We start from the raw sequence: 112973 nt of genomic DNA on the forward strand, positions 1-112973 counted from the left end.
GAACAGGTCCATCTCCTGCCCGATCTTGCGATGATCGCGCTTCGCCGCTTCCTCCAGCCGATGGAGATGCGCGTCGAGCTGCTTCTTGTTCAGCCAGCCCGTGCCATAGATGCGCGAGAGCATGGCATTGCGCTGGTCGCCGCGCCAGTAAGCGCCGGAGACGCGCGTCAGCTTGAAAGCATTGGGATCGACCTTGCCCGTGGAAGCGAGATGCGGCCCTCGGCACATGTCGAGCCACTCGCCGCCGGACCAGTAGACGGTCAGATCCTCATCGCCCGGCAACTCGGCTGCCCATTCGGCCTTGAAGGATTCGCCCTGCGCGGTCCAGCGCTCGATCAGCGCCTCGCGGCTCCAGACCTCGCGGCGCAGCGGCTTGTCGGCCAGGATGATCTCGCGCATCTTCGCTTCGATGGCGGGCAGGTCGTCCTCCGTGAACGGGCCGTGATCGGCTGGCGGCGCGACGTCGTAATAGAAGCCGTCGTCGGTCGCCGGACCGAAAGTGATCTGCGTGCCGGGGAACAGCGCCTGAACGGCCTCGGCCAGGATATGCGCATAATCGTGGCGCGCGAGCTCCAGCGCATCCTTCTCGTCCTTCGCAGTGACCAGCGCGAGATTGGCGTCCGCCTCTAGGGGGCGCGTGATGTCGACCAGTTCGCCGTCCACCCGGGCCGCGAGAGCTGCCTTTGCGAGCCCCGGACCGATGGCCGCCGCGATCTCCGCCGGCGTCGTGCCCCGCGCCACCTCGCGCTGCGAGCCATCAGGGAGCGTGATCTTCACTAGTTCCGTCATCGGTTTTGTTCCTGTCTGCGGCGATGCGCTTAGGGAAGCGCGGCCGTATTGAAAAGAGGCAGGAAAGGGAGGACGCCGTCCGCTTGCCCATTCCCCCGTCGGATGGGCCTCTGGCGACGTGCGTCAGCGGCGAAGCATGACGCGCGTGCCGAGGCCCCCGGTAGTGGTCCGGGTGATCGTCGTCGACCTGATGAGCGCGAACGGTCTCGGCATGGCCCACAACATAAGGGGAGCACGCCGGTTTGTCACGCCTCCGGCTCCCCTGCGTGGACAGCGACCACGCCGGATGCGCGCCGGTCGGGTCCACGAGGGGCGCAACCTGACAAGGGTGCTTGACATCAAGCATCTAATAGTCAACTATCCTTTACATAGATTCAATGGAGCTTGACTATGACCATTCTGTTCAAGGCGCTTTGCTGGGCGGCCGCGCTGATACTCCTGGCTGTCGGTGCACGGCTCGGCGTCGTGTCCGAGCGTGCGATGCGAGTGCTCATGATCGTCCTGCCGATTATCGCCGTGCTCGCCTTGCGCGGCGGGCGGTGCAGCCATGCCGCTCGCGAAAGGGCCTGAGCCATGGCACGCGCATCCACGAACATCGCCTACCGGCGCTATCTGCGGCGCATGGTGCCGATCAGCCTCGCTTATGTGGCGAGTGTCGCACTCGCCACGCGGCTCATTCCGGATGACGCGCCCGCCGATACCGTCACCATCCTGATCGCGCTGGTGCCCGGCCTTGCCGTCTTCGGCTGGATCTGGGCCATGGCCCGGCTGCTCATCGAGCTGGACGACGAGTATTTGCGTCTGCTCGAAGTGCGCAAATTCCTCGTGGCGACCGGCGTGACTCTCGCGGGCACCAGCATCTGGGGCATGGTGGAACTCTATGCCGACGTGCCCCGCCTGCCGGTCTTCTTTGTCTTCCCGCTCTGGTGCGTGGGCCTTGTCATCGGCCAGATCGTCAATCGCCTGACGCTGGGCGACGGAGGCTGCGCGTGAGAAATCGCCTGAAAGTCCTGCGTGCCGAGCGGGACTGGACGCAGGGCGATCTGGCCGACCGGCTGGCAATCAGCCGACAAAGCGTGAATGCCATCGAGACGGGGAAATATGATCCTTCCCTGCCGCTGGCATTCCGCATCGCCGATCTGTTCGGTCTGCGGATCGAGGAGATCTTCCTGCGCGATTGAAAAGGATGAGCCGCCAGCGGCGGCATCAGTTCTTCTCGAGCACCAGCACATAGCCCATCGGCATGACATCGTGCATGCGCCGGCTGAGCGGCGCCAGTGGCGCGAAGAGCGCGCCGGTCATATAGTGCACGATCCAGGCCGGGAGCGGGAAGCGGCGCGTGTAGACGATCTTGGTGAGCAGATCGCGCACGACATCCAGCCCGCCGGCATAAGCGCGACCCTCCACCACCGCGAAGCCATGACGCGCCGCGAAGTCGCGCAGCTTGTGAATGGTGTAGCGATGATGATCGTGCGGCTCCTCGTGCAGCCAGTAAAGAAACGGCACGCCGATGATCGCTCGCCCACCGGGACGCAGGACGCGCGCCACCTCGGCAAGCAGCCGGTCAGGCTCGCGCAGATGCTCCAGCACGTCGGTGAGCAGCACGGTGTCGAGCGAACCACTGCCGATACGCAGTGGCTCTTCCAGATCCTGCGCGACATCGGGTGCGATGAGCCTGTGTGGTCCGTCCGGGCGATCCACCCACAGCATCGACGTGACGTGCGGCGCGTAGATGCCCGCCAGCGGCGCGTTGCCGCAGCCCAGGTCGGCAAGCGCGCCGCAGGCATATGCACGGATCGCGGCGACATAGCTTTCCAGCGCCTTGTCCGCGGACAGGCGCGAAGCGATGCCGACATGACTGACGGCGCTGCGCCATCGGCCGCGCCGCTCGACGAACTTGCTTGGCCGCCAGCCTCTGGCGACCAGTTCTTCCAACTGGACCATATACCGCCTGATCTGCCCCCTGCGGTCGATTCGTCTGCCGGGCCCCCACCCGACTCTTCCGATATAGCGTCCAAAGCTTAATTGTCGCTGCTTGACAGCGCGCGGGCCGGCGGTGTTCTTCCGCTCGAGGATGCGGCGTCGAGGATGCGGCGTCGAGGATGCGGCGTCGAGGGGGCGGGCGCAGGGGGAAGGACATATCATGGAGGAACCGGACGCCGGCGCGTTCGCATTCACCGGCGACTGGCGAGATTATGCGCCGATCGCCTTCACCAATCTGCTGCTGACCATCGTCACGCTGGGGGTCTATCGCTTCTGGGCGACCACGCGCACCCGGCGCTATCTGTGGAGCCGAACGCGGTTCATCGACGAGCCGCTGGAATGGACGGGCACCGGCATGGAGCTGTTCATCGGCTTCCTGCTGGTGCTGGCGCTGTTCGGCATCCCCCTGCTGTTCCTTCAGTTCGGCATGCAGACGCTCATCTTCAACGGGCAGGCGCGGCTGGCCTTCAGTCTTGCCTTTCTCGCCTTCGCCATGATCTTTTACCTCAGCGGCGTCGCGCGTTTCCGCATGCTGCGTTACCGGCTGAGTCGGACCTGGTGGCACGGCATCCGTGGCGGCAGTGACGAGAAAGGCTGGGCTTATGGCTGGTCCTATGTCTGGCGCTATGTGGTGGCCGCCTTCTCGCTCTACCTGCTGATACCCTGGGCCATGATGTCCCTGTGGAACGACCGCTGGAGCGCGATGAGCTTCGGCCCGTTCCCGTTCCGCGCCAAGGCAGGACCGGGGGCCGTCTTCAAGCGCTTCCTGCTCTTCTATCTGTTGCCTCTCGCCCTGTTCGTCCTGCTGACGATCGCCGGCATCGGCATGCGGGAAGGAGAGACGGCGCTCGATCCCGCGGCTGCGGCGATGATGGGCTTTCTGTTCCTCTTCATCTACGCCGGACTCGGCGTCATCGCGCTCGTCTTCTACGCCAAGTTCTTTCGCGTCGCGGTCGGGGGCATGTCGCTCTCCGGACTGCATTTTCATTTTCGAGCGCGTTCGCGGGACTGGCTCATGCTCATCCTGGGCGACATCGCGCTGGTGGTGCTGACGCTCGGGATCGGGGCGATCTTCCTGTCCTATCGTCACTGGAAGTTCTTCATCACGCATCTCGACGCCACCGGTGAGATCAGCCTGTCCGAGCTCACCCAGTCCACCACGGCGGCACCGAGGCAGGGCGAAGGCCTCGCCGATGCCTTCGACATCGGGGCGATCTGACAAGGGGGTGGGCATGGGATCATCCCGTTCCGGCAATGCATCGCAGGCGGCGCCCGGTGGGCGGAGGGCGCGCGCATCATGACGAGCGCCGGGCCTGACGAGCGCATCTGGCATTATGACGGGCAGGACGCCACGCGCCACCATCCCAGGATCGACTGGCATGCGGAGGGTTTCTCGCTCGTCTGGCCCGGCGGCACGAGCGGACCGCATCGGTGGAGCGATCTGGTGCCGCAGGGCAATGCGGGCGGCCGCTCGGTCTATGGTTTGCGCGGGCAAGGCGGCTGGCGGCTGGTCTTCGCGGGCCTGCCGCCTCATGATTTTGCCGTGCATCTGCCGCTCCCGGCTCGCTATGGCCGCTGGATCGACCGCATCGGCCTGTGGCCGGCCATCGGCCTCTTTGCCCTGATCGCCGCGATCCTCCTCTTCGTCGTCCTGCGCGCGCCCGCCTGGGTTGCGCCGCTGATCCCGCGAAGCTGGGAAGACCGGCTCGGGGACACGATGATCGGCGATTTCGGCGGCAGGCTGTGCGAAACGCCCGAGAGCCGCGCTGCGCTCGAGAAACTGCGGCGCGAACTGGGCGACGCCGTGCCGATCCGCCGCATCGCCATCGCCAATATCAAGATGGTCAATGCCGTGGCGCTGCCTGGCGGACATATCATCATTTTCAGGGATCTCATCGAAGAAGCCAAGTCGCCCGACGAACTGGCCGGGGTGCTCGCGCATGAAATCGGCCATGTGCGCAATCGCGACACGATGACGGCGCTGGTGCGCCAGCTCGGCCTCAGCGTCCTGCTGGGCGGCTTCAATGGCCAGGTAGGCGGCACCATCAATGGACTGCTCGCGCTCAGCTATGGCCGCGATGCCGAGCGGGAGGCGGACCGCTATTCCATCGAGGCCCTGCGGGCCGCCGATATCTCGCCGCTACCGACCGCGGCCTTCTTCGAACGGATGGAGAAGCGCTCCGGCGGCGAAAGCATCGAGCGAGCGATGAGCTGGATGGCGTCTCACCCCGTGTCCGCCGAGCGCAAGGCCGCGTTCGAGGATTCAGCCGTGAAGGGCGGACATTACAAGCCGGCGCTCAGTGCCGCTGAATGGAAAGCCCTCGTCGATGCCTGCGCCCATGACAAGGATGTCGCCCCGCCGCCGTTCGACTTCTAGGCAAGGGTCAGGCGGTGATCTCTTCCAGCGGTGCGCGCATCTTGAGCGAGAAACCGGTCGGCGCGTAGCGCCGGACCACGTCGCTGCGACTGCCGAGGCCCCTGTCGATCAACCGGGAGCCGAAGCCCGATTGTCCGGGCCCGGCAATTTCCGGCCCGCCGCTTTCCTCCCACGCGAGGCGGAACATGCCATCCTCGATGGTCCAGAGCAGGCGGATGCGTCCCTCCGGACAGGAGAGCGCGCCATATTTGACCGCGTTGGTCGCAAGCTCGTTGAGCATGAGCGACAAGGCGAGCGTGGCATGGGAGCCGATGGGGCAGTCAGGCCCCTCCAGATCGATCTGCCCCAGCCCGTCATGCGGGGCAAGCGAATCGCTGATGACGCGGCGCAGCGAGACCGCAGACCAGCCCTGCCGCAGCAGGATGTCATGCGCATGGCCCAGCGCCGTGAGCCGCTCGCCGAAGGCATCGAGCGCAGCGGCAGGCGTCGCGTGGCGCAGCGTCTGGAATGCGATTCCCTGCACAACCGCCAGCGTGTTCTTGAGGCGATGCGCCAGCTCCTGGTTCACCGCGGCCAGGTCCGCCTGGGCGCGCACCGTGTTGCTGGTCTCGATCACGGTATCGAGCATGCCCGCAATCGTTCCGTCCGCGAGGCGCAGCGGGCTGTAGCAGAATGTGAACCATGCCTGCTCGGGGCCACCGGAGCGATGAATGACGAGTGGAAAATCCTCGATATAGGTCGGCGTTCCGGCGAAGGCGCGCTTCACGATCGGTTCGATATCGGGCCAGACTTCCGACCAGATGTCCGCAAAGGAGCGTCCCAGCGCATCCGCCTTGCCGCGAAGAATGGGCAGGAAAGCGTCATTATGGATCGTCGTGAGCTGAGGGCCCCATATGACCGCCTTGGGAAAACTCGAATCCAGAATCTGGCGCGTGATGATCTTGAGCTCGGATGGCCAGTCAGCCTGGGGGCCGAGCGGCGTCGTTGCCCAATCGAAGCGGTCGATCCGTTCGCTCATCGGCTGGGAGGATCGACTTGTGGGATCCCCGGTTCCTTCAGATGTCGTGGAAGCCGAGCATGCGTATCCCGCCGCCTCTGGCCTGTTGGTTCCATCCATCGCTTTGCTCCGCTTGCGCAAGCCCACCTTCGGATGGTTTTTCGGCCGAACGCGTGTTCGAATCCGGACCGGTTGCCGGATCGTTCCTGCTTATTGTCCCGATTTAGGCCCGTCCAACCGATTCCGATGAACTGAACAGATGGTCGGACCGGAGACACGGTCTCGTCAGTTCAATCTCGCAGCAAAGCAGGCTAGGACAAGGCGATGAGCGATATGCCCCTGGAGCCGCCGACCTTCCTCTCTCGTCCGGACCAGCCTCGGCTGGCTTACCGGCACCGGACCGGAGCCGGACCGACAACCGTGTTCCTCCCCGGCTACATGTCCGACATGCTGGGGGGCAAGGCTGCCGCGCTGGACAGCTGGGCTGCGGCGCGGGGGCAGACGATGCTGCGGCTGGACTATGCCGGCTGTGGCGAAAGCGACGGCACCTTCGAGGATGGGACGCTGGCGAACTGGCGTGACGATGCGCATGCCGTCATCGACCACGCCGCACCCGACGGGCCGCTGGTGCTGGTGGGATCGTCCATGGGGGGATGGCTTGCGCTGTTGCTTGCACAGGCGCTCGGTCGGCGCGTGGTCGGGCTGGTCGGCATCGCCGCCGCGCCGGACTTCACCGACTGGGGCTTCGACGCCGCGCAGAAGGACGCGATCCGGCGCGAAGGGCGCCTGGTGGAGCCCACGCCTTATGGCGACCAGCCTTATGTGACCACGCGCGCCTTCTGGGAGTCCGGGCAGGCGCTGCGGCTGCTGGAGGGCGAGATCGCCATCGATTGCCCAGTGCGGCTGATCCAGGGGCAGGCCGATCCCGACGTGCCATGGCAGACGGCGTTGCGGATTGCGGACCGGCTCCGTTCAGCGGACGTGCAGACGATTCTCGTCAAGGACGGCGACCATCGCCTCTCCCGCCCGCAGGACATAGCCCTGCTCTGCGGGACGGTGGCGACCCTGACGGAGCTCTGATCCCCGCATGTTCCTGCCCATCGCGCTCGCCCTTGCCCAGCTCGCCCAGCCCGCGCAGCACGATCCCGAGATCGAGGCGCTGCTGCGGCGACGTGACGAGCGCAGGCGCAGCGAAGCGCTGGAACAGCCCGTGCAGCGAAGCGGCGCGGATGCGGAAACGAGTGACGATGCCGGACTGGGCCAGGTCCTCCCGCCGCAGATTGCCGAGCGGCTGGCGGCATGCCTCGCGAAAGCCGATGGCGATCCCGATGCCGGGCTTGCGGACGCTGCAGCGTGGGCGAAGGCGGGCGGGGGTGCCTATGCGGCGCATTGCGAGGGTTATGCATTGGGGCAGGCCGGGCGCTGGACGGAAGCGGCCGATGCTTTCGCGCGCGGTGCCGGGACGAGCGGGCTCGATGTCGAGACGCGCGCGCGGCTCTGGTCGCAGGCCGGCAACGCCGCTCTGGTGGCGGGTGATGTTCCGCGAGCGATCCGTGATCTCGATACGGCATTGGCGAATCCGCTGCCCCGCACCCTTTCCACCGGCGAAATCCATCTCGATCGCGCCCGGGCGCGCGTTGCGGCCGGCGACCTTCCAGGCGCGCGCGCCGACCTTAATGAAGCCGTGGTGCTCGCGGCTTCCGATCCGCTCGCATGGCTGCTGTCCGCCACGCTGGCGCGGCGCATGGACGACTTGCCGCTGGCGCGCCTTCATATCGGCGAAGCCGCAAAGCGCGCGGGCAATGATGCAGCCGTGGCTCTGGAGCAGGGCATCATTCTGGCGCTTTCCGGCGAGCGGGACGATGCAGCCCGTGCCGCCTTCTCACGCGCACAGGAGCTGGCGGGGCCGGACAGCGCGATCGGCAAGCAGGCGGCGGACTATCTGGCACAGCTGGGCGCGGAGCCCGAGGCGCCGAAAGAACCAGCTGTCGAACCGGGGCGGTAACCGCCCTTTTTCGTGACTGATCCGGAGCAGGGTCAGGAAAGACCCGGCCTGCTCAATCCTGCGCCTTGCCGCCGTACAGGGCATCCAGCTGCGACTGGTACTTCGCCCGGATCACATGCCGGCGGATTGATTGCTTGGGCGTCAGCATCTCATTCTCGATGGTGAAGGGCTCGTCGGCCAGTGCGAACCGCCGGATCTTCTCGATGACGGAAAGGTCGGCGTTCACCCGATCGACCGCCGCGCGAATGGCGGCGAGAAAGGCGGGGTCCTCGCGCAAGGCGATGAGCTCCGGGGATTTGTGCCGCGTCGTTGCCCATTGCGCTGTCCATTCCGGATCGGGCACGATCAGCGCCACGATATGCGGGCGCCGGTCGCCATGGACCATGACCTGGCCGATCTCCGGCTGGAGCGTGAGCATGCCTTCCAGCTTCGCCGGCGCGACATTGTCGCCCTTGTCATTGACGATGAGGTCCTTCTTGCGATCCGTGATGCGCAGCCGGCCGCCCTCGTCGAATTCGCCGATGTCTCCAGTGTGCAGCCAGCCGTCGCGAATGGCGCGCGCGGTCTCGGCCGGGTTGTTCCAGTAGCCTTTCATCACCAGTTCGCCGCGCACGAGGATTTCGCCATCGTCCGCGATTCGCACTTCGACATCCTTGAGCGGTGGCCCCACGCTATCCATGCGGAGGCCGCGCGAGGGGCGATTGCAGCTGACCACCGGCCCCGCCTCGGTCTGGCCATAGCCTTGCAGCAGCGTCAGTCCCAGCGCGTCGAAGAAGGCGCCAACATCGGGATTGAGCGGTGCGCCGCCCGAGACCAGCGCCTTCATCCGTCCTCCAAACCGGCTGCGGACCTTGGGAATGATCGTGCGATTGAGCACGGCCTGGAGCGGCCGGTCGAGCAGGGGAAGCCGGCCGCCATGCGCGCTCCGCTTGCCCCCAAGGCGCTGGGCCTGCTCCAGCAGCAGCGCCGGCAGCCGCCCCTGCTTCTCGACCGCCCGGGATACGCGCATGCGCAGCAGCTCGAACAGGCGGGGGACGACGACCATGATCGTCGGGCGCACCTCGGCAATGTTCGCGCCGAGCTTCTCGAGGCTCTCGGCATAATAGATCTGCCCGCCAAGGCCGATGGGCAGGAACTGGCCTCCGGAATGCTCATAGGCATGGCTGATCGGCAGGAAGGAGAGGAAAACCTCCTCGTCCCAGGCGAAATCGCCCGCGATAATGTCCACGCAGCCCTCGACATTGCAGAGGATCGCGCCGTGATGCTGGACAACGCCGCGGGGCGCGCCGCCAGTTCCGCTGGTGTAGATGATGCAGGCGGTGTCCTCGCGCGTGGCGGTGAGCGCGTCTGCGCAGGCCCGCGGGTCGGCGGGGTGGAGCGCCAGCAGCGCGTCCCAATCATGGATGGCGACGGCACTGCTCTGCATGGACTTCACCGGCTCGATGGCGACCGCGAACTCGATCGGCGAGCGCATCACAGCGGGCATGAGAGTCTTCGCGATCTTGGCGGTCGAGAAGATGACCGCGCGTGCCCCGCTATTGGCGATGATATGCTCATGGTCGCGGATGGTATTGGTGGTGTAGGTGGGCACGGTGATGGCGCCGGCGGCCATGATCGCGAGATCGGCGATGCAGAATTCGGGCCGGTTCTCGCTCACCAGCATCACCCGGTCGCCCGGTTCGATGCCGAGCGATTGCAGCGCCTTTGCCATCGATGCGACCTGTCGTGATGCCTGGGACCAACTCGTCGATTGCCAGTCATCCTCGTTCTTTGCCCAGAGGAAAGGGCGATCACCGCCCTCGGCCGCCCGCGCGAAGAACATGGCGGTGAGGCTCGGGAAATGTTCGAAAGCGCGCAAGCAGGCCTCTCCCTCGATATGATATCGCCGTCTGACGCGGCATGAACGCGCCGTATAGGCTGGCCGTTCCGTAAGGGCCAGAGCCAAGCACGCCAGTCCATGCGGTGCGAGACTGGGCATGCGGCCCTTGCCTTGTCGGCATCGCTCTCCCACTGTGCGGGGATATGCATGTCTTGCACGGCCTGAAGGGAATACCGCCGCATGAGTTTTCTCCGTCCGCTCGTCAGCTTCCTTGCCGCTCTCGCGCTCGGCGCATGCGGTGCGGGCACGGGCACAGCGCCGCAAAGCGCCTCCGCTCCGCCGCCGTCTGCCAGTCCGCAGCCGCGCCACTTCGCCATCGCGTCCAATCCGCTGGCCGTGGAAGCGGGACTGGCGGTGCTGCGTAGAGGCGGCAGCGCTGCGGATGCCGCGATCGCGGTGCAGGCCATGCTCTCGCTGGTCGAGCCGCAAAGCTCAGGGCTCGGCGGCGGCGCGTTCATGACATGGTTCGATGGCGCGCGCGGCACCGTCACGGTCTATGACGGCCGGGAGACAGCCCCCGCCGGCGCCAGCGAGACGATGTTCCTGGATGCCGCGGGCAAGCCGCTGCCCTTTGGCGACGCCGTGACCAGCGGCCGGGCGACCGGCGTGCCCGGCGCGGTGAGGATGCTCGCCATGGTGCATGGCGAACATGGCAAGCTGCCCTGGGCATCGCTGTTCGACGATGCGGAGCGGACGGCGCGCGAAGGCTTCGTCATCACGCCCCGGCTCGGACGTTTCCTGGGCGGGCGTTTCCCGCAGCTCGGCGTGGCGGACGCCCGTGCCTATTTCTCGAATGCCGACGGCACGATGAAGAAACCGGGCGACCGGCTGGTCAACACGCCTTATGCCGATTTTCTGTTGCGGCTCGCGGCGCAGGGGCCGGACGCGCTCTATACCGGAGAGACCGCACGGCGCATCGTGGAAAAGACCACGTCAGGGACCTTGCCGGGCACCATGACGGTGGCGGACCTTGCTGCCTATCGGCCAGTGAAGCGCGAGGCGCTGTGCAACCCCTATCGTGTCTATCTGGTCTGCGTGCCGCCGCCGCCCTCCAGTGGCGTTGGTTTCCTCGAATTGCTGGCGCTGCTCGAGCGCACGGATATCGACAAGCGCGGGCCGGACGATCCGCAGGCATGGTTCCTCTTCGCGCAGGCCAGCCGCATCATGTATGCCGACCGTGATCGCTATGTGGGCGACCCTGCCTTCGCACAGGTGCCCATCAAGGGCCTGATCGACCCGGCCTATGTCGCGGAGCGGGCACGGCTGATCGGCACGACGGCGGGTGCACCGCCGGTCGCGGGCATTCCCCCAGGCGCTGCGCTCGCCGGGGTGGATGCCACGGTCGAACCGGGCGGCACCTCGCATTTCATCGTGGGCGATGCGCAGGGCAATGTCGTTTCCATGACGACCACGGTCGAATCGATCTTCGGCACGGGCCGGATGGTGGATGGCTTCTTCCTCAACAACCAGATGACCGATTTCTCCTTCGTGCCGCGCGATGCGGAAGGGCGGCCGGTCGCCAATGCCGTGGCGCCGGGCAAGCGCCCCCGCTCGTCCATGATCCCGCTCGTGCTCATCGATGAGGCAGGCCGGTTCGCCGGCGCTTTCGGATCGGCGGGCGGCAACGCGATCCTTGCCTATGTGGGCAAGTCGCTGGTCGCGGCCATCGACTGGCAGCTGCCTGTTCAGGAGGCGCTGGCATTGCCCAATCTCGTCGCGCGTGGCGCCGCCTTCCAGGGAGAAGTCGACAAATTTCCTCCCGATGTGATCGAGGGACTTAAGGCCCGCGGCATCGATCTGCGGCCGGGGCAAGGCGAGGATTCGGGTGTCCATGCGGTCATGATCCGCGAGGGGGACCGGTTCGATGGCGGCTACGATCCCCGGCGCGAGGGGCGCGCCATCGCCGAGCCGAAGTGACCCAAGCGCCCCCGGAGCCAGGTCGAGCCTCCCCGCTGTGCCCGATTTGCCGACCGGAAACGGGAAGCCGCGATCCGCATCCTGACGCGGCTCTCCCTCAGCGCGAGCGTGCGGCATGATCCTTTCCGCCCTGTTCCGGGCTCTTCCGCAGATCGCCCTGCCGGACATCCGGGCGGTGCTCTGGCGCAGCCTGGCGCTCACGCTCCTGGCGTTTGCCGGACTGGGTGTGGCGGTCTGGTGGGGCTTGCGGACCCTTTTCATGCGAACGGGCTGGCTCGCGGCGGACGGTTTCGCCGGCGCGGCGCTGGCGGGGCTGATCGCGGCGCTCTGTGCCTGGCTTCTGTTCCGCGCCGTGGCCATCGCGGTGGTCGGCCTCCATGCCGACCGGATCGTGGCAGCCGTGGAACGGGCGAGCTATCCCGGCCGGCATGCCGCCGCCCGGATCGTGCCGGTGACGCAGGGTGCGGCCGGCGCGATCCGCTCCGTGGCGCGCACAATCGGCTGGAATCTTCTCGTGCTGCCGCTCTATCTCCTCCTGCTTGCCACCGGGATTGGCGCGCCGCTGCTGTTCTTCGCGATGAATGCCTGGCTGCTCGGCCGCGATCTCGCCGAGCAGGTCGAGGGACGTCATCCCGACCTGCCGCCTCTCAGCGCCGGTCAGCGATCGCAGATCGGTCTCGTTTCGGCTCTGATGTTCCTGTTGCCTGTCCTGAACCTGCTTGCGCCTGTGCTGAGCGTGGCTATGGCAACCCACATGTTTCTAGGGCGCAGGGCGGACTGACGGCATGGTCCGCGCATTCATCATCCGGCATGGCGGCGCGGCAGCACTGATGCTCGGCCTGCTGCCCGCGCTGGCAGCCTGCGGTGCCGGCGTCGTTCCTCCGGGCGATGCCGCGCGGCCGGCGGTGGGGTTCACGCCGGCCAGGAAGTCGCAGCCTGGCGGCCTGATGGGGGCCGATGCGCGGGGACTGACGCGCCTCTTCGGCGAGCCGCGCCTCGACATCCGCGATCCGGCCGCGCGCAAGCTCCAGTTCGCGAACGGGCGGTGTGTGCTCGATGCCTATCTCTATGCACCCGCCGCCAATCGCGAACCTGTCGTCACGCATGTCGACGCGCGCGACGGCAACGGGGCGGACATGGACTGGAACGCCTGCGCGAAGATGTTGCGCGACCGCTAGGCGGATCAGCCGGTCTGGTCGCCCGTTGCCGTGATTTGCGTGGCGAGCCGCTCCAAGGCCCAGCGCGCCGCTTCCGCCACGACAGCGTCATCATCGTCCACCAGCCGTTGCAGCGCAGGCACCAGTGCGGGATCGGCGCTGTTGCCCGCAGCGATCGCAGCGTTGCGCACCATGCGGTTGCGCCCGATCCGCTTGATCGGCGAGCCGGCGAACACGGCCCGGAAGGCCGCGTCATCCAGTGCCAGCAGATCGGCAAGATCGGGCGCCACCAGCTCCGCGCGCGGCAGATAGGCCTTGTTGGCTCGCGCAACTTGCGCGAACTTGTTCCAGGGACAAACGGCGAGACAGTCGTCGCAGCCATAGACATGATTGCCGATGCCCGGCCGTAACTCCTCCGGGATCGGGCCCTTGTGCTCGATGGTGAGATAGGAAATGCAGCGCCGCGCATCGAGGCGATAGGGAGCCGGAAACGCATCGGTGGGGCAGATGCGCTGGCATGCGTCACAGGAGCCGCAGCGGTCCCGCGCGGGCGGATCGGGTATCAGGTCGGCCGTGGTGTAGATCGAGCCCAGGAACAGCCAGCTCCCCTCGGTACGACTGACCAGATTGCTGTGCTTGCCTTGCCAGCCGAGACCTGCAGCCGCCGCCAGCGGCTTCTCCATGACGGGGGCGGTATCGACGAACACCTTGAGCGCCACGCCGCTGTCTTCCGCCAGCCAGCGGCCCAGTGCCTTGAGCGCCCGCTTCACGACGTCATGATAATCCTGCCCCTGGGCGTAGACCGAGATGCGGCCCGTGGAGGGATAGTCGGCCAGCGCCATGGGGTCGGATCGAGGCGCATAGCTCATGCCCAGCATGATGACGGACTGCACCTCCGGCCAGAGCGCGGCGGGGCTGCCGCGCTGCTCCGCACGGTCCTCCATCCATCCCATCTCGCCATGGCATCCGGCGGCAAGCCAGGCGCGCAGACGCTCCGCCGCCTCCGGAATCGCATCCGCGCGCGTGATCGCACAGGAGGTGAAGCCGAGGCGCAAGGCTTCCGCCTTGATTCGCTCTTCCAGCGTCCGGGAGTCCGGCCGTGCCATGGCGGCGCTGCCTAGCCGAAGCGGGGGGACTTGCGAAGCCCGTTCGCGCGCCCACATCAGGGCGATGGAACACGGGACCGGACAGGACCGACGAGCGATGCTGAGCAGCGCGGCCTCGCTGGCGCTTCTCTCGCTGGCTGGCATCGGGCGGGCAAGCGCGGCTGAGCGACCCGGCGCGCCCTTTCAGCTCACCGATGCGGAATGGCGCAAGCGGCTCGGGCCGCAGGCTTATGCCGTCCTGCGTCGGGCGGCGACGGAACGCGCCTATAGTTCGCCGCTGAACGGGGAGAAGCGCAAGGGAATCTTCGCCTGTGCCGGTTGCGGCCTTCCGCTCTTCTCCTCCGCCACCAAATATGACAGCCGCACCGGCTGGCCCAGCTTCTGGCGACCCTTGCCCAAGGCGGTGGGCACCAGCACCGACCACATCCTGGGTTATGCCCGGACGGAAGTACATTGCGTGCGGTGTGGCGGGCATCTCGGCCATGTCTTTAACGATGGGCCAAGGCCGACGGGCCTGCGCTACTGCATGAACGGCGCCGCCTTGAAATTCATCTCGGCTGCGGCCTCCGGCTGACCAGCTGGCGAACTTGCGGCAGAAATGAGGCGGAACCAGGCGGCGCCTGCCCGCATCCGAACGCGCCTTATCGCACCGGAAGCCTGACCCGGTACACCAGCACGCTTTCGCCGGGACGCATCGGCACCGGTTCCAGCCAGTCGGGCGGGTTCCCGGAGGCAAGGACTGCGGCGAGGCCACGCGGATTGAGCTGGCGGTACTTGCGCACCTCGTTCTCCTGCGCGCACAGCACGACATAATCGGCCCCTGCGCGCGCGACGATCGCCTGCGCGGCGGATGGCATCGCGGTCATGCCCTCGATGACCATCTTCATGCCCTCGATGTTGCGATGATGGCCGGTGCCGATCACGGCATGGGGCGTGTAGGCCAGCACATGCGCGCCGATGTCGAGCGGCGTGAACAATGTCGCGGGAGGCAAAGCGCTCAGCCCCCGCAGGCGGGAAAGACTGGCGCAAGCGACAGATTTAGGTGCCCCGTCGCTGTCCCCGGCTTCCTGGTCGTGATGCAGGGCGGCGGTTGCCGAGACGGCCCCAAGGGGTGTGGCGATGGCTGTGGCCGCCGTGAGACCCACGCGCAACGGCATGAACCTCAGCCGCTGCGCCGCCGCTATCAGGCGCCCGAGCAGCACGGCATTGCCCGGAAGCGCGACGAGATGCGCAAATGACATGGCGCGCATGACGCTGAGGGAAACCGCTAATGCACCGAATTGGAGGATCAGTATTGCAACCCAGGCCATGCGCTCCAGGCCATGCCCGGCTTGCCGCAGGCCGATGATGCTCCCGACGAGGCCGAGCAGCGAGGGCAGGACGATCATCGCCTGCATGTCGGGCGTCTGCGCCGTCAGGGGCAACCCTTCGCGGACGGAGAGATACCAGTGCCGGTAAACGAGGGGATCGAGCGTATCGAATGGCCCAGCCAGGCATTGCCGCGACAGGGCGAGAAAGGCGGCAAGACCGGCCCCGCCCGCCAGAGCCAACGGCACCGCGCGCTGCAGGCGCGTGCCGCCTGGAAAGGCGCGCTGCGCGCCGATGAGCACGATCGCGGCGAGCGCGAGCGGCACCAGATAGGCCGGCGAGACGCTGTCGCACCATGGAAACAGCGCGTCAGTCGGCGTGTGGGTGCCGAACAACAATATCACCGAGAGGCCAGTGAGGGCAGCCACATAAGCGAGCAGGTCCGGCCAGCGATCGGTGCGGGCAACGTGGCGAAGTCCGAATATGCTTCCGACCAGCACCGCATAAGGCAGGCCCTCGATGGATATCTGCAGCCAGCCCGCCATCGCGACGCCCGCCAGCAATCCGGCTCGCCCGTCACGCCAGTCCGCCCGCGCCAGGGCCAGCATGGCAAGAGCGCCCATGACGATCTGCATGCCATGATGATCGATACGCATGGGCGCGAACCGGATGAGGATCGACGCGGAGGAGAGCAGCAGGATGACCGCCAGCAGCGCCGGTCCGCGATGAAGCCCCAGCGCCCGCGCGGTGGCATGGACGATGAAGCAGAGCGCCAGCAGCATCAGGAGCGGTATTGCGACCAGCGTCACGCGTTCGGCCAGCACCACGCCCAGCACGGGCGTGAGGAGGGCCAGCATCGATGCGATCGGCAGATCGACCAGCCGTGACCAGTGCATGGGCACGCCGGCCGGTGGGTGGATGCGGTGCTGCAGACTGTCGAACCAGCTCTGCCCTGCCAGCAGGTCCCGCACCTGCACCAGTCGCAGGGCATCGTCGGGATCAAGGAAATAGAGGGCGGTGATGTACGGCCAGTTGATCGCGACCATGACACTGGCTGACAGCAGCCAGAGCATGAGGATCAGCACGCGCGGGCCCGGCGCGAAACTGGCCGATCCGCTCACCATCCGGAAAAGACGATGGACCGGCGCAGCAGCCATGTGACCTGGAAACTGATGACGATGGCCATCAGCTTGGCGAAGATCGGCAGCAGGCCCAGCAAATGGCCAAGGCTCACGATGACGGTGGTGAGCGCGAGCCCCGCCAGTGCGGATCCGACGAACAGCCCCTGCTGGCGAAGCCTCTCCGGCCCGGGAGGCGCTGCGCAATCGGGGAAGACCAGCCGGGACGACATGAGCCAGTGCACGGCGATGCCGATGCCATAGCCCAGCGCGGCGGCGAGCGCCGGGGTCAGGCCGGCATGCAGGAACAGGACGAACAACCCGACATCACAGACGAGCGCGGCGAGGCTGGCGACGCCATAGCGCATGTAGCGCAGCGAGATGAAACCGGTCATGATGCGGACTCAGGCAGCACGCACGGGTGCCGGCACCGCGCGTGTGCTGGCGAGTGCCGCCCGTTCGCCCGCCGTCAGGTCAGGTCCCGAGAACGCGCCTTCGCGCCCTGCCTCGTGATATTCGGCGTCCTCGTTCACGGCCCAGATATCGTAGATTTTCCTGCCGGCCTGGATGTTGCGCACGGTCAGCATCGCCGTCATCATCGCATGATCCTGATTGTTGTAGCGATGCATGCCGTTGCGGCCGATCAGGTGAAGCGTGGGATAGGCCTCGTCCAGCTCTGCGCGGATCGCCTCTACATTGGCGGCGTAAGTCTCGTCATAGACCGGATAGGCCTTTTCCTGACGCACCACGGCGCCGCCGACCACCTGATCGGCAGAGACGAGGCCCATCAGTTCCATCTCACGCGTGGCCAACGCGATGAGGTCCGCATCGCTGGCGGACCACAGGCCATCGCCTTCGAAGCAGAAATATTCGAGGCCGACGCAGGCAATGTCGGGATCGGGCACCATCTCGGGCGACCAGCTCCGGAAGTTCTGCACACGGCCCACCTTCACGCGCGGATCGTGAATGTAGATCCAGTTGTCCGGGAAAAGGTCTTCGGAGCGGATCATCAGGGCCACGGTGAGAAAGTCGCGATAATTCAACGCAAGCGCATTGCCGAGCGTCTTCGGCACCGGATGGATGCGGCCCGCCAGCTCGCGCATCGGTGCGGAGCTGATGACATGGGCGGCGCTGATCGTGATGGTCTCTCCGGCTTTCGTGCTGGCAACCACGCGCCAGCGACCGGTCACCTGATCCCGCGCCATCCGGTTCAGCGCATGTCCCATCAGCACCCGGTTGCCCCCCGCGAGCACATGGTCACGCGCGGCGTCCCACATCATGCCGGGGCCAAGACGTGGATAGCGGAAATGCTCCAGCAGCGTCTTCGCGCCCATGCCGTCGTTCGGCTTCCTGTTGAGGCCGAGGCTGCGCCGGAGGCCATCCAGCACCGCTGCGCCGAGGCTCAGACCCTTGATGCGTTGTGCGGCCCAGTCCGCGGACATTTCGTCGCAGGGCATGCCCCACACCTTCTCGGTGTAGGTCTTGAAGAAGATGGAATAGAGCTTGCGGCCGAACTGGTTCACCACCCAGTCCTCGAAGCTCTTCACCTGCCGGATGGGGCGCAGCTTCGCGCGAAGGTAGCTCGCCATGCAGAGTGCCGAGCGCAGCAGGCCGAGATTGCGGAGCGCCTCGAACGCGCGCAGGGGATAGCTGTAGAATTTGCCCTGATAATAGATGCGGCTCATCCGGGGCCGCTCGATGAAGTCGTGCGGCAGGATCTCGTTCCACAGATCGACGACTTCGCGCGACTTGGAGAAGAAGCGGTGGCCGCCGATGTCGAACCGGAAGCCCTCATGCTCGACCGTCCGGCTGATGCCGCCGACCTGCGCCGGGTCCTTTTCGATCACGGTGACGCTGTAGCCGGCCTTGGTCAGCAGATAGGCGGCCGTGAGGCCCGCGGGGCCAGCGCCGATTATCGCGACGTCGACCGGCTGGTCAGGACGAGACATGCAGGCAATTCCCCCGGATAGATTGTCCTCGCCGGGAAGTGAACGAAATGGCCTAACAAAGCGTTAAACCGGCCTCAGCCGGGCCCTTCCCGTTCGCCATATTCGATGCGGATCCGCACCCAGCTCCCGACCATCGGCTTGCCGTTGATGCGCGGGGGCAGGACGCGGAACTGCCAGGCCGCCTCGCGCACGGCGCGGCCGAAGCCGGAGCCCAGCGGCGATTCGCCCAGCGTCCGGCAATCGTCCACGCGGTAATCCTCGATGGTGCGGCAAGCGATGAGACCCCAGCCCCGGCGCGGGCGATTGGCCGGCAGATAGCCGGCCAGTTCCGCGTCGCTGGGCTTGCGATACCAGTCAGCCTCATAGAGACGCGCGCCGCCCGGGCCTTCTCCGGGGCCATAGGCAGCCTCGCTGTCGGCCTCCTGCGTCGCCGAGCCCCGGCTGCGGCTATGCGAAGGCATGCGGCTTATATCGGCAGCCGCGAATTCGGCGCTGGTCATTGTCAGGTAATTGGGCAGGACAGGCGCGGGGGAAGGCTCGGGCTTTGGCGGATCGGGCGGGCTCGTCGCCGGTTTGGGCGCCTCTCTCGCTGCCTCTTTCGCCTGACGCTGCGTCCGCGCCTTCGAGGCGTCGGCTTGCTCGGGCTTGGAGGCCGGCAGGAAAATGGTGGTCAGCGATTGCTCGACCGTGCGTGGAATGGGCATCGAGCGGTGGAAGAGAAGCAGCGCGATGACCAGTGCGTGCAGGGCCAGCGTGAGCACAAGCGGCCCAAGCTTGCGCGCGCGGGCCGACACGCCGCCATAGCGCTCGCCGGCAGGCATCAGCGGCAGCGTCCCGAGGCAGCGAGAGCCGGGAAGATGAAGTCTGCAATCAAGGGCGGCACGATCTCGAGCTTATCCTCGCTTCGCCGTGTGTGCACGCATCTTAACGGCGGATGACCGGTATGGGCATTCCTGCTGAACTGAGCCCGCCTGCAAACGCGAGATCCCCCGCCGCCGGCCCTCTCCCGGCGACGCCGAAGATCGACCAACAGCAGTGTTCTGCGTTCTTTCCGAGCTGTCCGGCAGCGTGGCTTTCAGCGCAGCTCGTATGCCTTGCCTTTCACGATGACGCGCTCGATCCTCATCTCGGCCGTGCCGTCAGTGCGCGGGTAGCCGATCAATGTGACCGTACCGCCCGGCTTCATCATCGCCTCGGTGAGGCCACGGGCTTCCATGCGCGCGACCGGGGCGAGCACCACGTCCCAATCGCGCCCGTCATGGTGGACCGTGGCTGCGCCATGAGGGTTTGCCCAGCGCAGCGTCTTGAGCGATCCCTCAATCTCGATCGTTTTCCTGGCATCATAGCTGCTCCAGCCATGGTGAGCCGCAGCCAGTGAGGACAGGGGCAGCATCAGGGTCAGCAGACCCGCATGCGCGATATGGCAAAGTCGCATTGGCCAGACCTTTCATGAAAGAAAAGACTCGCCCCCGGATCACCAGTGTAGCGACATGGTGCTGCCGGCAAAAGGCCGACGGTCAGTCGAACATCGAGGCGATTTCGCTGCCCCGCGCCGTGCGCAACGCGGCGCAGGCGCGAATCTGCTCGATGGCCCGGTCAAGTTCGAGCGCGCCGCGCTGATACTGGACCACCTTGGGCCGCAGTGCCGCCTCCGCGCGATCGGCTTCCGCCGCCGAGCATCCCGACTGGGTGATCCCGGGCAGGCTGGCCGCCGCGAAGATGCCGGCGCCGGTCACCACCGAATCATAGTTCGCGACCAGCCAGTCGATTGCCAGGGCCCGCGTGGCTGGCTCGCTCGCCATCCCGCGCACCATGCGCAGCGTGTCCGTCGGCCGCAGGCCCTCCTGCCCAAAGCGGGAGATCAGCCATTGCGCGATCGCCTGATCGCCACTGCCGGCCAGCGCGCTCAGCATGGCGCCGCGCCGCACCGTATCCTCGCTCGCGAGGGCGCGAGTGAACAGATCGCCAGCCACGGCCTGCCCGCCCTGCGCCACATAGGCGCCAAGTGCGGCGGAGAGGAAGGAGAGGTCGAGCGCACCGGCATCTCCGGCAAGGTCGGCTTTCATCGCGGCGACGAGGGTGTCGCGCACGCCCTTGTCCTTCGCTTCGCCGGCCAGCAGCGAGACGAGGCTGCCGCGCCGCGCGCGACGATCCGGATCGTCGGCAGCATAAGCGCCGGCGCGGGGATCGAAGCCAAGCTCCGCCAGCATCGGCGCATAGATCGCATCGAGCGTGGCCTTGTAGGCATCCAGCGTCTTGCCGGGGAAAAGCCCGCGCCGGCGCAGTCCTGCCAGGCGATCGCCGGCCTCCGTCGCAGCTTCAGAATAGGCATGGCCGGCCATGCTCCGCGCCGCCTTGACCAGCAATGCGGGCGCGGCATGCCCTGCCCGCATGTCCGCCCAGAGACTGTCATTGAGCGCCAGTGCCTCGCCCGGTTCGAGGCCGGGGCCGGCCTCGATCAGCCGCACCCACTCCCCCTCATCCAGCGAGAAGCGGTAATAGCCGGTGCCGCCAGCATTGGGCATGATCGCGCCCGCTCCGGTGAGCGGCAGCGATGCCGTCGGCCGATCGAGCAGCGAGCATTGCCGTGTCTCGCCAAGCTTCACGCAGAGCGGAATCAGCCACTCCTGCGGCGGCACCTGGCTTCCGAGAAGATGATAGCGGGACTGGCTGACCGTCAGGCCATTTGTCGCGCGCGCGAGCTTCACGACCGGAACGCCCTGCTGGTGGACGAAGCTCTTGAGCGCTTCGACGATCCGCGGGTCGCCGGCCGCCTCGGCCAGAGAAGCGAAGAAATCCTCGCTGCTTGCCGAGCCATAAGCGTGGCGATCCATGTGGAGGCGGACGCCGTTGCGGAACTTCTCGTCACCCAGATATGACGCGATCATGGAGACGACCTGGCCGCCCTTGCCATAAGTCACCGCGTCGAAGGCGCTGTCGATCTCGGCATTGCTCTTGATCGGCTGACGGATCGGGCGACCCGCGGTCAGCGCGTCGGTATTCATGGACTGGAACGCCTCGTCGATGGCGCCAAGGCCGATCTTCAGATCCGGCCGCCATTCATTGCCGATGCGGTAGCCCATCCAGTTGGCGAAGCTCTCGTTGAGCCACAGGTCGTCCCACCATTTCGGCGTCACGAGATCACCGAACCACTGGTGCGCCAGTTCATGGGCTACCACCATGCCGAACAGTTGCTGCTGTCCAACGGGAGGATTTTTGCCGAGCAGCAGGATCGGGTCGCCGTAGATGTCCGCCCCGGCATTCTCCATGGCGCCCTGCATCACGGGCGAAGCGATCTGGTCGAGCTTGGGGAACGGGAAGGGGGTGCCGAAATAGCGTTCCAGCAGCGTCACGATCGGCCCGGTGTTCTCCAGCGCGAAAGCCAGCTTCTCCCTGTTCGGCTCGGTCGCGACGATGCGCACTGGAAGCGGCTTCGCGCGCTCGGGCGTCGGCGCGACGCTGCCTTCCGCTACGGCCATCGGCCCCACCACGAATGCCATCAGATAGGTCGGCAGCGGCAGAGTGGGGGCGAAGCTGTGCTTCACCAGCGCGCCGGCTTTCTCTTCGCCGGTCTGCGGTGCATTGGTGAGCGCGGTCTGGCCGGCCGGGGTGGTCAGGCTGACCGTGAAGGGCGTCTTGTGGCCCGGTTCGTCGAAACCGGGGAAAGCGGCGCGGGCATCGATCGACTGGAACTGGGTCCAGGCATACCATTTGTCGGCCACCTTGACGCGATACAGGCCGGACGGGCTCGCCCCGAACGGTGCGTCATAATCGAAGACCAGCGTCGCTTTGCCTGCAGGAAGCGGACGAGCGAAATCCAGCCGGGCCACGCCCAGTGAATCGACCTCGGCATAGCTGGCGGTGATCGTCTGCCCGCCGACCCGGGCTGTCGCCTTGTGCATCGCGAGATCACGGCCATGGATGAACAGCGACTGGGAGGCTTCCTTCACATCGATGTCGATCTCGACATGACCGGAAAAGCGCTCCCGCTCCGGCACGATTGTGAGATCGATACGATAGGCGGAGGGCGCCGCCACGGTGGGCAGCAGCCCCTGCGGGACGGACGGCGAACTGGCTTGCTGGGCGGGCTGCGCAATCAGCGGCGCGGCAGTGGCCAGCAGGACCGGAGCGAAGAACTGACGGAAAAAGCGCATGGCCCTGATCCTCCCGATGAATGATGCCCTTAATGCCGGAAATGACGCATGCCGGTAAAGACCATGGCGAGCCCAGCCTTGTCCGCAGCGGCGATCACGTCCGCGTCCCCCAGCGATCCGCCGGGCTGGATCACCGCAGTAGCCCCGGCCTCGGCAGCGGCGAGCAGACCGTCCGGGAAGGGAAAGAAGGCGTCGGACGCAACAGCCGAGCCGGCCGTGCGCGGCTGCGCCCAGCCCGCGATCTCGGCGGCCTCGCGCGCGCGGATCGCGGCAATCCGGGAGGAATCCCGGCGGTTCATCTGCCCCGCGCCAATGCCGGCGGTCACGCCGTCCCGGGCATAGACAATGGCATTGGACTTGACGTGCTTGGCCACGGTCCAGGCGAAGAGGCAATCCTCCAGCTCGCGCTCCGTGGGCGCGCGCTTCGTCACCACCTGCAGCGACTCGCGCGTCACATGGCCATTGTCGCGGCTCTGCACCAGCACACCGCCCGCGATGCTCCGCAGCGTCATGCCCGTCCGTGCCGGGTCGGGCAGCGGGCCGGTGAGGATGAGCCGCAGGTTCTTCTTTGTCGCGAAGGTTGCCTTCGCGACATCATCGGCATCGGGTGCACACACGACTTCCGTGAAGATCTCGGTGATCGCTTCCGCCGTTGCCCCGTCGAGCGGGCGGTTGACCGCGATGATGCCCCCGAAGGCGGACACGGTATCGCACTGGAAAGCCGCCCGATAGGCTTCCGCCAGCGTCTCCCCCGTCGCAACCCCACAGGGATTGCCGTGCTTGACGATCACGACCGTGGGCGGGCCGTCGCGAAACTCGCTGATGAGTTCCAGGGCAGCATCGGCATCGTTGAGATTGTTGTAGGAAAGCGCCTTGCCCTGCACTTGCCGGTGATCGGCCAGCGTCCCGCCCGGCGCGAATGCGGGCAGATAGAGCGCGGCCTGCTGATGCGGATTTTCCCCGTAGCGAAGCGACTGGCCGAGCCGCAGCGGCACGGACAGGCGCGGCGGGAACATCTCGCCCTGATCGGCGAGCGCGAACCAGCTTGCGATCATGGCATCATATTCGGCTGTCGCGGCATAGGCCTTGGCAGCGCAGAGCCGGCGGAAATCATAGCTGGTCGCGCCGCCCTGCGCGTCCATCTCGGCCACCAGCCGCGCATAGTCGGCCGGATCGGTGACGATCGTCACGCTGGCGTGGTTCTTCGCGGCCCGAGCGGACCATGGAAGGACCGCCGATATCGATATTCTCGATAATCTCGTCCCGGTCCGCGCCTTTCGCGACGGTCTGCGCGAAGGGATAGAGATTGACGACCACCAGATCGATCGCCCCGATCCCGTGCTCCTCCATGGAGGCGAGATGCCCGGGATCATCCCGCACGGCGAGCAACCCGCCATGCACGACCGGGTGCAGCGTCTTGACGCGGCCGTCCATCATCTCGGGAAAGCCGGTGAGATCGGAGATATCACGAACTTCGAGGCCTGCTTCGCGCAGCGCCTTCGCGGTGCCTCCGGTCGAGACGAGCTCCACGCCATGACCGGCGAGCGCCTTTCCCAGATCGGAAAGCCCGGTTTTGTCGGACACTGAAAGCAGTGCCCGGCGGATCGTCACATCCCGCATCATTTCCTGTCCTTATCCAGATTTCCTGAGCAGCCAGCCAATGCTCATGCCGCCCGCTCCGGCGACGGCGTTGACCACCAGTTGCTGCGTGGGATGGGGTCGGCCATCGCCGTCCACCCACAGACTGTCTTCCACGGCCAGTTCGCCCGCGCCCACGCGGAACTGCCAGAGTGCGCCATTGGGCAGGCGCAGCAGCGCGCCCTGCCGGTCCGCCGTCAAGGTGGGCTCCACGTCCGTGCCGAGATGGAAGCGGATCGCCAGCGGGCATTCCGCGATCTTGCGTTTCCTCTCGACCGGCAGGAGCACGTCCTCGCCGCGCAGTTCCCGGCCATCGCCGCTGAGCATGAGAATGCGCCGGCAGGTGAAGCCGAGACGGCGCGCATAGCCGTCATGCCCCACGTCCAGCCGGCTGCCCTGCTCGAGTTCGTGGCGCTCCAGCTCCACTTCCACCACGCCCTTGCCCAGCGTGCCGTCCGGCAGAATCGCCGTGGAGTTGCTGTCGTCCAGAACCAGGGTGCTGTGCGCGGCGGTGGTGCGAAGGCCCTGCGCCAGATCCGCAGGCAAGGTCGTACCTGCCATCACGGCGCCGCCGCAATTGACGATGATGCGCGTAGGCCCGTCGGAAAGCTCGAATGCGCCCGTGGATGCGCAGCCGTTGCGCGCCAGCCGGGCAACCGGCGGCGGTGCCGCGTCCACCTGGACGACCGCCTGCCCGGCGGCGAGGCGCTGATAACCCCAGTCGCGCGCCTGACGCAGCGGTCGCGTCCGAATGCCCGAGGCCGCCACAATCGTGGTGATCCGCGACGGGTCGATCGGCACGCCACCTTGCCAGCATCCCGGCGCGCCGTCTCCGTGCAGGATGCCGAGCAGCGCGGCCACGACGCGCTCCAGCGTCTGGTTCACGAAGGCCGGCATATCCTCGCGGCGGACATCATAGACGGCGCGAAGCATGGAGAGCAGCGTGATCGCCTCGATCTGCTCCATCGGCGAGCGCGAGATGATGCCGCCGTCGGCGTAGAAGGCGCCTTCCAGCGCCCGCTTGAGCCCTGCCTCGCCAAAGACGCGGCGCGGCTCGCCGCCCGGCAGCAGCAGACTGGCCGCAACGATGCCCGTCCAGGCGGTGACGCGGGGTAGCCCCATCGGTGCCTTGTCGGCGCCCCGATCGAGATGGCGAGCGGTACGGGCAATGCCATTGAGGACCAGGCTACGATAAACGAGATCACCGCTCGACAGGATCAGGGGCGAATAAGCGGTCCAGTGGAGAATCCGCCAGGCGGCATTGTCCACGCGCCAGGCCGGTTCGCTCGGGGTCGCGGCGTGCGCGTCGAGCCAGGCGCGCATCTGCGCCTCCGCCACCGGGACGGCATTGTCCCGGCTGGTTGCGGCAGCGAGATCGCGCAGCCAGCGGAAGCTGTGCAGATAATCGACGAATGCCTCCGGCTGGTCGATCTTCCGCCAGTCGAGCGCCGCAACCGGCTGCTTGATGCCCCGGAACAGGAAATAGCCGGCGCGCAATGCCTTGCCTGCGCGCGCGTCGCCGGGGATGACATCATCCGGAACGGCAAGCAGCTTGAGCGGATATTTTCCCTTCAGGCGCATGCTGTGGAACGGCGTCGCCCAGGTCATGCGGTAGAAATGGTTGGCGAGACGCTGGGCCAGAGACACGCTTCGATCGTCCGAGAGGCGAATCAGCCGCTTGCCCTGTTCGATGCCGTCTTCCTCGGGCGGCTCCGGAACGGGCGCGGGGCGAGGGCGCGCGCTCATGATCCGCGCAATCTCCGGATATTCTCCGCATAAGCGGTCGGCCCTCCCCGGAACGTGGCTGTGCCGGCGACCAGCACGTCGGCGCCCGCCGCGATCGCGCGGGGCGCGGTGTTCACGTCGATGCCGCCGTCGACCTCGAGCGCGATTTCCCGGCCGGACTTGTCGATCGCCCTCCGGACGGCCTCGATCTTGCGCAGCTGGCTGTCGATGAAGCTCTGGCCGCCGAAGCCTGGATTGACGCTCATCACCAGCGCCAGGTCGATCTCATCCATGAGATAGTCGAGCATCTTGGCTGGCGTGCCGGGATTGAGCGAGACCCCTGCCTTCTTTCCCAGCGCCTTGATCCGTTGGATCGTGCGATGGATGTGGGGGCCGGATTCCGGGTGGACGGTGATGACATCGGCACCCGCCTCCGCAAAGGCATCCAGAAATGGATCGACCGGCGAGATCATCAGGTGGACGTCGAAGGTCTTGGTGCTGTGCGGCCGGAGCGCCTTCACCACCATCGGCCCGATGGTGATGTTGGGCACGAAATGGCCGTCCATGACGTCGACATGGATCCAGTCCGCGCCCGCCTCGTCAATTGCGCGCACTTCTTCGCCCAGCCGCGCGAAATCGGCCGAGAGGATCGAGGGCGCAATACGGATGGATGGCACCATGGCTGTCGCTTAGCCCTGCGATTGGGCCAGCGCAACCGGTCGGGGGATAAAGTTGTGGATGGATTGGCCGGATTGGCTGCAAGTGACTCGCTACGGGACAGGGTGCCGCTTCAGGATCGCTCCATCAGCGCCATGAAGAAGCCATCCAGTCCGCCCGTTTCGGCCAGCTGGCCGGGCAGGGTGCGCACGCGGCCGGGGGCGGTTTCGGCAAGTCCCGCTGGCAGGACGCCGGCTGCTATGGCGCGCGGGCGCATGTCGCTTCGCTTGGCCAGCAGGGCGTCGACCTGCGCTTCGCCTTCGGAGGGTTCAAGCGAGCAGGTGGCGTAGACTATCCTGCCGCCCGGTTTCAGCCAGCCCGCGGCGCGATCGAGCAGCGTGGCCTGGATTTCCGTCATTTCGGCGATCTGCTTCGGGCCCACGCGGTGGAGCACGTCGGGATGGCGGCGGAAGATGCCCGTGGCGCTGCACGGCGCGTCCAGCAGGATGCCATCGACCGGCGCGGACGGCTCCCAGGTCAGCAGATCGGCTTCCACCACCTCGGCGGAAAGGGCCGTGCGCTGCAGATTGGCGCGCAACCGCTCCACGCGGCGGCGCGACTGATCGACGGCGATCACGTGCCAGCCGGCGGCGACGAGCTGCATCGCCTTGCCGCCCGGCGCCGCGCACAGATCCAGCATCACCCGTCCCTCGCCGGCCCCCAGCAGCCGGGCCGGCAGGGATGCTGCAAGATCCTGCACCCACCACGCGCCTTCGCCGAGACCGGGTAGCGACGCGACTTCGGTCTCCGCGGGCAGGCGGACATGGCCCGGGAGAAGCGAGATGCCGCCAAGCCGCTCTGCCCACTCCGCGGTGGCAGCGGCATCGCGCAGGGAAAGGTCCAGGGGCGGGCGCACGGCCATCGCCTCCCGGGCCGCTGCGACCATAGTCTCGCCCCATGCGGCGCCCCAGCGTGCTTCCACGGGCGCCGGCAGCGCTGGCGGAGCGGGAAGGTGGAGGTCCCGCTTCAGCAAGGCGCTCAGCACGCCGTGGACCAGTTTGCGTGGGCCCCCGTCGACCAGTGGCAAGGCGGTGGCCACGACGGCATGATGCGGTGTCTGGAGCAGCAGGGCTTGCGCCAGGGCCAGCCGCAGCACCATGCGGGCCTTGGCGTCGTCCGGCAGCGCCTGCCGTGTCGCGCTGTCGATCAGCGCGTCGAGATCAGGCAGATGGCGCAGCGTGACGGCGGTGATGTTGTGCGCGAGCGCCCGGTCGGCCGGCAGGGCGATGTCCCGGGTCGCCGTCGCCAGCGCCTGCTCGAGCGGCATGCCCCGCCGCAGCACGGCATCGAGCAGCCGCAATGCCGCACGCCGGGCCGGGAAGCCGGCCGGTTCGTCCTTGTGCCCCGTCGGGCCTTTCTGGCTGGGTCTGGTCATGAGGGGCGGCCTATAGCAGCGATGAGCGATTTTGGACTCCCGAATATCGCCCGATCGGCATCGAGGCCGCGCACACCTCGAACCGGTGCTGGCCTCAGCGCGGCCAGGCCGGTGGGCCCGCCAGCAAATGAGGCCCCGCATCGCGCGCCCGTCCGCAGCCGGTGAGGGCGAGGCCGGCGCGCAGTTCCGTCGCCATCTGCGCCAGCATCCGCGAGACCGCTTCCTCGCCGCCCGCCGCCAGCGCGAAGGCCCAGGGGCGGCCGATCATCACGCCCTTGGCGCCGAGCGCGAGCATGCGCAGGATGTCGAGTCCATTGCGAACCCCGCCATCGGCAAGCACCGTGAGCCGTTCTCCCACAGCGGCGGCAATCGCGGGCAAAGCCTCAGCCGTACCCGTCGTGGCATCGAGCTGGCGTCCGCCATGATTGGAGACGACCAGTCCGTCCGCTCCGATATCCGCAGCGCGGCGCGCATCCTCCGGATCCATGATGCCCTTGAGCACCAGCGGCCCATCCCAATGGCTGCGGATGAACTCAAGGTCCTTCCAGGTGACGGAAGGATCGAAATTGCGCCCGCTCCAGCTCAGGAAGTCGTTGAGCCGGACATTGCCCTTCATGATCGGCACCAGATTGCCCAGCGTATGCGGCTTTCCGCGAAGGCCGACGTCCAGGGCCCAATGCGGGTGGCTCAGAATCTGCGTCCAGCGCCGCCACTGGCCAGTGAGGCCGGGGGGGCCGGAGAGGCCCGAGCGTTGGTCCCGCCAGCGCGGTCCGGGTACGGGCAGGTCGACCGTCATGAACAGCACCGGGCAGCCAGCCCCCTTCGCGCGCGTAAGCAGGTCCATAACGAAGCCGCGATCCTTGGCGACATAGAGCTGGAACCAGAACGGCGCCGGAGTTGCGTTCATCACCTCGTCGATCGAGCAGAGCGCGACAGTCGACATGACGAACGGCACGCCATTGGCCTGCGCGGCCCGCGCCGCCTGGATCTCGCCCCGCCGGCGCAGCATGCCACCCATGCCGACCGGTGCGAGCATCAGGGGCATGTCGAGCCGGTGACCGAACAGGTCGGTGGAGAGGTCCGCTTCCGAAACATCGTTGAGCACGCGCTGCCGGAGCGCCACGGCGCGCACGGCTGCGGCATTGCGCGCCAGAGCGACCTGATCGAAACTGCCCCCGTCGACATAATCGAACAGGAAGCGGGGCAGGCGCCGTCGCGCGGCATCGCGCAGATCCGTGAAGCTGTGCGGCCAGACCATCTCAGGCGTTGCCCCGGCCGTGAAGGATGGAGGCGCAGGAAGCTGGCGTGCTGTTCATGGTCATCCTCTCGTCTCTTCACCCGGTCCGGATGAACCGCGGCGCGCGAAGCCCGGTGTCATAACGGCAAGAGATGCGGACAGCTAGCTTCCTATCTTTGGCGGCAGGGGCAGCTGTTGGGACGGCTTTGATCTCGCCATGAAAATGAGGGGTCACTTGCACCGGTTTTTCCGGCGATTTTCCGCCTCAATGAAAGTCCCGCGAGCGCGGCAACAGTCGGACGTTGCGGGGATGCTGCGCCATGCGCTGCGGCGCCTTGTGGCGCGGATGCTGCGGATGGAGGAAGACGTCGGCACGGCTGAGCTGGGCACGCGGCTCGTGCAATTCCGACAGATGGCCGAGCAGGTCGCTCCTGTCGATGATACGGCTCGCCATGACATGGAGAACACCCTCCCGGCTGCGCTGCAACTCGCCATCGACGATCATCAGTCGCGCCGCCATGACCTCGCGCCGATAGCGCTCGAAGCGGCGGGCCCAGATCACGATATTGGCAATGGCATCCTCATCTTCCAGCGTGACGAAGATGGCGTTTCCCTTGCCGGGCCGCTGGCGTACCAGCACGATGCCGCCCGTGCGGACATGCGCACCGGCCTTCGCATCGCGTAGCGCGATGCAGGGGAGCGCGCCTTCAGCGGCAAGGAATGGCCGCAGCAGGGCCATGGGATGCGCTTTCAGGGACAGGCGATGCGTCTGATAGTCCGCCGCGACCTGTTCGCCGAGCGCCATGGGCCGCAGCGCAACGGCCGGTTCCTCACCCAGTTCGCGCGCCCGGGCGGCCGCGAAAAGCGGCAGCTCGTCGGTTGGCGTGCGCCGCGCCTCCCACAGTGCCTCCCGCCGGCCATGCCCCAGCGAGCGCATGGCATCGGCATCCGCCAGCAGATGCAGCGCGCGGGACGGCAGGCCTGCCCGCCGCGCGAGATCCTCCACATTCGCGAACGCGCCTCCCGCGCGTGCCGCGGCGATGGCGTGGCCCCATTCTTCCCGGAAGCTGCCGATCTGGCGGAAGCCGAGACGCAGGGCGAGGGCGGAGGCGCTCGCGCCAAGCCCGTTTTCCAGCCCATTATCCCAGTCACTGGCATTCACGTCGATCGGGCGCACCGCGACGCCATGCTCAATGGCATCGCGGACAAGCTGGGCCGGTGCGTAAAAGCCCATGGGCTGCGAATTGAGCAGCGCGCAGGTGAAGACGGCGGGCTGATGGCACTTGATCCATGCCGAGACATAGACGAGCCGCGCGAAACTCTGCGCGTGGCTTTCCGGAAAGCCATAGGAGCCGAAACCCTCGATCTGCCTGAAACAGCGCTCGGCGAAATCGCGCTCATAGCCACGCGCGACCATGCCGCCGACCAGCTTGTCCCGATAACGGTCGATAGTGCCGAGATTGCGGAACGTGGCCATGGCGCGGCGCAGGCCATTGGCTTCGTCATTGCTGAAGCCCGCAGCCGTGATGGCAAGTTTCATCGCCTGTTCCTGAAAGAGCGGGACGCCGAAGGTCTTGCCGAGCACGTCATGCAGTTCATTCGGGTCGTGCGGCGGGTGCGGTGCGGGATAATCGACCGGCTCCTCCCCGCAGCGGCGACGCAGATAGGGATGCACCATGTCTCCCTCGATGGGCCCCGGGCGAACGATGGCGACCTGCACGACGAGGTCATAGAGGTCGCGCGGCTTCAGGCGCGGCAGCATGTTCATCTGCGCCCGGCTCTCGACCTGAAAGACGCCGATGCTGTCACCGGTGCACAGCATGTCATAGACGGCCTCGTCGTCCGACCGGAGATCGATCTCCAGGCTGTGGTCGCCCAGGCCATGCCGGCGCATCAGCTCATAGCTCTTCGCGATGCAGGTGAGCATGCCGAGCGCCAGGACATCCACCTTCATCAGGCCAAGCGCGTCGATATCGTCCTTGTCCCATTCGATGAAGGTGCGGTTGTCCATTGCGGCATTGTGGATCGGCACCATCTCGTCCAGCCGGCCCTGTGTCAGCACGAACCCGCCGACATGCTGGGAGAGATGGCGTGGCAGGTTGAGGATGCGCTGCACGAAATCGTTGAGCCGCGCGATCTCGGGATTGTCAGGGTCCAGCCCCGCCTCGACGACGCGCTTCCTCTCATAGGATGCCGCGTAACTGCCCCAGACGGTGCTCGCCATATGCGCCGTCACGTCCTCGCTGAGACCCAGCGCCTTGCCCACCTCACGCACCGCGCTGCGGGGGCGGTAATGAATGACGGTCGCAGCAATGCCGGCGCGCGCGCGGCCATAGCGCCGGTAAATATACTGGATCACTTCCTCGCGGCGCTCATGCTCGAAATCGATGTCGATGTCCGGCGGCTCTCCCCGTTCGGCGGACAGGAAGCGGGAGAAGAGCAGGCGGTGCTCGGACGGATCGACCGAGGTGACCCCCAGCAGGAAGCAGACGATGCTGTTCGCCGCGCTGCCGCGGCCCTGGCAGAGAATGGGCGGCTTCTGCGCCCGGGCGAAGCGGACGAGATCATGCACCGTCAGGAAATAATGCGCATAAGCGCGATCCCGAATGAGCGCGAATTCCTCGGCGATGCGTTTCGTCACATCCTCCGGCAGATCCGCCCCATAGCGCTTGTGCGCTTCCTCCATGACGAGATGTTCCAGCCACTGCTGCGCATCCCAGCCGAAGGGCACGGGCTCGTGCGGATATTCGTAGCGCAGCTCTTCCAGCCGGAAGCCGACGCGGCGCGCGAATGCCTCCACCTGCAGCATGGCGTCCGGGCAGGCGGCGAACAGGCGCAGCATTTCCGCCGGGGGCTTCAGGTGCCGCTCGGCATTGGCATGCAGCACCCGTCCGGCTTCCCGCACGGTCGTGCGCAAGCGAATGGCGGTCATGACATCCTGCAGGGGGCGGTCTTCCGGTGCAGCATAGAGCGCATCATTGAGCGCGATGAGCGGCACGCCCGAGGCGCGGGCGAGCGTCTGTGCACGCGTGAGCCGCCGCGCGTCCCGCCCCTCGCGATTCATGGTGGCGCCGAGCCAGACCCGACCCGGTGCGGCAGCGACAAGGCGGTGCAGCAAAAGCGATGTTGCGGCTTCGCCGCCAAATTGCTGCGGCAGGACGATCAGCAGCAGATCCTCGATATGCGTGAGCAGATCATCGATGCGCAGGTCGCATTCCCCCTTCCTCGCGCGAAGATTGCCGGTGCTGAGCAGCCGGGTGAGGCAGCCCCAGCCATGGCGCGTGGCGGGATAGGCAAGAATGTCATCCGTCCCGTCCGCAAAGACGAGGCGCGCGCCCGGGAGGAGGCAGAAGTCCTCCGGCACGACGGCCTCGCCATCTTCGCGCAGGCGATCGAGCGCGATCTTGGCGCGCACCACGCCGGCCACCGTGTTGCGATCCGCAAGGCCGATCCCGCGATGGCCCAGCGCCACGGCCCGCGCGACCATTTCAGCCGGCGCGCAGGCCCCGTGCAGGAAGCTGTACGCGCTTGCGCAGCCCAGCTCGACATAGAAGGGCACGTCCGCCGTCATGCGAACAATCCGTGGAGATACCAGAGCGGCGAGACGGCCTCTCGCCCGTAAAGGCCATGGCAGAAGACCCAGAAGCGGCGCCCCGCCGTATCCTCCACGCGGTAATAATCGCGCGTGAGGCCGGGGTCGGCGGCATGACCGTCCGGCCGGCGCCACCATTCCGGCGCGATCCGCTCGGGGCCTTCCTGCCGGACGATGTGATGCACCGCGCCGCGCCAGCGGAACTGGCGAGGCGGTCCTTCCGGAACCTGGGCGATCACGTCGATGCGCTCGGGCGGATCGAGCAGGCTGATCGGCCGTAGCGGCGGCTCGCCGGGCTGCGGCCTGGCCCATGGCCGCGGCGGGGAGGATGCCGGCGCCAGCCGCGTCGCGCGCTCGGGCACATGCGTTTCGCGGGGAGCGAGGCGGCGGAAGCGGCCCGGCCCGGCCCGCACGCCCAGCCGGTCAAGCAGGGCGGAGAGGTCGGACGCCTTCACCGGATCGCTCTCCAGCCCGCCCTGCTCGGCATCGTGCGCCTCGGCATGCGGCACGGCAAGGCGCACGAGGTCGAAGCCGAAGCCCGGATCGAGCGGATCGGCCAGCGTCGCGACCCGCTCGTCGAACAGGCGGAGCACCACGACGGGGTCGCGCACCGGTTGCCCGGTTTCCACGACGAGATCGCGCATCGCCCCATCGCTGCGATAAAGCCGGACCGCGAAGGCGCGGCCGCCCTGATGCCGGTTGCGCAACATTTCGCAGACTTCGGCCAGCAGGTCCGCCAGGATCGCCATGACCGTCTCGACCCGCGCTATCGGCTCGGGAAAGCGACGCTCGGCATGGATGGTGGGCGGCAGGCGCCGGGGCGTGATGCGGCTGTCGGTGTGCCCGAGCAGGCGGTCCAGTGCATCGACCATGGCAGCCCCGAAACGCGCCGCAAGAGGCGCGCGTGGCAGTCCGGCCAGATCGCCGATGTTGGTGAAGCCCGCCCGGCGCAGCGCCAGCGCGACATCGGGATCGAGCCGCAAGGCCAGCAGCGGCAAATGGCGAACGGCTTCGGCCTCGTCCTCGTAGCGGCGTTCTCCCAGACGTGCCAGTGCCAGCGCCGCCTCGGGGGTTGCGGCCCGGGCGACACGCACGCGCAGGCCCCGCGCGCGCATGAAGTCCCCCGCCTCGCGCGCGAGGCTCGCCTCGTCGCCGAAGAGATGCGCACAGCCGGCAACATCCAGCACAAGTGCATCGGGCGGATCGATCGCGACCATGGGCGTGAAGCGGTCGCACAGGTCCGCCAGATGCTCCAGCAACCGCATCTCGCCGTCCGGATCATGCGGCACGGCCCGGAGTGCGGGCAGCCGCGCCCGCGCATCGGCCAGCATCATCCCCGGCTCCAGTCCGAGCCTCAGTGCGTCCGCGTCCAACGCCAACAGGCGACATGCGCCGCGCTGCAGGGTGACGAAGACCAGCGGCGGCTCTTCCGCCATGCCGGACGATCCGAGAGGAGAAGTCGCGTCAGACCGCGATGCGCCAGCCGCCGTCATTCCCGGCATCGCGCGCGCTTCCCGCATCCGGAACAGATCCGCTGCCAGGAAGGGGAAAGCGAGAGCCAGGAAGCGCCGCCGGCCTGAAACAGGCTGCTTCATGATTCCACTCCACGGTCCAGTCGAGCCCTGCCGCGCCGCCGCGCTGGCGCAGCAGGGAAATATGCAATGCCGGATGACCAGGCGCATCGGCTTCCAGTGGGGACGATGGCAAGGACGCCACCTGCCATCGCGTCTGCGCCGCGCTGGGCATCGCCCGTCCGCCCCGCAGGCGCAGCAGCAGTGGCGTCACGCCCGATGCCTCGGCGGCGAGCGTGAGTCGGCGGGTTGCGGTCAGGTCAAGCAAGGGCGGATTGCCGCCCAGTTCCAGCACCACCACGCCCAGTGCGGCGCAACGAAGTGCATCCACGCTCGTGCGCAGCAGGGCCCGGGCATCGGGCAGCACGCCCAGCAGCAGATGCGCGGGATCAAGCCCCAGATCGGCAAGGCCTGGACCATGCAGCCCGGCGCCTCGCTGGGCTGCATCCTCGCGCAGCCAGAGAATGGTGGGCGCGGCGCCTTGTGCCTGCGTGAGCAGGCAAGCCAGCATTGCCGCAAAGCCGGCGGTGCTGCCTTCGTCATGCCCTTCCCGGGGAAAGACTTCATGCAGCCGCCCGGCCGCAAGACCGCCGCCCAGCACCCGGTCGATCGTCTCCATGCCGAACGGACGCAGCGCCGGCGCGGCTACGCCACGGGGCGGCCCACCGGCGAGAGCCCGCTTGAAAGCAGGGTGAAGGCGACTCGTCTCATGCATGTTCTTATTATGTTCTCAAGTGCGCCATGGGAGTCAAGGGACTTGGCCGAGCCCCGGGTCTCTGCCCTGCACGGGCTGGCTGGCTTTGGTCCCGCGTTCCCGCACCAGAAAGACTGTCATTCCGTAACGGAAAAAACATCACGGACAGCACGGGGCTTTGCAGGAAAATTCCCAACCCTTGGGTTTGATTGCAAACTGATGGGAAATCATCAGGCCGCAAGCGCTTCCGCAAAACTGATAATATCCTTTAAAAACAATGATATGCCTGTTTGGCACGCTTAATGCACTAAGTCAGGTGCAAGCATCCCCCGCTTGCAAGGTTCAAAGTGAGGAGAGTTCAAAATGTCGAAGTTCAAGTCCCCCCTGGTTGCCGCTGCTGCTCTCGGCCTGTTCGCTGTTTCCGCTCCGGCGCTGGCCGGTACCGGCGAGCCCGTCCGCCACTATCAGGCCAAGACTGTCGAGACCGGTGGCGAGCCGCTCTACTGCGTCAAGGAAACGGTTGCCGGCTCGATGATCCCCCAGCGCGTCTGCATGACGAAGCGCGGCTGGACCGAAGCGGGCGCCCGCGTTGTCGAGAAGGATGTCGAGGTGCTGGCAGTCAACGCCACCAAATATCCGCGCCGGTGATGCGCGAAGGCCGCGGCGCTGCTCCATTCCCCCCTCAGGAGCGGCGCCGGCAGGCCCTGCATTCATTTCCAAGGCAAACTTGCGGCCGCGACGCCAGAGACGTCGGCGGCCGTTTCACTTTCATTGAGGGCGTATGTTTCCCTCAAGGGCCTCGGCTGCCTTTCCGGCCTCCCGTCGGCGACGCGCCATGATGTTGAGCCCCTCCACCAGCGCCGAGAAGGCCATGGCGGCATAGACATAGCCCTTGGGCACATGCGCGCCGAACCCTTCCGCGATGAGCGTGGTGCCGATGAGCATCAGGAAGCTCAGCGCCAGCATGACCACCGTGGGATTGCGCTCGATGAAGTTGGCGAGCGGCGTCGCGGCGAACAACATGGTGCCGACCGCCACCACCACCGCGATTACCATGATGGCGATATTGTCCGTCATGCCCACAGCGGTGATGATGCTGTCGATCGAGAAGACGAGATCGAGCAGGATGATCTGGCCCACTGCGGCGCCGAAGCCGATCCCCAGTGCGCCGGCATCGAACATCTCGTCGCCCGAACGGGGGTCGATATTGTGATGGATTTCCTTGGTCGCTTTCCAGACGAGGAACAGGCCGCCCGCCACCAGGATCAGGTCGCGCCAGGAGAAAGGCTGGCCGAATGCCTCGAACAGCGGCGCGGTGAGTTGCATGATCCAGGCGATGGATGCGAGCAGCACAAGCCGCATGATCAATGCGAGGCCGATGCCGATCCGCCGTGCCCGGACCCGCTGATGCTCCGGCAGCTTGTTGCTGAGCACGGAGATGAAAATGAGATTGTCGATGCCCAGCACCACTTCCATGGTGACGAGCGTGGCGAGGGCCACCCAGGCGGCGGGTTCGCTCGCCAGGGCGGCAAGGCCTTCCATCATGACCAATCAGACCTTTCGGCAGCCGGGAGAGCGCTTCACTCGCGCTCGCCGGTCAGGTTGAGCAGAAGCTGGAAGATGTTGACGAAGTTCAGGTAGAGCGACAGCGCCCCGAACACCGCCATCTTGCTCAGCGCCTCATGGCCAAGGCTTTCGGCATATTGCGCCTTGATGTTCTGCGTATCCCACGCGGTGAGACCCACGAACACCAGCACACCGACGATCGAGATGACGAGTTGCAGCGCGCTGGAGCCCAGGAAGAGGTTCACGAGCATCGCTATCAGCACGCCGATCAGGCCCATCATCAGGAAGCTGCCGAAGCGCGAGAGATCGGCTTTGGTCGTATAGCCGTAGAGGCTCATCGCCGTGAACATCGCCGCGGCAATGAAGAAGGTCTGCGCGATGCTGGTGCCCGTGAAGACCAGGAAGATCGACGCCATGGAGACGCCCATGGTGGCCGCGAAGGCCCAGTAGGTCGCTTGCGCGGCGAACGCGCTCATCTTCTCGATGCGGAAGGAGAAGAAGAACACGAAGGCCAGCGGGGCGAACATGAAGACCCATTTGAGCGGCGTGCCGAAGATGGCGCTGACGAGCGCCGGCGTCGACGCCACGACCAGCGCCACGATGCCGGTGAGAAGAACGCCCGACGCCATATAATTGTAGACGCGCAGCATGTGCGCTCGCAGGGCCGGCGTCAAAAAGCGCCGCATCCTGAGGCACGCCGCCGCGTGAGAGAACCCGCTCTTGTTCGTACATGGCAAAAAACCTCGTTTGCTTGCTGTCCAAACGAGTGGCTCTTCTGCCGTTTTCAGGAACATCAACAAAACGGCCGGCATCGAGCGCACTCGATGCGGTCCGACATCACGACCGCCGAAACGATCGCCAGAGGGGCCCGGCCCGCATTGCTGCCATAAATAGAGGTATGGACCCCGCAAATCAATGATCCTGCGCAGCGGGCGCCTTGCATAGCCAATATTCTTCGCGTGGTGCGCGCCGAGGGGATCTCCTTCGCAGTCGCAGCAAAATAGCGCTTGATTCCGGAAGGCCCCGGTGACAGGAGCCCACGGCCCACTGGAAAGAGGCGGTGGGCTCCATTATATCTTCAAACCGTCCGATCGAAAGGTCAGGCCATGCGCACGCGCCCCTATCCGCTTACCGACCTGGAAGACATCCCCGGCACGACCGTGTTCACGGCCCGGCGATCGCGCGAGGCCTATCACCTGCACAAATTCTGCATGTCGCTGATGGAAGCCGCGAACCGCGCTGCCTTCAAGGCCGACGAGCGCGCCTATCTCGAGCGGTTCCGGATGAGCGAGGCGCAGAAGCAGGCCGTACTCGCGCGGGACTTCAATCGCCTCATCGATCTGGGCGGCAACATCTATTTCCTCGTCAAGCTGTCGAATACGGACGGCTGGAGCACGCAGCGGGCGGTCAGTTCGATGACCGGCATGACTGCCGACGAATATGCCGCGATGATGCGGAGCGGCGGGCGTTCGCCCGAGGGCAACCGCTCGATCCGCGAGGGCAACTGATGGCCCGGATCACCGCAGGCGTCGCGACGAGCCATGTTCCCGCCATAGGCGCTGCGTTCGACCATGGTCGGACCGGGGAAGCCGACTGGCAGCCCATCTTCGCCGGCTATGAATGGGTGAAGGCGTGGGAAGCGCAGGAAAAGCCCGACGTGGTGATCCTGTGCTATAACGATCATGCGTCCGCCATGATGCTCGACGTGGTGCCCACCTTCGCGCTGGGCTGTGCCGAGGAGTATCAGCCGGCCGACGAAGGCTGGGGCGCGCGTCCGGTGCCGACCGTCTACGGCCATGTCGAACTGGCGGCCCACATTGCCGAGCAGCTCGTGCTGGACGAATTCGACATCACCATCATGAACCATATGGATGTCGACCATGGCTGCACGGTGCCGCTCAGCCTGATGTTCGGCCAGGTCGAGCAATGGCCCTGCAAGGTCATTCCGCTCGCCGTCAACGTGACGCAGTTCCCGACCCCGTCGGGCAATCGCTGCTGGATGCTGGGGGAAGCCATCGCTCATGCGGTGGAAAGCTTCCCGGAAGATCTCAACGTCCAGATCTGGGGCACGGGCGGCATGAGCCACCAGCTCCAGGGGCCGCGCGCCGGCCTCATCAATCCGGAATTCGACAATGCCTTTCTGGACAAGCTGATCGACCGGACGGACGAGCTGCGCCAGATCACGCGCCTGGAATATCTGCGGGAATCGGGCACCGAGGGCATCGAGCTCATCATGTGGCTCATCATGCGCGCCGCGCTTGGCGAGCAGGTGGAGCAGCTCCAGCGCTTCTATCATGTGCCCGCTTCCAACACTGCGGTGGGACACGTCGTGTTGCGTCCGGTTGCGAGCGGCGTGACGGCGCAGGCGGCGGAGTAGCCACTCCGGACCGCGGCTGCGCGCCGGCAGCCTGTTGGACGGACGGGCAAAGCGCATTATGGGCCCTGCATGATCCGCCTTTCCGGCCTCACCCTCCCGCTCGACCATCCGGCCGAGGCCATGGCTCCGGCCATCTGCGCGCGGCTGGGCATTCCAGCCGAGGACCTGCAGCATTTCGAGATCGTCCGGCGCGGCAATGACGCGCGGCGCAAGAGCGCGATCCTGCTTGTCTACATGCTCGATGTCGCGCTGCGTGACGAGGCCGCCGTGCTGGCGCGCTTCGCAGGCGATCACGAGGTCCGCGCGCGGCCGGACACCGACTATCATTTCGTCGCGAAAGCGCCCGAAGGCTGGTCCGGCCTGCGCCCGGTCGTCATCGGCGCCGGGCCATGTGGCCTGTTCGCCGGGCTCCTGCTGGCACAGATGGGCTTCCGCCCGATCATTCTCGATCGGGGCAAGGTGGTGCGCGAACGCACCAAGGATACCTGGGGGCTGTGGCGCCGGTCAGTCCTGAACCCGGACAGCAATGTCCAGTTCGGGGAGGGGGGCGCGGGCACCTTTTCCGACGGCAAGCTCTACTGCCGCGTCAAGGATCCGCGTTTCCTCGGGCGCAAGGTGCTCGAGGAGTTCGTGAAGGCCGGCGCGCCGGAGGACATCCTCACCGAGGCGCATCCTCATATCGGCACGTTCCGGCTCGTCACCATGGTGGAGAACATGCGCCGCACCATCGAGGCGCTGGGCGGCGAATATCGCTGGCAGACCCGCGTCGATGATCTCGCGCTGGAGCGGGACGGGGAAGGCCGCATGGCCCTGCGCGGCCTGCATCTGCAGGATGGCAGCTTTCTGGAAGCCGATCATGTGGTCCTCGCCATCGGCCATAGTGCCCGGCCCACTTTCGAGATGCTGCATGCGCGCGGCGTTTATATGGAAGCCAAGCCCTTCTCCATCGGCGTGCGAATCGAGCATCCGCAGAGCTGGGTCGATGAAGCGCGCTACGGGGCCTGCGCGAAACACCCGATCCTGGGCGCAGCGGCCTACAGCCTCGCGCATCATTGCGACAACGAGCGCACGGTCTACAGCTTCTGCATGTGCCCCGGCGGGCGTGTCGTGGCCGCCACATCCGAGGAAGGACGCGTGGTGACCAACGGCATGAGCCAATATTCACGCGCGGAGTTCAATGCCAATAGCGGGCTCGTCGTCGGCATCGAGCCCGCGCGGGATTATCCGGACGGGCCGCTCGCCGGTATCGCGCTGCAGCGTCACTGGGAGAGCCAGGCCTTTCTTGCCGGCGGTTCCGACTATCGCGCGCCTGCGCAGACGGTGGGTGACTTTCTTGCAGAACGCCCGTCAACAGCCACCGGCTCGGTCATCCCCAGCTACAAGCCGGGCGTCACGATGACCGATCTCTCCGCCTGTCTACCCCCGTTCGTCATCGAGGCCTTTCGCGAAGCCTTGCCCTTCTTCGGCAAGCAGATCCGCAACTATGACCATCCTGACGCCGTGATGACGGGCGTGGAGACGCGCACTTCGTCTCCCGTGCGAATCACGCGTGGCAGGGATTTTCAGAGCCTGAACGTGGCGCGGCTGTTTCCGGCCGGGGAGGGCGCCGGCTATGCCGGAGGCATTCTCTCGGCGGCAATGGACGGGATCAAGGTCGCGGAAGCCGTCGGGAAAAGCATTCTCGCGCGCTGAGCAGCGGTTCGGGAAGGCGGCCTGCGCGTTTCCCGCGCGCAGCTTCTAGAATTCCCCTTGACCTTATTACTCTACTTAATAGATTGAGTTTCGTGCCCGATCGGGATCTTTGATCACAGGCGCGCCCGAGGCGACAACGCCAGGTCCGCGGTTGCCCTTCCGAAATGCGGAAATGCGCCGCAATGCTTTTCAGACGCTCGGCACCCCTCGTGGCTCGAGGTCCATTCATGCTGCATTCTTCCTTGCGTCCGTTCATCACGCCTTTTCAGCAGGCCAATCTTCGCCGGCATGCCGCGTACCTTCTGTCGCTTCCCGCTGGTTACGAAGCGTTCGACATGCGGCGCATCACGAGTGAAGGCGCCCGGGGAGAGAGCCGCGCACCAGCCTATCTGCCAGCGGACGGGATCGTCTGCTGCGCGATCGGCCATGGACCAAGAGCGGGCTTCGCGCCGGACGGAACGGAGAACTGGTATCGCTACTCCTGCCGCTATTTCATCGATGCCGGCGCAGGCTATTGGAGCGATGACGAGGAGTCTCCGGCGCGGGAGGCGTGGCTCTGGTGCTTCGACACGCTCTGGGCGGCCAGCGACAACAGCAGCGAGGGGGCGGCTCGCCGCATCCTCTGGCTGCTGGATCACGGCCTGCCTCCTTTCGCGGAGGCCCAGCGGGAAGGACTCGCGCCCTTATGCTATCGCTGATTGCGATGTGTGTGTGAGAGCGCCGGCTCCCTCTCAGCCGCTGATTTCCGCGACCAGGGCCTGTCCATCGGCGCCATCCCATTCGAGCGCGCCGATGACCCGGGCCACTTCCCGGCCTTGCGCGTCATAGAGGATCGTGGTCGGGAGAGTCCCCGTGCCGTAATGGAAGCCCAGCGCATTCTCAGGGTCGAGCCAGGTCTTCAGGGTGGAGAGCTTGCGGGCCGTCCAGAAGGCCGGGACGCCGCCCGGCTCCATGTCCTGCGAGACGGCGACGACAGCCACGCCCCGGCGCGTGCCGGCGGCCGCGAGCTTGTCCAGCGCGGGCAGTTCCGCGATGCAGGGCGCACACCATGTCGCCCAGAGATTGACCAGAAGGGGCTTGCCGCCGGCGATCTCTTTCAGCGTGGCAGCCTTGCCTTCCAGCGTGGTGAAGGGCTTGTCCGGCATCGCTTCGCCCTTGTGGCTGCGGTCCACCACGTGCTTGAAAACGGCTTCGGTCCCGCCGCTCGCCGCGGACGGCACTTCATCGGCGGTCACTTCGTCAGGCGTGACTTCGTCGGGTGCCGCCGCGTTCGCGCCGCTGCCTTGCGCGGTTTCCCCGGAACGCCTATCGCACCCGCTCGCGGCCAGCGAGAGGCCGATGAGGACAGCAAGGGCAGCGGAAAAGCGCATGGCAGACTCCGGTAAAAAGGACGCGAACAGCATGTGGGGCGGCCGTTTCGAAGCCGGTCCCGCTGCGGTCATGCGCGAGATAAATGCCTCCTTGCCATTCGACAAGCGGCTGTGGCGGCAGGATATCGCCGGCTCCATCGCGCACGCAAGGATGCTCGGGACGCAAGGCATCCTCACTCTCGAGGAATCGGAGACGATCATCGCCGGGCTGCAGGCGATCCATTCCGAATATGAGGCAGGCGACCTGCCGAGCGATCTGGACCTTGAAGATATCCACATGGCCACGGAGGCCCGGCTGGCGGACAGGATCGGCCCGGTCGCCGGACGCCTGCACACGGCGCGCTCCCGCAACGATCAGGTGGCCACCGATTTCCGTCTCTTCGTCCGCGATGCGATGGATGATGTGGATGCGGGACTGGCGGCGCTCCAGCGCGCGCTCGTCGATCGGGCGGACGAGCATGCCGCCTCCGTCATGCCGGGCTTCACGCATCTCCAGAGCGCCCAGCCGGTGACGCTCGGCCACCATCTCATGGCCTATTACGAGATGATCGCGCGCGACCGCTCACGCTTCGCCGATGCGCGGGCGCGGATGAACCTCTCGCCGCTCGGTGCTGCCGCGCTGGCCGGCACAGGCTTCCCGACCGACCGGCACATGACCGCTGCCGCGCTCGGCTTCGACGGGCCGACGCGCAACAGCCTGGACAGCGTCTCGGACCGTGATTTCGCGCTCGATTATCTGATGGCTGCTACGCAGTGCAGCCTGCATCTTTCGCGCCTCGCGGAGGAGTTCGTGATCTGGGCGAGCCAGCCTTTCGGTTTCATCACACTGCCCGATGCCTATTCAACCGGCAGCTCGATCATGCCGCAAAAGCGCAATCCGGACGCCGCCGAGCTGGTGCGCGGCCATGCCGGGCGGATCATGGGCTGCATGACGAGCCTCGCCGTCACCATGAAGGGCCTGCCGCTCGCTTATTCCAAGGACATGCAGGACGACAAGCCGCCGCTGTTCGAGGCGCATGATCTGCTCGGCCTGTGCATCACGGCGATGACCGGCATGATCGAGACGACCCGCTTCCGCACGGACCGGATGCGCGCGCTCGCGGAAGCGGGGTTCTCCACCGCCACTGACCTTGCGGACTGGCTGGTGCGCGAGGCGAACGTGCCGTTCCGGGAAGCGCATCACATCACCGGCCCGCGCCGTGAAGGCGGCGGAGGACGCCGGCAGCACGCTGGCCGACCTGCCGCTCGAAACGCTTCAGGCCATCGATCCGCGCATTGACGGGCGTGTCTATGCCGTGCTCACTGTCGATGCCTCGGTGGCAAGCCGCCGCTCTTATGGCGGTACCGCGCCGGAGCAGGTCCGCGCCCAGATCGTCGAGGCGCGCGCCGCGCTGGACAAGGAGACGGCCCGATGAAAGCCATTCTGGCCTCGACTTTCCTGCTGGCGACGCTTGCGGCCTGTGGCTCGGTCACGCCGCTGCGCCCGCAGCAGGGTATGGGCGAAGTCCCCAAGGCGGCTGCAGCAGAGCGGCGCGAGACGCCGGCGGAACTCATGACGCCTTCCACGCAGGCGCAGCCCGAACGGCGCGCCGACCTGCTGACCCGATCCGCCGAACGCGAGGAAGACCCCTTCGCACTTCCCCCGGGGCCGGACAACGGCAAGCCCAAGGACTGAGGCCGCCCAGCCGGATAGTGATTCGGCGCAACCCTGCTTTCGCGCATGCAGGGAAAAGTTGGTTCCCTTCCGCTCGCCCGCTCTCTAGGGGCAGCACATCATGGATCATTTCGCCTACAAGGATGGCGTGCTGCACGCCGAGAACGTGCCGATGAGCACGATTGCCGATGCGGTCGGCACACCGGTATATGTCTACTCCCGTGCCACGCTGGAGCGGCATGCCCGCGTGTTCCGTGAGGCGCTGGACGCAGTCCCCCGCAAGCACATCGCCTTCGCGATCAAGGCCAATCCCAATCTTGCCGTGCTGCGCGTGCTGGCGCGCGAGGGCTATGGTGCGGACATCGTGTCGGGCGGGGAGATGCAGCGGGCGCTCGCTGCCGGAATGCCGGCGCAGGACATCGTCTTCTCCGGCGTGGGCAAGACCCGCGCGGAGCTGGCGGCGGCACTGGAAGCAGGCATCGGCCAGTTCAATATCGAGCTGGAGGAGGAAGGCGTTGTCCTTGCGCAGATCGCGCAGGAAATGGGGCGTACTGCCGATGCCGTGCTGCGCGTCAATCCGGATGTCGATGCGGGCACGCATGCCAAGATCTCGACCGGCATGAAGGAGAACAAGTTCGGCGTGCCGATCGATCAGGCGGGCTGGATTTTCGCGCGGCTGGCAACGCTGCCGGGTCTCGCCATGCGCGGCATCGCGATTCACATCGGCAGCCAGCTCTTCGACCTCGCCCCGCTGGAAGCGGCCTATGGCAAGATCGGAGCGCTCATGCGCGATCTGCGTGCGGCCGGTCACGTCATCGACCGGGTCGATCTTGGCGGTGGTCTGGGCGTGCCTTATGAACGCGACAAGATACCGCCGAGCCCCGCCGACTATGGCGCGATGGTGGCCCGTGCGACGAAGGACTGGGACGCGACGCTCTATTTCGAGCCGGGCCGCGTGATCGTGGGCAATGCCGGCGTGCTGTTGACGCGCGTCATCTGGGTGAAGCCGGGGGTGATCCGGCCCTATGTGATCGTCGATGCCGCCATGAACGACCTCGCCCGGCCTGCCATGTATGATGCCTGGCACGATTTCGAGGCCGTGGCGCCGACGGGCGAACACTTCGTCGCCAATATCGCGGGCCCGGTCTGCGAGAGTGGCGACACTTTCGCGATGGCGCGCGATATCGATCTGGTGAAGGCGGGCGACCTTGCGGTGTTCCGCACGGCCGGCGCTTATGGCGCGACCATGGCGAGCACCTACAACAGCCGCCCACTGGTGCCCGAGGTCATGGTGGATGGCGACCGTTTCGCCGTCGTGGCCGATCGCATCATGCCCGAGGCGATCATTGCGGCCGAGCGCATGCCGGACTTCCTCCAGGATTGAGTGCCATGCACAGCCTGCCGCTCTTCTTCAGGATCGCAGGCAGGCCGGTGATCCTGCTCGGCGCCGGCGAGGCGGCACAGGCGAAGCGAAGGCTGATCGAACGGGCCGGCGGGATTGCGGTCGGCGAGGCGGATGAGGCGGCGTCCCTTGCCTTCATCGCTTTAGATGACCCGGAGGAAAGCGCTCAGGCTGCGGGGCGGCTGCGGGCCCGGGGCATTCTCGTCAATGTCGTCGACCAGCCCGCCCTTTGTGATTTCACGACGCCAGCGATCGTCGATCGCGATCCCGTGCTGGTGGCCGTCGGGACCGGCGGCGCGTCGGCGGGGCTGGCCAAGGCCGTGCGCCAGCGCATCGAGCGACTGCTGCCCCCCGACCTCGGCGCGCTGGCGCAGGCGCTGGCGGAGGCACGCGCGGCGCTGCGGGCGCGCTGGCCTGATGCTCGCCAGCGTCGCCAGGCGCTTGACGAGGCACTGCGCGAGAAGGGGATGCTCGATCCGCTTGGAGAGCGCCCTGCCGACGCCGTGCGCCTCTGGCTGGACGGTGCGGGAGAGGATGGACCGGCAGACCGCGCGGAGACCATCCTGCTCACGTCGTCCGACCCGGATGATCTCAGTCTCCGCGCGGCGCGTCTGCTCGGCGAGGCGGATCGCATCCTTCACGACCCGACGGTGCCCGAGACGATCCTCGCCCGGGCGCGCGCCGACGCGTCGCGGGTGCGCCTGACCAGCGAAAGCCCCCGGCCGGCCGGGCCCGGCCTGACGCTGATCGTCACATGGGCAAAAGCGTCCTGAAACTGCTCCGATCCGGAGCATATGTTGCGTCGACAGGTCGCTTTTCGGCCTAGCTTTCCGGCGATGCCCGCCTCCTGCGGCGGGGCGCGGCGGGGCGCCGCGAGAGGCGTGAGAAGGCGAACGTGCAGCGTATCGAGATCTGGCTTTGCCACCATGATGACGCGCGGGATCGCCGGCTCGCCATTCTGATGCGCGCCCTGCGGAGAGCCAATGTAGCCGTGCATCTGCGCACGATCAGGCCGAAACATGCCGGCACCGCTGCCCGTTCGCCGGACAACGCTCTCTGCTGGCAGCGCCGGGATGATGTGCGCGCGCGCATCCGTATTCTGGCGGCCGGTGCCGTCGACGTCATCGGGCCATGGATGAGCGAAGGTGAGGCGCTGGCCCGCAGCTTGCGCCATGCCCGCGCGGTGGCCGTGGCAACGCCTTTTGCGCGTCCCCGCGTCCGCCTGGGCGAACTGGAGATCGATCTCATGCGCCGTGAGGCCTGGCGTCTCGGCCGCCCGCTTGGGCTCGTGCAGCGCGAGTTTGAGTTGCTGCATTGCCTCGCGCTGCATCCCGGCCGGCCGCAGACGCGGGAGGCCTTGCTCTGGTCCGTCTGGGGTGTGGGTTTCGATCCGGGCACCAATGTGGTCCAGGTTCATGTCTCGCGCCTGCGCGCCAAGCTCGACCGCGATTTCGACTGGCAGATGCTGCGCACGATGCGTGGCGTGGGCTATGCCCTGGTCGCGCGTCCGCGCGCGCCCGGCGCGGGGCACACGGGAGCGGCGGGGACGCCGATCCTGTCCGGTGCGTCCCGCCCTGCCGTCGTGCCTGGAGGGCATTTTGCGCCGGACTGCCTTGCCCCACGCCGCGAAACACGACATGCCCATGCGCGATGACTTCTCCCATCGTCTCCGTCGCGCTCGATGCCCATGCCGATCTCGGCGAAGCGCCGCGCTGGCACGCCGCCGAGCGCCGGCTTTACTGGGTGGATATCAACCGCAACGCGCTTCACCGATTCGATCCGGCAACGGGCGAGGACGACCTGCGCCGCTTCGATCAACCTGTCGGCTGCTTCGCCTTTCGCGTTGGTGGCGGATTTCTGCTCGCGATGAAGGATGGGCTGGCGATGCTGGACGGCTGGGAGGCGGAACTTCGCCCCTTCGGCAATCCCATCCTCGCTGGCCGGCCGGACCTGCGCTTCAACGACGGGCGCACCGATCCTTCGGGACGCTTCTGGACAGGCACGGTCAACACGGCCAAGAGCGCGCGGGACGCCGCGCTCTACCGGATCGATCCGGACGGAACCATCACCTGGATCGAAGGCGGGATGCTGACCTGCAATGGCGCGGCCTTCAATGCGGATGGCACCGCTTTCCGCCATGCCGACACGCCGAGCCATGTGTTGCGCGGCTATGATGTTGATCCGGCGTCGGGCAGCTTGTCCCGCGCGCATATCGTGCACCGCTTCGAGCAGGGCACGGGGCGCCCGGACGGAGGCTCCTTCGATGCCGAGGGCTGCTACTGGAGCGCCCTGTTCGACGGCGGGCGCGTCGTGCGGCTTTCGCCCGAGGGCGAGATATTGCAGACGGTGGCCTTGCCGGTCAGCCGGCCGACGATGATCGCCTTCGGCGGCGCCGATCTGCGCACCGCTTATGTCACCAGCGCGCGGACGGGGCTCTCCGAAGCCGATCTCGCTGCCCAACCCCATGCCGGGGCGATCTTCTCGTTTCCCGTGGACGTTCCCGGACTGCCGGAGTGGCCGTTCGGGGCATGAGGATGTGCCAGCCGGGAGGGATGAAACGCCATCCCCCTCCCTTCACCCCTCCTCGGTCCGCTCAGGGCTGGGAGGCAGTGCGGTAGCGGCCGAACCATTCGAGGATCGCTGAAGCCTTGGCGGCAGACTGGCTGGGCCGGGCCGCAAAGCCGCCATGGCTGGCGCCCGGCACCTTGACCAGAGCCGTTGGGATGCCCCGCAGCTTGAGCGCGGTATAATATTGCTCGGACTCGCTGACCGGCGTGCGATAATCCTCCGAGCCCACGACGACGAGCGTCGGCGTCGTCACATTGCCCACAAGGCTGAGCGGCGAGCGCGTCCAGTAGCTGTCCGGATCTTCCCACGGCTTCTTTTCGAACCAGTAAGGCGAATAGAAATTCGAGCCGTCAGAGGTGAGTACGAAGCTGGACCAGTCGATCACCGGCTTCTGCGTCGCGGCTGCCTTGAAGCGGTTCGTCTTGCCCACGATCCAGGCCGTGAGCACACCGCCGCCCGATCCGCCGGTGACGAAGAGATTGTTCGGGTCCGCGATGCCGGCCGCGATGGCCGCGTCCACGCTTGCGATCAGATCGCCATAATCGTCGCCGGGATATTTCTTGTCGATGAGATTGGCGAATTCCGCGCCATAGGAGGTGCTGCCGCGCGGATTGGTGTAAAGCACTGCATAGCCCGCCGCTGCGTAGAGCTGCACGTCCGTCGAAAAATAGGGGCCGTAGGCGGCGAAGGGTCCGCCGTGGATCTCCAGGATGAGAGGCACGCGCTGCCCTTCCCGGTGGCCGGGCGGCGTGGCGAGCCACGCATCGATGGCGCGGCCATCGGGGGCGGTGACCGGCAGCTTGCGCACCTGCGCGAGCGATTTGGCGCCCAACCACTCGCTGTTCAGCCGGGTCAGGCGCTTCCCGTCCTTGCCGTCGGCCAGATAGATGTCAGCCGGGCTGAGCGGGTCGCCGCCCGAATAAGCAACGATGCCCGCCTTCGACACGCTGAACCCGCCGCCCGTATAGGGCCGATCCAGCGAATCGCCGGCCAGTCCCTGCGCCACCGGAGTCATCCTGCCGTCGAGCCCGATACGGCCGACGCGGCTCTGGCCATGATCGTCGTAGGATATATAGAGCGTGGCGTTGCCAGCCCACTGCGCATTGTCGATGCTGCGGTCCAGGGTGGCTGTGAGGGAGCGGAAACCGCTGCCGTCCGCGTTCATCACATAAAGCTGCACATTGTCGTAGCCGCGCCGGCTGTCGTCATAGCCGAGATAAGCGATTTTCGAGCCGTCCGGCGAATAGCGCGCGCCGCCATCCGGCCCGTCGCGGCTGGTCAGGGCCTTCACCGCACCGCTGGCCACGTCCAGCGCATAGACCTCGCCGTTCACGGGATTGAGTTCCCAGTCCTCATTGCGGTTGGACGAGAAGAGGATCGTCCGCCCGTCCGGGGACCAGCTCAGCGGACCGCCATCGTCCCACTTGCCGAAGGTGAGCCGGCGCGGCGCGCCGCCATCGGCCGACACCACGAAGATCTGGCTGACCCCGGGCTTCAAATAGCCGGCGCCGTCCGCGCGATAGGTCACCTTGTCGATCACTTCGAGCGGTTCGGCCCACCGGGCGCCCTCCGGCTTCTCCGGCGCCTTGCCCAGCGTGGCACCGGTCCCCGGCACTTGCATGGTATAGGCGATCCGCCGTCCGTCCGGCGACCAGGCGACGGCACCGGGGCTGTCCGGCAGGCCAGTGATCTTCACGCTGGCGCGGTCCGCCAGCCAGAGGACATGGAGCTGCGGCGCCCCGTCCGACGCGGAGACATAGGCCAGGCGCTTGCCGTCCGGTGACCAGCGCGGCGCCATGTGCGCGCCCGGACCGGCGACCAGAGGCTGCTGGGTGCCGCTCGCCACGTCGATCAGCCAGATGGTCGGCCGGGCCTTGTCGGTCATGATGTCGTTCGACTTGCGGACATAGGCGATCCACTTGCCGTCCGGGCTGATCTGGGGATCGCTCGCGGCTTCCAGCGAAAAGAGATCGCGCCCGGTCAGGAGAGGCTGGGGCCCTTCGACAGCCGGTGGCGGCACCTGCGCCGGCGCGATGGAGGGAAGACCGAGCAGCAGCAGGGCGGGAGCGAAACGACGCATGCATGTGTCTCCTTGCCGGAGCTGAAGCCGGCGCGATGAGGCGCGCGCACCCGGTCGTCGGTGAAGACGGCAGGCCGCGATCAGGCGAGCTTAAGCGGCGACGCGCCGTTCGGCAACGGTGCGGCGAGGCGGGCGGGCTGCCTGCGTCTCGTCGGCGCAGGGAAGCGTGGCATCCAACGGCGCTCTCGCTTCCGGCGGCCGGCGCCGCTATATGTCCCGCATGAGCATTCATCCGGCGAGTTCCCGTCATGTCCGAGCATAATCCCGGCCTGCGCCCCTGGCGCGACATCGCGCGGCGCGAATGCCGGCAGATCATGGTCGGCAATGTCCCCGTGGGCGGCGGCGCGCCGGTGACCGTGCAGACCATGACCAACACGCCGACCTCGGATGCGCGGGCGACGATCGACCAGATTCGCCGCTGCGAGGATGCAGGGGTGGACCTGATCCGCGTCTCCTGCCCGGATGTCGAGAGCACCGCCGCGCTGAAGCAGATCGTGCGGGCGGCGCGCGTGCCGATCATCGCGGACATCCATTTCCACTATAAGCGCGCGCTGGAAGCGGCCGATGCCGGCGCTGCCTGCCTGCGCATTAATCCCGGCAACATCGGGTCCGCCGCACGCGTCAAGGAAGTGGTGGATGCGGCCAAGGCCAATGGCTGCGCGATCCGCATCGGCGTCAATGCCGGGAGCCTCGAGAAGCATCTTCTGGAGAAATATGCCGAGCCGTGCCCCGAGGCGCTGGTGGAAAGCGCGCTCGATCATATCAGGCTGCTCCAGGACCAGGACTTCCATGAATATAAGGTGGCGGTAAAAGCCAGCGACGTGTTCCTCGCCGTTGCCGCCTATATGCAGCTTGCCGAGGCGGTGGATTGCCCGCTGCATCTGGGTATCACCGAGGCGGGCGGGCTGATCGGCGGGACGGTAAAGTCTGCCATCGGCATCGGCAATCTCCTGTGGTCCGGCATCGGCGACACCATCCGCGTCTCGCTCTCTGCAGAGCCGGAGGAGGAAGTGCGCGTCGGCTACGAGATACTGAAGGCGCTGGGCATCCGCACGCGCGGCGTCCGCGTCGTCTCCTGCCCATCCTGCGCGCGCCAGGGATTCGACGTGATTCGCACTGTCGAAGCGCTGGAAACGCGCCTCCAGCACATCCACACGCCGCTCTCGCTTTCCGTGCTCGGTTGCGTGGTCAATGGCCCGGGCGAAGCGCGCGAGACCGACATCGGCATCACCGGCGGCGGCAACGGCAAGCACATGGTCTATCTCTCCGGCGTGACCGATCATCACATCAACGATGCGGACATGATCGAGCATATCGTCCGGCTGGTGGAAGCCAAGGCGGCCGAGATCGAGGCCGCGAATGGCGCGAATGCTGATCCGGTGGCTGCGGAATGAGCATCCAGCCCGTCCCGAAGACCGAGACACCAGCCCCGGCTCCGGCCTCTCGAGGGGCAGTCGCCACGGGCGCCTCGGCAACCGGTGCGTCAGCGACTGGCGCTTCGGCCACCGGTGCCTCCGCGCTGGGCGCCGTCGCCATCGGTGCGCTGGCCCTTGGGGCGCTGGCGCTCGGCGCGCTGGCCATCGGTCGCCTGTCGATCGGGTCCGCACGCATTCGGCGGCTGCGGATCGACGAACTGATCGTCGGCAAGGTCTCGCGCGCCGATGGTTCGGCCGTCAAGTGAAGCCCGGCCTTCCGGCAAAGCGATGATTGTCGGCCGCCGCCATGTGCTGTCCGGCGTGATGGGGACGGCCCTTCTCGCGCTCGCCGGATGCGACAAAAGGGCACAGCCACCCGAAGAACCTGACAACACAGCCGATGAAACCGCGCGGCAGGCACTGGCCGCCCTCGAGTCTCGTTCAGGCGGCCGGCTGGGCGTGGCGATGCTTGACGCACGAGACCTTGCGCTTGTCGGGCATCGGCAGGACGAGCGCTTCACGATGTGCTCGACCTTCAAGCTCTCGCTCGCAGCGGCGATGCTCGCCGGGATGGACTCGGGAGCGTTCGGGGAGCAGGAGCGACTTCTCATTACGCGAGACGATGCCGTGGGTCACGCACCCGCCGTTCGGGCTGCGCTGGAAGATGGCGAGGACAGCATGAAGGTGCTGGATCTCTGCGCGGCCGCGCAGATCGAGAGTGACAATGGCGCTGCCAACATCCTGCTGCGCAAGCTTGGCGGTCCCGAGGCCCTCACCCGCTTCTGGCGCGCGCTGGGCGATGATGTGTCGCGGCTGGACCGTTACGAGCCGGCGCTAAACACCAGCCATGGTGAGGATATTCGTGATACGACCAGCCCCGCCGCGATGGCGGGGGCATTGCGCGCGATTCTGGCCGGAGAGGTGCTGAAGCCCGCCAGCCGGGAGCGACTGACGGGCTGGACCATCGAGACGCGGACGGGCCTGCGGCGCCTGCGGGCCGGGTTGCCGGCGGACTGGCGCGCCGGTGACAAGACGGGCTCCTTCTGGGGAGACCCGGCTTTCGGCGACAAGCTGAACGACATCGCCATTGTCTGGCGTCCGGACAGGCCGTCGCCGTTCTTCGTCACGGCCTATTTCGAATCGCCAATCGGGGGCGGAAGGGCCTTGCGCCCGCAGGACGAAGCCGTGCTGGCCCAGGCGGGGGCCATTGCCGCGCGCTGGATCGCGCACCGGACCTGAGCGCCATCGGGAAATCCGCTGTTCCTTGCCCGCCCCGCGGCGGGCGTCTCAGAAATAGATGTCCACATAATCGGTGAGGCCGTCGCAGGCTTCCATCTCCTGCAGGCGCCAGTAGCGCCGGTTCTGGGTCACCCGGAAGGTCATCTGGCCTTCGCGTCGACAAACCCGGCCGATGTCGGGCGTGTCGATGATGTCGATCCGCCCGTCAAAAGTGAAAGAGTCCCGGTCGATGCGTGTCACCACCCCGTCCAGCATCAGCTTCCCGGGACCATCGCTGGCGGACTGCCCGCCGCGCAGGCGCAGCAGGTCCGTCGCATAATCCGCCGCGAGGTCGCCGCGTCGGTCCCAGCCGATCCATTGCAGCGTGATCCCGCTGTTGCCGAGCAGGCGCTCGAGCGCTTCGCGGTCGGCAATGATCGTCCGGTCGGGCCGGGGATGGGCGGCCGGTGCCGGTCCGGGCGCGGCGGTATGCGGCAGGGCGACCCCATGCCTCCCATCGGGAGAATTGGGCGCAGGCTGCCCTGCGCAGCTGGCGAGAAGGAGGAGGGCGGGAAACGGACGGAGCGCGTGTGCCATGCCCCCCGGTACCAGCTTTCCGCGCTCATCAACATGGCTCTCGCTTCGCGATCGTGGCTGGCATAGAGCATGGCCGGCTCGCGAGTCGGGCGAGGCTCCGGCGTCTGCCATCCCGCCCGTCACTGCCGCCGGCCAGGGGACTGTTTTCGCGAGACGCCATGCCATCGACCCGTGCCAACCAGGCGCTCGTGCCTTTCGCGGTCGCCTGTGCCGCGATCGCGATCTTTGCGGGCATGGACGCGGTCATGAAGACGCTGTCGATCGCGATCGGCGCCTATAACGCGCTGCTCTGGCGCGCGATCATCGGCACGATCGTCCTGACGCCGCTGTATCTCCTTCGGGTACGACGCATTCCGGACCGACAGACGATGCTCCTGCATCTGGGCAGGAGCGGGGCCGGCGCCGTGTCAGTCCTCCTGTTCTTCTGGGGACTGGTGCGCACGCCGATCGCGCAGGGCATCGCCTTGTCCTTCATCGCGCCGCTCGTCGCACTCGCCCTCGCCGGGTTGTTCCTCAAGGAGAAGATCAGCAGCCGGGCTGTCATGGGGTCGCTCGCCGCCTTCGTGGGCGTGATCGTCATTCTCGCCGGCCAGTCCGGCGCGAAAGGGCAGGCCGGCACCCTGGAAGGCGCGGTCGCCATTCTCGTCGGCGCGGTGCTCTATGCGGTCAGCCTGGTCATTGCCCGCCGCCAGTCGCTCGCCGCAGGGCCCATCGAAGTCGCCCTCGCCTTCAACCTGATCGGCGCGGTGCTTTATGGCCTTGCCGCGCCGTGGCTGGGGCAAGTGCCGGACATGGCGCACTGGCCATTCCTGCTGCTCGCGTCCGCCGGCGGCACGAGCGCGATCATGCTGCTCGCCTGGTCCTATGCCCGCGCGGAAGCGCAGCAGCTTGTCGTGGTCGAATATACTGCCTTCATCTGGGCCGTCCTATTGGGATGGTGGATTTTCGGAGAGACCGTCCTTCCCACCACTTATGCGGGCGCGCTGATGATCGTAGCCGGTTGCCTCTGGGCAGCGCGGGCGCGACAGATCGCACCACGCACCCTGAAACCGGAAATTCTGCAATGACGATCCATATCCGTTTCGCCGAGGCCCGCGACATCGATCTGATTCATGGGTTCATCCTTGCGCTGGCGGATTATGAACGCCTCGCCCATGCGGTGCGGGCGGATAAGGCCGTGCTGGCACATCATCTGTTCGGTCCCCGACCGGCAGCGGAAGTGCTGATCGCCGAAAAGGACGGGGCGGCGGCCGGCTTCGCGCTCTTCTTTCACAATTTCTCGACCTTCGAGGGGCGGCCCGGCCTTTATCTGGAAGATCTCTACGTGTCGCCGGAAGCGCGCGGGGCCGGCATCGGCCGCGCCCTGTTCGCCCGGCTCGCCCGCATCGCCGTGGAGCGGGACTGCGCCCGGATGGAATGGGCCGTGCTTGACTGGAACAGCCCGGCCATCGCCTTCTACCGATCGCTGGGCGCCGAAGCGATGGATGAGTGGACCGTAAACCGGCTGGACGGCGCAGCGCTCGCCGCCCTCGCCGGGGCGCCGACCTGAGCGGAAGGACGCGCGCCCAACCCGCCGACTCTTGACGGCGAGTCCGCGAAGGAGGATTGTGCCGCGACGGAACATTTCGGGATCGACGCGCTGCACTGGCGTCGCCCGACGCAGGGAGTCACAGGCACATGGCAAGCCGGGCAAGCGGCCCTCGCACTCCCGAATGGCAGGCGATGCTCCGCCGCAGCCTCGTGCGCATCGGCACGTTCCTGGGCGCGGTCGGCCTCTATGCGCTCGCCCTTTTCCTGTTCCTGGCATTGCTGAGCTACAAGGTCGGCGATACCGCGCTGAATACCGCCGCCGGGCCGGATGTGCGCAACCTCATGGGCGCGGCAGGGGCCTGGGCCGCGGATTTCCTGTACACGATCGCGGGCGTTCCGGCACTGCTGCTGCTGCCGCTGATCCTTGTCTGCGCACGACGGCTGTGGGCGGATCAGGACAGGACCGGGTGGCAGGGGCAGGTCGCCAAATGCGCCGCCGGCCTGGCGCTGATTGGCACCGGGCTCTGGCTGCTGCAGCCCGAGCCGCTTGTCGGCCTGCCCGCCCGCTGGGGCGGTGTCATCGGCTTCCTTTTCGCTCAGGGCCTGACGGCGCTCACTGCCAAGCTCGGGAATCCGGCCGACCAGATCCTGCAATGGCTTCTGCTCGTCCTTTGTCTGGCCGGCGGCCTGTGGCTCTGGGTCCGCAGCCTCGCACTGGAAAAGCCGCTCTGGCACCTTGCCCGGCCGGCCCTTCCGCTGCTGCCCAGCATGCGGCTGCCGCGTCCGGGCTTCTCCGGCAAGGAGAAAGCGGCCGCGGACACAGCTGAAAGCGGTCCGGCGGCCGGGGCCACGCGAGAAGCCGAGCCGCGCCGCCCGGTCGAAGCGACGGCGCGTCAACCCATCACCATCCAGACGCCCAACGCCCATGCGGTCACCAAGGCATTCGCGCCCGTTTCGGGGCAGAGCGATCTGTTCGGCAATGGCGCTCTTCCTTCCGCCGACCTTCTCTCGCCCGCCCCGGAAACGCCGGGAAGCCGCATCGACCGGCAGGGGCTGGAGCGCAATGCCCGCCTGCTCGAATCCGTGCTGGACGATTTCCATGTGAAAGGCGCGATCACGGAAGTGCGGCCGGGGCCGGTCGTCACCATGTACGAGCTCGAGCCCGCGCCGGGCATCAAGGCCAGCCGGGTGATTCAGCTCGCCGACGATATCGCCCGCAACATGTCGGCTCTTTCGGCTCGCGTGGCGACGATTCCCGGCCGCACCGTCATCGGCATCGAGCTGCCCAATGCGGACCGCGAGTCCGTGGTGCTGCACCAGCTCATCACCAGCCAGCAGTTCGCGGACCAGAAATCGGCACTGCCGATCATCCTGGGCAAGAACATCTTCGGCGAGCCGGTGATCGCGGACCTTGCCGCCATGCCGCATCTGCTCGTCGCGGGCACGACCGGCTCGGGCAAGTCGGTCGGTCTCAACTGCATGATCCTCTCGCTGCTCTATCGGCTGACGCCGGATGAGCTGCGGCTCATCATGATCGATCCCAAGATGCTGGAACTGAGCATCTACGATAATATCCCGCACTTGCTCTCCCCGGTGGTCACCGAGCCCGCCAAGGCCATCCGTGCGCTCAAGTGGGCCGTCGAGCAGATGGAGGACCGCTATCGCATGATGGCCTCCATCGGCGTGCGCAATCTCGCCAATTACAACGAGAAGGTCCGCTCCGCCCGCGCGAAAGGCAAGACGCTGGGACGACGCGTCCAGATTGGCTTCGACGAGCAGACGCGCCAGCCTGTCTATGAGGACGAGGAGCTCGATTACCAGCCGCTGCCGCAGATCGTGGTCGTGGTGGACGAGCTGGCGGACCTCATGATGACGGCGGGCAAGGAAGTGGAGTTCCTGATCCAGCGTCTCGCGCAGAAGGCCCGCGCGGCAGGCATCCACCTCATCCTCGCCACGCAGCGCCCCTCGGTCGACGTCATCACCGGCGTCATCAAGGCCAACCTGCCGACCCGCATCAGCTTCTTCGTCACCAGCAAGATCGACTCGCGCACGATTCTCGGCGAGCAGGGGGCCGAGCAGCTGCTGGGCAAGGGCGACATGCTCTACATGGCAAGCGGCAAGGGCCTGGTGCGCGTCCATGGGCCGTTCGTCAGCGATGACGAAGTGCGCCTCATCGCCGACCACTGGCGTTCCAAGGGCCAGCCCGATTATATCTCCGCCGTCACCGAGGAGCCGGAGGACGGCAGCTTCGCGCTCGATGGCGTGGACCTGGGCGACGACAGTGCGGATGCCAAGCTGTTCCGCAAGGCCTGCCAGCTCGTCTTCGAGAACCAGAAGGCCTCGACCAGCTGGCTCCAGCGCCAGATGCGCATCGGCTACAACAGCGCGGCGCGCCTGATCGAGCGGATGGAGAATGAAGGCATGGTCGGCGCGCCCAATCATGTCGGCCGCCGCGAAGTGCTGCGTGACGAGATGGGCAATCCGAAATAGCGGCCATGGGCGTGGCGCGGTCGGTTGACGCGAGTCGTGCGTCCCGCTCGTCGAGCGAAGGCGCACATTCAGTGGACATTCAAGGCCCGCACCCTATCTGCGCGTTCATGACGAACGCTTCTTCCCGCTTCGCCCGCGCGCTGCTCATCGGCGGCGCGCTTGTTCTTCCCCTTGCCGGATTCGCCGGTGTCCCGGTCGGCCAGGCTCAGGCGCAGTCGCCGGCGGACGACCTCGCCCTCGTCAATCGTGCGATCCGCGCGATCACGACGATCAGCGGCAATTTCACGCAGACGGATCGCAACGGGCAGGTGCAGACCGGCAAGCTGCTGCTCAAGCAGCCAGGGCAGATCCGGTTCGATTATGGCGGCACGGGCAATGATCTGCTGATCGTTGCCGATGGGCGCTCGCTCTACATGGTCGATTATCAGGTCAGCCAGGTCCAGCGCTGGCCGATCCGCAATTCGCCGCTGGGCGCGCTGCTCGATCCAACCCGCGACCTCACCCGCTATGGCAAGCTGATGCCGACGGGTGATCCCCGCGTGCTCTCGATTGAGGTGCGCGACCCCGATCACCCGGAATATGGCCTCATCAATCTCATCTTCACCCGCAAGGCGAGCGCGCCCGGCGGACTGGAGCTTTACGGATGGGTGGCGAAGGATGCGCAGGGGAACCGCACCAACATCCGGCTGACGAATTTGTCTTATGGTGCAGCCATCGCGGATTCAGCCTTCAAATGGCGCGATCCGCGTCCGAACCGCGCCGGCCCCAGGCGATGAACCGAGGCCCGCGCGCGATGACTGGCGATGCGGCACCGGCCGTTCATCAGCCGCTCATCTGACCGGAGCTATCCAATCTTCGTGGCGTCGGAGCGCGCCGGGATTTCCCCCCTGTTGCCCGACCGTCCCGCGCCACGCCTGCGCCAACAGCGCTTTGGAAACCCCCGTTCCTGCCCCCCGGAGCGGGGGTTTTTCGCGCCCCGCGGCCGCGCCTCCATTGTCAAAAAAAATGCGTCGACCCTTGGGTTCGCTGCCAAGGGTCGCTAGGGACATCCCCCATGCCGACAAAAAGCAGTACACAGACTCTCAAGGTCGCATCCTGGAACATCAACAGCGTTCGTGCCCGGGCGGAGATCGTCGAGCGTTTCCTCACCGAGCACCAGCCCGACGTCCTCTGTCTGCAGGAAACCAAGGTCGTGAACGACTCCTTCCCGGAAGGGCTGTTCCGCAGGCTCGGCTACAATCACATGATGCTGAACGGCCAGCGCATGCATCACGGCGTTGCGATCATCAGCAAGCTTCCCATGCGCGACGAGGATCGGCTGGACTGGCAGGCGAATGGCGAGGCGCGGCATATCGGCGTGCGGCTGGAGAACGGCCTGCGCATCGAGAATGTGTACGTACCAGCCGGGGGTGACGAGCCGGATCGCTCGGTGAATCCCAAGTTCGGGCAGAAGCTCGATTTCATCCAGCGCATGATCGACTGGTCCGGTCGGCTGGACGGCTCGACATTGCTGCTTGGCGATTTCAATGTCGCGCCGCTGGAATGTGACGTGTGGAGCCACAAGCAGCTTCTCAACGTGGTCAGCCACACGCCGGTCGAGGTCGAGCTGCTGACGGCCCTGCAGAATTCGCACAATTGGGTCGATCTCGGCCGCCGGTTCGTCCCGGCGCCGGAGCGGCTCTACACATGGTGGAGCTATCGCGCGCTGGATTGGGCCAAGTCCGATCGCGGACGGCGTCTCGATCATATGTGGATGAGCCCGGACGTGGCGACGGCGGCGGTCGGCCATCAGGTGATCGAGGGCGCGCGTAGCTGGACCCGCCCGTCCGACCATGCCCCCCTGATCACGGAATTCGCGTTCTGATGGACGGCCGCGCGGCGGCCCGCGCCATCGACGCGCTGCGCCGGGGATGGCCGGTGCGCCTCGCCGGCAAGGCGGGCGCGCTGGCGCTGCTGCCGGTGGAAGGCGCGACGCCGGAAACGCTCGCCGCTTTCGATCCGGACGGTTCCGCGGCACTGCTGCTTTCGGCAGCGCGCGGCGTGACGCTCAAGCTCGCCAACCAGCGAGAGGCTGCCGATCCGGAGGCGCCGGTGCTGATCGCGCGGGAGCGATGGATCGATGCCCCGGCTGCCATGGCGATCGCCGATCCGGTGCTCGATCTTGCCACGCCGTTCAAGGGGCCGTTCCGGGCACTGCCCGTGCCGCATGCGGACGCGGCCGGCGCCGCCCTCAATCTCGCACGGCTCGCCGGGCTGCTGCCCGCCTATTTCGTCGGCGATGCGGACGCGCCGACCGAGGCCCAGTGCACAGTCGCGGACATTGCCGCTTATGCCGATCCGCATCGGCTGGCCATCGCCGCGCGCGCCCGCCTGCCGGTCGCGGCGAGTGTCGAGGCGGAGATCGTCGCCTTCCGCTCGGTGGAGGATCCGCGCGAGCATGTCGCGCTTGTGCTGGGCGAGCGGGACGGCACCCCGCCGGTCGTGCGACTGCACAGCGAATGCCTGACCGGCGATGTGCTCGGCTCGCTCAAATGCGATTGCGGCCCGCAGCTTCATGGCGCGCTGCACGAGATTGCTCATGCCCGCTGGGGCGTGCTGCTCTACCTGCGGCAGGAAGGGCGGGGCATCGGCCTCATCAATAAGCTGCGGGCCTATGAACTGCAGGATCAGGGCTTCGACACGGTGGATGCCAACACCCGCCTCGGCTTTGCGATCGATGCGCGTGATTTCGGCGTGGCCGCCCGGATGTTGCACCTGCTCGGCATCGGCGAGGTGCGGTTGCTCACCAACAATCCCGCCAAGGTGGCGGGGCTGGAAGCGCAGGGCATCAGGGTCATCGAGCGCTTGCCGCTCGCCTTGCCGAGTAATCCGCACAATGAGCGCTATCTGGCCACCAAGCGTGATCGAACCGGACACGATCTGTGAGCCGGTGCAGCGGCGGGATCCTGCGGACTCTCCCGGGATGAGGGGCGCGCACCTGATGCCGGTGCCTCTCATCCGCGTCGATGGCATGGCGGGACGGCTCTCCATTGGCGATTGGTCCTGCCCCTGCGTCATCGGCAAGGGCGGCCTCCTCGCAGCAGCCGACAAGCGGGAGGGCGATGGGGCGACGCCGCTGGGCGACTGGCCGGTCCGCGCCGCCCTTTTACGTCCCGGCCGCATCGACCGGGCAGACGCCCCGGCAATTCCCTGGCGCTGGATCAGGGACAATGACGGCTGGTGCGATGATCCTGCCGATCCCGCCTATAATCGCCCGGTCCGGCTTCCCCGCGCCACGAGCCACGAGCGCCTCGCGCGCGCGGATCAGGCCTATGATGTCATCATCGTCCTCGGCCACAATGATGCGCCGCCGGTGCCGGGCATGGGCAGCGCCATCTTCTTCCACCAATGGGTCATCGGCGCGGACGGCTCGCCAAAAGCGACCGAAGGTTGCGTGGCGGTAGCACCGCAGGACATGCGCGAGGCGCTGGGACGACTACAGCCGGGAACGGTTCTGCGGATCGGGTGAATCCATGCGGCCCCTGCGCGACCGACCATCAGGGCTTTACTGAAACGCTCACGGCCTTGGCCTCGCAGCGATCCGGCGCAGCCCCTGCGGTCATGAAGCGCGATACGACCTTCACGAAGCAGTCCGGCGCCACCAGCGGCAGGAAATGCGCCGCGCCCGTCACCGTCGTGAACCGGACATCTCCGCCGGCGCCAGCAAGCGCTGCGGCATGGAGCTGGGCGCCCTCATAGGGCGTATTGGGGTCCAGCGTGCCGTGGATCACCAGCGTGCGCGGCAGTCGGGCCGGCACGTGCCCGAAAAAGGCGTCCCGATCATACAGGGGAGCGGGGCTGCCGACCAGCAGGCCGGGTATGGCGCTGGTGAACAGGGCATCCTTTGCTTCCTCCGTGACGATGCTTGCGGTCAGGTCGCGGCGATGATTGTTCTCCGAGCCGCCGATGAGCATGATCAGAGGCATTGAAGGTGGGGACTGCGGATAGGCGCCCAGCGCCTCCATGCGGCCTTGCAGGTCAGCCGTCACTTGAGCGAGCGGCGCGGTATCATTGCGCAGAAGCCCGTCGATGATCGTCGGAATCTGGTCACGCAAATCTGAAAAGCTGAGCAGATGCCCCATGAACCGTCGCAAGTCGCCTCCCGGAACCGCCGCGCTCCAGCCGGGCTCCTTCTGAGCCAGCAGGGTCCGATAACGCTCGGTCTGTTCCGGCGTCAGGGTTGCGCGCCCTACCGCATCGACGACCTGCGTGCGGCGACTGAGATCCCATCGCTGGTCCGCCTCCGGCGGCACGAGCCCGTCGAGGATGATTCCGTCGACCCTGGCTGGCGCGGCCTGCATCATGCGCAGGATGAGCTGGGTGCCATAGGAGACGCCATAGAGATAGACTTCGCCGGTCCCCCGGTGCCGGGCGATCAGAGTCGAAAGATCATGGGCGGCATTGGTGATGGTAAAGGCCCGGGTGCGAGCGGCGTTGGCATGCATGAAGCCAATGCACGGCCCCCATTCCTGACCGGCCAGGGCGATGCCTGCGTCACTTTCGGGCGCCTCCTCCCGGGGACAGATCTTGGAGGAGTAACCCGTCCCGCGATGATCGGGAATGATGAGGTCGTGGTCGGGAAATGCGCGTTTCAGGACCGGAAGAACCGGCAGGAAGGAGGCGCCCGGTTCGCCGGGGCCGCCGGCGACCAGCCAGATCTCGCCCCGCCGCCGGTCCGAGTTGGCGGCCGGGAACTTCCGCACGAACAACGCGATCATTTCCTTGTCGGCTGTCGACGCGCCCCCGGCGTCCAGCGGCACTGCGCTCTCGATGCACAGCGAGCCTGCGAGGACAGGAAAGGAGGTCGCGTCAGCGCAAGGCTCGAAGACCTGCGCAGCGGCCGGCTCGGACATGAGCGCAGCAAGCGCGAGCAGGCCGGGCATCAGGAACTTTTTCAGCATCAAGGCCGCCTATAGCGTTTTCGAGCCGGATGGAATCATCTGCTGATCCGAAAAATGCAGAGAAAGGGACCATCATTGCAGGGGGTGACGGTCGATCCGGACGGCTCGCCAAAGGCGGCCGAAGGCTGCGTGGCGGTAGCACCGCAGGACATGCGCGAGGCGCTGGGACGACTACAGTGGGGAACGGTCCTGCGGATCGGGTGAAGGTCCGCCTCCGGGGAGGCGGACCGCATCGTTTCAGCCGAAGCTCACGGTCAGCTTGCGACGCCGCAGCGCTGCGCCGGCAAGCCCCATGCCGGCGATCATCATGGCCCAGGTCGCGGATTCGGGCACCGGCGAAACAGTCACTTGTGTGGCCGTGAAGGTGATCCGGTTTTGCCCATCGGAGGTCAGCCAGTCGACCCCTCCATAAGGCAGGCCATAGGCCAGGACAGCGGACGGCTTGTTCGGCAGCGTGAAGCCCTGGCTGGCGGTCGCGCTGTTATCCTGCCAGTTGAGGAAGAGATCGTGGAAGGCCATGCCGTTCACGTCGGCGGCATTTGCCTCATAGTCGTCGATCAGGAAACGGTCCATCGCGCCGCCGAATTCGTCGTCGGTCACGAAAGCGCGCGCGCTGTTGCTGAACGTCGCCGTATAGCCGCTGACGCTGATAAAGCCGCCGACGACAGCGTTCGAAAACAAATAGGTGTCCGGATAGAATTCGGAGCCCATTACGCTTGTGTCCAGCAGCAATCGCGCTGTCACTTCATCACCAAGCGAGAAACGCGATTCGACCGACTCGGATACCTGGTAAAGATTGCCGGTGATATCGATCTTGATAATCGCAGCCTGCGCTGGAATGGCTGAGGTCATCAACAACAATGCCATGAATTTCTTCACTTTTACCTCCCACATCGTAAAGTGAATGCCTTATTGATGGCAGAACTGACAATGGGAGTCCAGTTTCCGCTTAAACCGGCCATGACGAAATTGGGACAGTTCTCGGTGTGCGAAGAATAAGTGTCGGAAAAGACCTGCTGATCGGGCTATTCGTTCAAGTATGAAGGGGAAGGTGGCACACCACCGTCATTCCGCCGCATCCTCCAGCCGCCCGCTCCGCCGCACGGCGATCTCGCCCGCTTCCGGGTTCATTCGTTCAGCTGCCTGTCGTGCCCACATCTGGGCGTAGATCCCGCCGCTGGCGAGCAGGGATGCATGCGTCCCCTGTTCGGCAATGCGGCCATCCTCCAGCACGATGATGTTGTCCGCGTGGACGATCGTCGAGAGTCGGTGCGCGACGATGATGGTGGTGCGGCGCGCCGAGACGTCCTCCAGCACGCCCTGGATCGCGGCTTCGGTGCGGCTGTCCAGCGCACTCGTCGCTTCGTCGAGGATCAGGATCGGCGGGTCCTTCACCAGCGTCCGGGCGATGGCCACGCGCTGCTTCTCACCGCCGGAAAGCTTGAGACCCCGCTCGCCCACCCGCGTGTCGTAGCCGAGCGGCTGCGTCTCGATGAAGCGGTCGATCGCTGCGCCCCGGGCTGCGGCCTCGATGTCCGCCTGCGTCGCATCATCCCGGCCATAGCCGATGTTGAAGCCGATCGTGTCGTTGAACAGCACCATGTCCTGCGGGACGATGCCGATGGCGCGCCGCAGCGAGGTCTGCCGGACTTGCGCGATGTCCTGCCCGTCGATGAGGATGCGGCCGCCCTGGATGTCGTAGAAGCGGAACAGCAGCCGGGCGATGGTCGACTTGCCCGCGCCGCTGTGCCCGACGATGGCCAGTGTCGAGCCCGGCGGCACGGTGAAGGAGACGTCCTTGAGGATGGTCCGCTCCGGCTCGTACCCGAAGACGACATGCTCGAACCGCACTTCGCCGGCGCGGATCTCCAGCGGCGGGGCGTCCGGCCGGTCGCGGATCTCGGCATCGGTGTCGATCAGGCGGAACATGGCTTCCATGTCGATGAGGCCCTGCCGGATCGTGCGATACACCATGCCCAGCAGGTCGAGCGGGCGGAAGAGCTGCATCAGCAAGGCATTGACCAGCACCACGTCGCCGGGCGTGAAGCGCCCCTGGCTCCAGCCCCACACGGTGAAGGCCATCGCACCGCCCATCATGAGGTTCGTGATGAGGGCCTGCCCGATATTGAGGAAGGCGAGGCTGTTGTTGCTCTTGGTCGCGGCGTCCATGTAGCGCCGCTGCGCCTGGCTGTAGCGCGCCGCCTCGCGCTCCTCGGCGCTGAAATATTTCACCGTCTCGAAGTTGAGCAGGCTGTCGACCGCATGGGCGGTGGCGCCGGTGTCGAGGTCGACCATCTCCCGGCGCAGATTATTGCGCCATTCCGTCACCTTCTGCGTGAAGCCGATATAGGCCGCGATCATCACCAGCGTCGCGGCGACGAGGCCGAAGCCGAACTTGATCTGGAAGATCACGCAGACGGCCACCAGCTCGATCGCGGTGGGGCCGATGTTGAAGATCAGGAAGTGGAGCATCGTCTCGATCGACGACGTGCCCCGCTCGATGACGCGCGTGACGCCGCCGGTCTTGCGGTTGAGGTGAAAGCGCAGCGAGAGATTGTGCAGGTGGCGCAATGTCTGTTCGGCGATCAGCCGCTGCGCGTTGCGCCCCACCCGCTCAAAGGCGACATTGCGCAGATTGTCCGAGAGCACGCCGCCGAACCGCGCGCCGGCATAGGCAAGCACCAGCGCGATGGCGAGGGCCACGCCGCTCTCCATGCCCGGCCCCATATTGTCGATCACGCCCTTGTAGGCGAAGGGCATCACCAGCGTGATCGCCTTGCCGGCCAGCACCAGCAGCAGCGCCAGGAGGATGCGCGCTTTCAGGCGCGGCTCGCCGGCGGGCCAGAGATAGGGCAGGAAGCGCCGTAGCGTCACCCATGCCGATGGCGTGGTGGTCCCCTCGCCACCGGCAATCCCGTCTGCCTGCTTCATCGCCATCCGGCCCCACCTAGGCGCGGCCGGGGCGAATGCCAATAGGGTCGGCCGGCGGGGAAACGGAATGGGGGTTGGACCGGCTGATTCACAGAGCCGGGGCGGGAGCGGCGCCCCATCAGGATGGGAAGGGGAGCGACGGCCGGCGCGTGAGCTCCACGAGGGGTCGGGAGGCCGTCCAACATTGCGCAGCGGTCTGGAAGTTCACAAAGATGATGATACGTCCGTCTCATCTTCCGCTTCCGTGACCTTCGCGGCACGTTCGATGCGAGGGACGCCAGAGCCCATCCCGGCAAGTCTGTGCGGCCAGACCGGATGAAAATGCTTCCAGTGAGAAAGAGCCATGCCTTGCCTGCCCTGCTTTCAGGAGGAGGTTTCACCATGGCTGCCATGGTGGAGGGGGTGTAGGACAGGGGAAAAGCGAGACGGTTCGGGAAAGGGGGGAACTACTCCCCGCGCCAGCTCGTCCGCGTGTGCCAGGACTGGTCGATCGAGCCGTGGCTGCGGGGACGAATGCCGAGGCCATGGCGGCGCGCTCTATCCCGTCATGAACGACGTCCTCCCGGACTCGATCCGGGATCCCGCTTCTTCCGGTTTCTCAAACCGGCTCGACCCGTGATCCTCGAGGCAGCTGGATCCCGGATCAAGTCCGGGAGGACGAACAAAAAGGGCTGAAAAGCCTGCTTCTGGCTCCCTCAAAGTCCGCGGATGTGTCCACGCAACTAGGCCGTGAACTCATAAACGATGGAATGCGGGTCGCCCCGTGATATGATGGAATATGGATTTTTCCTTCATCCTAGTCATCGGCCTAAGCGCGATCCTGGCCTCTGCCTCGATGATTTTCGCTGAAGTGACGTCGCGGCGCGTTTCAATCTTCCGGCTACCCTTCTTTGCGGCCTACCTTCTCGGCCTAGTTTTGATGCAGCCTTGGCGCGTCACGTCTGCCGAAGAGGCCGGGATGTCCGCAATGATGCTGGTCTTTATGGCTTTATGGGTTGCAATAGGATGGATCATAGGAGCGATCCCGACCGCTCTGATTTTGTCGATTGTCAGGTGGGTGTCTGCAACCATGAGAAGACGCGCCTAAGGTTCTTCGCGGCTTTCATTTTTCATCGGCTTCTAATTCAGGCTCAGCATGAGCCGATATGATCTTACCGACTTCGAGTGGCGCGTGATCGAACCGCTTCTGCCCAACAAGCCGCGAGGCGTGCCGCGCGTCGATGATCGCCGTGTGCTCAACGGTATATTCTGGGTGCTGCGCTCTGGTGCACCGTAGCGCGATCTGCCCGAACGCTATGGCCCGCGAACGACCTGCTACAACCGCTTCGTGCGATGGCGAACGGCGGGCGTCTGGGATCGGATGATGGATGCCATCACCGCCGCGCACGATGGCGACATCCAGATGATCGACAGTACCCCTGTTCGCGCTCACCAACAGGCCGCGACGGCAAAAAAGGGGGATCGAGATCATTGTCTCGGTCGCTCCAGAGATGGGCCACGACCAAAATCCACGTGGTCGTCGATGCGCAAGGACTCCCGATCCGGCTCAGGAAACCCTGCTTCAGCAAGCGGCTCTATCGCGAGCGCAACCTGATCGAGCGGTTCTTCTCCAAGCTGAAGCACTTCCGCCGCGTCGCTACCCGTTATGACAAGCTGGCAAGCAACTTCCTCGCCATGGTCCAACTCGCTTCAATGCGGCTGTGGCTCCGAGCTTATGAGTCTACGGCCTAGATCGGCACATTCTCGTCAACGACGATCGTGACCTCCGCCGTATAGCCTGCCGAGGCACTTCCGGTGGCGACGAGGGTGCGCGCGTTGTTCTGAGCGGTCGTGTTGTTCCCGAAGACATTATCGTTGGCGACGGTGACGCCGGCGAAATTGGTCGCGGAACCCGGATAGGTGGCGGTGTCCGCATAGGCGGCCGTGCACATCGCCGCCGGCAGGATGAGCTGGGTGACGAAACGGGCATTGCTGCCGATCGTCGCATTGGCCAGGCTCGAGAAGATCTCGACATAGATGTGGGGATAGCGCCCCGCGATGCAGCCGGGCACGATGGTCGTGAATGTCACCTTGCCATCCGCGCCGGTCTGCTGGACCCCGCGCAGATAGGATTCGGTCGGGATCGGCTGATAGAGCGAGAAGCGGCCCTGCGCATCGGCATGCCAGATGTAGACCGCATAGTTGGCGAGGGGGCCGCACTGGGTCCGGACATTGGCAAGCGTGATGGTGAGCGACAGTCGTACGCCAGCGGCCGTTGTCGTGGAAGTGCCCAGGAAGCTGGTGCGGATGTCGCTGCGGACAACCCCCGTCTGCGAGAGAATGTTGTTGGTGATGCCGTTGCTGGCCGTGGTGCCGTCAGCCGGATAATCGCCTTTCGATTCCTCAGGCGTGACCTCGCACGTCACCGGCGGTGCGGTGGGCGTGGGGCTTGGGGTCGGCGAGGGGCTCGGCGTGGGCGAGGGCGTCGGTGTCGGGGGAATGACCGTGTCGCCACCCCCGTCCGAATCCGAGCCGCACGCCGTGAGCAGCGCGAAGGTTCCCGCGCCCGCAAGCCAGCCGACGACGCGCCGCCGGCCGATGGAGGACCATTGTTGTTCTGGTATTTGACCATGATCCTCGACGTTGCGGTTTTCGGACACGCGATCGGACATGGTCATGGCATCTCTCCCACTCTGCCTCCACGGGCTCTCCAACGCCGAACGCGGCAAAACGTTCCCGTGCATCGTTGAGGCGGGGATCAGGCCCGTGCCCTGAATATGCTCCAGCCAGTCGCTTCGGCCAGTCTTTCGAGCGCCAGCGTGCCCAGTTGGGAGTTTCCACTCGCGTTCAGTCCGGGCGACCAGACGGCGATGCTCGCCTTGCCCGGCACCACCGCGAGGATGCCCCCTCCGACGCCGGATTTGCCGGGCATGCCGATGCGGAAGGCGAAGTCTCCGCTGGCGTCATAATGGCCGCAAGTGAGCATGAGGGCATTGATGCGCCGCGCGCGCCGCGGGGAGATCACGCGGCCGGCGCCGGGCTGCATGCCGTCCAGCATCAGGAAGCGGCCCGCCATGGCGAGCTGGAGGCAACTCATCGCGATGGCGCACTGATGGAAGTAGCAGCCCAGCACCAGCTCGACGGAATGATGGATATTGCCGAAGGCGCGCATGTAATTGGCGAGGGCGATGTTGCGATAGCCTGTCTCGGCTTCCCCGCGCGCGATGGCCTCATCCACCACGATCGTCTCGTCATCCGCGAGGAAGCGCACGAAGCGCAGCAGCTCACCGATCGACTCGCGCGGCATGTGCCCGGAGAGATTGACGTCCGCGACGACGATCGCCCCGGCATTGATGAAGGGGTTGCGCGGAATGCCGTGCTCGGCCTCGAGCTGGACAATCGAATTGAAGGCATTGCCCGAGGGCTCCCGGCCGACCCGGCGCCAGAGCTGGTCGCCGATCTTGCCGAGCGCCATGGTGAGCGCGAACACCTTGGAGATGGACTGGATGGAGAAGGGCATTTCCGCGTCGCCGCCCATCGCGGTCGCGCCATCGGCCGTGACGACGGCCATGCCGAACCGGTCGGTAGATAAGGCCGCAAGGCCGGGAATGTAGCGGGCCGGTGCGCCTCGCTCCGTCTCGGCCGCCATGGCGGCGACGATCTCGTCGACTATGGCCTGCAGATTTGGCGTCATCCCGGCGTCGTCAGGCCATGTCCGGATCGGGAACCCGGTCCCGGCTGAGGCTTGATATGACCTGCGCGGCGACCAGATCGCCGATCACGTTCAGTGTCGTGCGACACATGTCGAGGAAGCGATCGATGCCCAGGACGAGGCCGATGCCTTCCGGCGGAACGCCCACGGTGCCGAGGATGAGCGCGATCACCGGCAGGGAGCCCGCGGGCACGCCCGCCGTCCCGATCCCGCCCAGGATGCAGACCAGCATCACCACGAACTGCTGCCCGAGCGTGAGATCGATGCCGAAGAACTGGGCGAGGAAGAGGACCGTGACTCCCTCGAACATCGCCGTGCCGTTCTGGTTGGCGGTCGCGCCGATGGTGAGCACGAAGCGGGCGATGGGGCGCGGCAGTCTGAGCTTGTCCTCCGCCACGCGCAGTGCGGTGGGCAGGGTCGCGTTGGAGGAGGAGGTGGCGAAGGCCATCACCATGGCCTCCTGTGTCTCGCGGAAGAAGGCGACGGGACTCTTGCGGGCGATGGTGGAGAGGATCAGCGGAAAGACGCCGAACATCTGCAGGCCGAGCGCCAGCAGCACCACGAAGACATAGGCCGAGAGCCGGATGATGAGATCCCAGCCGAACTGGGCGGCGAGATTGAACATGAAGCAGAAGATCGCGATCGGCGCGAGCTGGATGACGAGGCCGATGAGCCGCATCGACACTTCGAACACGCCGTCGAAGGCGGCCTTGAGTGTCGCGGTCTTGCTGTCGTCCACCAGTAGCAGGCCGATGCCGAAGAAGAGCGCGAAGAACATGACAGCCAGAATGTCGTTGCTGCTCATCGCGGCCACGAAGTTCGTCGGAACGATGGCGAGAAGCGCGTCAACGCCGCTCTTTGCTTCGCCCGCTCCCTTCAGGATCGAGGATGCGCCTTCGGAGGAGGCGGCGATCAGCCCGTTCGCCACCTCGGGATCCACGCCCGCGCCGGGCCGCAGCAGATTCACCAGGAGAAGGCTGATCGCCACGGCGATGGCCGAGACGATGACGGTGTAGATCAACGTGCGCAGGCCGATGGAGCCGAGCCGCTTCGCCTCGCCCATTTCGGCGACGCCCACGATCAGCGCGGATACCAGAAGCGGTATGACCAGCATGAACAGCAGCCGCAGGAAGATCTGCCCGAGCGGCTGCGTGACATAGCCGATGACGACATCGACCCAGGGCGCACCGGCGGCGAAGCTGTGGACGATCAGACCGAGCACCAGCCCCGCCAGGAAGCCTCCAAGCATCCGGTATTGCAGGCGACTTTCACCGCTTTCCGACGCCGCGCCGGTTGCATTCATGGCGATTGCTCCCTTGCTCGCTCCCATCACCTAACAGTGGCGGGGCGGGGGCGCAAATCCGGCCTCAGATGTTGGGCTGCTTGGGTCGCAGCATGGCCCGGCGCGGGCGGGTGAACAGCTTGCCGTGCTCGGCCCACAGGATGAAGCCCAGGCCGATCAGGCCGGTGAGGAAGAAGCCCTCCGCCAGCGGCTGGGTCGTCCCGTCGAACCGCTGGCCGGTGAGCGCGCCGATGAGCGTCGCCACGGCCATGCGCGCGAAGCTCTGGAAGCTCGCGGCCGCTCCGGCGATATGGCCGAAGGGCTCCATCGCGATCGAGCCGAAATTGGAACCGGTGAAGCCGACCATGCCCATGTTGAGAGCGATGAGGGCGAGGAACAGCAGCATCGGCTCGGGATGCAGCTGGCTGGCCCCGAGCTGCGCCAGGCTCAGCACGATGAAGGCGATCAGGGCCGTATGCGAAACGCGGCGGGCCCCGAACCGCTCGACGATCCGGCTGTTGGAGAAGTTGGCGATCGCCATCGATCCCGCGACGCAGGCGAAGGCGAGCGGAAAGATGTCCGCCGCATCGAACACGTCGAAGAAGATCTGCTGGGCGCTGTTGAGGAAGCCGAACATCCCGCCCATCATGATGCCGGCGCCGAGCATGTAGCCCAGGCCCTGCCGGTCCGTGACGACGGACAGCCAGTTCCGCGCGATGACCGTGGGCGCGATGGGCTGGCGATAATCCGGATCGAGCGTCTCGGGCAGGCGGAACCAGGCCCAGACCAGCACGCCCGCGGCGCTGACCGCGAGCACGTGGAAAATCTCCCGCCAGCTCGCCACGATCAACACGAGCTGGCCGATGGATGGCGCGAGTACCGGCACCAGCAGGAAGATGATGATGATGAGGCTCATCACGCGGGCCATGCGGTCGCCTTCATAGCGGTCGCGGATCACGGACACGGCGAGCACGCCGAGGCCGGCGGCGAAGAAGCCGTGGATCGCCCGCATGGTGAGCAGCGCTTCGTAAGTGGGTGCGACCGCGCTGGCGAGGCCGCCGAGCGCCGAGCATGTGATGCTGACCAGCAGCATGGGCCGGCGCCCGAAGCGATCGGACATGGGCCCCGCGACCAGCGAACCCACCGCATTCGCCAGCATATATGACGTGATCATATACTGCAGCGAATTGGGATCGGCCACGCCCAGCGATGCGCGGATCGCGGGGAAAGCGGGCAGCATCGCATCGATCGCCAGCGCATTGAGCGCCATGATCGACGCCATGAGCGCCACGAATTCGCGATCGTGCATCGGAAAGGGCTTCGCCTGCGTGGCCATGGCTCCTGCTCTTCATGGTGGTCGGTCGGATGCCTATGCACAGGCCGGCGGTGCTTGGCCAGCCCCGCGGCGCGCTTTCATCGCATGGATGCGGCGGCCGGCAAGCCGGCGGCGATTCATCCCCTCAGCAGGAAGACCGCATGTTCGGCGAACAGATTGGCATTGGCGGAGCCGGTTTCCCGGCCGTCGTTGAGGAACCATTGCCCGTCGATGGTCCAGCCGCGCTCGCGCACCATCGCCCGGAAATCGTCGATCGTCACATGGTGGATGTTGGGCGTGTCGTACCAGCGGTCCGGCAGCAGCCGCGTGACGGGCATGCGGCCGCCGAACAGCAGCGAGAGCCGCCCGCGCCAGTGCGCGAAATTGGGGAAGGACACGAACGCCTGCTTGCCAATGCGCAGCAGGGACTCGACCACCTTGTCCGGCCGGCGCGTCGTCTGCAGGGTCTGGCTGAGGATCGCGAAATCGAAGCTGCGATCGGGATAATAGCGAAGATCAGTATCGGCATCGCCCTGCACCACGGCAAGCCCGCGCGCCACGGCGGCAGCCACGTTGGCGGGGTCCAGCTCCAGCCCGCGCACATCCGCCCCGGCCGTGTCGCGCAGCGCCGCCATCAGCGCGCCGTCGCCGCAGCCCACGTCCAGCACGCGCGCGCCGGGCGTCACATGGCGCGCGATCAGCGCCAGGTCGGGGCGCAGGACTTCGCTCATGCCGGGGCGTCCCCGCCGCCATTGAGCAGGGCGTCGAACGCGGGGTCGAGACGCTCCATGTAGCGATCCGGCTTCTTCAGCGCGCGGAAGCCGAGCGCGGCATAGACGCCATGGGCATCGAGCGTGGTGAGGCCGATGCGGCGCATCCCCTGGAAATCGGGATGATCGAGAAACCACTGCACCATCCGGCGCCCGAGCCCCGCCCCGCGCGCGGCCTCGTCGATCCACACGTCGCTCAGCCAGCCGAACGTCGCATGGTCGGTGATCATCCGCGCGAAGCCGATCTGGATGCCGTCCCGATAGGCGCCGAGGCAATGCGATCCGTCGATCGCCCGGTCCACGAGCGCGCGCGCGATGCCGGGCGACCAGTAGCTCGAGGCCAGCCAGCCATGGATGCGCGCGCGATCCAGCCGCGCGGGATCGTCGCTCAACTCGATTGCGTCCTGCGCCTCGTTCACGCGCCCGCCCTCAGGAAGCCGTCCAGCACGCGATTCATCTCCGGCGCTTCCAGCAGGAAGCTGTCATGGCCGAAGGGACTTGAAAGCTCGACGAAGCTCGCCGCGCGGCCGGCGGCATGCAGGGCGTGGACGATGTTGCGCGATTCCGCCGTGGGATAGAGCCAGTCGGTGTCGAAGCTGATGATGCAGAAGCGCGCGTTCGTCCGCGCGAAAGCGCTGGCGAGGCTGCCGCCATGATCCTCTGCCAGATCGAAATAGTCCGTCGCGCGCGTGATGTAGAGATAGCTGTTGGCATCGAACCGCTCGACGAAGCTGATGCCCTGATGCCGCAAATAGCTCTCGATCTGGAAATCGGCATCGAAACCGAAGGTCTTGGCTTCGCGGGCCTGCAGCTTGCGGCCGAACTTCTCGGTCAGCCCCGCCTCGGACAGATACGTGATGTGCGCGGCCATGCGTGCCACCGCCAGGCCGGCCGTCGGCGCGTTGCCGTCCGCATAATAGTCGCCGCCGCGCCAGCGCGGATCGGCCATGATCGCCTGCCGCCCCACTTCGTGAAACGCGATGTTCTGCGCACTGTGCCGGGCCGTGGAGGCAATGACGATGGATGCGCGGACGCGCTCGGGAAAGAGCGTGGGCCACACCAGCGCCTGCATGCCACCCATCGATCCCCCGACGACCGCCGCCAGTTGCGCCACGCCCAGATGATCGAGCAGCATCGCCTGCGCGCGCACCATGTCGGCAATGGTGATAACGGGAAAGCGCATCGCATAAGGCGTGCCCGTGGCGGGATCGACACTGGCCGGCCCCGATGAGCCAAGGCAGCTTCCCAGCACATTGGCGCAGATGATGAAGTGGCGCGCGGGGTCTATCGGCTTGTCCGGGCCGACCGCGCGGGTCCACCAGCCGGGCTTGCCCGTGACGGGGTGCTCGGAGGCGACGAACTGGTCCCCGGTGAGAGCGTGGCAGATCAGGACGGCATTGCTCCGGTCCGCGTTCAGCGTGCCATAGGTCTCATAGGCAATGTCGACGGGCTTCAGCGCGGCGCCGCTGTCGAGCAGCAGGGGGCCCGGCAGGCGCACGGAACGGCGCAAACCATAACGCTGGTCGCCCGGTTGTGTCGCGATCTCGCTGTGCGCGGTCATGACCGGAGCGCTTGAGCCGATGCGCAGGCGTTGTCAATCGGGGCTCCGCCATGCAGGCGCCGTCATGCCCCCCGCCACGACCGGCGGCCCCCGGCGCGCCGCTTCCGATCGGGCACCGATCGCTGCCTTTGCCAATCGCGCCGCGCGGAGCTAAAGGCGCTGCCATGGCAGAGACAGACAGCATTCTCGTGGCGCAGGCGCCCGTCCCCAAGGACTGGATCATGGCGATCGCGCCTTATGTGCCCGGCAAATCGAAGACCGATGATGGGCGGGCCGTGGCCAAGCTGTCGTCCAACGAAAATCCCTTCGGCACGTCGCAGGCCGCGCGGGACGCCTTCATCTCCGCCGCCGAGTGCCTTGAGCGCTACCCCGACGCAGCAGCCGCCGAGCTGCGCGAGGCTCTGGGCGCGCATTACGGCATTGAGCCGGAGCGGATCATCTATGGCACCGGCTCCGACGAAGTGCTTCACCTGGCGGCCGGCGCCTTCGCCGGGCCGGGCGACGAGATCATCTATTCGCGCTTCGGCTTCTCGGTCTATCCGATCGCCACTCGCCGCGTGGGCGCGACACCCGTCGTGGCGCCCGACAAGGAATATGCGACGGATGTGGACGCCATTCTCGCTCGCGTGACCGAGCGCACGCGGCTGGTCTTCATCGCCAACCCGAACAACCCGACCGGCAGCTATTCCACGCGGGAGGACATTGCGCGGCTGCATGCCGGTCTGCCGCGCCATGTGCTGCTCGTGCTCGATCAGGCCTATACCGAATATCTCGGCCCGGATGAGGATGACGGTGGCCTGGAGCTCGCCCGCACGCAGTCCAACGTGCTGGTGACGCGCACCTTCTCGAAGATCTTCGGGCTTGCCGCCGAGCGGATCGGCTGGGGCTATGCCAGCCCGGAGATTATCGCCGCGATGCATCGCATCCGCGCGCCATTCTCCTTCGGCATCGGTGCGCAACGCGCCGCCATCGCCGCTCTCGCGGACAGGGCCTTCGTGGCGCACAGCTACGCCCATAACCGCCACTGGCGCGACTGGTTCGAAAAGGAGATCGCCGCGCTTGGCAACAAGGGGCTGCGCGCCGTCCCCTCGCGCGCCAATTTCAGCCTCGTTTTATTCGAAGGCGAGACCAGCGCCGAGACCGCCTACAAGGGGCTGATGGACGCGGGATATATTGTGCGCTGGCTGCCGGGGCAGGAACTGCCGCATGGCCTGCGCATCACGATCGGCACGGCCGAGCAGATGACGGGCCTCGTGGCCGCCCTGCGCAAGATCGTCGGCGCGGAGGCATGATGCCCTTCACGCGGGTCGCCATCATCGGGCTGGGGCTGATCGGCTCCTCGCTGGCGCGGGGCATTCGCGCGAGCATGCCGACGGTGCGCGTGACCGGCCATGACATGGATCCGGCGGTGCGGGACGCGGCGCGGCGCCTCGACCTGTGCGACGACATGACGGACCATGCGGGCGCGGCGGTGAGCGACGCTGATCTCGTGCTCCTGTGCGTCCCCGTCGGCGCGATCGGCGCGGTGGCGGCGGAGATCGCGCCCGACGTCCCGGCGGATGCCGTGGTGAGCGATGTGGGCTCGTCCAAGGCGGGCGTGCTGGCGGCGATGCAGGCGGCGCTGCCGGGGCGGGCCATCGTTCCCGCTCACCCGGTGGCAGGCACGGAGAACAGCGGGCCGGAGGCTGGTTTCGCAACCTTGTTCAAGGGCCGCTGGTGCATCCTGACCCCGCCCGAGGGCGCCGATCCGCTGGCGGTGGAGCGTGTCGCGGCCTTCTGGCGGCGGCTGGGCGCCGATGTCGAGCTGATGGACGCTGCCCATCATGACCTGGTGCTTGCCGTCACCAGCCATTTGCCGCACCTCATTGCCTATACGATCGTCGGAACCGCCAGTGATCTGGAGGACGTGACACGCAGCGAGGTCATCAAGTTCTCGGCCGGCGGCTTCCGCGACTTCACGCGTATCGCCGCCTCCGATCCGACCATGTGGCGCGACGTGTTCCTCGCCAACAGGGAGGCCGTGCTGGAAATGCTCCAGCGCTTCACCGAGGATCTGACGCAGCTCCAGCGTGCGATCCGCTGGGGCGATGGCGACATGCTGTTCGACCATTTCACCAAGACCCGCGCTGTCCGCCGCTCGATCATCGAGCAGGGGCAGGACGATGCCGCACCGGATTTCGGCCGGCATCACGCATAAGGCGGGTCCGCCCCCATCCGGAACCAAGGCGCGGCTGGCCCGTTAGCGCAGCGATATCGTCATTGCCGAAAAAGGGGACCGATGATGACCGTTTCGTTCGCGGGCGTCGGCGCCATCGTCGCGCCGGCGCTGCTGATGGCCGCGCCCGTCTTCGCGCAGGATACGCCGCCGCGCCTCTCGCTGGGCGTCACCGGCGGCACGCTCGGCATCGGCCCCGAGGCTGGCCTCCGCTTCAATCGCACCGTGGGCGTGCGCGCGAGCGCGGCCTTCCTCGATTTCAGCCATGAATTCGATGTCGACGACATCGATTATGACGGCCGGGTGAAGCTCGAATCCTATGGCGCCATGGTGGACATCTACCCGACCGGGAGCGGCCTGCGCGTCTCGGGCGGCGTGCGTGTCGATCGCAACCGGGTGAACGTGACTGCGGCGCCGACGGGCAATGTGACCGTGGGCGACATTAGCTTCACGCCGGAGCAGATCGGCACCTTGCGGGGCCATGCCGATGCCGACGACGTCGCGCCGCTGGTGACGATCGGCTATGCGGGCGGCCTCACGCGTGGGATCAAGTTCGGCGTCGACGGCGGCGTGATGTTCCATGGCCGGCCGCAAGTGCGGGAGCTGACGGCGGACGGCAGTTTCGCCGCGAATCCGATCTTCCAGGAAGAACTGGCCAAGGAGCGCGTGAAGCTCTCCGACGACGTGGACGGTTACCGCATCTATCCCGTCCTGCAGTTTTCGGTCTTCTACGCTTTCTGAACGCCCGGGCTGGCAAGGCGCCGTTCGTCAGCGCCGCTTGACCGGACCGCGTTTGCCCGACGTATGGCGGATATTGGCGGGCCGCCCCTGCCGGCGGATGGTGCGCGGCCCGCCGGGCGGGCGGCCACTCCGCCGGTCCCGGCCTGTCGGCATATGGCTGGCACCCTCCGGCAACTCGAACCGCAGCGCGCCGTTGATCGGGTCCGACTCGACGAGGCGCAGATCGATGTGGTCGCCAAGTGCATAGCGCTCGCCCGTTTCCTCGCCTTCCAGCGCCTGATGGACTTCGTCATAGCGGAAGCGCTCATGGCCGAGCGTCGAGACCGGGACGAGACCGTCCCCGCCCAGCTCCTTCACCGTGGCGAAGAAACCGAAGCTCTGCACGCCCGTAATGCGGCAGGCCATGATCTCGCCGACATGGCTCGCGAGGAACGCGGCGACATAACGGTCCACGGTCTCGCGCTCGGCCTCCATGGCGCGGCGCTCAAACTGGCTAATCCGCTCGCCGATGGGTGTGAGGTCGGCCGCGTCCTCGGCTGAGAGGCGGGTTTCCCTGACAATCGCGCGATCCTTGGGCGCCGGCAGTTCAAGGCCATACGCGCCGACCAGCGCGCGATGGACGAGAAGGTCCGCATAGCGCCGGATGGGCGAGGTGAAATGCGCATAGCTGCCCAGCGCGAGGCCGAAATGACCGAGCCTCTGGGGGCCGTAATAAGCCTGCGTCTGGCTGCGCAGAATCTGCTCCATGATCTGCGGGCGTGCCGCGGCATCGTCGGGAATACGCTCGATGATGCGGTTGAACGTCTTGGTGGTGATGACCTGTCCCAGCGTCAGGGGGATATCGAACGTGTCGAGATAGTCCTTGAGCGAAGCCAGCTTCTCGCGCGTCGGCGGCTCGTGGACGCGATACATGACCGGAGCCTTTTTCGCTTCCAGGGCCTTGGCCGCGGCCACATTGGCGGTGACCATGTAATCCTCGATCAGCCGGTGCGCATCGAGCCGCTCGCGCACAGCGATGCTGACGATCCGCCCCTCTTCATCGAGCACCACCCGCCGCTCCGGCAGATCGAGGTCCAGCGGCCCGCGCGCATCGCGATCCCGCGCCAGCAGCCGCCAGCAGGCCCAGAGCGGCTTCAGCGCCACCTCGACGAGATCCTCCGGGCCCTCGTTCCATGCGAATGCGGCGGGGGCATCCGGGCGGTCCTTGCCTTCGGCCCTGTCCATGGCGGCCTGCGCCTGCTCATAGGGAATGTTCGCCGCCACGCGAATGAGCGCGCGCGTGAAGCGCCAGGATTGCACCTTGCCGTGACGGTCGATCACCAGATGGCAGGCCATGGCCGCACGATCCTGCTCGGCGCGCAGCGAGCACATGTCCGACGAGAGGGCATGCGGCAGCATGGGCACGACCCGATCGGGGAAGTAGACGCTGTTGCCGCGCTTGCGCGCCTGCCGATCAAGCTGCGAGCCCGGCCGCACATAATAAGAGACGTCCGCGATGGCGACGATAGCCTTGTAGCCGCCCTCATTGGCGGGATCATCGTCCGGCGTGGCCCAGACGGCATCGTCGAAATCGCGTGCGTCCACCGGATCGATGGCGACGATCGGCAGCGCGCGCAGGTCTTCGCGCGCCTCGGCATGGAGCGGCAGGTCATGGACCTTCGCCGCTTCCTCTTCGGCTTCCTCCGGGAAGGCGTCGGGAATGCCATATTTGTGAATGGCGATGAGGCTGAAGGCCCGCGGCTGAAAGGGGTCGCCCAGCACGTCCGTCACGCGCGCGGTGATGCGTGGCGGCCGTCCGGTCTTCTCGGCAAGGACGAGATCCCCCGGCACGGCCTCGCCATGCTCGCTGATCGGCGTCTCGCGGCGGATGCGCTTGTCGACGGGGCGCAGGACCAGCTTGCCGCGCTCGTCCTTCGCCACCACGCCGAGCATCTGCTCGGCCGCACCGGCAAGCTTCTTCATCGGATGGGCGACCCAGCCATGGCCCGCCTGCTCGGTGCGCGCGAGGATGCGATCCCCCACGCCCAGAGCCCCGCGCTTGCCGCGTTCGATGACGCGCAGCTTCGGGATTGGGTGCCCCTCCGCTTCCCAGCGCTCCGGCACCGCGATGACCTGCGCGCCTTCCGTGTCGATGACGCGCAGGACCGTTACCTTGGGCACGCCGCCCATCTGGTGGAACGCGCGGGCCGGGCCGATATCGATCAGCCCCTCGTCCGCCATGTCCTTCAGCAAGGCCTTGAGCGCGATCTTTTCGCTGCCCTTAAGGCCAAAGGCGCGCGCGATTTCCCGCTTGCCGGCCGGCTGGTCCGATGAGGCGATGAAATCCAGGATCTGCTGGCGGGAAGGGAAACCGGCGGGGCGGGGCTTTTGGGGTGATGCCATGGGACCGATATAGAGGCGGCGGCGCCAAGGGCCAATGAAATGCGGGCAGGATGTTACCTGTTCTCGCCCGGACCATGGCCGGACCGCGCGGCCGGACCGGGTTTGACATGGCGGACCCCACAGGGCAGGGTCCGACCCTCCCCATCCCCTTCAGGAGTATTCGCCGGCCTCGCGGCAGGTCGGCCAAATCATGCCCATGATCGATTTCACCATGTCCACCGCTGCTTTTCCCTGGCTCGGCGACGTTCCTCTCTGGACAGAGACGCTGATCGGCCTTGCCCTCCTCGCCGCGGCCTCGTGGCTCGGCAACTTCCTCGTCAAGAAAGTCATCCTCCAGCTCGTGATGCGGGTGCTGCCGCATGACGGACCGACCCCGGTCAATGCGGTTGCGCGGCTGGCCAACATCGTGCCCGCCGTCATCATTTCGCGCGGCATCGCGGCCGTGCCGCATCTTTCCGAGGGGGTGATCGTGGTGACGCGCAATGTCGTCAGCGCGTTCATCATCCTCACGATCGTGCTGGCGCTGAGCACCGCGCTCACCTTCGCGAACGAGCTCTACCAGCGCCGGCCCGATGCGGCGAGCCGGCCGATCAAGGGCTATATCCAGGTCCTCAAGATCGTGCTGTTCGCGGCAGCGGCGATCCTGATGATCGCGGTGCTCATGGAGCAATCGCCCCTGCTGCTGCTCTCGGGACTGGGCGCGATGGCGGCGGTGCTGATGCTGGTGTTCAAGGACACCATCCTCTCGCTCGTCGCTTCGGTGCAGCTCACCTCCAACGACATGCTGCGCGTGGGCGACTGGATCGAGATGCCCCAGCTCAATGCCGACGGCGACGTGATCGACATCGCTCTCCATACGGTGAAGGTGCAGAATTGGGACAAGACGATCACCACCATTCCCACGCACAAGCTCATCGAGCAGAGCTTCAAGAACTGGCGGGGCATGTCCGAATCAGGTGGCCGGCGGATCAAGCGCGCGCTGCTGGTCGACCAGACGAGCGTGCGCTTCCTCACGCACGAGGAGGAAAAGCATCTGCGCCGCTTCGCGCTCATTGATGATTATCTCGACCGCAAGCAGGCCGAGATCGACGCATGGAATGCCACGCGCGTGGTGAAGGAGGGCCGGGATCCCGTCAACAGCCGGCGGATCACCAATATCGGCACGTTCCGGGCCTATGTCTTCGCCTATCTGCGCGCGCATCCCGGCATCACAAACGACATGACGCTGCTGGTCCGCCAGCTCCAGCCGACGGCACAGGGCCTGCCGCTGGAAATATACTGCTTCACCGGCACGACCGCCTGGGCCGTCTATGAGGACATACAGTCCGACATTTTCGACCATCTGCTCGCGGTGATGGGCGAATTCGGGCTGACGGTCTTTCAGGAGCCCAGCGGCGCTGATCTTGGCGCTCTGGCTACCCATCTGGGGAATCGATCACAGGCGACCGCCGGCCGAAGGTGAATTTCATGGTGGGAGGGGGCGGTTTGCCTCTCCCGCCATGGGTCAAGACGGCCCGCTCCACGGCTCGTCGCACAAATGCCCGGACGAGCGTCCCGCGCTACCTTTTCTTTACGGAATTAACCCTATCGCCCGTGGGACTCGTTTGGGAGCCTCCAGCTACAATGGTGCATGATGACGAAATCGCCGGGCGGGCCGAGGCCGTCTGGGCGGCACTGGATCGCTCGCAGGCGATCGTCGAATTCTCGACCGACGGTTTCATCCTCGATGTGAACCAGAACTTCCTGACGATCTTCGATTATGATCGCGCCACGCTCATGGGCGAGCATCATCGTCTGCTGTGCAGTCCCGAGGAAATCGCGACGGACGCCTATCGGGAGTTCTGGCGCCGGCTGGGACGGGGCGACTATCTGTCCGGTCGCTTCCAGCGTCGCGCGAGAGGCGGCCGCATCCGCTGGATTCAGGCGACCTATAATCCCATTCTGGACGGCGCCGGGAAGGTCGCGCGCATCTTCAAGATCGCCAGCGACATCAGCCGGCAAGTCGAGCTTGAGGAGGAAGTGAAGGCCAGTCTCCGGGCGGCCGAACGCTATCAGGCGGAGCTTGCGGACCGGAAGGCCGAGCTGGAGAGCGCGATGGACCGGATCGGCGGGATCGTGACCGCGATCGACAGGATTGCCTCCCAGACCAAGATGCTCGCGGTGAATGCTGCCATTGAAGCATCACGGGCGGGGGAAGCGGGCGTTGGTTTCGCGATCGTGGCCAATGAGGTGAAGAAACTGGCAGGCGATACGCGCAGCGCGACCGAGCAGGCGCGCCTCATGATGACTTCCGCAGGCACCGTGGCCAGTCCCCGGGTGCTTGTTCCGCTGGCGGCCTGAGCCGCTCGGCGCTCAGGAAATGCGGTCCCGACGGAACGAGGGCCGCATCCCCTGTCTGCCTCGCCGCAAGCCTGGCGCCGGATGTCTCCATCCGGCGCGGCTTGAAGCAGTTCAGTCGCGCAGCAGATCGTTGATGCCGGTCTTGGCGCGGGTCTGCGCATCCACGGTCTTGACGATCACGGCGCAGTAAAGGCTGGGGCCGGGCGTGCCGTCCGGCAGCGGCTTGCCGGGCAGGGCACCGGGCACGACCACGGAATAAGGCGGCACTTCGCCGATGAAGACCTTGCCGGTGGCGCGGTCCACGATCTTGGTGGACTGGCCAATGAACACGCCCATGGACAGCACCGATCCCTTGCCCACGCGCACGCCCTCGACCACTTCCGAGCGCGCGCCGATGAAGCAGTCATCCTCGATGATGACCGGGTCCGCCTGCAGGGGCTCCAGCACGCCGCCAATGCCCACACCACCCGAGAGATGGACGTTGCGGCCGATCTGCGCGCAGCTTCCCACCGTCACCCATGTGTCGACCATGGTGCCTTCGCCGACATAAGCGCCGATGTTCACGAAGCTCGGCATCAGGATGACGTTGCGGCCGACATGGCTGCCGGCGCGCACGATGCTGCCCGGAACGGCGCGGAAGCCCGCCGCCCGGAACTCGGCCTCCGTCCAGCCGGCGAACTTGCTGGGCACCTTGTCCCACCAATGGCCGGCGCCGGGACCGTTGTCGATGAGGGCATTGTCGTTGAGGCGGAAGCTGAGCAGCACGGCCTTCTTCAGCCACTGATTGACTTGCCAGCCATCGCCGGCCGGCTCCGCCACGCGTGCTTCACCCGAATCGAGCATGGCCAGCGCGCGGTTCACCGCGAGGCGCACGTCGCCCATGGTCGAAAGGCCGATGTCTGCGCGATCCTCCCACGCGGCATCGATGGTGGCGATCAGGCTTGTGTCGGTCATGGCGTCCTCTTCCGGAATGATAAGGTCGCGCGCCCCTTAAAGTAATTTCGGGCCGGGTGGAAACAACCGAAGACGCGAAGAATGCCGGAAAGCAGAAGCACGGAGCGTCGGGGGTCGGTCAGAGCGCTCGTGCGGCCTCAAGGGCTAGCCGGCTCACCGTGGAGGTAGTGCCGAGCGTCGACAAACCCTGAGAATTCGAACGATTTGCCTCTATCGCCTTCGGCCTGCCCTCGCTATGCCCCTTGAGGAATCGCGCGGCCTCAGCCGCCAGCCAGCGGGAGGAAGTCATGAGTCAGATCACGCTCGAACAGGCCAATGCCATCATTGCCGGTGCTTTTGCCAAGGGACGGGAAGCGGGCTTCAAGCCGCTGAGCGTTGCCGTTGTGGATGCGGGTGGACATCTGATCTCCTTTCAGCGCGGGGACGGCGCATCCTTTGCGCGCGCGCAGATCGCGACGGGCAAGGCGGCCGGCGCGCTTTCGCTCGGCGTTTCGTCGCGCAAGGTGGGCGACATGGCCGTGGAGCGGCCGTGGTTCATCGGGGCGTTCGCCTCGTCCGCGCCGCATCCGGTCATTCCCGCAGCCGGCGGCGTGATCGTGGTCGACGGGAGCGGCGCCTTCATCGGCGCGGTCGGCGTGACCGGCGAGACCTCGGACAATGATGAGATCGCAGCTCTGGCCGGCATCGCCGCCGCCGGACTTGCCGCGCAGGGTTGAGCCAGGGAGAAGACGGTCATGACGAAGATGGTTGAACGTGCCGGCCTGTCGGTGGCTGCGGATCTGGCGGCCTTCATCGAGACGCAGGTGCTGCCGGGAACCGACCTTCCCGCCGACGCCTTCTGGGCCGGCACGGCGGGCATCTTCGCGCAATATGCGCCACGCAACCGGGCGCTGCTCGCCACGCGCGACAATATGCAGGCCCAGATCGACGCCTGGCACGCCGCGCGCGCCGGCAAGCCGCTGGATCAGGCGGAATATGAGGGCTTCCTGCGCGAGATCGGTTATCTGGTCCCGGAACCGGCGCCCTTCACCATCGGCACGAAGGATGTCGACGCGGAGCTGGCGGTGCTCGCCGGCCCCCAGCTGGTCGTGCCCGTGCTCAATGCCCGTTTCCTGCTCAATGCCGCCAATGCGCGCTGGGGCAGCCTGTATGACGCGCTCTACGGCACCGATGCCCTGCCCGGCGCGCCTGCCGGCAAGGGCTACGATCCCGCGCGGGGGGCGCAGGTCATAGGCTGGGCGAAGGCCTTTCTCGACGAGGCGGTGCCGCTCGCCAGCGGCTCATGGGCGGACTGGACGGGGCAGGGCGATCCTGATCTCGCCGATCCGACCCAGCTTGCCGGCTGGTCCGGCGACAACATCCTGCTAGCCCATCACGGCCTGCACATCGAGCTGGTGGTCGACCGCGCCCACCCGATCGGCAAGGATGATCCCGCCGGCATCGCGGACATCCTCCTGGAATCGGCGCTGTCCACCATCGTCGATCTCGAGGATTCGGTGGCCGCGGTGGATGCCGAGGACAAGGTCGCGGCCTATGCGAACTGGCTCGGCCTGATGAAGGGCGATCTCACCGCGACATTCGAGAAGGGCGGGCACAGCATGACTCGCACGCTCGAGGCCGACCGCCGCTACGATGGGCGGGACGGCGAGGAATTGCTGCTCAAGGGGCGCAGCCTGCTGTTCGTGCGCAATGTCGGCCACCTCATGACGACGCCGGCGGTGCGGCTGCACGATGGCAGCGAGGCACCGGAAGGCATATTGGACGGCATCGTCACCAGCCTGATCGCCCTGCACGACGTGCGGGGCCTCGGCACGTTCCGCAACAGCACGACCGGCAGCATCTATATCGTCAAGCCCAAGATGCACGGGCCGGAGGAGTGCGCCTTCACCAACGACCTGTTCGATGCGATCGAGGATCTTCTGGGCCTCGGCCGACACCAGCTCAAGGTCGGCGTGATGGACGAGGAGCGCCGCACCTCTGCCAATCTCGCGGCCTGCATCCATGCGGTGAAGGACCGGGTGGTGTTCATCAACACCGGCTTCCTCGACCGCACCGGCGACGAGATCCACACATCGATGCGGGCCGGGCCGATGATCCGCAAGGGCGACATGAAGACGTCCGACTGGATCAAGGCCTATGAGGACCGCAACGTGCAGATCGGCCTTGCCTGCGGTTTCTCGGGCCGCGCGCAGATCGGCAAGGGCATGTGGGCAGCGCCCGACCGGATGGCGGACATGCTGGAGCAGAAGATCGGCCACCCGATGACAGGCGCCAACACGGCATGGGTGCCCTCGCCCACCGCCGCGACGCTCCACGCCACGCATTATCACCGCGTCGACGTGCATGCCCGGCAGGAAGCCCGGGCGAAGGAAGCGCCGGCATCGCTGGGCGCCTTGCTCAGCATTCCGCTGGCGCATGGCGTCAACTGGTCCGAGCAGGAAGTGCGCGAGGAGCTGGAGAACAATGCGCAGGGCATATTGGGCTATGTCGTGCGCTGGGTCGATCAGGGCATCGGCTGCTCCAAGGTGCCGGACATCAATGATGTCGGGCTGATGGAGGACCGCGCGACACTGCGCATCTCTTCCCAGCATATCGCCAACTGGCTGCTGCACGGCGTGTGCAGCGAGGCGCAGGTCAACGCGGCGTTCGAGAAGATGGCGGCCAAGGTGGATGCCCAGAATGCAGGCGATCCGCTTTACCGGCCGATGGCGGGCCATCCCGACAGCATCGCGCTGCAGGCGGCGCGCGCGCTGGTGTTCGAGGGCGTGTCACAGCCCAGCGGCTATACCGAGCCTCTGCTGCATGCCTATCGCGCGAAGGCGAAGGCACAGACCTGAGGTTTACCATGCCGTCCGAAGCGCCGGCGGCTGGCGGCGGCGCGATACGGCGCTTGTCACCAATCTAACGATGATTGTCATCGGACAGCCCTCGACCGCACCGCTAGGACAGGCGCACAGCATCTGCCTGCAGGGGGTGGGGACCGAGGCATTCTCCGGGATGCGCGGGCCGCCAGCGGGTAGCTTGCCGCAGGCAGGTGGGTAGGCCGGCGGCAGGAACGGGCGGCGCACGCAGCGACCCGGTGCGCCGCCCGGCCCCGAGCGGGCCTTGCCCGGCCTGCGCCGGCATTGTGCCCTTCGCGCGAGCGGATATACCGGGGAACCAGATGGCCAGCCTGAACATCCTCTATGTCGAAGACGATCCTCTGGCGGCAAGCGCCGTGCAGGCGCTGGTCACGCAAGGCGGGGACCATCTCGCCTGGGTGCAGTCAGGCCGCGCCGGACTGCAACGCGCCGCAGCGGACCGGTTCGACGTCATCATCCTCGACCGGATGCTGCCGGATCTGGACGGCCTCACCATCGTCTCCCGGCTGCGCGCCGCCGGCATCGAGACGCCGGTCCTGATGCTCTCGGCGCTCGGGCGCAGCGAGAACCGGATCGAAGGGCTGGACGCGGGCGTGGACGATTATCTGGCCAAGCCATATGAGCCGCAGGAGCTGCTGGCCCGGGTGAAGGCCCTGCATCGCCGTTCCTCGGGCAAGGTGCATGGCGCCGTCATCATCTACGGCGCGCTTGAATGCCATCTCAAGGCCCGCACTGCCTTCCGCGCCGGCCGCCACATCGCGCTCAGCCCCCGCGAGTTCGAGCTGTTCCGCTACTTCATGGAAAATGCCGGCGAGACGGTGACCCGCGAGATGCTGCTGCGGGACGTCTGGAACATGAGCTTCGATCCGCAGACCAATGTCGTCGACGTGAATATCGGCCGCCTGCGCCGCAAGCTGGAGGACGGCTTCACCACGCCGGCGCTCGAGACGATCTGGGGCGCGGGCTATCGACTGACCGCTTGCGAATGAGGCCGGAGGCGGGCGCCCGGCGGCGCGGATCGATTGTCTGGCGCGTCGCTGCGGCCTCCCTGCTGATCGCGGGGCTGGCCGTTACGCTGCTGTTCGCTGCGTCCTGGTCCACGCTGCGGCGCGGCACCAGCGAAGCGCTGGCGGCGACCGTGACCACCGACATTGCCGGCCTGATCGACATCCATGCCAGCGGCGGGGAGCGCGAACTGCTCCGCCGTGTCGCCGATCGCAAGGATGTCGTGAGCCTTGAGGGGCGGCGGCCCCATTATCTCGTCGCCCGCGCGAACGGAACGCCCCTGGCCGGGGACATTCGCGTCTGGCCGCCCCTGTCCGCCGCATTGTCCGAGCAAGGCTATGTGACGCTGGCGGGGGGAACACCGGTCTATGCGCGGGCAGCGAAGCTCGGCCCGGACCTCCAGCTGCTCGTCGCGCGGGAATATGCCCAGGATCGTGAGACGATGCGGCGCCTCACGCACATCTTCCTGGCGGTGGGCGCAGCCATCGTGCTTGGCGTCGGCGCGGTCGCGATGCTCACGGCGCGCGGCCTCGCGCGGCGGATCGACCATGTGAATGCAAATCTGAGGGCGGCTGCGGAAGGCTATCCGGCCGCGCTCGAAAGCCCCGGTACGCCGCGCGACGAGATTGACGAGCTGGCCTTGCAGGGCGCGCGGCTGCTGGCCCGGCAAGCCCGGCTCGTGCGCGTGCAGAAGCATGTCTCGGACCATGTCGCACACGAGATCCGCACGCCGCTGATGCATCTCGACGCCCGGCTCGCCGCCGCGCTCCAGGAGCGGTCCGAACCGGGCGGCAGCGGAACGCTCACCCGATCCCGCGCGGACATCCGCACCATCGTCGCCATGCTCGATTCGCTGCTGGACATCGCATCCAACGAAGGGCGGCGGGGCGATCTCGCCGGGCTGTCGGAACTCGACCTCTCCGCCCTCCTCACCGACGTCGCCGCGCTTTACGAAGGCAGCGTGGAGGAAGCGGGGCTGGCGCTGGAAACCGCCATAGAGCCCGGCGTGACGATGCTCGCGGAGCGCATGCAGATCGTCCGCCTCGTCTCCAACCTGCTCGACAACGCGATCAAATATGTGCCGGCCGGCGGCACCGTGCGCCTCGCGCTGACGCATGGCCCGCGCATCATCATCGCCGATGACGGGCCGGGCATTCCGCCGGAGGACAGGGCACGGATCTTCGAGCGCTTCGCCCGCAGCGCCGGGCAGGTGTCGCAGCCGGGCCACGGCCTCGGCCTTGCGCTGGCCCGCGCGATCGCGCAGCGTCACGGACTGGTGCTCCGCCTGGATGAAACCGCGCGAGGCGCCTGCTTTGTGGCGGAGCCGGAGACATGAGGCAGACCACCCTCGCCGCCGTCCTCACAGCAATGCTTGCCTCGCTGACGGCCGGCTGCGCCAGCCCGCAGGCGCGCGGCGCGTCGACTGTCCCATCGGCACCCGTCACGCGCGCCGACATGGTAGCGCGTCTCCTCGTGGCTGCGGAACAGGCCGCCAATGGGCCCGATCCGCAGCCGCGCAGACTCGCAGAAGCGCTTGCTGCGCTCGACCGGCTCGGCGCGCGTCCCGCGCCCGGCGCGACGGATAGCCTGACCGATCCTCTCCCCGGCTGGCGCACCAGCGTGCCGGACACGGCGAGGCCGGCCATGCGGGGGCGGCTGCTCGGCCCCGCCTATCGCCGGGGCCTTCTCGAACCGGGCGCGACGACGACGCTCGCCCAGCTCTTCGATGGTGGGCGCCAGGCCCGCGTCGCCATCGCCGCCGCGAGCGGCGGACCGCTCGGCATCGCCGTGCTGGACGGCACCGGCAAACCGGTCTGCCCCGTCCGGCAGGGCACCGGCAGCCAGTGCAGCTGGGTGCCGCCCTTCAGTGGCCGGCACCACATCAGGCTCAGCAATCCCGGCGCGATGCGCGTGGCTTATTATCTTGTGATAGAGTGACGAATTCCCAGTAACGCACGGAAAACAGGCTACCAAGCCTGTGGATTTCGTCAGGATCGGGGCGCGCGTTCACGCTTCACTCGTGCCGCTTGGCACGCGCGAAGTGCATCCGAATTGTTCCCTCCTGGATAAGTTTCCGACGTCGCTTTGGACCACTCAGGCCACGATCCGGATCAGCGCATCTGTCAGCCATCGGCGCAGCGCACCGGTTCCGTGTCAGGGGAGGATGAAAGTGAATTGGCATAAGCTGGATCGCGCGAGCGTCATGGGAACAAGTGGGAGCTGGGCTTCGACGGTATCCGCTCTGGCGCTCATGTGTGCCGCTGCGCCTGCGCAGGCACAAGATAACACTGCACCGCAAGCGGCTTCAGAGGGCGAAGATGGGGCGGCCATTCTGGTAACAGGTACGCGCATCAAGCGCGACGGCTTCAATGAGCCGACGCCAGCCACCGTGATCGGGGCTGATCTGATGGCCAATCTTGGCCAGGTGAACATTTCAGAGACGCTGCGCGTCATTCCGCAGAACTCGAACTTCCAGTCGGATGCCACGGCAGGCATTACCGCAGGTGCGAATGTCGGTGCATCCTTCGCGAACCTGCGCGGGCTCAACCCATTCAACGGCACCCGCACACTGACGCTTGTCAATTCCCGACGGTTCATCCCGACCTCCGATGGCGGGGCGATCGATCTCAACGTCATCCCTTCGGCGATGATCCAGCGCGTGGAAACCGTGACCGGCGGCGCTTCGGCAGCTTATGGTTCCGACGCGATCGCGGGCGTGGTCAATATCATCCTCGATACGCGCTTCGAGGGTATCAAGGCCCAGGCGGACTATGGCCAGACGACGCGCGGAGACGGCAAGAGCTATCATGCCTCGCTGATGGGCGGCACCAGCTTCGGCGGCGGGCGCGGCCATATTGTCGCGGGCATCGAGTACCAGAAAAACGAGGGGGTCGGCGACTGCGCGAAAGTGCGTCTCTGGTGCGCGGAGAGCTATGACATCTTCACAAATGCCAATTCGATCCTGCCGGGAACGACGGCCCGGACGGGCTACAATATCCCCGGCTCGCCGACTTACGGTCTGCCGCATTACATCATCGCGCCCGGCTCCAAGCAGGCCTTCAATGATCCTCGAGGCGTGGTGCGCGACGCGACGGTCACGAATCCCGCCGCCCGCTACAAGCGCTTCAATGATGAAGGGACCGGCGTCGTCGATTTCGACCCCGGCCGTTTCCTTGGTGCGGCGCTGATCGGACCAAGGCAGGGGGGTGACGGCGCGTCGACTTATGACGACAGCGACCTGCAGACGCCGCTCAAGCGGTGGGTCGGATATCTGTATGGCGAATATGAGCTGACGGATACCCTCACGCTCCAGACCGAACTGACTTATGCGCAGCGCATCGCCTCGAATACGAGCTACATCGTCGGTCCGCGTTCCACTTTCTATGTTCAGCCCGACAACCCCTATATCCCGAATGACTTGAGGGCCCTGCTCGCGGGAACCCGTTTCAGCCTCGGCAAGGATCTGGATGGCGTTCTCACCTCGGAAAACCGGGCTGATGCCAGGGTGTTTCGCGGCCTGATCGGACTATCCGGACCGCTGTTCGGCGACTGGACCTGGGATGCCTATTATCAGTACGGTCGCAATAAACGGCACCAGGACCGGACCAACAACCGCGTCAACCAGCCCTTCCAATATGCTCTGGATGCCGTTGACGAAGGGCTCGTGACCACTGGCGTTGCCTCCGGCAACATCGTTTGCCGGGAGCTCACACGGGCCAATCCCGATCCGCGCGCGCAGGGTTGCAAGCCCATGAACCTTTTCGGTCTCGGCAATGTCGATCCCGCCGCACTCGCTTACGCCTACCGGCCCGTGGTTGAGGACTTCATCTACGATCAGCACGTCCTTTCGGGTTCTGTGCAGGGTACGGTGTTCGAAGGCTGGGGCGCAGGACCTATCGCGGCAGCCGCGGGTGTCGACTGGCGGTCCGAGGGGGGCGATGTCACGCACGGGAACATTCCCGATTACAACGACTATGCCTTCACATTCGGCCTCGATTATTCGGGCCAAATCAATGTGCTCGAGGGCTTTGGGGAGCTGAATGTACCGATCTTCCGCGACTCCGCGATCGGCGATCTCCTCGAGCTGAATGGTGCTGCCCGCTACACGCGCAATCACGCGCGGAACAATGATAGCAGGGAAAAGAAGACCTCCGAGGCGGTGAGCTGGAAGGTTTCGGCGGTGTACGACATCATTCCGGATATCCGTATCCGGGCTTCACGGTCGCGCGACATCCGGGCGGCGGGCTTCCGCGAACTTTTCCTGCGCAACGTGCCGACCGAGCCGGGCTCGACGAGCGGCATCGTCAATAACTGGTGGCTCGATCCGGTGGGACAGCAGACCGGGAACGACTGGACGCCCATCCTCAATGGCGGCAGCTTTGCGCTGACGCCGGAGAAGGCGGACACCACGACGCTGGGCGTGGTTCTCCAGCCGAGTTTCATTCCTGGTCTGCGGGTGTCGGCGGACTGGTACCAGATCAAGATCAAGGATGCGGTCACAACGCTGACCGGCCAGCGCATTGTCGACTTCTGCTTTGATTATGAGCTGTTCTGCAATCGCATCACCTTCGCGACGGCGGACCGGAAGGACGTCAGCTTCATCGATGCCCGTCAGGTCAACCTGGCCAAGATGGTGCTGCGCGGGTTCGACTTCGAGGTCGACTATCGCATGCGTCTTTCGGACGTCCGATCGGAGTGGGACGGGGCCGTCAGCTTCCGGCTGCTGGCCAACCGGCAATATGATTTCATCAGCCAGGCCAACCCATCGGTTCCGGAGATCAATTATGCTGGCCAAACCGGCCCGGTCGTCGATGGCGGTGACTTCAACCCATCGCCGCCGTGGATCTGGAATGCCTTCCTGACCTACGACAATGGCGGATTCAACACGACCTTCTCCTGGCGACGCTATAGCGAGGGCATCTTCAATGTCCTTCGCACCGGGCCCGAGGACGAAGGCTATGATCCGACGCAGGCGAACAGCATCAGCACGAACCGTGTGAAAGGCGCGAGCTATTTCAATCTGGCGATGACCTATCGAATCCCGATGGGCAGTTCGGATACGCGCTTCGTGGAATTGTTCGGCACCGTCGACAATCTGTTCGACCGCAAGCCTCCGGTGGCGCCCGGCGGCGGTGGTGGCGCAGGATCGAACTATCCCACCAATCCCGTCTTCTTCGATACGTTCGGATCACGGTGGCGCGCCGGCATCCGCGTTCGCTATTGATGATGGGTTGAGGGCATGCAGGCCATGCCCACTCACAATCAGGCCGCCGGAGAGTCATGTCCTCCGGCGGCTTTATTTTTCCTGAGGCTTGTCACACGCCGTGAATGGCCTCGGATTGGGCTCATCATTGTGACGGTGCAGCTAGGAGGTGTCGGGGCTCTGGCTCAAAATCTGTGGAATGCGAGGACATCGGCGAATTGGCATGCATGCCACGCAGATGGAGCAGGATCAGGTCCCGCACCGCCGGCTGCGCCACCGATGCGGGTCGAATGTCGAAAGTGTCGGTCATGGGGGCCGTCATAGCCACGCGCGCGGGCTCATGGAACTGGCGCCATGACGCCCGAACAGATACGCATGCAGCGCATCGAACGACAGCTTCGCTGCCCGCGGGATGAAGCGCGCATGCGTCTGCCCCAATCAGAGATGGCCGTAACGTTGATCGAAGAGCGCCATGTCTCCGCGCGCCAGCAAGCGGGCCTGCGCGATCCACTCATCGCGGATGATGCTGCCCTTGAAGGCACCGAGACTGCCGTCGATCCGTTCGATGTCTTCCGGAAGCCAGCCCGCAATATCCTCGAACCGCTGGACGCCCTGGCTGCGCAGGAGAAGTTCCAGTTCCGGCCCGATCCCCTTGATCCGCGTAAGATCGTCCGGTGGCAGGAGGGCTTCCACCTCCGGCGCCGCCGGCATCGCCACAAAATCAGCGTCAGGCGCCTCACCGGCCGATGGCGCGTCCGCGATATTTGCATCATCCTCCTCCGGCCTGCTCGCGGCGATCACCGGGCCAAGCACATCCGCTTCCCCAGTGCTCGCCGGTTCGGCCATGGTCGGCCGATGGCCGATATCGTTGGCCGGCGCGACAGGCACGGGCGAGTCGACGCCAACCGAGGCCACTGGGTCTGCTGGCGACGGGACCGGATCGGCCGGCGCATGCCATGCTCCGTCCGGATCGAACGGGATCAGCTCCACGGCCGCTCGCCGGCCCCAGCTATGCCAGGCGGTGAACAGGCCGATGGCGAACGACAGGAGCAAGGCCGGCCAGTAATGGAGGACGAGCGCGGTCACCGGCGCCTCCAGATCGCCGCACCAGCCACGAGCCCGAGGGCAAAGACCAGCAGGAACAGGGCAAGCGTCTCCACCAGCAGCGGCATCAGCTTGTCTCCCGGGATACCGTGAAGGTGATACGCCGGCTGGACGGACCGCCATTGGCAAGCGGATGACTGGCCCCGAAGCCCCGCGCCGAGAGTAGCTCGGCCGGCGCGCCATGTTCCACCAGCAGGGCGCGTACGCGATCGGCACGCTCCTGCGACAGGGCGCGATTGACAGCCTCGCTCCCCCTGCCATCGCTATGCCCGCCGACTTCCAGTCGGTAGCCCGAACATTCCTTCAACGCCGCGGCGACATCCGCAACGATCGCGCGCGTCGTCGGGTTGAGCCAGGCACTGCCGGAGCGGAAGCTGAGCGGCCGGTTCGCGACGGCAGCATCGACGCCGCGCTGGCATCCGTCCGGCCCTGCAAAGGCGATCGCCGCGCCTCCCGTGGGCGGCGTGAGAGGCGGCTTGGCGGATGCGGTGTCGGATTTCGCAGCTGGCGTGGCGGCGGCGGCGCTTGCGACGGGAATTGCCGGCGCGGGCTGAGTGCTACGAGCGACACCGCTCTCGCTCCAGATGGCACCGCCGCCGCCAGGCAGCGCGCGCACCACCTGCAGCGCATCGCTCTGCCGCACGAGATCCGCGTCACCGGACAGGACGGCGGTGCGGACGAGTGGACGTTGCGGATAGCGAACATGGATGTCCCCCAGCCCATGCGCGGCCAGCGCGCTCTCGGCGCGCTGGCCGAGATGGGCCAGGAAGGCTTCGCCCTGCCCGAGAGGACCATGAACCAGCAAGGCCAGCAGCCCGGTGGCGCCAGCGCCGAGCATGATTTTCAGGCCGGCCTTCATGATGTCGATTCTGCCCCCGCGGAATTGGGAGCAAGCTGACCCATTAGGCCGGAACCATCAATCCCTCATGGCAACCGATCGTGCCGTTATGACACGCCTGAGCGCCGCCATGGCAGGGACGGTGCAGCACCAGCTGCGCCCTCAATCGAGGTAGAAGTCCACGGTCGTGACGACCCGGACCTTCTTGTACGGCGTATCGGCCGCGCCATAACCGCCGGACTGCTCCCCGTCGCGCGGCTCAATGGAGAAATACCCCTGCGTAGCGCTCTTGATCCCGCCCACAGCAGTACCGGAATCCTTGGCAAACTGCTCTGCCGCGCTGCGCGCATCCTTGGTGGCGGCGGCCACCATCTCGGGCTTGATATCGTTGAGCTTGGTGAAGCTGTAGGTCATGCCCGATCCCTCCTGCAGCGTCACGCCGCGCCGGACGAGGTCGAACTGACTGGCCACGGCGCGCTGGGCGCGGGGGATGTCGCTCGTGCGTAGTTGCATGCGCTGCGTGATGGTGATCGTGTTGACGCCATTGTTCATATATTGATTGACGCCGGCGCCCGTCGCGCTGAGCGCATCGGCGGGGAAGCCGAGGTTGCGGAAATAATCGCGCAGGGCCGTGGTGTTGGCCTCGATCTCCGCGCGCACCGAAGGCAGATCCGTGCCATTGGCGGAATAAGCGACGGTCCAGGTGGCGAGATCGGCGGTCACGTTGCGCTCGGCCAGACCGCGCACCGTCACGGAGCGCTCCGCCGCATGGGCGCGGCGCAGCCCATCGCCCAGCAAATAACCACCCACGATCAGGCCGCCGGAAAGCACCACCGCGCCCGCCAGAGCGACCTTGTTGACATCCTGTAACCAGCCCATCAGCAATTCCTCTCTTTTCCCGCTCCCGCGCCGAGCTTATCTCAGCAGGACCGAATTGCCATCCCAGAGATGAACCGTTGCTGACGAGCGACGAACGGAGTTGAAGCTGCATGCCCAAATATCTCCACACCATGATCCGCGTCACCGACATCGATGCGACGCTGCGTTTCTTCGAGCTGCTCGGCCTCAAGGAGGTCCGCCGCTTCGATAACGAGGCTGGACGCTTCACGCTCGTCTTCGTCGCCGCACCAGGCGACGAGGACGCGCAGGTGGAGCTGACCTACAACTGGCCCAAGAAGGGCGAGGAATCCGAAGCTTATGGTGGTGGCCGGAATTTCGGCCATCTCGCCTATCGCGTGGAGAATATCTACGAGACCTGCCAGCGGCTGATGGACGCCGGCGTCACCATCAACCGGCCGCCGCGCGACGGGCACATGGCCTTCGTGCGCACGCCTGACGGCATCTCCGTCGAGCTGCTGCAGGACGGCAGGCTGGAACCGGCCGAGCCATGGGCCTCCATGCCCAATACGGGCGTGTGGTAGCGCCATGCCGGCGCGCCACCACGCGCGCCCCGGCTCGGCAGGTTGAGACCGAATGACCGGACTGCTCGTCATGTTTGCCGATCCGTTCGGCCATGGCTTCTGGCTGATCCAGTTCAACAAGGAGGGCTATGATGCCATCGCCTGAATCTTCCCCGCTCGAGATCGTCCGCGTGCCGGTGCTGAACGACAATTATGTCTGGCTGGTCCATGATCCGGTGAGCGATGAAACGCTGGTGGTGGACCCATCCGTCGCGGAGCCTGTGCTGGCGGCGGCGGACGCGCGCGGCTGGCGCATCGGCCAGATCTGGAACACGCACTGGCACGGCGACCATATCGGCGGCAATGCCGGCATCGTCGCGGCAACCGGCGCGACGGTGACGGCACCGGCCGCCGAGCTGGCGCGCATTCCCGACGTGGATCGTCCCGTGAGCGAAGGCGACCGGGTGCGACTGGGCGCGCACGAGGCCATCGTCATGGCCGTGCCGGCACACACGGCTGGGCACATCGCTTATCATTTCCCCCAGGACGGCATCATCTTCGTGGGCGACACGATGTTCGCCATGGGCTGCGGCCGCCTGTTCGAGGGCACGGCCGAGCAGATGTTCAACAACATGCGCCGGCTTGAGGCGCTGCCCGACGAAACGCGCGTCTACTGCGCGCATGAATACACACTCTCCAACGGTCGCTTCGCCTTGCGCGCCGAGCCGGACAATGCGGCGGTGGTGGCGCGGATGGCCGAGGTGGAAGCTGCCCGCGCGCGCGGTGAAGCCACCGTGCCCACGACCATCGGTGCGGAACGGGCAACCAATCCCTTCCTGCGCGCAGGCAGCGTCGCGGAACTCGCGCGGCGGCGGGCGGAGAAGGACAAGGGTTGAGCACGGGCCGGCCGGCGGCTGCGCGCGCTGTCGAGATGACGCACCGCAGCCTTCTCCAGGCCAAGGCGAACGCCGGACGACTCCGTCGAAGGAGATGCGAGGCGGGTCGAAAGCTGCTAGGCTCGCCCGCAACACCCGCGCATCCGTGCGCCGGGAGACAGACAGGGGTAAGAGGAGCAAGTGCGATGAAGAGGATATTTCTGGCACTGGCGCTGCTTCCCATTGCGGGCTGCACGCAGACCGAGACGGAGCCCAAGCTTGGCGTCCGGGAGGAGACGGAGCTGGCCAAGGCGATCGAAGGCAAGGTGGCGGGCGAGCCCGTGTCCTGCATTTCCGGCTACAACGCCACGAGCATGCGGGTGCTGGGCGACAACACGCTGCTGTATCGCGTCAACAAGGATTTCATCTACATCAACAGGTTGCAGGGCGCCTGCCGGGGGCTCGCACAAGGCGACACGCTGGTGCTGCGACGGACGACGAGCCAATATTGCCGGGGCGATATCGGCCAGGTGATCAACCTGCCATCGGGCATGATGAGCGGCAGCTGCGCGCTGGGCGACTTCATTCCCTACAAGACTGCCGGCAAGTAGCGCCGGGCGGGGCAGCGAGCCGCCGCGACCGGGGAGCCGTCAGGCAGTGCCGGCTGACGTGACCGCGTCCTGTTCCGGCTGCGTGGCGGCCTCGCGCGCCGCTTCCCGCCAGCCGATGTCGCGACGGCAGAATCCACCCGGAAAATCCACCCGATCGACGAGCGCATAGACGGCCTCACGCGCCTGCGTGACGCTGGGTGCGCGGGCCGTCACATTGAGCACGCGGCCGCCGCTGGCCACGAGTTGCCCATTCCTGAGCGCCGTGCCGGCATGGAAGATCATCGCGTCGCCACCAGCATCCGGCAGGCTGATCGGCGCGCCTTTCTCGGGCGTACCGGGATAGCCGGCAGCGGCCATGACGACCGTGAGCGCTACGTCCGCCGCCATGGCCGGCACGGCACGCCCGGCAAGGTGCCCCTGCGCGACAGCCAGCAGCAGATCGGGCAGATCGCTTTCCAGCCGCATCATCAGCACCTGGCACTCGGGATCTCCGAAGCGGCAATTATACTCGATGAGCTTCGGTCCCTGCGCGGTCAACATCAGGCCCGCGAACAGGACGCCGCTATAAGGCGTGCCCCGCGCCGCCAGTGCCTCCACGGTCGGGCGGATGATCCGGGCCATCACCTGCTCTTCCAGCGCCGGGGTCAGCACGGATGCCGGGCTGTAGGCGCCCATGCCGCCGGTGTTCGGGCCGGTATCGCCCTCGCCCACCCGCTTGTGATCCTGTGCGGAGCCGAAGGCCAGCACGTCCTTGCCATCCGTGAGGGCGAAGAAGCTGGCTTCCTCGCCTTCCATATATTCCTCGATCACCACCTGCGCGCCCGAGGCGCCGAAGCCGCCATCGAACATATCGCGGATCGCCGCGTCCGCCTCGGCGCGCGTCGTGGCGATGATGACGCCCTTGCCGGCCGCCAGCCCATCCGCCTTCACGACCACGGGAATGGTGAAATCCGCCAGCGCGGCCAGCGCGGCCTCCGCGCTCTCGCAGCGCACATAGCGCGCGGTCGGGATATCGGCCTCGCGGCAGAGATCCTTCGTGAAGCCCTTCGATCCCTCGAGCTGGGCCGCTGCCGCGCCGGGCCCGAACACGGCAAGACCGGCCGCGCGCAGGCTGTCCGCGATGCCATCCACCAGCGGCGCTTCCGGGCCGACAACGACCAGATCGACCGATTGCGCCCGGCAGAAGGCGATGACGCCCGCATGATCGGCAAGGTCGAGGTCGACCAGCGTCGCATGAGCCGCTATGCCCGGATTGCCCGGCGCGGCGAAGAGCGCGGTGCAGCGTGGCGATTGCGCCAGCTTCCAGGCGAGGGCATGTTCGCGGCCACCACCGCCCAGCAGAAGGATGTTCATGGAAGAGGGTCCAGTCCGGTTCGATACGTCGGGCCGCCTGTTAGCGCAGGAGCGTCAGGGGGACAATCTGGCCGCGCTCAGCGTCTCGGAATTGTCCTCGCTGCTCAAGCGGACCGTGGAGGACCGCTTCGGCCACGTGCGGCTGCGCGGCGAGATTTCCGGCTGGAAGCGGGCGGCATCCGGCCATGCCTATCTTTGCCTCAAGGACGACGCGGCGCTGATCGACGGCGTGATGTGGAAAGGCACGGCGGGGCGCCTCGCCTTCGCGCCGGAGGACGGGCTGGACGTGATCGTCACCGGCAAGGTGACCACTTATCCCGGCCGGAGCAAATATCAGATCGTCATCGACAGCATGGAACTGGCCGGCGAAGGCGCACTGATGCAGCTGTTCGAGAGGCTGAAGGCGAAGCTGGCGGCCGAGGGCCTGTTCGATCCGGCGCGGCGCCGCCCCATCCCGATGCTGCCGCGCGTCATCGGCGTCGTGACTTCGCCCACCGGCGCGGTGATCCGCGACATTCTCCATCGCCTTGCCGATCGCTTTCCGAGCCATGTGCTGCTGTGGCCCGTGCTGGTGCAGGGCGAAGGCGCCGCCGCGCAGGTCGCCAGTGCCGTGCGCGGTTTCGGCGCACTGCCGGCCGATGGCCCCATCCCCCGGCCGGACGTGCTGATCGTGGCGCGCGGCGGCGGCTCGATCGAGGATCTCTGGACCTTCAACGAGGAAATCGTGGTGCGCGCCGTCGCTGCCTCGTCGATCCCCGTCATCTCGGCCGTCGGCCATGAGACGGACACAACCTTGTGCGATTTTGCCGCCGATCTGCGCGCCCCGACGCCCACCGCCGCCGCCGAGATGGCCGTGCCGGTGCGCGCGGAGCTGATGGCGCAGGTGGCCGAACTGGGCGCCCGGATGGGCCGCTGCGTGTCACGCGGGATCGACCGGTCGCGCGAGCGGCTGGAAGCGCAGCGGCGCCTGCTCCCCCGGCCCGACGTACTGCTCGACCTCGCCCGGCAGCGTGCGGACGAGCTGGGCGACCGATTGCGCCGCGGGCTTGCGCATCGGCTGAGCAATGCGCGGCATGAGCTGGCCAATGCGACCGGGGCGCTGCGGCCGGCGCTGCTCGACGCGCGCGTGGCGCATGCGCGACAGACGCTGTCTGCGACACGCCTCACGCCCGCCCTGCTGGAGCGCCGGCTCGCCGATGCCCATCGCCAGTTCGACGCGCTCTGGCGACTGGCGCAGTCGCTCAACCCCGATGCCCCACTCAAACGGGGCTTCGCGCGGGTGATGGCGAACGGCGCGCTGGTGCGGACGAGTACCGAAGCGCTGGCTGCCCGCCACGTGATGCTCAAGTTCCATGATGGCGAGATCGCTGCCGTGACCGGCGGGGGGGAGGAGACGCCAAGGGCGCCCGCCGCCACCGTCAATGCCACGTCAGGCGCCCCGCGTTCCACCGGCGGAACGCGCGCCCGCAAGTCCGATCCGCCCCCCGGAGCACAAAGCGACCTGTTCGACTGATCTCATGAGCCAATCGGCGGACCGACCTTGCATCGGCCGGGCGCTATGGGCCATGGTGACGGCATGATTGCCTCGCGCCATCGCATCGGTTCCGTCCGACGCTGCCTGCTCATGCTGCCAGTCTTACTCGCAAGCTGCGTCTCACCGGGCGGAGGCCCCCGCGTATCCGCCCCGCCGATGCGGATGCCCGCCCCCGTATCGCCACCCGCCTCTGCGCCCGTACCCGCTGGCCCAGAAAGACTTCAGCTCCGGGGAGAGGCGCGGCAAGGCGGCCTCATGCGTGGCCTCGTGCCCGCAGGCACCCGCATGCTGATGCTCGACGGCGCACCCGTGCCTTTCGACGCGGAAGGCAATTTCATCATCGCCTTTGATCGGGATGCCCCCGCCGCTGCCACGCTGGTCGCGACCCTGGCGAACGGCGAGACGCAGACGCGTACGTTCGGCGTCACCCCCGGAGAGTGGCGGATCGAGCACATCAATGCCTCCATCAGCGCGGGCGTCCCCAGCGAGGAATTTCAGCGCCGCCGTGCCGGCGAACTAGCGCGAATTGCAGCGGCCCGCGCGCGAGACAACCGCAGCGAGGGCTGGCGGCAAGGCTTCATCTGGCCCGTCAAGGCGCGGATATCGGGCGTGTTCGGATCCCAGCGCATCTATCGCGGCACGCCGGGAAGCTACCATAGCGGGCTGGACCTCGCTGGCGGCGCGGGCACCGTCTATGTCGCGCCCGCCGATGGCGTGGTGACCCTCGCGGTCGACGAACCTTTCACCCTGGAAGGCCGGCTGCTGATGATCGACCACGGCATGGGTCTCAACAGCGCATTCCTGCACAGCGAGCGCCTGCTCGTGAAGGAAGGCGACGTGGTACGGCAGGGTCAGCCGATCGGCATCATCGGCGCGACTGGCCGGGTGACAGGCCCGCATCTCCACTGGAGCATGAAATGGGGGCCGGCGCGGATCGATCCCCGGCCGCTGCTGCCTACGGAGTGAAGGGCCGGGGGGCAGCTTCCAGCTTGAAAGCCGGCGGTCCTCTCAGTTCACCCGCTTGGCCCGAACTGTCCGCCCAGAGCCCTCGAACACTGCGAAGTAACCGCCGAGCGCCGCCCGCTTGAGAACCACGGACTTGCCCTTCGTCGGCTGCCCGTAGACCACCGCTTCGGTGGTGACCCATTGCGCGCCGTCCTCCAGCGCGAAGGCCCATTTCCCGTAACCGAGAGACTTGGTCGAGGCTATGGTGGCGGTCAACTGAGCTTCGCCTTCGCCGTCGGGCTCGCCTTCGTCACTCTTGCCGCCGCCGAGGAAAGGCAAGGGCGGGAGCGCGAGGCCGAACAGCGAGCGGCGTGTCTTGCGAACATCCTCCTTGTCGAGAACCGCGATCTCGTTCGCGGCGTCCGCCGCCTCGAGCGAAGCGCTTTCCCGATCGAAGCAGGCCAGCCGATCCTCCGGGACAGCGACCTTCCGGCAATCGAGCAGCGGACGGATGGCCGTGGGCCGCGCCCCGGCCTGCGCCCATGCGGGGTCGCCCGCCGCCGAGAGACATGCCGCGAACAGGACGGCAATCCCGCTCGCCTTGCTCATGTTCAGCCGAGCCATCATGCCTGCCTCCTGTGTTTTCAATTCACAACATCTGTCGTCGCGTGTAGTCGCGGCCCTACCTGTGCAACGCCGTGCGCGTCGTCAAGCGCTGTCGTCCCGCCGCCGCGTCGCTTTCCGCTGTTGCGAAGACGCCTCTCCCCAGAACTCTTGTTCCTTTGCTGCAGCAAAGACATCTGCAGCATACATTCTTGGCGAAATGCGGCGCGCTTGCGCAATTTTGTGTTGCAGCGCGCAAAGTTTGCGTTCGAATCCGGCCTCATTCATGTTGCGTAAATGTTACACCCCCTTCAAAACAGCCCTGTTCCTGCCGTCTTGCGCTTTACAGGCCGGGTACCGCCGCGCAGTTTTGCAACAGCACGTGCAGGGGAATCACGTGAGCACCAAGCATGCGTCCCTTGCCGTTCGGCGTCGGGTTTTCCCGGCGCGCCTCATCATTCCAGAGCAAGGGACTGGATCGTGAAAAAATTCTCCAACCAAACATTGCTGAAGGTCGCTGCGGCGCCGGCCGTGCTGGGCCTCGCCCTGCTGTCGACGGCGGCCAACGCGCAGGAGCCGCAGGGTGCGGACGACGCGGAAACCGGTGACGTCATCATCATCACCGGCTCGCTCATCAAGAACCCCAACCTGCAGGGCTCGACGCCGGTCAATGTGACGACCGCCGACGAAATCGACCTTTTGCAGTCGAACGTCGCCGAAGAGATGCTGCGTGAAATCCCGGGCATCGTGCCGAGCATCGGCTCCGCGGTGAACAACGGCAACGGCGGTAACTCCTTCGTCAACCTCCGCGGTCTGGGCTCCAACCGCAACGTCGTGCTCCTCGATGGCGTGCGCATCGTCCCCGCCGACCTGGTGGGCCGCGTCGACCTCAACAACATCCCGCTCGCCCTCATCGAGCGCGTGGACGTGCTGACCGGCGGCGCCTCGACCACCTACGGTGCCGACGCCATCTCCGGTGTCGTCAACTTCGTGACGAAGCAGGACTTCACCGGCCTCGAAGCCACCGCTGCCAGCCAGATCACCGAGCGCGGCGACGGCAAGACCTATCGCTTCGACGTGACCACGGGCGTCAGCTTCGACGACGGCCGCGGCAACATCGTCCTCTCCGTCGGCTATCAGCACGCCGATCCGGTCTATCAGGGCCAGCGCAGGATCGGCATGAACACCATCGGTTCCTACACCGGCGCTTCGGCCGGCTCTGGCACCGCGGTTCCGACCCGCTTCAGCGTCCCGGGTTCGGGCACGCTGCAGATCGCGCCCGACGGCCAGTCGCTCGTCGGCACCTATGCGCCGTTCAACTTCGCGCCGGACAACATCTTCCAGACGCCGTTCGAGCGCTACAACATCTACTCGGCTGCTCGCTATGAAGTCGCCGACGGGATCGAAGTCTATTCGCGCGGCCTGTTCACGAAGAACACGGTCGACACGATCATCGCGCCGTCAGGTGCATTCGGTATCGCCGTCGACATTCCGCTGAGCAATCCCTACCTGCCCACCGGCATCCGCAACCAGTTCTGTTCGGCCTTCGACATCTCGGGTGCGGATTGCGCTGCAGCCGCCACCGCGACCGATCCGAGCGATCCGGCCTACCGGGAAGTGACCACGGCCATGTTCCGCCGCGCGGTCGAAGTCGGTCCGCGCATCAGCGAGTATTCGAACACCGTGTTCGACTATCGCCTCGGCCTGCGTGCCGGCGTCACGGACTCGATCGATTTCGACGTCTATGGTTCTTATGGCGAGGCCGAGCAGGTCCAGACCATCATGGGCTACACGCTGAACTCGCGCGTGCGTGAATCGCTGATGGCGACCAACACCACGACCTGCCTCGACGGCACGCGTTCGGACTGCGTCCCCGTCAACTGGTTCGGCGCCACGCCCGGTGGCTTCACTAGCGAGCAGATCGATTTCCTCACCGGCGAGAGCACGGTGCGCGTCAAGACGTCGCTTACCCAGGCCCACGCCACCCTGTCGGGTGATTTCGGCGTGGCCAGCCCGCTCGCGGCTGACCCGATCAGCTTCGCCGTCGCCGGCGAGTACCGCAAGTACACGGCGCAGCAGGCATCCGACACGCTGGCAGAGAGCGGCGATCTGGGCGGCTCCGGCGGCCCGGCTCCGAACATCCGCGGCGCCTTCGACGTCTACGAGGCCATCGGCGAGCTGGTTGTGCCGGTCGTGACCGACAAGCCCTTCTTCGAAGAGCTGACGATCCAGGCAGGTATCCGCTACTCGAGCTACACGATTGATGCCGTGGGCACGCCGAGCTTCGATACGACGACCTGGAAGGTGCAGGGTACCTGGACCCCGACGCCGGGCTTCACGCTCCGCGGCGGTTACTCGCGTGCCGTTCGTGCGCCGAACATCAACGAGCTGTTCGCGCCCGTCAGCACCGGCCTCACCAGCCTGAGCTCCGATCCGTGCGCCTCGATCAACGACGAAGGCGTGCGCATCTCGCCCGGACCGACGGGTGTTCTGCGTGACGTCTGCCTCGCGCAGGGTGCAACGCCGGCCAACGTCGACTCGATCAACGTGCCGATCGCCAGCCAGGCCAACCAGACGAGCGGCGGCAACATCAACCTGAAGCCGGAAACGTCGAACAGCTACACGATCGGCGCGATTTTCCAGCCGGCCGCGCTGTCGGGCTTCTCGGCCACGATCGACTACTACAACATCAAGCTGACCGGCGCGATTTCCACGCCGACGCCGGGTGACGCGATGGATGCCTGCTTTGCAGGCAGCAACCTGAGCCCGACGAACCCGGCATGTACGGTCATCCGTCGCGATCCGCTCACGGGCGGCTTGAACGGTGATCCGACGACGACGCCGGGCCTCTTCCTGGCTTCGTCGAACCTCGGTGAGCTGGCGACGGACGGCATCGACCTCACGATGAACTATCGTCATCAGCTTGGCTTTGCCGATCTGGCCCTGAACTTCGTTGGTAACTGGACGAACAAGTCGACGTTCAAGTCCTCGCCCAGCGCTGTTGCACTGGACTGCGTCGGCCTGGTCAGCGCGAACTGCGGCTCGCTCCAGCCCGAACTGCAGTGGTCGCTCCGTACCACGCTGGCGTTCAGCGGTTTCGACGTGTCGTTCCTGTGGCGCCACATCGACAGCTTCGTGCATGAAGATGCGCCCGACCTCTTCGTCGGCGTGCCCTTCGGCTACACGGAGTCGTTCGACTTCAACCGCATCAAGGCCTACGACTATTTCGACCTCACGGCGCGGTTCAACATCATGGAGAATCTGTCCCTCACCTTCACGGTGCAGAATCTCTTCGACAAGGATCCGCCGCTCGTCGGTTCGGACGCTGGTGGCACCGCATGGAACAGCGGCAACACCTTCCCGTCGACCTACGACGCGCTGGGCCGTCGCTACGGCGCCCAGGTCAAGCTGCGCTTCTGATCGAAACGCAGAACGAAACAATGGAAAGGCGGGCCTTCGGGTCCGCCTTTTCTCTTTGGGGTTAAGGGCATGGCCGCAGGAGAGCCCCGACGCCGATACAATCGGGTGCCGATAATGCCGATGGCGACCCACGGCGATGCGCAGCCAATCCCCTTAGAGTCTGTCCTGATTAGATTGAATCGTTTGGGGATTCCCAAGGTGGCTTTGTTGTGATTCAAGCTGCTTGCTGGGGAGGAGGCCAGCAGCGATGGCACGAGCCTATTCTGACGATTTGCGAGATCGGGTTGCAGCGGCAGTTTTGTCGGGCCGCTCGGTTCGCGAGGTTGCTGGTGCGTTCGGTGTGAGCGTGGCGAGCGCAGTGAAGTGGTCGCAGCGTCTGCGTGATACGGGCAACGCCGGTTCACGTCCGATGGGAGGCCACAAGCAACGGGTATTGGCGGGGGAGCAGGAATGGATGCTGCTTCGTCTTGAGGAATGTCCGCATCTGACGGTGCGCGGGCTGGCGGTCGAGCTGGCCGGGCGCGGTCACCGAGTCAGCCCCAACACGGTGTGGTCGCTGCTGCGCAAGGCTGGCCACAGCTTCAAAAAAAAGCCTGTTCGCCAGCGAGCAGGACCGCCCGCAGGTAGCTCGGCGGCGGACGCAGTGGAAGAAGTACCAGGGCCGGCTTGACCCTCGCAGGCTGGTCTTCATCGACGAGACCTGGGCCAAGACCAACATGACCCCGTTGCGGGGCTGGGCAAAACGCGGCGACAAGCTGATCGCCAAGGCGCCGTTCGGCAAATGGAAGACGCTGACCTTTGTGGCGGCGCTTCGTCACGACCGGATCGATGCGCCCTGCGTCCTCGACGGCCCGATCAACGGCCAGCTCTTCCTCGCCTATGTCGAGCAGTTCCTCGTGCCCACCCTCGTGCCCGGCGACATCGTCATCATGGATAACCTCGGCAGTCACAAGGGTCAGGCCGTGCGCAAGGCAATCCGTGCGGCAGGGGCCAAGCTCCTGTTCCTGCCGCCCTACAGCCCTGACCTCAATCCAATCGAACAGGTCTTCGCCAAGCTCAAGCTGCTACTGCGAAAAGCCGCCGAGCGCACCGTCGAAGCCACATGGCAGCGGATAGGCAAACTGCTCAATGCCTTCCCACCCCATGAGTGCGCCAACTACCTCAGGAATAGTGGCTATGCTTCAATCTAAACAGGACAGACTCTAAAGGTGATGGATGACCACTTGCCTCGGCAGGCTGGAGAAGCGCCGGGAAAGTGGCCGATGGCCGGAGCGTCAGTCCAGCAGTGGCGCCGGCAGGGTCAGGTCAATGCCCGCATGATCGGCGACCGCGCGCGCCCATGCCGCCGTCTTCTCGATCTCTTCGGCATGCGCCGCAGCGACGGCATCATGCTCCCGGGTGCGGGTTTCGCGATCATAGGCTTCCCCCCATTTGGAATGGCGGGAGAATGTCGCGGCGACCGTCTCGCTCAAACGCTGCGCGCCGGGCGCGAGCCCGAACAGATCCATCGCAGCCGCCAGCGCGTCGGCCGGGCGCGCCAGGAAAAGCTGGCTGTCGATGGTCTTAACCCGATCCGGCCCGAACCGCGCGCACAGATCATGGAACAGCTTGTGCTGCGCCAGCCAGCCGACGGCGGCGCATTGCAGATCGGTATGGCGCAGATAGTCCTCGCCCGTGAAGCCGAGGTCGATCACGCCATCCTTGAGCTGGCCCACCACCAGCTCGCGCGCCCAGAGGCGGCACCACATGCCCTTCTTGGCGACGGAGGTGAGGAAAGTTTCGAGAGGCGCGACCATGAGCAGCGCACGCGAAGCCGGCTTGAGCGCCAGTGCCGCGGCGGCCAGGGGATTGAGGATATTGGATGGCTTGACGATCACGGCTTCGCCCGGCTCGAACGGCTTGGCCAGCAGCGTCCCCGCATTGTCGAGCAGGCGGGCGATCTCGCGCGGCTCCCCGCCACGTCGGCGCCATCCCACCACATCCTGAAGGATCAGCGGTTCCTTGAGCGCCATCGAGATGCCGGGCATGTCGAAGGCGCGCGCGGCCAGCGTGGAGCAGCAGAAGGCGGAGTGAAAGATCCAGTGCAGCGGCGCAGGCGAGGCATTGGCCGCCAGCGCCGCCTGTCGATCGACCTTCTCGACTGTCGCGGCCGGCCCCAGATATTCGTCGGTCAGGAATACGGCCTTGCCGTGCTCCCCGCGCGTCACCCGGCGATACCAGATCGTGTCGGTGAGCGGGTCATGGCGATGGGCCAGCCATTCCGGTCTGCCTGCCAGCATTGTCGGATCATCAGCGCCCATGCTCACCATCCTGCCATGACGTCCGCAAAGGAAGAACCCTCCCTTGCAGACGCGTCTTCGCAGCGAAAGGCCGGAGTGCCGACCGCGTCGGACGGCTCTAATAAGCTGTGCCAAAGCTGGCAAGGAAGGCGGGCGGGCTCTTGCACCTGCACAATCTCTATCATAGGATAAACCATGATTTTCCGCGCCAGCCGACATCCGTGAGCGATCGGCAGACAGAGCAACTTCTCGCGCAGGCGATGCAGGCCGCAAGGCGCGGCGATGGCGCGGCGCAGCTTGCCTTTCTGGATCGGGCCTGTGCCACTGCCCCCCGGGATCCGCTGGTACTCAACAGCCGCGGGATGCTGCATCTCCAGCGACAGGAGTATGCCGAAGCGGCCGACATGTTCGCACGTGCAGCAAAGGAAGATCCCAAGGCCCCGGCGCTCTGGATGAACCTCGCCAAGGCCCAGCGGCTGATGGGCGATGACGAGGGCGAGCGAAAGAGCCTGGAACAGGTACTCTCCCTCGACAGGCGCGATTTCCTGGGCCAGCTGCGCATGGCCGAGTTGCATCAAAGGCTGGGCGAGACACAGCAGGCATTGCAGGCTTGGCATGCCGTCCTTCAACTGGCGGCCGGCTCTGCCCAGATCGCGCCGGACCTGCGCCCCGTGCTGGACCAGGCCCGCGCCTGGATCGCACGCGAGCAAGCCCGGGTGGGAGAGGCCGTCGCCGCGGCGACCGATCCCTACATCGCGCCCCTCTCCCAGCGAGATGCGCGCCGGACCCGTGCCTTCATCGATCATGCGCTCGGGCGGCGGCGCATCTATGCGAACGAATGTGCCGGCGTCTGCTATCCGTTCCTGCCGGCGGACGAGTTCTTCGACAGGGAGCATTTTCCCTGGATGGCGGCCCTTGAGGCGCAGACGGACGTCATCCGGGAGGAGTTGTTGGGGATCATCGCCGATCCCGGCGACGCGCTGCGTCCCTATATCCGCCTCGACGAGGGTTCGCCGCAGTCCAAATGGACGCCGCTCGACCGTTCGCTGGATTGGGGCGCCTGCTTCCTGTGGGAATATGGCGCGCCCAATGCGCCGGTGCTGGAGCGATGCCCCGCCACCGCCGAGGTGCTGCGGGCGATTCCGCGCGCAGATATTCCCGGCCGTGGACCGACGGCCTTCTTCTCGCTGCTGCGCCCGCGCAAGCGCATTCCGCCGCACACGGGCGTCACCAACACGCGCACCATCGTGCACTTGCCGCTCGTCGTGCCTCCTGGCTGCGCCTTCCGGGTGGGCGGCGAGACGCGGCCCTGGCGCGTGGGCGAAGCCTTCGCCTTCGACGACACGATCGAGCATGAAGCCTGGAATGACAGCGACGAACTGCGCGCCGTGCTGATCTTCGATGTCTGGAACCCCCATCTTTCCCTCGAAGAAAGGGACGTCATCGCGCGCTATTTCCGTGCGGCCGACGCAAGCGGGGGCGGCGGAGGCGGACCGATCTGACAAAAGGGCATTTACGCGATCGTCACACGATGCGACGATCAAGAAACAGAGACATCAGACCAAAGAAAGGGATCCTCTCGTGCATATGCTTCTCCTGAGCGCGATCGCGCTGAGCACCTCTCCCGCGCCGTCCGCCTTTGCCGATGCCGATGTGATCGCGGCGGAAGAAAAGCTCCCGCGCGATCATCCCCAGGCGATCCGCTGCAAGCGGCTCTCCGTGACCGGATCGCTGGCCCGGCGCGAACGCATCTGCAAGACGAACGCCGAGTGGCTCGCCATCCGCGAGCAGCAGCAGGATGATGCACGCGATCTGGTCGTTCGCTCGCGGGCCGGCATCGATTGCGGCGCACCGGGCGGCGCGGGCTGCTGAGCCACCCGCCCTCATATGTTGCCGCAGCGAACCATTGTGCGCTGCGGCAACTTGTCTTCGCGTTCTGTTTTTGGCATATTCACCTCATCTGCGGCTTATCCGCCTGCCTGAGGATGTGATTCATGCGTCTTGCGCTCATTGCTCTTCTCCTTGCGACTCCGGTGGCGCCCGCCATGGCCCAGCCGGAGTCGGCCGAGCCCGCCAAGCTTCCCAAGGATCATCCCGACGCTGTGCGCTGCCGCCGGCTCGAGGTCACCGGATCGCTCGTGCGCAAGCAGCGCGTCTGCAAGACCAATGCCGAATGGCTTGCAAGCCGCGAACAGCAGCAGGGCGATGCGGATGATCTGGTGACGCGCAGCCGCGGCATGGGCGCGGGCATGGTCGGCGGCTGAACGCCGGCACGACTTTGCCGGATTGCCCGGCCAGAACCTGATGCTCCGGCACCAGGGGACATGAAACACGAAAAGGCGGCGACCCTTTCATGGGCGCCGCCTTTTGCGTCAGGCCTGTTCAGTCATTGGATCGGGCCTCCGCCGGGCGCAAAGACAGGAGTCGGGAGGGAGCGTCCCCTTTGAAGCGGCGACGCCCCTTTGGCCGATCAGCCCACCTTCAGGCTGAGGCCGCCGTCCCCTTCATCGACATGGACCGTCGCGCCGTCCGGCACTTCGCCGCGCAGGATGAGATCGGCCAGCGGATCCTGGAGATAGCGCTGCACCGCCCGCTTGAGCGGCCGCGCGCCATAGACCGGATCATAGCCCACCCGGCCCAGCCAGGCACGCGCGGCATCCGTGAGATCGAGCGTGACCTTGCGGTCCTTGAGCAGTCGCCCGACGCGGCTGACCTGGATGTCCACGATCGGGCCCATATGCTCCGCACCGAGCCGGTGGAACAGCACGATCTCGTCGAGCCGGTTCAGGAACTCGGGCCGGAAATGGGCCCGCACCACGTCCATCACCTGATCCTCGACCTTCTCGACGGGCTCGTCATCGGCAAGGCTGGCGATGAACTGGCTGCCGAGATTGGAGGTCAGCACGATGATGGTGTTGGTGAAATCCACCGTGCGCCCCTGCCCGTCGGTCAGGCGACCATCGTCGAGCACCTGGAGGAGCACGTTGAACACGTCGGCATGCGCCTTCTCCACTTCGTCGAACAGCACGACCTGATAGGGCCGGCGCCGTACCGCCTCGGTGAGCACGCCGCCTTCCTCATAGCCGACATAGCCCGGAGGCGCCCCGATCAGCCGCGCGACGCTGTGCTTCTCCATGAACTCGCTCATGTCGATGCGGACCATCGCGTTGTCATCGTCGAACAGGAAGCCGGCGAGCGCCTTGGTCAGCTCCGTCTTGCCGACGCCTGTGGGGCCGAGGAAAAGGAAACTGCCGAGCGGCCGGTTGGGGTCCTGCAGGCCGGCCCGCGAGCGGCGCACGGCGGTGGAGACCGCCTTCACTGCGTCGGCCTGACCGATCACGCGCTTGCCCAGCTCGACTTCCATGGCGAGCAGCTTCTCGCGCTCGCCTTCCATCATCTTGTCGACGGGAATGCCGGTCCAGCGGGAAACGACGCTCGCGATATCCTCGCTCGTCACTTCCTCACGCAGCATCGCGCCCTGGGATGCGGACTGCGCCTCGGCGAGCTGCTTCTCCAGTCCGGGGATGGTGCCATATTGCAGCTCGCCCGCCTTGGCATATTCGCCATTGCGCTGCGCCTGCTCCAGCGCGATGCGCGCCGCGTCGAGCTGCTCCTTGAGCTTTGCCTCGCCGGCGATCTTGTCCTTCTCCGCCTGCCAGCGCTGCGTCAGCTCAGCCGACTGCTGCTCGAGATTGGCAAGATCCTCCTCCAGCGCGGCAAGGCGATCCTTGCTGGGCTGGTCGCTTTCCTTCTTGAGCGCCTCGCGCTCGATCTGGAGCTGCATGATGCGCCGGTCGAGATTCTCGATCTCCTCGGGCTTGCTCTCCACTTCCATGCGGATGCGGCTCGCGGCCTCGTCCATGAGGTCGATCGCCTTGTCCGGCAGGAAGCGGTCGGTGATGTAGCGGTTCGAAAGCGTGGCGGCCGAGACGATTGCCGCGTCCGCGATCCGCACACCGTGGTGCGTCTCATATTTGTCCTTGATGCCGCGCAGGATGGAGATGGTATCCTCCACCGTCGGCTCACCGACGAACACGGGCTGGAAGCGCCGCTGGAGCGCCGGGTCCTTCTCGACATATTTGCGATATTCATCGAGCGTGGTCGCGCCGATGCAATGCAGCTCGCCGCGCGCGAGAGCGGGCTTTAGCAGATTGGAGGCGTCCATCGCGCCTTCGCTCTTGCCCGCGCCGATCAGCGTGTGCATCTCGTCGACGAACAAGATGATGTCGCCCTCACCGGCCTTCACTTCATCGAGCACGCCCTTCAGCCGCTCCTCGAACTCGCCGCGATATTTGGCACCGGCAATCAGGCTGCCCATGTCGAGCGCCATCAGCGTGCGGCCCTTGAGCGTATCGGGCACGTCGCCATTGGCGATGCGTAGCGCAAGTCCTTCCGCGATGGCGGTCTTGCCGACGCCGGGTTCGCCGATCAGCACGGGATTGTTCTTGGTGCGCCGGGCGAGGATCTGGATGGTGCGGCGGATCTCTTCGTCGCGGCCGATGACCGGATCGAGCTTGCCCGCCCGCGCCGCTTCGGTCAGGTCGCGGGCGAACTTCTTGAGCGCGTCGTAGCGGTCCTCGGCGGACGCTGTGTCAGCGGTCTTGCCTTTGCGCAGCTCATTGATCGCGGCATTGAGCGCATCGGCTTTCACGCCCGCCGCCTGCAGCGCCTTGCCAGCGCTGGTGTTGAGGCTGAGCGCCAGGGCGAGCAGCAGCCGCTCGACGGTAACGTAGCTGTCCCCCGCCTTCTGCGCGACCTGCTCGGCCTGATCGAGCACGCGCACGGAATCATTGTTGAGGCCGGGCGCCTGCTGGGCGCCGCCACCGGACACGGCGGGAATCTTCGAGAGGGCGAGGTCCGTCTCGCTGAGCGCGCGCTGCGCGTCACCGCCAGCAGCGCGGATGAGTCCGCTCGCCATGCCCTGCTCGTCCTCGAGCAGTGCCTTGAGAAGATGGTCCGGCGCGATCTGCTGATGGTTCATGCGGATCGCCACGGTCTGCGCGCTCTGGAGGAAGCCCTTGGCGCGGTCAGTGAATTTTTCGAGGTTCATGGTCTCTCCCTTCGCGGCCTTCCAGATAGTGTTGCTGATGTGCAACACAAGGGTGCAGGCATGGGAATCTTAATCCGCGCAGTGCCCCGCTCCCGTCCTCGATGGGGACCCTGCCCGGCCGCATGTGGGCGCGCCTTGACGCGAGTCAACCACAAGAGAAGCGCGCGGCGAGCACGAAGCCCGCCACGCGAGACGTATCAGGGCTTCCAGCTGCGCGCCAGTTCGTCGAGCAGGCGCACGCCCCAGGCGGTCGCGCCCTTGGGGGTCACTGCGTCGCCGCGGTCGGTCCAGGCCGTCCCGGCGATGTCGAGATGCGCCCAGGGCGTGCCTTCCTTCACGAAAGAGCCGACGAACCATGCGCCGATGCTGGCCCCCGGCCCATCCCCGCCATGCTTGAGGTCCGCGATGGGGGAGCGCAGATCATCGGCATAGCTGTCATGCAGCGGCAGGCGCCACACCGCCTCGCCCGTGGGGGCGCCGACGGCATCGATCGCCTCGATCAGATCATCATGCCGGCCGAACAGCGCGGTATACTCGTCGTCCAATGCCCGCACCGCGGCCCCGGTGAGCGTCGCGATGGTGATGACTGCGGCAGGCTTGTACCTGTCGATCACATATTCGATGCCGTCGGCCAGCACCATCCGCCCCTCGGCATCCGTGCTGATAATCTCGACGGTCTTGCCGCTCATCGTGCGCACGACATCGCCCGGCCGCTGGGCATTGCCGCCGGGCATGTTCTCGGCCAGCGCGGCCACCGCCACGACATTGACCGGCGCCTTCGCCTTCGCCAGCGACAGGACGGTGGCGACAGCAGTGGCAGCGCCGGACATGTCGGTTTTCATCCGTCCCATGCCCGCCCCGGGCTTCAGGCTGATACCGCCGCTGTCGAACGTGATGCCCTTGCCGACGATGGCAAGCGGCGCGGCCGGCGCACCGGCGCCCTTGTAGCTTACCACCATCATGCGCGGCGGTCGCGTCGAGCCCTGCCCCACGCCGAGGATGGACCCCATGCCGAGCTTGCGCATCGCAGCCTCGTCCAGCACCTCGATGCTGACGCCGGGCACACCGGCCAGGGCGGCACGCGTCCGCTCCACGAAGGATTCAGGATAGATCACATTGGCCGGCTCCGTGGCGAGGTCGCGCGAGAGCGTGACCGCTTCGGCCTGCGCGGCAAGGCGATCACGCCACAGCGCGCCCATGGCTTCCGCATCTGCACTCACGAACGTCACCGGATCGACCGGCGGCGCCTTGCGATCGCTCTTGTACCGGTCGAACCGATACTGGCCGAGCGCATAGCCGAGCGCGAATTCGGCCGTCTGCGCAGCCGCGCCGAGACCAGCCGGTACAGCGAAGACCACCGGCTGCTTCTCGCTCACCAGCGCCTGCGCGGCACGGCCGCCGGCATCCCGCAAGGCGGCACGAAGCGCTTCGCCCTGCGGCAGCGGGCCCGTGCCCACCAGCAGGATCTGCGCCCAGCCGCCAATCCCGCGCAGCGCCAGCGTTTCCTTCTTCCCACCCTTGAA

General features: G+C 66.4%; 97 protein-coding genes and 3 pseudogenes (2 of these 100 only partly in view). 56 read left to right on the plus strand and 44 right to left on the minus strand.

All coding sequences use genetic code 11. The annotated features are described in order from the left end of the window. On the minus strand, positions 1–789 hold the 5' portion of the coding sequence (thrS, locus tag HNP60_RS00530; RefSeq protein WP_014074473.1) for a threonine--tRNA ligase. Its footprint begins 1215 nt before the window's first position; only the first 789 of its 2004 coding nucleotides appear in the window; its start codon is at positions 787–789; its stop codon lies off the left edge, out of view. A 390-nt stretch (positions 790–1179) separates the two neighbouring features. On the opposite strand from thrS, the gene HNP60_RS00535 reads away from it, so the two are divergent. The 3 genes from HNP60_RS00535 to HNP60_RS00545 are packed head-to-tail and all read left to right on the plus strand — an operon-like array spanning position 1180 to position 1970. After that, positions 1180–1359, plus strand: a complete 180-nt coding sequence (locus HNP60_RS00535; RefSeq protein ID WP_184148868.1) for a hypothetical protein — start codon at positions 1180–1182, stop codon at positions 1357–1359. A gap of 3 nt (positions 1360–1362) precedes the next feature. Then, positions 1363–1782 carry a hypothetical protein gene (locus tag HNP60_RS00540; RefSeq protein ID WP_184148871.1) on the plus strand — a complete coding sequence of 140 codons (420 nt, stop codon included), beginning with the start codon at positions 1363–1365 and terminating at the stop codon, positions 1780–1782. Beyond that, positions 1779–1970, plus strand: a complete 192-nt coding sequence (locus tag HNP60_RS00545) for a helix-turn-helix transcriptional regulator (RefSeq protein WP_014074476.1) — start codon at positions 1779–1781, stop codon at positions 1968–1970. The genes HNP60_RS00540 and HNP60_RS00545 overlap by 4 nt, the downstream gene beginning before the upstream one ends. A 25-nt stretch (positions 1971–1995) precedes the next feature. On the opposite strand, the gene HNP60_RS00550 is transcribed toward HNP60_RS00545, so the two are convergent. Continuing rightward, positions 1996–2733, minus strand: coding sequence for a methyltransferase domain-containing protein (locus tag HNP60_RS00550; RefSeq protein ID WP_184148874.1), 738 nt, complete (start codon positions 2731–2733; stop codon positions 1996–1998). Between the two features lie 199 nt (positions 2734–2932). Here HNP60_RS00550 and HNP60_RS00555 point away from each other — a divergent pair, with 199 nt between their 5' ends. After that, positions 2933–3991, plus strand: a complete 1059-nt coding sequence (locus HNP60_RS00555; protein WP_184148877.1) for a YjgN family protein — start codon at positions 2933–2935, stop codon at positions 3989–3991. Between the two features lie 78 nt (positions 3992–4069). Beyond that, the gene (locus HNP60_RS00560; RefSeq protein ID WP_184148880.1) at positions 4070–5149 is read left to right on the plus strand and encodes a M48 family metallopeptidase; all 1080 of its coding nucleotides are present in this window, start codon (positions 4070–4072) and stop codon (positions 5147–5149) included. A 7-nt stretch (positions 5150–5156) separates the two neighbouring features. Here the strand turns inward: HNP60_RS00560 and HNP60_RS00565 are convergent, their stop codons facing one another. Continuing rightward, on the minus strand, positions 5157–6167 hold the full coding sequence (locus HNP60_RS00565; protein ID WP_184148895.1) for a sensor histidine kinase: 1011 nt from the start codon (positions 6165–6167) through the stop codon (positions 5157–5159). A 303-nt stretch (positions 6168–6470) separates the two neighbouring features. On the opposite strand from HNP60_RS00565, the gene HNP60_RS00570 reads away from it, so the two are divergent. Next, a complete protein-coding gene (locus tag HNP60_RS00570; RefSeq protein ID WP_184148899.1) occupies positions 6471–7226 on the plus strand; it encodes an alpha/beta fold hydrolase in 756 nt (251 codons plus the stop codon). Between the two features lie 7 nt (positions 7227–7233). Beyond that, positions 7234–8151, plus strand: coding sequence for a tetratricopeptide repeat protein (locus tag HNP60_RS00575; protein ID WP_184148902.1), 918 nt, complete (start codon positions 7234–7236; stop codon positions 8149–8151). 52 nt (positions 8152–8203) lie between these two features. Here the strand turns inward: HNP60_RS00575 and HNP60_RS00580 are convergent, their stop codons facing one another. Beyond that, positions 8204–10009: an AMP-dependent synthetase/ligase gene (locus tag HNP60_RS00580; RefSeq protein ID WP_184148905.1), complete on the minus strand. Its 1806-nt coding sequence runs from the start codon at positions 10007–10009 to the stop codon at positions 8204–8206. 201 nt (positions 10010–10210) lie between these two features. Here HNP60_RS00580 and ggt point away from each other — a divergent pair, with 201 nt between their 5' ends. The 3 genes from ggt to HNP60_RS00595 all read left to right on the plus strand — a co-directional run bounded on the left by ggt (position 10211) and on the right by HNP60_RS00595 (position 13125). Then, the gene (ggt, locus tag HNP60_RS00585) at positions 10211–11947 is read left to right on the plus strand and encodes a gamma-glutamyltransferase (RefSeq protein ID WP_184148908.1); all 1737 of its coding nucleotides are present in this window, start codon (positions 10211–10213) and stop codon (positions 11945–11947) included. A gap of 115 nt (positions 11948–12062) precedes the next feature. Further along, positions 12063–12728 carry an EI24 domain-containing protein gene (locus HNP60_RS00590; protein ID WP_184148911.1) on the plus strand — a complete coding sequence of 222 codons (666 nt, stop codon included), beginning with the start codon at positions 12063–12065 and terminating at the stop codon, positions 12726–12728. 4 nt (positions 12729–12732) lie between these two features. After that, positions 12733–13125 (plus strand): hypothetical protein, encoded by a 393-nt coding sequence (locus HNP60_RS00595; protein ID WP_260394583.1) that lies wholly within the window; start codon positions 12733–12735, stop codon positions 13123–13125. Between the two features lie 5 nt (positions 13126–13130). Here the strand turns inward: HNP60_RS00595 and queG are convergent, their stop codons facing one another. Further along, positions 13131–14210: a tRNA epoxyqueuosine(34) reductase QueG gene (gene queG, locus HNP60_RS00600; protein WP_184148914.1), complete on the minus strand. Its 1080-nt coding sequence runs from the start codon at positions 14208–14210 to the stop codon at positions 13131–13133. 97 nt (positions 14211–14307) lie between these two features. Here queG and msrB point away from each other — a divergent pair, with 97 nt between their 5' ends. Beyond that, positions 14308–14784: a peptide-methionine (R)-S-oxide reductase MsrB gene (msrB, locus tag HNP60_RS00605; protein WP_260394584.1), complete on the plus strand. Its 477-nt coding sequence runs from the start codon at positions 14308–14310 to the stop codon at positions 14782–14784. Positions 14785–14851: 67 nt separating this feature from the next. On the opposite strand, the gene HNP60_RS00610 is transcribed toward msrB, so the two are convergent. The 14 genes and pseudogenes from HNP60_RS00610 to HNP60_RS00675 form a co-directional block, all read right to left on the minus strand. Continuing rightward, positions 14852–16675 (minus strand): hypothetical protein, encoded by a 1824-nt coding sequence (locus tag HNP60_RS00610; RefSeq protein ID WP_184148920.1) that lies wholly within the window; start codon positions 16673–16675, stop codon positions 14852–14854. Next, positions 16636–17031: a GtrA family protein gene (locus HNP60_RS00615; RefSeq protein ID WP_184148923.1), complete on the minus strand. Its 396-nt coding sequence runs from the start codon at positions 17029–17031 to the stop codon at positions 16636–16638. Before HNP60_RS00615 ends, HNP60_RS00610 begins: the two co-directional genes overlap by 40 nt. A gap of 9 nt (positions 17032–17040) precedes the next feature. Continuing rightward, on the minus strand, positions 17041–18585 hold the full coding sequence (locus HNP60_RS00620) for an NAD(P)/FAD-dependent oxidoreductase (RefSeq protein ID WP_184148926.1): 1545 nt from the start codon (positions 18583–18585) through the stop codon (positions 17041–17043). A gap of 74 nt (positions 18586–18659) precedes the next feature. Continuing rightward, entirely contained in the window at positions 18660–19406 is a 747-nt protein-coding gene (locus tag HNP60_RS00625) for a hypothetical protein (protein ID WP_184148929.1), read from the minus strand. A 254-nt stretch (positions 19407–19660) separates the two neighbouring features. Beyond that, positions 19661–20020 carry a DUF6152 family protein gene (locus tag HNP60_RS00630; RefSeq protein WP_184148932.1) on the minus strand — a complete coding sequence of 120 codons (360 nt, stop codon included), beginning with the start codon at positions 20018–20020 and terminating at the stop codon, positions 19661–19663. A gap of 82 nt (positions 20021–20102) precedes the next feature. Next, a complete protein-coding gene (locus HNP60_RS00635) occupies positions 20103–22739 on the minus strand; it encodes a M1 family metallopeptidase (RefSeq protein ID WP_184148935.1) in 2637 nt (878 codons plus the stop codon). A 29-nt stretch (positions 22740–22768) separates the two neighbouring features. Beyond that, positions 22769–24359: pseudogene (purH, locus tag HNP60_RS00640) on the minus strand (bifunctional phosphoribosylaminoimidazolecarboxamide formyltransferase/IMP cyclohydrolase). A 12-nt stretch (positions 24360–24371) separates the two neighbouring features. Next, a complete protein-coding gene (locus HNP60_RS00645) occupies positions 24372–26123 on the minus strand; it encodes a heparinase II/III family protein (protein ID WP_184148938.1) in 1752 nt (583 codons plus the stop codon). Further along, complete coding sequence (gene rpe / locus HNP60_RS00650; RefSeq protein ID WP_184148941.1) at positions 26120–26782, minus strand: ribulose-phosphate 3-epimerase; 663 nt, start codon at positions 26780–26782, stop codon at positions 26120–26122. The genes HNP60_RS00645 and rpe overlap by 4 nt, the downstream gene beginning before the upstream one ends. A 110-nt stretch (positions 26783–26892) precedes the next feature. Then, entirely contained in the window at positions 26893–28194 is a 1302-nt protein-coding gene (locus HNP60_RS00655; RefSeq protein ID WP_184148944.1) for an RsmB/NOP family class I SAM-dependent RNA methyltransferase, read from the minus strand. Positions 28195–28288: 94 nt separating this feature from the next. Then, the gene (locus HNP60_RS00660; RefSeq protein WP_184148947.1) at positions 28289–29452 is read right to left on the minus strand and encodes an L-lactate dehydrogenase; all 1164 of its coding nucleotides are present in this window, start codon (positions 29450–29452) and stop codon (positions 28289–28291) included. 244 nt (positions 29453–29696) lie between these two features. Beyond that, positions 29697–33002 (minus strand): error-prone DNA polymerase, encoded by a 3306-nt coding sequence (locus HNP60_RS00665; RefSeq protein ID WP_184148950.1) that lies wholly within the window; start codon positions 33000–33002, stop codon positions 29697–29699. After that, complete coding sequence (locus HNP60_RS00670; RefSeq protein WP_184148953.1) at positions 32999–34459, minus strand: Y-family DNA polymerase; 1461 nt, start codon at positions 34457–34459, stop codon at positions 32999–33001. The genes HNP60_RS00665 and HNP60_RS00670 overlap by 4 nt, the downstream gene beginning before the upstream one ends. 28 nt (positions 34460–34487) lie before the next feature. Beyond that, a complete protein-coding gene (locus HNP60_RS00675; RefSeq protein ID WP_184148956.1) occupies positions 34488–35309 on the minus strand; it encodes an ImuA family protein in 822 nt (273 codons plus the stop codon). A 342-nt stretch (positions 35310–35651) separates the two neighbouring features. Here HNP60_RS00675 and HNP60_RS00680 point away from each other — a divergent pair, with 342 nt between their 5' ends. Continuing rightward, entirely contained in the window at positions 35652–35936 is a 285-nt protein-coding gene (locus tag HNP60_RS00680) for a hypothetical protein (RefSeq protein WP_014074503.1), read from the plus strand. 120 nt (positions 35937–36056) lie between these two features. Here HNP60_RS00680 and HNP60_RS00685 read toward each other — a convergent pair whose 3' ends face one another. After that, the gene (locus HNP60_RS00685) at positions 36057–36830 is read right to left on the minus strand and encodes a TerC family protein (protein WP_184156781.1); all 774 of its coding nucleotides are present in this window, start codon (positions 36828–36830) and stop codon (positions 36057–36059) included. Between the two features lie 38 nt (positions 36831–36868). Continuing rightward, a complete protein-coding gene (locus HNP60_RS00690; protein WP_260394587.1) occupies positions 36869–37540 on the minus strand; it encodes a Bax inhibitor-1/YccA family protein in 672 nt (223 codons plus the stop codon). A 420-nt stretch (positions 37541–37960) separates the two neighbouring features. On the opposite strand from HNP60_RS00690, the gene ligA reads away from it, so the two are divergent. From ligA to HNP60_RS00710, 4 genes are all read left to right on the plus strand, one after another. Continuing rightward, on the plus strand, positions 37961–38362 hold the full coding sequence (gene ligA / locus HNP60_RS00695; protein ID WP_014074506.1) for a protocatechuate 4,5-dioxygenase subunit alpha: 402 nt from the start codon (positions 37961–37963) through the stop codon (positions 38360–38362). After that, positions 38362–39231 (plus strand): class III extradiol dioxygenase subunit beta, encoded by an 870-nt coding sequence (locus HNP60_RS00700; protein WP_184148958.1) that lies wholly within the window; start codon positions 38362–38364, stop codon positions 39229–39231. The genes ligA and HNP60_RS00700 overlap by 1 nt, the downstream gene beginning before the upstream one ends. A gap of 69 nt (positions 39232–39300) precedes the next feature. Next, positions 39301–40923, plus strand: a complete 1623-nt coding sequence (locus HNP60_RS00705; RefSeq protein WP_184148961.1) for an NAD(P)/FAD-dependent oxidoreductase — start codon at positions 39301–39303, stop codon at positions 40921–40923. A 227-nt stretch (positions 40924–41150) separates the two neighbouring features. Next, positions 41151–41621 (plus strand): hypothetical protein, encoded by a 471-nt coding sequence (locus HNP60_RS00710; protein WP_184148964.1) that lies wholly within the window; start codon positions 41151–41153, stop codon positions 41619–41621. Between the two features lie 33 nt (positions 41622–41654). On the opposite strand, the gene HNP60_RS00715 is transcribed toward HNP60_RS00710, so the two are convergent. Then, positions 41655–42293 carry a TlpA family protein disulfide reductase gene (locus HNP60_RS00715; RefSeq protein ID WP_184051655.1) on the minus strand — a complete coding sequence of 213 codons (639 nt, stop codon included), beginning with the start codon at positions 42291–42293 and terminating at the stop codon, positions 41655–41657. 31 nt (positions 42294–42324) lie between these two features. On the opposite strand from HNP60_RS00715, the pseudogene argH reads away from it, so the two are divergent. The 6 genes and pseudogenes from argH to HNP60_RS00745 all read left to right on the plus strand — a co-directional run bounded on the left by argH (position 42325) and on the right by HNP60_RS00745 (position 47881). Continuing rightward, a pseudogene (gene argH / locus HNP60_RS00720) lies at positions 42325–43708 on the plus strand (argininosuccinate lyase). After that, the gene (locus HNP60_RS00725) at positions 43705–43968 is read left to right on the plus strand and encodes a hypothetical protein (protein ID WP_184051653.1); all 264 of its coding nucleotides are present in this window, start codon (positions 43705–43707) and stop codon (positions 43966–43968) included. Before argH ends, HNP60_RS00725 begins: the two are co-directional and overlap by 4 nt. Positions 43969–44068: 100 nt before the next feature. Beyond that, positions 44069–45331 (plus strand): diaminopimelate decarboxylase, encoded by a 1263-nt coding sequence (gene lysA / locus HNP60_RS00730; RefSeq protein WP_184148967.1) that lies wholly within the window; start codon positions 44069–44071, stop codon positions 45329–45331. A 5-nt stretch (positions 45332–45336) separates the two neighbouring features. Then, the gene (locus HNP60_RS00735; RefSeq protein ID WP_184148970.1) at positions 45337–46122 is read left to right on the plus strand and encodes a precorrin-2 dehydrogenase/sirohydrochlorin ferrochelatase family protein; all 786 of its coding nucleotides are present in this window, start codon (positions 45337–45339) and stop codon (positions 46120–46122) included. Between the two features lie 122 nt (positions 46123–46244). Beyond that, positions 46245–47003 carry a winged helix-turn-helix domain-containing protein gene (locus tag HNP60_RS20135; RefSeq protein WP_338056677.1) on the plus strand — a complete coding sequence of 253 codons (759 nt, stop codon included), beginning with the start codon at positions 46245–46247 and terminating at the stop codon, positions 47001–47003. Further along, positions 47000–47881: an SMP-30/gluconolactonase/LRE family protein gene (locus HNP60_RS00745; protein WP_184148973.1), complete on the plus strand. Its 882-nt coding sequence runs from the start codon at positions 47000–47002 to the stop codon at positions 47879–47881. The genes HNP60_RS20135 and HNP60_RS00745 overlap by 4 nt, the downstream gene beginning before the upstream one ends. 61 nt (positions 47882–47942) lie before the next feature. Here HNP60_RS00745 and HNP60_RS00750 read toward each other — a convergent pair whose 3' ends face one another. Beyond that, positions 47943–49997, minus strand: coding sequence for an alpha/beta hydrolase family protein (locus tag HNP60_RS00750; protein ID WP_184148976.1), 2055 nt, complete (start codon positions 49995–49997; stop codon positions 47943–47945). Positions 49998–50245: 248 nt separating this feature from the next. On the opposite strand from HNP60_RS00750, the gene ispG reads away from it, so the two are divergent. Genes ispG through bla form a run of 3 tightly spaced genes read left to right on the plus strand, consistent with a single transcriptional unit; the run spans position 50246 to position 52651 of the window. Continuing rightward, entirely contained in the window at positions 50246–51391 is a 1146-nt protein-coding gene (gene ispG, locus HNP60_RS00755) for a flavodoxin-dependent (E)-4-hydroxy-3-methylbut-2-enyl-diphosphate synthase (RefSeq protein WP_184148980.1), read from the plus strand. Beyond that, positions 51388–51678 carry a hypothetical protein gene (locus tag HNP60_RS00760; RefSeq protein ID WP_184051639.1) on the plus strand — a complete coding sequence of 97 codons (291 nt, stop codon included), beginning with the start codon at positions 51388–51390 and terminating at the stop codon, positions 51676–51678. Before ispG ends, HNP60_RS00760 begins: the two co-directional genes overlap by 4 nt. A 22-nt stretch (positions 51679–51700) precedes the next feature. Next, the gene (bla, locus tag HNP60_RS00765) at positions 51701–52651 is read left to right on the plus strand and encodes a class A beta-lactamase (RefSeq protein WP_184148984.1); all 951 of its coding nucleotides are present in this window, start codon (positions 51701–51703) and stop codon (positions 52649–52651) included. Between the two features lie 48 nt (positions 52652–52699). Here bla and HNP60_RS00770 read toward each other — a convergent pair whose 3' ends face one another. Beyond that, positions 52700–53227: a hypothetical protein gene (locus HNP60_RS00770; protein WP_184148987.1), complete on the minus strand. Its 528-nt coding sequence runs from the start codon at positions 53225–53227 to the stop codon at positions 52700–52702. A gap of 158 nt (positions 53228–53385) precedes the next feature. Here HNP60_RS00770 and HNP60_RS00775 point away from each other — a divergent pair, with 158 nt between their 5' ends. The 7 genes from HNP60_RS00775 to HNP60_RS00805 all read left to right on the plus strand — a co-directional run bounded on the left by HNP60_RS00775 (position 53386) and on the right by HNP60_RS00805 (position 60755). After that, positions 53386–54294 carry a DMT family transporter gene (locus tag HNP60_RS00775; protein ID WP_184148990.1) on the plus strand — a complete coding sequence of 303 codons (909 nt, stop codon included), beginning with the start codon at positions 53386–53388 and terminating at the stop codon, positions 54292–54294. Then, positions 54291–54776, plus strand: coding sequence for a GNAT family N-acetyltransferase (locus HNP60_RS00780; RefSeq protein WP_184148993.1), 486 nt, complete (start codon positions 54291–54293; stop codon positions 54774–54776). The genes HNP60_RS00775 and HNP60_RS00780 overlap by 4 nt, the downstream gene beginning before the upstream one ends. Positions 54777–54904: 128 nt before the next feature. Beyond that, positions 54905–57247: an FtsK/SpoIIIE family DNA translocase gene (locus HNP60_RS00785; RefSeq protein ID WP_184149007.1), complete on the plus strand. Its 2343-nt coding sequence runs from the start codon at positions 54905–54907 to the stop codon at positions 57245–57247. Between the two features lie 107 nt (positions 57248–57354). Next, entirely contained in the window at positions 57355–58023 is a 669-nt protein-coding gene (locus tag HNP60_RS00790) for a LolA family protein (RefSeq protein WP_184149010.1), read from the plus strand. Between the two features lie 278 nt (positions 58024–58301). Further along, on the plus strand, positions 58302–59111 hold the full coding sequence (locus tag HNP60_RS00795; RefSeq protein ID WP_184149013.1) for an exodeoxyribonuclease III: 810 nt from the start codon (positions 58302–58304) through the stop codon (positions 59109–59111). Continuing rightward, a complete protein-coding gene (ribA, locus tag HNP60_RS00800) occupies positions 59111–60172 on the plus strand; it encodes a GTP cyclohydrolase II (protein WP_184149016.1) in 1062 nt (353 codons plus the stop codon). Before HNP60_RS00795 ends, ribA begins: the two co-directional genes overlap by 1 nt. Before the next feature lie 37 nt (positions 60173–60209). Then, complete coding sequence (locus HNP60_RS00805; RefSeq protein ID WP_260394589.1) at positions 60210–60755, plus strand: L,D-transpeptidase family protein; 546 nt, start codon at positions 60210–60212, stop codon at positions 60753–60755. A gap of 28 nt (positions 60756–60783) precedes the next feature. Here HNP60_RS00805 and HNP60_RS00810 read toward each other — a convergent pair whose 3' ends face one another. Continuing rightward, complete coding sequence (locus HNP60_RS00810; RefSeq protein ID WP_184149019.1) at positions 60784–62187, minus strand: alpha/beta fold hydrolase; 1404 nt, start codon at positions 62185–62187, stop codon at positions 60784–60786. Positions 62188–62241: 54 nt separating this feature from the next. On the opposite strand from HNP60_RS00810, the gene HNP60_RS00815 reads away from it, so the two are divergent. After that, positions 62242–62391, plus strand: a complete 150-nt coding sequence (locus HNP60_RS00815) for a hypothetical protein (protein ID WP_184149022.1) — start codon at positions 62242–62244, stop codon at positions 62389–62391. A gap of 33 nt (positions 62392–62424) precedes the next feature. Here HNP60_RS00815 and HNP60_RS19795 read toward each other — a convergent pair whose 3' ends face one another. Both HNP60_RS19795 and HNP60_RS00825 read right to left on the minus strand, forming a co-directional pair. Beyond that, complete coding sequence (locus tag HNP60_RS19795) at positions 62425–63066, minus strand: PEPxxWA-CTERM sorting domain-containing protein (RefSeq protein WP_338056678.1); 642 nt, start codon at positions 63064–63066, stop codon at positions 62425–62427. Between the two features lie 186 nt (positions 63067–63252). Further along, on the minus strand, positions 63253–65124 hold the full coding sequence (locus HNP60_RS00825; protein ID WP_184149025.1) for an ABCB family ABC transporter ATP-binding protein/permease: 1872 nt from the start codon (positions 65122–65124) through the stop codon (positions 63253–63255). 772 nt (positions 65125–65896) lie between these two features. Here HNP60_RS00825 and HNP60_RS00830 point away from each other — a divergent pair. Beyond that, entirely contained in the window at positions 65897–66205 is a 309-nt protein-coding gene (locus HNP60_RS00830; protein ID WP_184149029.1) for a hypothetical protein, read from the plus strand. 48 nt (positions 66206–66253) lie between these two features. Further along, positions 66254–66849 (plus strand): annotated as a pseudogene (locus HNP60_RS00835) (IS5 family transposase). Here the strand turns inward: HNP60_RS00835 and HNP60_RS00840 are convergent. The 7 genes from HNP60_RS00840 to metX all read right to left on the minus strand — a co-directional run bounded on the left by HNP60_RS00840 (position 66846) and on the right by metX (position 73737). Then, positions 66846–67775 (minus strand): dioxygenase family protein, encoded by a 930-nt coding sequence (locus tag HNP60_RS00840; protein WP_184149032.1) that lies wholly within the window; start codon positions 67773–67775, stop codon positions 66846–66848. The pseudogene HNP60_RS00835 and the gene HNP60_RS00840 sit on opposite strands and share 4 nt — an antisense overlap. Before the next feature lie 80 nt (positions 67776–67855). After that, positions 67856–68791 carry a glutaminase gene (locus tag HNP60_RS00845; protein WP_184149034.1) on the minus strand — a complete coding sequence of 312 codons (936 nt, stop codon included), beginning with the start codon at positions 68789–68791 and terminating at the stop codon, positions 67856–67858. Positions 68792–68801: 10 nt separating this feature from the next. Further along, entirely contained in the window at positions 68802–70112 is a 1311-nt protein-coding gene (locus HNP60_RS00850) for a dicarboxylate/amino acid:cation symporter (RefSeq protein ID WP_184051613.1), read from the minus strand. A gap of 64 nt (positions 70113–70176) precedes the next feature. Continuing rightward, positions 70177–71427, minus strand: coding sequence for a multidrug effflux MFS transporter (locus HNP60_RS00855; protein ID WP_184051611.1), 1251 nt, complete (start codon positions 71425–71427; stop codon positions 70177–70179). Between the two features lie 116 nt (positions 71428–71543). Next, positions 71544–72137 (minus strand): methionine biosynthesis protein MetW, encoded by a 594-nt coding sequence (gene metW / locus HNP60_RS00860; protein ID WP_184149037.1) that lies wholly within the window; start codon positions 72135–72137, stop codon positions 71544–71546. Next, complete coding sequence (locus tag HNP60_RS00865) at positions 72134–72595, minus strand: GNAT family N-acetyltransferase (RefSeq protein ID WP_184149041.1); 462 nt, start codon at positions 72593–72595, stop codon at positions 72134–72136. Before HNP60_RS00865 ends, metW begins: the two co-directional genes overlap by 4 nt. Further along, positions 72592–73737, minus strand: coding sequence for a homoserine O-acetyltransferase MetX (gene metX, locus HNP60_RS00870; protein ID WP_184149045.1), 1146 nt, complete (start codon positions 73735–73737; stop codon positions 72592–72594). Before metX ends, HNP60_RS00865 begins: the two co-directional genes overlap by 4 nt. Positions 73738–73901: 164 nt before the next feature. Between metX and hisC the strand changes: the two genes are divergently transcribed. The 3 genes from hisC to HNP60_RS00885 all read left to right on the plus strand — a co-directional run bounded on the left by hisC (position 73902) and on the right by HNP60_RS00885 (position 76693). Further along, complete coding sequence (gene hisC, locus HNP60_RS00875; protein WP_184149048.1) at positions 73902–75029, plus strand: histidinol-phosphate transaminase; 1128 nt, start codon at positions 73902–73904, stop codon at positions 75027–75029. Next, complete coding sequence (locus tag HNP60_RS00880) at positions 75026–75934, plus strand: prephenate/arogenate dehydrogenase family protein (RefSeq protein ID WP_184149051.1); 909 nt, start codon at positions 75026–75028, stop codon at positions 75932–75934. The genes hisC and HNP60_RS00880 overlap by 4 nt, the downstream gene beginning before the upstream one ends. 81 nt (positions 75935–76015) lie before the next feature. Further along, positions 76016–76693, plus strand: a complete 678-nt coding sequence (locus HNP60_RS00885) for a hypothetical protein (protein WP_184149054.1) — start codon at positions 76016–76018, stop codon at positions 76691–76693. Between the two features lie 27 nt (positions 76694–76720). On the opposite strand, the gene rnr is transcribed toward HNP60_RS00885, so the two are convergent. Further along, positions 76721–79075: a ribonuclease R gene (rnr, locus tag HNP60_RS00890; RefSeq protein ID WP_184149056.1), complete on the minus strand. Its 2355-nt coding sequence runs from the start codon at positions 79073–79075 to the stop codon at positions 76721–76723. Between the two features lie 196 nt (positions 79076–79271). Here rnr and HNP60_RS00895 point away from each other — a divergent pair, with 196 nt between their 5' ends. Together HNP60_RS00895 and HNP60_RS20115 are read left to right on the plus strand one after the other, a co-directional pair. Then, entirely contained in the window at positions 79272–80537 is a 1266-nt protein-coding gene (locus HNP60_RS00895) for a mechanosensitive ion channel family protein (RefSeq protein ID WP_260394590.1), read from the plus strand. A 161-nt stretch (positions 80538–80698) separates the two neighbouring features. Continuing rightward, positions 80699–81415: a methyl-accepting chemotaxis protein gene (locus tag HNP60_RS20115; RefSeq protein WP_184149062.1), complete on the plus strand. Its 717-nt coding sequence runs from the start codon at positions 80699–80701 to the stop codon at positions 81413–81415. A 111-nt stretch (positions 81416–81526) separates the two neighbouring features. Here HNP60_RS20115 and dapD read toward each other — a convergent pair whose 3' ends face one another. Further along, a complete protein-coding gene (gene dapD, locus HNP60_RS00905; protein WP_184149065.1) occupies positions 81527–82369 on the minus strand; it encodes a 2,3,4,5-tetrahydropyridine-2,6-dicarboxylate N-succinyltransferase in 843 nt (280 codons plus the stop codon). A 287-nt stretch (positions 82370–82656) separates the two neighbouring features. Between dapD and HNP60_RS00910 the strand changes: the two genes are divergently transcribed. The 6 genes from HNP60_RS00910 (at position 82657) to HNP60_RS00935 (ending at position 91459) form a co-directional block, all read left to right on the plus strand. Continuing rightward, positions 82657–83085 (plus strand): GlcG/HbpS family heme-binding protein, encoded by a 429-nt coding sequence (locus tag HNP60_RS00910; protein ID WP_184149068.1) that lies wholly within the window; start codon positions 82657–82659, stop codon positions 83083–83085. Between the two features lie 18 nt (positions 83086–83103). Beyond that, positions 83104–85206: a malate synthase G gene (locus tag HNP60_RS00915; RefSeq protein WP_184149071.1), complete on the plus strand. Its 2103-nt coding sequence runs from the start codon at positions 83104–83106 to the stop codon at positions 85204–85206. Between the two features lie 326 nt (positions 85207–85532). Next, entirely contained in the window at positions 85533–86219 is a 687-nt protein-coding gene (locus tag HNP60_RS00920; RefSeq protein WP_014074549.1) for a response regulator transcription factor, read from the plus strand. Beyond that, positions 86216–87571 carry a sensor histidine kinase gene (locus HNP60_RS00925; RefSeq protein WP_184149074.1) on the plus strand — a complete coding sequence of 452 codons (1356 nt, stop codon included), beginning with the start codon at positions 86216–86218 and terminating at the stop codon, positions 87569–87571. The genes HNP60_RS00920 and HNP60_RS00925 overlap by 4 nt, the downstream gene beginning before the upstream one ends. Next, positions 87568–88173 carry a hypothetical protein gene (locus HNP60_RS00930; RefSeq protein WP_184149077.1) on the plus strand — a complete coding sequence of 202 codons (606 nt, stop codon included), beginning with the start codon at positions 87568–87570 and terminating at the stop codon, positions 88171–88173. The genes HNP60_RS00925 and HNP60_RS00930 overlap by 4 nt, the downstream gene beginning before the upstream one ends. A 265-nt stretch (positions 88174–88438) precedes the next feature. Next, a complete protein-coding gene (locus HNP60_RS00935; protein WP_260394591.1) occupies positions 88439–91459 on the plus strand; it encodes a TonB-dependent receptor domain-containing protein in 3021 nt (1006 codons plus the stop codon). A gap of 417 nt (positions 91460–91876) precedes the next feature. On the opposite strand, the gene HNP60_RS00940 is transcribed toward HNP60_RS00935, so the two are convergent. The 3 genes from HNP60_RS00940 to HNP60_RS00950 form a co-directional block, all read right to left on the minus strand. Then, positions 91877–92524, minus strand: coding sequence for a hypothetical protein (locus tag HNP60_RS00940; RefSeq protein WP_184149080.1), 648 nt, complete (start codon positions 92522–92524; stop codon positions 91877–91879). Positions 92525–92609: 85 nt separating this feature from the next. After that, on the minus strand, positions 92610–93401 hold the full coding sequence (locus HNP60_RS00945) for an OmpA family protein (RefSeq protein WP_184149082.1): 792 nt from the start codon (positions 93399–93401) through the stop codon (positions 92610–92612). Positions 93402–93542: 141 nt separating this feature from the next. After that, positions 93543–94259, minus strand: a complete 717-nt coding sequence (locus HNP60_RS00950) for an SIMPL domain-containing protein (protein WP_184149085.1) — start codon at positions 94257–94259, stop codon at positions 93543–93545. 110 nt (positions 94260–94369) lie between these two features. On the opposite strand from HNP60_RS00950, the gene HNP60_RS00955 reads away from it, so the two are divergent. The 3 genes from HNP60_RS00955 (at position 94370) to HNP60_RS00965 (ending at position 96266) form a co-directional block, all read left to right on the plus strand. After that, positions 94370–94801, plus strand: coding sequence for a VOC family protein (locus tag HNP60_RS00955; RefSeq protein WP_184149088.1), 432 nt, complete (start codon positions 94370–94372; stop codon positions 94799–94801). Positions 94802–94932: 131 nt separating this feature from the next. Beyond that, complete coding sequence (gene gloB / locus HNP60_RS00960; protein ID WP_184156790.1) at positions 94933–95676, plus strand: hydroxyacylglutathione hydrolase; 744 nt, start codon at positions 94933–94935, stop codon at positions 95674–95676. A gap of 185 nt (positions 95677–95861) precedes the next feature. Further along, positions 95862–96266, plus strand: a complete 405-nt coding sequence (locus tag HNP60_RS00965; RefSeq protein WP_014074558.1) for a DUF6491 family protein — start codon at positions 95862–95864, stop codon at positions 96264–96266. Positions 96267–96305: 39 nt separating this feature from the next. Here the strand turns inward: HNP60_RS00965 and purD are convergent, their stop codons facing one another. Then, the gene (purD, locus tag HNP60_RS00970) at positions 96306–97619 is read right to left on the minus strand and encodes a phosphoribosylamine--glycine ligase (protein WP_184149092.1); all 1314 of its coding nucleotides are present in this window, start codon (positions 97617–97619) and stop codon (positions 96306–96308) included. Between purD and xseA the strand changes: the two genes are divergently transcribed. Both xseA and HNP60_RS00980 read left to right on the plus strand, forming a co-directional pair. Beyond that, positions 97618–99132 carry an exodeoxyribonuclease VII large subunit gene (gene xseA / locus HNP60_RS00975; RefSeq protein ID WP_184149095.1) on the plus strand — a complete coding sequence of 505 codons (1515 nt, stop codon included), beginning with the start codon at positions 97618–97620 and terminating at the stop codon, positions 99130–99132. The two genes, purD and xseA, sit on opposite strands and share 2 nt — an antisense overlap. Before the next feature lie 276 nt (positions 99133–99408). Next, entirely contained in the window at positions 99409–100119 is a 711-nt protein-coding gene (locus tag HNP60_RS00980; RefSeq protein ID WP_338056679.1) for a M23 family metallopeptidase, read from the plus strand. Positions 100120–100161: 42 nt separating this feature from the next. Here the strand turns inward: HNP60_RS00980 and HNP60_RS00985 are convergent, their stop codons facing one another. Continuing rightward, on the minus strand, positions 100162–100725 hold the full coding sequence (locus HNP60_RS00985) for a hypothetical protein (protein ID WP_184149102.1): 564 nt from the start codon (positions 100723–100725) through the stop codon (positions 100162–100164). A 456-nt stretch (positions 100726–101181) separates the two neighbouring features. Between HNP60_RS00985 and HNP60_RS00990 the strand changes: the two genes are divergently transcribed. After that, positions 101182–104121: a TonB-dependent receptor domain-containing protein gene (locus HNP60_RS00990; RefSeq protein ID WP_184149105.1), complete on the plus strand. Its 2940-nt coding sequence runs from the start codon at positions 101182–101184 to the stop codon at positions 104119–104121. Between the two features lie 247 nt (positions 104122–104368). Continuing rightward, positions 104369–105311, plus strand: a protein-coding gene (locus HNP60_RS00995) for an IS630 family transposase (RefSeq protein ID WP_184149109.1) whose coding sequence is annotated in 2 segments (ribosomal slippage) — positions 104369–104704 and positions 104706–105311 — 942 coding nt in all. Because the reading frame shifts where the segments join, the coding sequence is not laid out codon by codon here. 84 nt (positions 105312–105395) lie between these two features. Here the strand turns inward: HNP60_RS00995 and HNP60_RS01000 are convergent. After that, complete coding sequence (locus HNP60_RS01000) at positions 105396–106421, minus strand: hypothetical protein (RefSeq protein ID WP_184149112.1); 1026 nt, start codon at positions 106419–106421, stop codon at positions 105396–105398. A 200-nt stretch (positions 106422–106621) separates the two neighbouring features. Between HNP60_RS01000 and HNP60_RS01005 the strand changes: the two genes are divergently transcribed. The 3 genes from HNP60_RS01005 (at position 106622) to HNP60_RS01015 (ending at position 108664) form a co-directional block, all read left to right on the plus strand. Then, complete coding sequence (locus HNP60_RS01005) at positions 106622–107902, plus strand: aspartyl/asparaginyl beta-hydroxylase domain-containing protein (protein WP_184149114.1); 1281 nt, start codon at positions 106622–106624, stop codon at positions 107900–107902. 85 nt (positions 107903–107987) lie between these two features. Next, on the plus strand, positions 107988–108272 hold the full coding sequence (locus HNP60_RS01010; protein ID WP_014074566.1) for a hypothetical protein: 285 nt from the start codon (positions 107988–107990) through the stop codon (positions 108270–108272). Positions 108273–108394: 122 nt separating this feature from the next. After that, entirely contained in the window at positions 108395–108664 is a 270-nt protein-coding gene (locus tag HNP60_RS01015) for a hypothetical protein (RefSeq protein ID WP_184149117.1), read from the plus strand. A gap of 206 nt (positions 108665–108870) precedes the next feature. Here the strand turns inward: HNP60_RS01015 and clpB are convergent, their stop codons facing one another. Both clpB and HNP60_RS01025 read right to left on the minus strand, forming a co-directional pair. Further along, positions 108871–111450: an ATP-dependent chaperone ClpB gene (clpB, locus tag HNP60_RS01020; RefSeq protein WP_184149119.1), complete on the minus strand. Its 2580-nt coding sequence runs from the start codon at positions 111448–111450 to the stop codon at positions 108871–108873. Between the two features lie 197 nt (positions 111451–111647). Beyond that, positions 111648–112973, minus strand: partial view of a leucyl aminopeptidase gene (locus HNP60_RS01025; RefSeq protein ID WP_184149122.1) — the 3' portion only. The gene runs 264 nt beyond the window's last position; 1326 of the gene's 1590 nt are visible here — the last part of the coding sequence; the start codon falls outside the window, past its right edge — the gene reads right to left on this strand; its stop codon occupies positions 111648–111650.

The sequence above is a fragment of the Sphingobium lignivorans genome (assembly GCF_014203955.1).
In the GTDB taxonomy this organism is placed as follows: Bacteria; Pseudomonadota; Alphaproteobacteria; order Sphingomonadales; family Sphingomonadaceae; genus Sphingobium; species Sphingobium lignivorans.

What these genes read in the sequence shown, in the direction of transcription:
- msrB (WP_260394584.1), top strand. Translation starts at nt 14,308, where the DNA reads ATGCTGAGCAGCGCGGCCTCGCTGGCGCTTCTCTCGCTGGCTGGCATC.
- HNP60_RS00590 (WP_184148911.1), top strand. Translation starts at nt 12,063, where the DNA reads ATGATCCTTTCCGCCCTGTTCCGGGCTCTTCCGCAGATCGCCCTGCCG.
- HNP60_RS00985 (WP_184149102.1), bottom strand. Translation starts at nt 100,725, where the DNA reads ATGATGGCTCGGCTGAACATGAGCAAGGCGAGCGGGATTGCCGTCCTG.
- HNP60_RS00815 (WP_184149022.1), top strand. Translation starts at nt 62,242, where the DNA reads ATGCAGAGAAAGGGACCATCATTGCAGGGGGTGACGGTCGATCCGGAC.
- HNP60_RS00770 (WP_184148987.1), bottom strand. Translation starts at nt 53,227, where the DNA reads ATGGCACACGCGCTCCGTCCGTTTCCCGCCCTCCTCCTTCTCGCCAGC.
- HNP60_RS00785 (WP_184149007.1), top strand. Translation starts at nt 54,905, where the DNA reads ATGGCAAGCCGGGCAAGCGGCCCTCGCACTCCCGAATGGCAGGCGATG.
- metX (WP_184149045.1), bottom strand. Translation starts at nt 73,737, where the DNA reads ATGACCGCGCACAGCGAGATCGCGACACAACCGGGCGACCAGCGTTAT.
- HNP60_RS00805 (WP_260394589.1), top strand. Translation starts at nt 60,210, where the DNA reads ATGAGGGGCGCGCACCTGATGCCGGTGCCTCTCATCCGCGTCGATGGC.
- HNP60_RS00705 (WP_184148961.1), top strand. Translation starts at nt 39,301, where the DNA reads ATGATCCGCCTTTCCGGCCTCACCCTCCCGCTCGACCATCCGGCCGAG.
- HNP60_RS00955 (WP_184149088.1), top strand. Translation starts at nt 94,370, where the DNA reads ATGCCCAAATATCTCCACACCATGATCCGCGTCACCGACATCGATGCG.
- HNP60_RS00945 (WP_184149082.1), bottom strand. Translation starts at nt 93,401, where the DNA reads ATGAAGGCCGGCCTGAAAATCATGCTCGGCGCTGGCGCCACCGGGCTG.
- HNP60_RS00965 (WP_014074558.1), top strand. Translation starts at nt 95,862, where the DNA reads ATGAAGAGGATATTTCTGGCACTGGCGCTGCTTCCCATTGCGGGCTGC.
- HNP60_RS00850 (WP_184051613.1), bottom strand. Translation starts at nt 70,112, where the DNA reads ATGAATGCAACCGGCGCGGCGTCGGAAAGCGGTGAAAGTCGCCTGCAA.
- HNP60_RS00910 (WP_184149068.1), top strand. Translation starts at nt 82,657, where the DNA reads ATGAGTCAGATCACGCTCGAACAGGCCAATGCCATCATTGCCGGTGCT.
- HNP60_RS00950 (WP_184149085.1), bottom strand. Translation starts at nt 94,259, where the DNA reads ATGGGCTGGTTACAGGATGTCAACAAGGTCGCTCTGGCGGGCGCGGTG.
- HNP60_RS00565 (WP_184148895.1), bottom strand. Translation starts at nt 6,167, where the DNA reads ATGAGCGAACGGATCGACCGCTTCGATTGGGCAACGACGCCGCTCGGC.
- HNP60_RS00635 (WP_184148935.1), bottom strand. Translation starts at nt 22,739, where the DNA reads ATGCGCTTTTTCCGTCAGTTCTTCGCTCCGGTCCTGCTGGCCACTGCC.
- HNP60_RS00845 (WP_184149034.1), bottom strand. Translation starts at nt 68,791, where the DNA reads ATGACGCCAAATCTGCAGGCCATAGTCGACGAGATCGTCGCCGCCATG.
- dapD (WP_184149065.1), bottom strand. Translation starts at nt 82,369, where the DNA reads ATGACCGACACAAGCCTGATCGCCACCATCGATGCCGCGTGGGAGGAT.
- HNP60_RS00550 (WP_184148874.1), bottom strand. Translation starts at nt 2,733, where the DNA reads ATGGTCCAGTTGGAAGAACTGGTCGCCAGAGGCTGGCGGCCAAGCAAG.
- HNP60_RS00630 (WP_184148932.1), bottom strand. Translation starts at nt 20,020, where the DNA reads ATGCGACTTTGCCATATCGCGCATGCGGGTCTGCTGACCCTGATGCTG.
- ribA (WP_184149016.1), top strand. Translation starts at nt 59,111, where the DNA reads ATGGACGGCCGCGCGGCGGCCCGCGCCATCGACGCGCTGCGCCGGGGA.
- ispG (WP_184148980.1), top strand. Translation starts at nt 50,246, where the DNA reads ATGTCCGAGCATAATCCCGGCCTGCGCCCCTGGCGCGACATCGCGCGG.
- HNP60_RS00750 (WP_184148976.1), bottom strand. Translation starts at nt 49,997, where the DNA reads ATGCGTCGTTTCGCTCCCGCCCTGCTGCTGCTCGGTCTTCCCTCCATC.
- HNP60_RS00760 (WP_184051639.1), top strand. Translation starts at nt 51,388, where the DNA reads ATGAGCATCCAGCCCGTCCCGAAGACCGAGACACCAGCCCCGGCTCCG.
- xseA (WP_184149095.1), top strand. Translation starts at nt 97,618, where the DNA reads ATGGAAGAGGGTCCAGTCCGGTTCGATACGTCGGGCCGCCTGTTAGCG.
- metW (WP_184149037.1), bottom strand. Translation starts at nt 72,137, where the DNA reads ATGAGCGAAGTCCTGCGCCCCGACCTGGCGCTGATCGCGCGCCATGTG.
- HNP60_RS00920 (WP_014074549.1), top strand. Translation starts at nt 85,533, where the DNA reads ATGGCCAGCCTGAACATCCTCTATGTCGAAGACGATCCTCTGGCGGCA.
- gloB (WP_184156790.1), top strand. Translation starts at nt 94,933, where the DNA reads ATGCCATCGCCTGAATCTTCCCCGCTCGAGATCGTCCGCGTGCCGGTG.
- HNP60_RS00830 (WP_184149029.1), top strand. Translation starts at nt 65,897, where the DNA reads ATGGATTTTTCCTTCATCCTAGTCATCGGCCTAAGCGCGATCCTGGCC.
- HNP60_RS00660 (WP_184148947.1), bottom strand. Translation starts at nt 29,452, where the DNA reads ATGGTCTGGCCGCACAGCTTCACGGATCTGCGCGATGCCGCGCGACGG.
- HNP60_RS00780 (WP_184148993.1), top strand. Translation starts at nt 54,291, where the DNA reads ATGACGATCCATATCCGTTTCGCCGAGGCCCGCGACATCGATCTGATT.
- HNP60_RS00725 (WP_184051653.1), top strand. Translation starts at nt 43,705, where the DNA reads ATGAAAGCCATTCTGGCCTCGACTTTCCTGCTGGCGACGCTTGCGGCC.
- HNP60_RS00880 (WP_184149051.1), top strand. Translation starts at nt 75,026, where the DNA reads ATGATGCCCTTCACGCGGGTCGCCATCATCGGGCTGGGGCTGATCGGC.
- HNP60_RS00615 (WP_184148923.1), bottom strand. Translation starts at nt 17,031, where the DNA reads ATGACCGGTTTCATCTCGCTGCGCTACATGCGCTATGGCGTCGCCAGC.
- ggt (WP_184148908.1), top strand. Translation starts at nt 10,211, where the DNA reads ATGAGTTTTCTCCGTCCGCTCGTCAGCTTCCTTGCCGCTCTCGCGCTC.
- HNP60_RS00980 (WP_338056679.1), top strand. Translation starts at nt 99,409, where the DNA reads ATGCGTGGCCTCGTGCCCGCAGGCACCCGCATGCTGATGCTCGACGGC.
- HNP60_RS00535 (WP_184148868.1), top strand. Translation starts at nt 1,180, where the DNA reads ATGACCATTCTGTTCAAGGCGCTTTGCTGGGCGGCCGCGCTGATACTC.
- HNP60_RS00555 (WP_184148877.1), top strand. Translation starts at nt 2,933, where the DNA reads ATGGAGGAACCGGACGCCGGCGCGTTCGCATTCACCGGCGACTGGCGA.
- rpe (WP_184148941.1), bottom strand. Translation starts at nt 26,782, where the DNA reads ATGGTGCCATCCATCCGTATTGCGCCCTCGATCCTCTCGGCCGATTTC.
- HNP60_RS00735 (WP_184148970.1), top strand. Translation starts at nt 45,337, where the DNA reads ATGCACAGCCTGCCGCTCTTCTTCAGGATCGCAGGCAGGCCGGTGATC.
- HNP60_RS00540 (WP_184148871.1), top strand. Translation starts at nt 1,363, where the DNA reads ATGGCACGCGCATCCACGAACATCGCCTACCGGCGCTATCTGCGGCGC.
- ligA (WP_014074506.1), top strand. Translation starts at nt 37,961, where the DNA reads ATGCGCACGCGCCCCTATCCGCTTACCGACCTGGAAGACATCCCCGGC.
- HNP60_RS20115 (WP_184149062.1), top strand. Translation starts at nt 80,699, where the DNA reads ATGGTGCATGATGACGAAATCGCCGGGCGGGCCGAGGCCGTCTGGGCG.
- HNP60_RS00935 (WP_260394591.1), top strand. Translation starts at nt 88,439, where the DNA reads ATGGGAACAAGTGGGAGCTGGGCTTCGACGGTATCCGCTCTGGCGCTC.
- HNP60_RS00645 (WP_184148938.1), bottom strand. Translation starts at nt 26,123, where the DNA reads ATGAGCGCGCGCCCTCGCCCCGCGCCCGTTCCGGAGCCGCCCGAGGAA.
- clpB (WP_184149119.1), bottom strand. Translation starts at nt 111,450, where the DNA reads ATGAACCTCGAAAAATTCACTGACCGCGCCAAGGGCTTCCTCCAGAGC.
- HNP60_RS00915 (WP_184149071.1), top strand. Translation starts at nt 83,104, where the DNA reads ATGACGAAGATGGTTGAACGTGCCGGCCTGTCGGTGGCTGCGGATCTG.
- HNP60_RS00700 (WP_184148958.1), top strand. Translation starts at nt 38,362, where the DNA reads ATGGCCCGGATCACCGCAGGCGTCGCGACGAGCCATGTTCCCGCCATA.
- HNP60_RS01000 (WP_184149112.1), bottom strand. Translation starts at nt 106,421, where the DNA reads ATGGGCGCTGATGATCCGACAATGCTGGCAGGCAGACCGGAATGGCTG.
- HNP60_RS00715 (WP_184051655.1), bottom strand. Translation starts at nt 42,293, where the DNA reads ATGCGCTTTTCCGCTGCCCTTGCTGTCCTCATCGGCCTCTCGCTGGCC.
- bla (WP_184148984.1), top strand. Translation starts at nt 51,701, where the DNA reads ATGATTGTCGGCCGCCGCCATGTGCTGTCCGGCGTGATGGGGACGGCC.
- lysA (WP_184148967.1), top strand. Translation starts at nt 44,069, where the DNA reads ATGGATCATTTCGCCTACAAGGATGGCGTGCTGCACGCCGAGAACGTG.
- queG (WP_184148914.1), bottom strand. Translation starts at nt 14,210, where the DNA reads ATGGCACGGCCGGACTCCCGGACGCTGGAAGAGCGAATCAAGGCGGAA.
- HNP60_RS00930 (WP_184149077.1), top strand. Translation starts at nt 87,568, where the DNA reads ATGAGGCAGACCACCCTCGCCGCCGTCCTCACAGCAATGCTTGCCTCG.
- HNP60_RS00690 (WP_260394587.1), bottom strand. Translation starts at nt 37,540, where the DNA reads ATGCGGCGCTTTTTGACGCCGGCCCTGCGAGCGCACATGCTGCGCGTC.
- HNP60_RS00560 (WP_184148880.1), top strand. Translation starts at nt 4,070, where the DNA reads ATGACGAGCGCCGGGCCTGACGAGCGCATCTGGCATTATGACGGGCAG.
- HNP60_RS00840 (WP_184149032.1), bottom strand. Translation starts at nt 67,775, where the DNA reads ATGACCATGTCCGATCGCGTGTCCGAAAACCGCAACGTCGAGGATCAT.
- HNP60_RS00680 (WP_014074503.1), top strand. Translation starts at nt 35,652, where the DNA reads ATGTCGAAGTTCAAGTCCCCCCTGGTTGCCGCTGCTGCTCTCGGCCTG.
- HNP60_RS00810 (WP_184149019.1), bottom strand. Translation starts at nt 62,187, where the DNA reads ATGCTGAAAAAGTTCCTGATGCCCGGCCTGCTCGCGCTTGCTGCGCTC.
- HNP60_RS01010 (WP_014074566.1), top strand. Translation starts at nt 107,988, where the DNA reads ATGCTTCTCCTGAGCGCGATCGCGCTGAGCACCTCTCCCGCGCCGTCC.
- HNP60_RS00825 (WP_184149025.1), bottom strand. Translation starts at nt 65,124, where the DNA reads ATGGCGATGAAGCAGGCAGACGGGATTGCCGGTGGCGAGGGGACCACC.
- hisC (WP_184149048.1), top strand. Translation starts at nt 73,902, where the DNA reads ATGGCAGAGACAGACAGCATTCTCGTGGCGCAGGCGCCCGTCCCCAAG.
- purD (WP_184149092.1), bottom strand. Translation starts at nt 97,619, where the DNA reads ATGAACATCCTTCTGCTGGGCGGTGGTGGCCGCGAACATGCCCTCGCC.
- HNP60_RS00855 (WP_184051611.1), bottom strand. Translation starts at nt 71,427, where the DNA reads ATGGCCACGCAGGCGAAGCCCTTTCCGATGCACGATCGCGAATTCGTG.
- HNP60_RS00595 (WP_260394583.1), top strand. Translation starts at nt 12,733, where the DNA reads ATGGTCCGCGCATTCATCATCCGGCATGGCGGCGCGGCAGCACTGATG.
- HNP60_RS00575 (WP_184148902.1), top strand. Translation starts at nt 7,234, where the DNA reads ATGTTCCTGCCCATCGCGCTCGCCCTTGCCCAGCTCGCCCAGCCCGCG.
- HNP60_RS00625 (WP_184148929.1), bottom strand. Translation starts at nt 19,406, where the DNA reads ATGCCTGCCGGCGAGCGCTATGGCGGCGTGTCGGCCCGCGCGCGCAAG.
- rnr (WP_184149056.1), bottom strand. Translation starts at nt 79,075, where the DNA reads ATGGCATCACCCCAAAAGCCCCGCCCCGCCGGTTTCCCTTCCCGCCAG.
- HNP60_RS00710 (WP_184148964.1), top strand. Translation starts at nt 41,151, where the DNA reads ATGCTGCATTCTTCCTTGCGTCCGTTCATCACGCCTTTTCAGCAGGCC.
- HNP60_RS00620 (WP_184148926.1), bottom strand. Translation starts at nt 18,585, where the DNA reads ATGTCTCGTCCTGACCAGCCGGTCGACGTCGCGATAATCGGCGCTGGC.
- HNP60_RS00775 (WP_184148990.1), top strand. Translation starts at nt 53,386, where the DNA reads ATGCCATCGACCCGTGCCAACCAGGCGCTCGTGCCTTTCGCGGTCGCC.
- HNP60_RS00885 (WP_184149054.1), top strand. Translation starts at nt 76,016, where the DNA reads ATGATGACCGTTTCGTTCGCGGGCGTCGGCGCCATCGTCGCGCCGGCG.
- HNP60_RS00925 (WP_184149074.1), top strand. Translation starts at nt 86,216, where the DNA reads ATGAGGCCGGAGGCGGGCGCCCGGCGGCGCGGATCGATTGTCTGGCGC.
- HNP60_RS00655 (WP_184148944.1), bottom strand. Translation starts at nt 28,194, where the DNA reads ATGACCAGACCCAGCCAGAAAGGCCCGACGGGGCACAAGGACGAACCG.
- HNP60_RS00790 (WP_184149010.1), top strand. Translation starts at nt 57,355, where the DNA reads ATGACGAACGCTTCTTCCCGCTTCGCCCGCGCGCTGCTCATCGGCGGC.
- HNP60_RS00610 (WP_184148920.1), bottom strand. Translation starts at nt 16,675, where the DNA reads ATGGCTGCTGCGCCGGTCCATCGTCTTTTCCGGATGGTGAGCGGATCG.
- HNP60_RS00670 (WP_184148953.1), bottom strand. Translation starts at nt 34,459, where the DNA reads ATGGCGGAAGAGCCGCCGCTGGTCTTCGTCACCCTGCAGCGCGGCGCA.
- HNP60_RS00675 (WP_184148956.1), bottom strand. Translation starts at nt 35,309, where the DNA reads ATGCATGAGACGAGTCGCCTTCACCCTGCTTTCAAGCGGGCTCTCGCC.
- HNP60_RS00685 (WP_184156781.1), bottom strand. Translation starts at nt 36,830, where the DNA reads ATGGAAGGCCTTGCCGCCCTGGCGAGCGAACCCGCCGCCTGGGTGGCC.
- HNP60_RS01015 (WP_184149117.1), top strand. Translation starts at nt 108,395, where the DNA reads ATGCGTCTTGCGCTCATTGCTCTTCTCCTTGCGACTCCGGTGGCGCCC.
- HNP60_RS00745 (WP_184148973.1), top strand. Translation starts at nt 47,000, where the DNA reads ATGACTTCTCCCATCGTCTCCGTCGCGCTCGATGCCCATGCCGATCTC.
- HNP60_RS00795 (WP_184149013.1), top strand. Translation starts at nt 58,302, where the DNA reads ATGCCGACAAAAAGCAGTACACAGACTCTCAAGGTCGCATCCTGGAAC.
- HNP60_RS00895 (WP_260394590.1), top strand. Translation starts at nt 79,272, where the DNA reads ATGATCGATTTCACCATGTCCACCGCTGCTTTTCCCTGGCTCGGCGAC.
- HNP60_RS00665 (WP_184148950.1), bottom strand. Translation starts at nt 33,002, where the DNA reads ATGACGGCGGACGTGCCCTTCTATGTCGAGCTGGGCTGCGCAAGCGCG.
- HNP60_RS00570 (WP_184148899.1), top strand. Translation starts at nt 6,471, where the DNA reads ATGAGCGATATGCCCCTGGAGCCGCCGACCTTCCTCTCTCGTCCGGAC.